General features: G+C 71.3%; 98 protein-coding genes and 3 pseudogenes (1 of these 101 running past the window's edge). 57 read left to right on the top strand and 44 right to left on the bottom strand.

The genetic code is table 11. The features are described 5' to 3' along the window. Positions 1–245, top strand: partial view of a helix-turn-helix domain-containing protein gene (locus tag ACIBVL_RS14975; protein WP_399097544.1) — the final stretch only. 733 nt of this gene lie to the left of the window's left edge; the window shows 245 of its 978 coding nt (coding positions 734–978); its start codon lies beyond the left edge, outside the window; it ends in the stop codon at positions 243–245. Positions 246–299: 54 nt separating this feature from the next. Continuing rightward, on the top strand, positions 300–782 hold the full coding sequence (locus tag ACIBVL_RS14970) for a DUF456 domain-containing protein (protein ID WP_399097542.1): 483 nt from the start codon (positions 300–302) through the stop codon (positions 780–782). Between the two features lie 90 nt (positions 783–872). On the opposite strand, the gene ACIBVL_RS14965 is transcribed toward ACIBVL_RS14970, so the two are convergent. The 3 genes from ACIBVL_RS14965 to rsgA form a co-directional block, all read right to left on the bottom strand. After that, complete coding sequence (locus tag ACIBVL_RS14965; RefSeq protein WP_399097540.1) at positions 873–1,358, bottom strand: methylated-DNA--[protein]-cysteine S-methyltransferase; 486 nt, start codon at positions 1,356–1,358, stop codon at positions 873–875. Continuing rightward, positions 1,358–2,746: a bifunctional transcriptional activator/DNA repair enzyme AdaA gene (locus tag ACIBVL_RS14960; RefSeq protein ID WP_399097538.1), complete on the bottom strand. Its 1,389-nt coding sequence runs from the start codon at positions 2,744–2,746 to the stop codon at positions 1,358–1,360. The genes ACIBVL_RS14965 and ACIBVL_RS14960 overlap by 1 nt, the downstream gene beginning before the upstream one ends. 96 nt (positions 2,747–2,842) lie before the next feature. Then, a complete protein-coding gene (gene rsgA / locus ACIBVL_RS14955) occupies positions 2,843–3,967 on the bottom strand; it encodes a ribosome small subunit-dependent GTPase A (protein ID WP_399097536.1) in 1,125 nt (374 codons plus the stop codon). Between the two features lie 296 nt (positions 3,968–4,263). Here rsgA and ACIBVL_RS14950 point away from each other — a divergent pair, with 296 nt between their 5' ends. Then, positions 4,264–4,935 (top strand): DUF2278 family protein, encoded by a 672-nt coding sequence (locus tag ACIBVL_RS14950; protein WP_399097534.1) that lies wholly within the window; start codon positions 4,264–4,266, stop codon positions 4,933–4,935. A gap of 27 nt (positions 4,936–4,962) precedes the next feature. On the opposite strand, the gene ACIBVL_RS14945 is transcribed toward ACIBVL_RS14950, so the two are convergent. Continuing rightward, positions 4,963–6,444: a cellulose binding domain-containing protein gene (locus ACIBVL_RS14945; RefSeq protein ID WP_399097532.1), complete on the bottom strand. Its 1,482-nt coding sequence runs from the start codon at positions 6,442–6,444 to the stop codon at positions 4,963–4,965. Between the two features lie 213 nt (positions 6,445–6,657). Then, complete coding sequence (locus ACIBVL_RS14940; RefSeq protein ID WP_399097530.1) at positions 6,658–7,977, bottom strand: radical SAM protein; 1,320 nt, start codon at positions 7,975–7,977, stop codon at positions 6,658–6,660. Between the two features lie 148 nt (positions 7,978–8,125). Between ACIBVL_RS14940 and ACIBVL_RS14935 the strand changes: the two genes are divergently transcribed. From ACIBVL_RS14935 to ACIBVL_RS14895, 9 genes are all read left to right on the top strand, one after another. Beyond that, the gene (locus ACIBVL_RS14935) at positions 8,126–9,430 is read left to right on the top strand and encodes an FAD-binding protein (protein ID WP_399097528.1); all 1,305 of its coding nucleotides are present in this window, start codon (positions 8,126–8,128) and stop codon (positions 9,428–9,430) included. A gap of 135 nt (positions 9,431–9,565) precedes the next feature. Continuing rightward, a complete protein-coding gene (locus ACIBVL_RS14930) occupies positions 9,566–10,813 on the top strand; it encodes an ROK family protein (RefSeq protein WP_399097526.1) in 1,248 nt (415 codons plus the stop codon). A gap of 399 nt (positions 10,814–11,212) precedes the next feature. Next, positions 11,213–12,475: an ABC transporter substrate-binding protein gene (locus tag ACIBVL_RS14925; RefSeq protein ID WP_399097524.1), complete on the top strand. Its 1,263-nt coding sequence runs from the start codon at positions 11,213–11,215 to the stop codon at positions 12,473–12,475. Between the two features lie 20 nt (positions 12,476–12,495). Further along, on the top strand, positions 12,496–13,461 hold the full coding sequence (locus ACIBVL_RS14920; RefSeq protein ID WP_399097522.1) for a carbohydrate ABC transporter permease: 966 nt from the start codon (positions 12,496–12,498) through the stop codon (positions 13,459–13,461). Further along, entirely contained in the window at positions 13,458–14,330 is an 873-nt protein-coding gene (locus ACIBVL_RS14915; protein WP_399097520.1) for a carbohydrate ABC transporter permease, read from the top strand. The genes ACIBVL_RS14920 and ACIBVL_RS14915 overlap by 4 nt, the downstream gene beginning before the upstream one ends. Positions 14,331–14,342: 12 nt before the next feature. Further along, on the top strand, positions 14,343–17,228 hold the full coding sequence (locus ACIBVL_RS14910; RefSeq protein WP_399097518.1) for a glycoside hydrolase family 2 TIM barrel-domain containing protein: 2,886 nt from the start codon (positions 14,343–14,345) through the stop codon (positions 17,226–17,228). A gap of 142 nt (positions 17,229–17,370) precedes the next feature. Beyond that, the gene (locus tag ACIBVL_RS14905; RefSeq protein WP_399097516.1) at positions 17,371–18,366 is read left to right on the top strand and encodes an ATP-binding cassette domain-containing protein; all 996 of its coding nucleotides are present in this window, start codon (positions 17,371–17,373) and stop codon (positions 18,364–18,366) included. Between the two features lie 8 nt (positions 18,367–18,374). Then, positions 18,375–19,169 (top strand): ABC-2 family transporter protein, encoded by a 795-nt coding sequence (locus ACIBVL_RS14900; protein WP_399097919.1) that lies wholly within the window; start codon positions 18,375–18,377, stop codon positions 19,167–19,169. 7 nt (positions 19,170–19,176) lie between these two features. Beyond that, positions 19,177–19,977 carry an ABC transporter permease gene (locus ACIBVL_RS14895; RefSeq protein ID WP_399097918.1) on the top strand — a complete coding sequence of 267 codons (801 nt, stop codon included), beginning with the start codon at positions 19,177–19,179 and terminating at the stop codon, positions 19,975–19,977. A 47-nt stretch (positions 19,978–20,024) separates the two neighbouring features. On the opposite strand, the gene ACIBVL_RS14890 is transcribed toward ACIBVL_RS14895, so the two are convergent. Then, the gene (locus tag ACIBVL_RS14890; protein ID WP_399097514.1) at positions 20,025–20,711 is read right to left on the bottom strand and encodes a TetR/AcrR family transcriptional regulator; all 687 of its coding nucleotides are present in this window, start codon (positions 20,709–20,711) and stop codon (positions 20,025–20,027) included. 165 nt (positions 20,712–20,876) lie between these two features. Between ACIBVL_RS14890 and ACIBVL_RS14885 the strand changes: the two genes are divergently transcribed. Both ACIBVL_RS14885 and ACIBVL_RS14880 read left to right on the top strand, forming a co-directional pair. Then, positions 20,877–21,494: an NADPH-dependent FMN reductase gene (locus ACIBVL_RS14885; protein ID WP_399097512.1), complete on the top strand. Its 618-nt coding sequence runs from the start codon at positions 20,877–20,879 to the stop codon at positions 21,492–21,494. Between the two features lie 12 nt (positions 21,495–21,506). Then, positions 21,507–22,916 carry a DHA2 family efflux MFS transporter permease subunit gene (locus ACIBVL_RS14880; protein ID WP_399097510.1) on the top strand — a complete coding sequence of 470 codons (1,410 nt, stop codon included), beginning with the start codon at positions 21,507–21,509 and terminating at the stop codon, positions 22,914–22,916. 64 nt (positions 22,917–22,980) lie between these two features. On the opposite strand, the gene ACIBVL_RS14875 is transcribed toward ACIBVL_RS14880, so the two are convergent. Next, the gene (locus ACIBVL_RS14875) at positions 22,981–23,184 is read right to left on the bottom strand and encodes a hypothetical protein (RefSeq protein ID WP_399097508.1); all 204 of its coding nucleotides are present in this window, start codon (positions 23,182–23,184) and stop codon (positions 22,981–22,983) included. A 96-nt stretch (positions 23,185–23,280) separates the two neighbouring features. On the opposite strand from ACIBVL_RS14875, the gene ACIBVL_RS14870 reads away from it, so the two are divergent. Next, positions 23,281–24,366, top strand: a complete 1,086-nt coding sequence (locus ACIBVL_RS14870) for an endo-1,4-beta-xylanase (protein ID WP_399097506.1) — start codon at positions 23,281–23,283, stop codon at positions 24,364–24,366. 106 nt (positions 24,367–24,472) lie between these two features. Further along, positions 24,473–25,009 carry a hypothetical protein gene (locus ACIBVL_RS14865; protein ID WP_399097504.1) on the top strand — a complete coding sequence of 179 codons (537 nt, stop codon included), beginning with the start codon at positions 24,473–24,475 and terminating at the stop codon, positions 25,007–25,009. A 331-nt stretch (positions 25,010–25,340) separates the two neighbouring features. Here the strand turns inward: ACIBVL_RS14865 and ACIBVL_RS14860 are convergent, their stop codons facing one another. Next, a complete protein-coding gene (locus ACIBVL_RS14860; protein ID WP_399097917.1) occupies positions 25,341–25,700 on the bottom strand; it encodes a VOC family protein in 360 nt (119 codons plus the stop codon). Between the two features lie 73 nt (positions 25,701–25,773). On the opposite strand from ACIBVL_RS14860, the gene ACIBVL_RS14855 reads away from it, so the two are divergent. Then, positions 25,774–27,159, top strand: coding sequence for a hypothetical protein (locus ACIBVL_RS14855; protein WP_399097502.1), 1,386 nt, complete (start codon positions 25,774–25,776; stop codon positions 27,157–27,159). 42 nt (positions 27,160–27,201) lie between these two features. Here ACIBVL_RS14855 and ACIBVL_RS14850 read toward each other — a convergent pair whose 3' ends face one another. The 3 genes from ACIBVL_RS14850 to ACIBVL_RS14840 form a co-directional block, all read right to left on the bottom strand. After that, the gene (locus ACIBVL_RS14850) at positions 27,202–27,699 is read right to left on the bottom strand and encodes a signal peptidase I (RefSeq protein WP_399097500.1); all 498 of its coding nucleotides are present in this window, start codon (positions 27,697–27,699) and stop codon (positions 27,202–27,204) included. 93 nt (positions 27,700–27,792) lie between these two features. After that, the gene (locus ACIBVL_RS14845; protein WP_399097498.1) at positions 27,793–28,365 is read right to left on the bottom strand and encodes a hypothetical protein; all 573 of its coding nucleotides are present in this window, start codon (positions 28,363–28,365) and stop codon (positions 27,793–27,795) included. 134 nt (positions 28,366–28,499) lie between these two features. Then, positions 28,500–29,651 (bottom strand): RCC1 domain-containing protein, encoded by a 1,152-nt coding sequence (locus ACIBVL_RS14840; protein ID WP_399097496.1) that lies wholly within the window; start codon positions 29,649–29,651, stop codon positions 28,500–28,502. 278 nt (positions 29,652–29,929) lie between these two features. Between ACIBVL_RS14840 and ACIBVL_RS14835 the strand changes: the two genes are divergently transcribed. Further along, positions 29,930–30,295 carry a hypothetical protein gene (locus ACIBVL_RS14835; RefSeq protein WP_399097494.1) on the top strand — a complete coding sequence of 122 codons (366 nt, stop codon included), beginning with the start codon at positions 29,930–29,932 and terminating at the stop codon, positions 30,293–30,295. Between the two features lie 124 nt (positions 30,296–30,419). Here ACIBVL_RS14835 and ACIBVL_RS14830 read toward each other — a convergent pair whose 3' ends face one another. Then, positions 30,420–32,114 carry a DUF2264 domain-containing protein gene (locus ACIBVL_RS14830; protein WP_399097492.1) on the bottom strand — a complete coding sequence of 565 codons (1,695 nt, stop codon included), beginning with the start codon at positions 32,112–32,114 and terminating at the stop codon, positions 30,420–30,422. A gap of 77 nt (positions 32,115–32,191) precedes the next feature. Further along, on the bottom strand, positions 32,192–33,241 hold the full coding sequence (locus ACIBVL_RS14825) for a rhamnogalacturonan acetylesterase (protein ID WP_399097490.1): 1,050 nt from the start codon (positions 33,239–33,241) through the stop codon (positions 32,192–32,194). A gap of 191 nt (positions 33,242–33,432) precedes the next feature. On the opposite strand from ACIBVL_RS14825, the gene ACIBVL_RS14820 reads away from it, so the two are divergent. Continuing rightward, positions 33,433–35,112 (top strand): rhamnogalacturonan lyase B N-terminal domain-containing protein, encoded by a 1,680-nt coding sequence (locus ACIBVL_RS14820; protein WP_399097488.1) that lies wholly within the window; start codon positions 33,433–33,435, stop codon positions 35,110–35,112. Between the two features lie 7 nt (positions 35,113–35,119). Here the strand turns inward: ACIBVL_RS14820 and ACIBVL_RS14815 are convergent, their stop codons facing one another. Together ACIBVL_RS14815 and ACIBVL_RS14810 are read right to left on the bottom strand one after the other, a co-directional pair. After that, entirely contained in the window at positions 35,120–36,532 is a 1,413-nt protein-coding gene (locus ACIBVL_RS14815) for an RICIN domain-containing protein (RefSeq protein ID WP_399097486.1), read from the bottom strand. Positions 36,533–36,545: 13 nt separating this feature from the next. Then, complete coding sequence (locus tag ACIBVL_RS14810; protein ID WP_399097484.1) at positions 36,546–37,085, bottom strand: family 43 glycosylhydrolase; 540 nt, start codon at positions 37,083–37,085, stop codon at positions 36,546–36,548. 234 nt (positions 37,086–37,319) lie between these two features. Between ACIBVL_RS14810 and ACIBVL_RS14805 the strand changes: the two genes are divergently transcribed. From ACIBVL_RS14805 to ACIBVL_RS14795, 3 genes are all read left to right on the top strand, one after another. Continuing rightward, on the top strand, positions 37,320–39,461 hold the full coding sequence (locus ACIBVL_RS14805; RefSeq protein WP_399097482.1) for an autotransporter: 2,142 nt from the start codon (positions 37,320–37,322) through the stop codon (positions 39,459–39,461). 136 nt (positions 39,462–39,597) lie between these two features. Then, on the top strand, positions 39,598–40,536 hold the full coding sequence (gene mmuM, locus ACIBVL_RS14800; protein ID WP_399097480.1) for a homocysteine S-methyltransferase: 939 nt from the start codon (positions 39,598–39,600) through the stop codon (positions 40,534–40,536). An 82-nt stretch (positions 40,537–40,618) separates the two neighbouring features. Continuing rightward, positions 40,619–41,692, top strand: coding sequence for a LacI family DNA-binding transcriptional regulator (locus ACIBVL_RS14795; protein WP_399097478.1), 1,074 nt, complete (start codon positions 40,619–40,621; stop codon positions 41,690–41,692). A 95-nt stretch (positions 41,693–41,787) separates the two neighbouring features. On the opposite strand, the gene ACIBVL_RS14790 is transcribed toward ACIBVL_RS14795, so the two are convergent. From ACIBVL_RS14790 to ACIBVL_RS14775, 4 genes are all read right to left on the bottom strand, one after another. Continuing rightward, on the bottom strand, positions 41,788–43,464 hold the full coding sequence (locus ACIBVL_RS14790; RefSeq protein WP_399097476.1) for a carboxylesterase/lipase family protein: 1,677 nt from the start codon (positions 43,462–43,464) through the stop codon (positions 41,788–41,790). Between the two features lie 90 nt (positions 43,465–43,554). Beyond that, positions 43,555–44,838 carry an alginate lyase family protein gene (locus ACIBVL_RS14785; protein WP_399097474.1) on the bottom strand — a complete coding sequence of 428 codons (1,284 nt, stop codon included), beginning with the start codon at positions 44,836–44,838 and terminating at the stop codon, positions 43,555–43,557. 25 nt (positions 44,839–44,863) lie between these two features. Then, a complete protein-coding gene (locus ACIBVL_RS14780) occupies positions 44,864–47,989 on the bottom strand; it encodes an alginate lyase family protein (protein ID WP_399097472.1) in 3,126 nt (1,041 codons plus the stop codon). Next, positions 47,986–49,509, bottom strand: coding sequence for a glycosyl hydrolase family 28 protein (locus tag ACIBVL_RS14775; protein WP_399097470.1), 1,524 nt, complete (start codon positions 49,507–49,509; stop codon positions 47,986–47,988). The genes ACIBVL_RS14780 and ACIBVL_RS14775 overlap by 4 nt, the downstream gene beginning before the upstream one ends. A gap of 848 nt (positions 49,510–50,357) precedes the next feature. On the opposite strand from ACIBVL_RS14775, the gene ACIBVL_RS14770 reads away from it, so the two are divergent. From ACIBVL_RS14770 to ACIBVL_RS14745, 6 genes are all read left to right on the top strand, one after another. Next, positions 50,358–51,371, top strand: a complete 1,014-nt coding sequence (locus ACIBVL_RS14770; RefSeq protein ID WP_399097468.1) for a hydroxyacid dehydrogenase — start codon at positions 50,358–50,360, stop codon at positions 51,369–51,371. Positions 51,372–51,740: 369 nt separating this feature from the next. Further along, positions 51,741–53,072, top strand: coding sequence for an ABC transporter substrate-binding protein (locus ACIBVL_RS14765; RefSeq protein ID WP_399097466.1), 1,332 nt, complete (start codon positions 51,741–51,743; stop codon positions 53,070–53,072). A gap of 11 nt (positions 53,073–53,083) precedes the next feature. Beyond that, the gene (locus ACIBVL_RS14760; protein ID WP_399097464.1) at positions 53,084–53,968 is read left to right on the top strand and encodes a carbohydrate ABC transporter permease; all 885 of its coding nucleotides are present in this window, start codon (positions 53,084–53,086) and stop codon (positions 53,966–53,968) included. Beyond that, the gene (locus ACIBVL_RS14755) at positions 53,968–54,882 is read left to right on the top strand and encodes a carbohydrate ABC transporter permease (RefSeq protein ID WP_399097462.1); all 915 of its coding nucleotides are present in this window, start codon (positions 53,968–53,970) and stop codon (positions 54,880–54,882) included. Before ACIBVL_RS14760 ends, ACIBVL_RS14755 begins: the two co-directional genes overlap by 1 nt. An 86-nt stretch (positions 54,883–54,968) precedes the next feature. Further along, positions 54,969–56,558: a family 43 glycosylhydrolase gene (locus tag ACIBVL_RS14750; RefSeq protein ID WP_399097916.1), complete on the top strand. Its 1,590-nt coding sequence runs from the start codon at positions 54,969–54,971 to the stop codon at positions 56,556–56,558. A 378-nt stretch (positions 56,559–56,936) separates the two neighbouring features. Next, positions 56,937–57,980 carry a LacI family DNA-binding transcriptional regulator gene (locus tag ACIBVL_RS14745; RefSeq protein ID WP_399097460.1) on the top strand — a complete coding sequence of 348 codons (1,044 nt, stop codon included), beginning with the start codon at positions 56,937–56,939 and terminating at the stop codon, positions 57,978–57,980. Positions 57,981–58,157: 177 nt separating this feature from the next. Here the strand turns inward: ACIBVL_RS14745 and ACIBVL_RS14740 are convergent, their stop codons facing one another. Beyond that, positions 58,158–58,778 carry a hypothetical protein gene (locus tag ACIBVL_RS14740; protein ID WP_399097458.1) on the bottom strand — a complete coding sequence of 207 codons (621 nt, stop codon included), beginning with the start codon at positions 58,776–58,778 and terminating at the stop codon, positions 58,158–58,160. Between the two features lie 72 nt (positions 58,779–58,850). On the opposite strand from ACIBVL_RS14740, the gene ACIBVL_RS14735 reads away from it, so the two are divergent. Together ACIBVL_RS14735 and ACIBVL_RS14730 are read left to right on the top strand one after the other, a co-directional pair. Then, positions 58,851–59,483 (top strand): VOC family protein, encoded by a 633-nt coding sequence (locus ACIBVL_RS14735; protein WP_399097456.1) that lies wholly within the window; start codon positions 58,851–58,853, stop codon positions 59,481–59,483. Positions 59,484–59,546: 63 nt separating this feature from the next. Then, positions 59,547–59,942, top strand: coding sequence for a VOC family protein (locus ACIBVL_RS14730; RefSeq protein WP_399097454.1), 396 nt, complete (start codon positions 59,547–59,549; stop codon positions 59,940–59,942). Here the strand turns inward: ACIBVL_RS14730 and ACIBVL_RS14725 are convergent. Together ACIBVL_RS14725 and ACIBVL_RS14720 are read right to left on the bottom strand one after the other, a co-directional pair. Further along, entirely contained in the window at positions 59,931–60,605 is a 675-nt protein-coding gene (locus tag ACIBVL_RS14725; RefSeq protein WP_399097452.1) for a helix-turn-helix domain-containing protein, read from the bottom strand. The genes ACIBVL_RS14730 and ACIBVL_RS14725 overlap by 12 nt on opposite strands. Before the next feature lie 123 nt (positions 60,606–60,728). After that, complete coding sequence (locus ACIBVL_RS14720; RefSeq protein ID WP_399097450.1) at positions 60,729–61,922, bottom strand: YihY/virulence factor BrkB family protein; 1,194 nt, start codon at positions 61,920–61,922, stop codon at positions 60,729–60,731. A 123-nt stretch (positions 61,923–62,045) separates the two neighbouring features. Between ACIBVL_RS14720 and ACIBVL_RS14715 the strand changes: the two genes are divergently transcribed. The 15 genes from ACIBVL_RS14715 (at position 62,046) to ACIBVL_RS14645 (ending at position 76,950) form a co-directional block, all read left to right on the top strand. Next, on the top strand, positions 62,046–63,680 hold the full coding sequence (locus tag ACIBVL_RS14715; protein WP_399097448.1) for an acyl-CoA dehydrogenase family protein: 1,635 nt from the start codon (positions 62,046–62,048) through the stop codon (positions 63,678–63,680). 298 nt (positions 63,681–63,978) lie between these two features. After that, complete coding sequence (locus ACIBVL_RS14710) at positions 63,979–65,271, top strand: GAF domain-containing protein (protein ID WP_399097446.1); 1,293 nt, start codon at positions 63,979–63,981, stop codon at positions 65,269–65,271. A 155-nt stretch (positions 65,272–65,426) separates the two neighbouring features. Beyond that, positions 65,427–66,725 carry a hypothetical protein gene (locus ACIBVL_RS14705; RefSeq protein WP_399097444.1) on the top strand — a complete coding sequence of 433 codons (1,299 nt, stop codon included), beginning with the start codon at positions 65,427–65,429 and terminating at the stop codon, positions 66,723–66,725. A 71-nt stretch (positions 66,726–66,796) separates the two neighbouring features. Next, positions 66,797–67,369: a GNAT family N-acetyltransferase gene (locus ACIBVL_RS14700; RefSeq protein WP_399097442.1), complete on the top strand. Its 573-nt coding sequence runs from the start codon at positions 66,797–66,799 to the stop codon at positions 67,367–67,369. 127 nt (positions 67,370–67,496) lie between these two features. After that, positions 67,497–67,580, top strand: coding sequence for a putative leader peptide (locus ACIBVL_RS14695; protein WP_309486338.1), 84 nt, complete (start codon positions 67,497–67,499; stop codon positions 67,578–67,580). A gap of 175 nt (positions 67,581–67,755) precedes the next feature. Then, on the top strand, positions 67,756–69,453 hold the full coding sequence (locus ACIBVL_RS14690; RefSeq protein WP_399097440.1) for a nitrite/sulfite reductase: 1,698 nt from the start codon (positions 67,756–67,758) through the stop codon (positions 69,451–69,453). Then, a complete protein-coding gene (locus ACIBVL_RS14685; protein ID WP_399097438.1) occupies positions 69,450–69,629 on the top strand; it encodes a hypothetical protein in 180 nt (59 codons plus the stop codon). The genes ACIBVL_RS14690 and ACIBVL_RS14685 overlap by 4 nt, the downstream gene beginning before the upstream one ends. Further along, positions 69,626–70,336, top strand: a complete 711-nt coding sequence (locus ACIBVL_RS14680; RefSeq protein WP_399097436.1) for a phosphoadenylyl-sulfate reductase — start codon at positions 69,626–69,628, stop codon at positions 70,334–70,336. The genes ACIBVL_RS14685 and ACIBVL_RS14680 overlap by 4 nt, the downstream gene beginning before the upstream one ends. 29 nt (positions 70,337–70,365) lie before the next feature. Further along, positions 70,366–70,902: an adenylyl-sulfate kinase gene (cysC, locus tag ACIBVL_RS14675; protein WP_399097434.1), complete on the top strand. Its 537-nt coding sequence runs from the start codon at positions 70,366–70,368 to the stop codon at positions 70,900–70,902. Next, entirely contained in the window at positions 70,899–71,834 is a 936-nt protein-coding gene (cysD, locus tag ACIBVL_RS14670; protein ID WP_399097432.1) for a sulfate adenylyltransferase subunit CysD, read from the top strand. Before cysC ends, cysD begins: the two co-directional genes overlap by 4 nt. Before the next feature lie 2 nt (positions 71,835–71,836). After that, positions 71,837–73,171 (top strand): sulfate adenylyltransferase subunit 1, encoded by a 1,335-nt coding sequence (locus ACIBVL_RS14665; protein ID WP_399097430.1) that lies wholly within the window; start codon positions 71,837–71,839, stop codon positions 73,169–73,171. Positions 73,172–73,405: 234 nt separating this feature from the next. Continuing rightward, on the top strand, positions 73,406–74,524 hold the full coding sequence (locus ACIBVL_RS14660) for an aliphatic sulfonate ABC transporter substrate-binding protein (RefSeq protein WP_399097428.1): 1,119 nt from the start codon (positions 73,406–73,408) through the stop codon (positions 74,522–74,524). 26 nt (positions 74,525–74,550) lie between these two features. Beyond that, positions 74,551–75,339: an ABC transporter ATP-binding protein gene (locus ACIBVL_RS14655; protein ID WP_399097426.1), complete on the top strand. Its 789-nt coding sequence runs from the start codon at positions 74,551–74,553 to the stop codon at positions 75,337–75,339. After that, the gene (locus ACIBVL_RS14650; protein ID WP_399097424.1) at positions 75,326–76,204 is read left to right on the top strand and encodes an ABC transporter permease; all 879 of its coding nucleotides are present in this window, start codon (positions 75,326–75,328) and stop codon (positions 76,202–76,204) included. Before ACIBVL_RS14655 ends, ACIBVL_RS14650 begins: the two co-directional genes overlap by 14 nt. 5 nt (positions 76,205–76,209) lie before the next feature. Further along, positions 76,210–76,950 (top strand): sirohydrochlorin chelatase, encoded by a 741-nt coding sequence (locus ACIBVL_RS14645; protein ID WP_399097422.1) that lies wholly within the window; start codon positions 76,210–76,212, stop codon positions 76,948–76,950. A gap of 60 nt (positions 76,951–77,010) precedes the next feature. Here the strand turns inward: ACIBVL_RS14645 and ACIBVL_RS14640 are convergent, their stop codons facing one another. After that, complete coding sequence (locus ACIBVL_RS14640) at positions 77,011–78,027, bottom strand: ketopantoate reductase family protein (protein WP_399097420.1); 1,017 nt, start codon at positions 78,025–78,027, stop codon at positions 77,011–77,013. Between the two features lie 28 nt (positions 78,028–78,055). Further along, on the bottom strand, positions 78,056–78,604 hold the full coding sequence (locus ACIBVL_RS14635) for a DUF1697 domain-containing protein (RefSeq protein ID WP_399097418.1): 549 nt from the start codon (positions 78,602–78,604) through the stop codon (positions 78,056–78,058). A gap of 247 nt (positions 78,605–78,851) precedes the next feature. Here ACIBVL_RS14635 and ACIBVL_RS14630 point away from each other — a divergent pair, with 247 nt between their 5' ends. Together ACIBVL_RS14630 and ACIBVL_RS14625 are read left to right on the top strand one after the other, a co-directional pair. Next, positions 78,852–81,098 (top strand): MMPL family transporter, encoded by a 2,247-nt coding sequence (locus ACIBVL_RS14630; protein ID WP_399097416.1) that lies wholly within the window; start codon positions 78,852–78,854, stop codon positions 81,096–81,098. A 108-nt stretch (positions 81,099–81,206) separates the two neighbouring features. After that, positions 81,207–82,181, top strand: coding sequence for a hypothetical protein (locus tag ACIBVL_RS14625; protein WP_399097413.1), 975 nt, complete (start codon positions 81,207–81,209; stop codon positions 82,179–82,181). On the opposite strand, the gene mgt is transcribed toward ACIBVL_RS14625, so the two are convergent. Then, positions 82,172–83,374, bottom strand: a complete 1,203-nt coding sequence (gene mgt, locus ACIBVL_RS14620; protein WP_399097410.1) for a macrolide-inactivating glycosyltransferase — start codon at positions 83,372–83,374, stop codon at positions 82,172–82,174. The genes ACIBVL_RS14625 and mgt overlap by 10 nt on opposite strands. Before the next feature lie 83 nt (positions 83,375–83,457). Beyond that, positions 83,458–84,201 (bottom strand): annotated as a pseudogene (locus ACIBVL_RS14615) (ABC transporter substrate-binding protein); the annotation flags it as partial. Positions 84,202–84,382: 181 nt separating this feature from the next. Between ACIBVL_RS14615 and ACIBVL_RS14610 the strand changes: the two are divergent. Both ACIBVL_RS14610 and ACIBVL_RS14605 read left to right on the top strand, forming a co-directional pair. Continuing rightward, complete coding sequence (locus ACIBVL_RS14610) at positions 84,383–85,246, top strand: phosphotransferase enzyme family protein (RefSeq protein WP_399097407.1); 864 nt, start codon at positions 84,383–84,385, stop codon at positions 85,244–85,246. Between the two features lie 71 nt (positions 85,247–85,317). Further along, positions 85,318–86,118, top strand: a pseudogene (locus ACIBVL_RS14605) (IS5 family transposase); the annotation flags it as partial. Between the two features lie 239 nt (positions 86,119–86,357). Here the strand turns inward: ACIBVL_RS14605 and ACIBVL_RS14600 are convergent. Continuing rightward, positions 86,358–87,239, bottom strand: coding sequence for an NAD(P)-dependent oxidoreductase (locus ACIBVL_RS14600; protein WP_399097404.1), 882 nt, complete (start codon positions 87,237–87,239; stop codon positions 86,358–86,360). A gap of 96 nt (positions 87,240–87,335) precedes the next feature. On the opposite strand from ACIBVL_RS14600, the gene ACIBVL_RS14595 reads away from it, so the two are divergent. Then, positions 87,336–87,698 (top strand): winged helix-turn-helix transcriptional regulator, encoded by a 363-nt coding sequence (locus tag ACIBVL_RS14595; RefSeq protein WP_399097401.1) that lies wholly within the window; start codon positions 87,336–87,338, stop codon positions 87,696–87,698. A gap of 21 nt (positions 87,699–87,719) precedes the next feature. Here the strand turns inward: ACIBVL_RS14595 and ACIBVL_RS14590 are convergent, their stop codons facing one another. Continuing rightward, positions 87,720–88,031: a hypothetical protein gene (locus ACIBVL_RS14590; protein ID WP_399097397.1), complete on the bottom strand. Its 312-nt coding sequence runs from the start codon at positions 88,029–88,031 to the stop codon at positions 87,720–87,722. Positions 88,032–88,139: 108 nt separating this feature from the next. On the opposite strand from ACIBVL_RS14590, the gene ACIBVL_RS14585 reads away from it, so the two are divergent. Together ACIBVL_RS14585 and ACIBVL_RS14580 are read left to right on the top strand one after the other, a co-directional pair. Next, positions 88,140–88,406 (top strand): hypothetical protein, encoded by a 267-nt coding sequence (locus ACIBVL_RS14585; protein ID WP_399097394.1) that lies wholly within the window; start codon positions 88,140–88,142, stop codon positions 88,404–88,406. 41 nt (positions 88,407–88,447) lie between these two features. Beyond that, positions 88,448–88,846 (top strand): annotated as a pseudogene (locus ACIBVL_RS14580) (hypothetical protein); the annotation flags it as partial. A gap of 62 nt (positions 88,847–88,908) precedes the next feature. Here ACIBVL_RS14580 and ACIBVL_RS14575 read toward each other — a convergent pair. The 4 genes from ACIBVL_RS14575 to ACIBVL_RS14560 form a co-directional block, all read right to left on the bottom strand. Continuing rightward, the gene (locus ACIBVL_RS14575; protein WP_399097391.1) at positions 88,909–89,634 is read right to left on the bottom strand and encodes a 3'-5' exonuclease; all 726 of its coding nucleotides are present in this window, start codon (positions 89,632–89,634) and stop codon (positions 88,909–88,911) included. A 118-nt stretch (positions 89,635–89,752) separates the two neighbouring features. Continuing rightward, positions 89,753–90,991 carry an SAV2148 family HEPN domain-containing protein gene (locus ACIBVL_RS14570; RefSeq protein WP_399097388.1) on the bottom strand — a complete coding sequence of 413 codons (1,239 nt, stop codon included), beginning with the start codon at positions 90,989–90,991 and terminating at the stop codon, positions 89,753–89,755. Between the two features lie 102 nt (positions 90,992–91,093). After that, positions 91,094–92,413 carry a copper amine oxidase gene (locus ACIBVL_RS14565; protein ID WP_399097385.1) on the bottom strand — a complete coding sequence of 440 codons (1,320 nt, stop codon included), beginning with the start codon at positions 92,411–92,413 and terminating at the stop codon, positions 91,094–91,096. Positions 92,414–92,471: 58 nt separating this feature from the next. Then, the gene (locus ACIBVL_RS14560) at positions 92,472–93,284 is read right to left on the bottom strand and encodes a Tat pathway signal sequence domain protein (RefSeq protein WP_399097382.1); all 813 of its coding nucleotides are present in this window, start codon (positions 93,282–93,284) and stop codon (positions 92,472–92,474) included. Between the two features lie 191 nt (positions 93,285–93,475). Between ACIBVL_RS14560 and glgX the strand changes: the two genes are divergently transcribed. Both glgX and treY read left to right on the top strand, forming a co-directional pair. Then, the gene (gene glgX / locus ACIBVL_RS14555) at positions 93,476–95,593 is read left to right on the top strand and encodes a glycogen debranching protein GlgX (RefSeq protein ID WP_399097379.1); all 2,118 of its coding nucleotides are present in this window, start codon (positions 93,476–93,478) and stop codon (positions 95,591–95,593) included. A gap of 57 nt (positions 95,594–95,650) precedes the next feature. Next, complete coding sequence (gene treY, locus ACIBVL_RS14550) at positions 95,651–97,993, top strand: malto-oligosyltrehalose synthase (protein ID WP_399097376.1); 2,343 nt, start codon at positions 95,651–95,653, stop codon at positions 97,991–97,993. 171 nt (positions 97,994–98,164) lie between these two features. Here treY and ACIBVL_RS14545 read toward each other — a convergent pair whose 3' ends face one another. From ACIBVL_RS14545 to ACIBVL_RS14535, 3 genes are all read right to left on the bottom strand, one after another. Then, the gene (locus tag ACIBVL_RS14545; protein ID WP_399097372.1) at positions 98,165–98,611 is read right to left on the bottom strand and encodes an SSI family serine proteinase inhibitor; all 447 of its coding nucleotides are present in this window, start codon (positions 98,609–98,611) and stop codon (positions 98,165–98,167) included. Beyond that, complete coding sequence (locus ACIBVL_RS14540) at positions 98,608–99,927, bottom strand: M14 family zinc carboxypeptidase (RefSeq protein WP_399097369.1); 1,320 nt, start codon at positions 99,925–99,927, stop codon at positions 98,608–98,610. The genes ACIBVL_RS14545 and ACIBVL_RS14540 overlap by 4 nt, the downstream gene beginning before the upstream one ends. Positions 99,928–100,078: 151 nt before the next feature. Next, the gene (locus tag ACIBVL_RS14535) at positions 100,079–100,630 is read right to left on the bottom strand and encodes an FHA domain-containing protein (RefSeq protein WP_399097366.1); all 552 of its coding nucleotides are present in this window, start codon (positions 100,628–100,630) and stop codon (positions 100,079–100,081) included. Between the two features lie 173 nt (positions 100,631–100,803). On the opposite strand from ACIBVL_RS14535, the gene treZ reads away from it, so the two are divergent. Then, entirely contained in the window at positions 100,804–102,549 is a 1,746-nt protein-coding gene (gene treZ, locus ACIBVL_RS14530; protein WP_399097363.1) for a malto-oligosyltrehalose trehalohydrolase, read from the top strand. A 5-nt stretch (positions 102,550–102,554) separates the two neighbouring features. Here the strand turns inward: treZ and ACIBVL_RS14525 are convergent, their stop codons facing one another. The 5 genes from ACIBVL_RS14525 to ACIBVL_RS14505 form a co-directional block, all read right to left on the bottom strand. Next, positions 102,555–103,487, bottom strand: coding sequence for an aminoglycoside phosphotransferase family protein (locus tag ACIBVL_RS14525; RefSeq protein ID WP_399097360.1), 933 nt, complete (start codon positions 103,485–103,487; stop codon positions 102,555–102,557). 97 nt (positions 103,488–103,584) lie between these two features. After that, positions 103,585–104,712, bottom strand: a complete 1,128-nt coding sequence (locus ACIBVL_RS14520; RefSeq protein WP_399097357.1) for an aminopeptidase P family protein — start codon at positions 104,710–104,712, stop codon at positions 103,585–103,587. A gap of 123 nt (positions 104,713–104,835) precedes the next feature. Further along, the gene (locus ACIBVL_RS14515; protein ID WP_399097354.1) at positions 104,836–105,471 is read right to left on the bottom strand and encodes a LysE family translocator; all 636 of its coding nucleotides are present in this window, start codon (positions 105,469–105,471) and stop codon (positions 104,836–104,838) included. 150 nt (positions 105,472–105,621) lie between these two features. Next, positions 105,622–106,191: a PDZ domain-containing protein gene (locus ACIBVL_RS14510; RefSeq protein ID WP_399097351.1), complete on the bottom strand. Its 570-nt coding sequence runs from the start codon at positions 106,189–106,191 to the stop codon at positions 105,622–105,624. Between the two features lie 113 nt (positions 106,192–106,304). Next, the gene (locus ACIBVL_RS14505) at positions 106,305–107,171 is read right to left on the bottom strand and encodes a LysR family transcriptional regulator (protein WP_399097348.1); all 867 of its coding nucleotides are present in this window, start codon (positions 107,169–107,171) and stop codon (positions 106,305–106,307) included. An 88-nt stretch (positions 107,172–107,259) separates the two neighbouring features. On the opposite strand from ACIBVL_RS14505, the gene ACIBVL_RS14500 reads away from it, so the two are divergent. Further along, entirely contained in the window at positions 107,260–107,994 is a 735-nt protein-coding gene (locus ACIBVL_RS14500) for a hypothetical protein (RefSeq protein ID WP_399097345.1), read from the top strand. Here the strand turns inward: ACIBVL_RS14500 and cyc2 are convergent. From cyc2 to ACIBVL_RS14480, 4 genes are all read right to left on the bottom strand, one after another. After that, entirely contained in the window at positions 107,982–110,159 is a 2,178-nt protein-coding gene (gene cyc2, locus ACIBVL_RS14495; protein WP_399097342.1) for a germacradienol/geosmin synthase Cyc2, read from the bottom strand. The two genes, ACIBVL_RS14500 and cyc2, sit on opposite strands and share 13 nt — an antisense overlap. 237 nt (positions 110,160–110,396) lie before the next feature. Beyond that, entirely contained in the window at positions 110,397–111,584 is a 1,188-nt protein-coding gene (locus ACIBVL_RS14490) for a damage-control phosphatase ARMT1 family protein (RefSeq protein ID WP_399097339.1), read from the bottom strand. 54 nt (positions 111,585–111,638) lie between these two features. Next, positions 111,639–112,286 carry a ScbR family autoregulator-binding transcription factor gene (locus ACIBVL_RS14485; RefSeq protein ID WP_399097336.1) on the bottom strand — a complete coding sequence of 216 codons (648 nt, stop codon included), beginning with the start codon at positions 112,284–112,286 and terminating at the stop codon, positions 111,639–111,641. 70 nt (positions 112,287–112,356) lie between these two features. Beyond that, on the bottom strand, positions 112,357–113,211 hold the full coding sequence (locus ACIBVL_RS14480) for a ScbA/BarX family gamma-butyrolactone biosynthesis protein (RefSeq protein WP_399097333.1): 855 nt from the start codon (positions 113,209–113,211) through the stop codon (positions 112,357–112,359). A gap of 227 nt (positions 113,212–113,438) precedes the next feature. Between ACIBVL_RS14480 and ACIBVL_RS14475 the strand changes: the two genes are divergently transcribed. Further along, the gene (locus tag ACIBVL_RS14475; protein WP_399097330.1) at positions 113,439–114,089 is read left to right on the top strand and encodes a ScbR family autoregulator-binding transcription factor; all 651 of its coding nucleotides are present in this window, start codon (positions 113,439–113,441) and stop codon (positions 114,087–114,089) included. Positions 114,090–114,225: the final 136 nt, after the last annotated feature.

Below are 114,225 nucleotides of genomic sequence, written 5' to 3'. Positions count from 1 at the left end.
CGCTCGGACTCGGCGTGGACGGCGTGGTCGAGCGAAGCCCGGACGGCCCCGACGCCACCGATCTCGAGATCCTCTCCCTGCTGCTGGCCGGGCTGACCGACGCGAGCGTCGCCAAACAGCTCGACCTGGGCCTGAGGACCGTGCAGCGCCGGGTGCGGGGGCTGATGGAGCTGACGGGCGTGTCGACCCGGCTGCAGCTGGGCTGGGCCGCGTACGAACGCGGCTGGGTGACCCGCGAGCGGTAACGCCCGCCCACCTCTTGACCTGCGCTTTCCTCGCGCCTCCGGCACTCTGGGCAGATGGGAGTGTGGGAGCTCCTGCTGGTCGGTCTGGTGATCCTGCTCGGCCTGTGCGGAGTGCTGGTGCCCGGCGTGCCGGGGTCGTGGCTGGTGTGGTCCGCGGTCCTGTGGTGGGCGCTGAAGGATCCGCAGCCGGTCGCCTGGTGGGTGCTCGTCGGCGCCACGCTCGCGTTGTTCCTGAGCCAGGTGGTGCGCTGGGCGCTGCCGCCGCGCCGTCTGCGGGAGAGCGGCGCCACGCCCCGGATGGCGGTGTACGCCGGCGTCGGCGCGCTCCTCGGCTTCCTCCTGCTGCCCGTGCTCGGCGCGATCCCCGGCTTCATGGGCGGCGTCTACCTCTGCGAACGCCTCCGCCTGGGCCGCCACGGCGAGGCCCGAGCCGCCCTGCGCACGGCCATGCGCTCGGGCGGCTCCAGCGTTCTCGCCGAACTGTTCACCTGCCTGCTGATCGCGGGGGCGTGGCTGGGGGCGGTGGTGTGGGGGTGACGACGCCCCTACCGCGGCGCCCAGCCTCCCTTTACGAACCTGACCTCACGTTTTCACGACCCTCGTCTCACACTTTTCACGAACCTGGTCTCACGACCACGCTCCCTCGAGGGTGAGCAGCCGGACCTTGCGCTCCAGGCCTCCCGCATAGCCGGTGAGCGAGCCGTCCGCGCCGATCACCCGGTGACAGGGACGCAGGATCAGCAACGGGTTCGCGCCGATCGCGCCGCCGACGGCCCGCACGGCCGCCCTGGAGGCGCCGACACGGGCGGCGATCTCGCCGTACGTCGTGGTCGCCCCGTAGGGGACGGCGTCGAGGGCGTCCCACACCCGCTCGCGGAACACGGTGCCCTCCGGACGCAGCTCCAGCCGGAACTCCTTCAGCTCGGCGGCGAAGTACGCGGCGAGCTGTTCCTGGGCGGCGCGGAAGGGTCCCGGATCGTGCCGCCAGCCGTCCTGGACGGCCCTGCCGCCCTTCTGCCCCGGCAGGGACAGCGAGGTCAGCGCGCCGTCGGGGCCGGCGGTCAGGAGCAGGGCACCGAGCGGGCTGTCGGCACGGGTCCAGTACACGGTCATTATGGGGTCTCCTCCGCTGCACGCAGGTGGTGAAGGGCGTACGTCCGCCACGGACGCCAGGTGTCGGGGACGTCCGCGCCGGGCGGCGCGACGTCGGGGTCGCCGAGGGCGCGGGCCCGGATCGCCGCCACGGTACGGGCGTCCAGCCCGGGTACGGCGAGCAGGGCGGCCTCGGCGTCGTCCCGGTCGGCGCCGGGGTCGAGGCGTACGGTGCCGTCCGCGAGGGCCACGGCGAGCGGGCCGACGGTTTCCGCGAGGGCGGCCGGTTCCGGGAAGAGGTGGGTGAGGGTGCCGCGGGGCGCGTCCAGCGCCTTGCCGTGGGCGCGGACCAGCCGCTCGGCCTGCGCCCTCCCCACCAGGGCCCGTACGGCGTACTCCTCCGGGTCGGCGGCCCCCGGTGCGCGCAGCCCGGGCCGGGCGGCGACCAGTGGGGCGAGCCGTGGGTCGGCGCCGAGGCGCTCGTCGACGGCGTACGGATCGGCGTCGAGGTCGAACAGGCGGCGCAGCCGCTGGACGGCGGTGGTGAGGTCGCGCGGGTCGGTGAGGTGCAGCCGCGCGTCGAGCCAGCCGCCGGGATGGAGGGTGGAGGACCGGCCGGTGCCGCCCGGCCGTTCGTCGACGGCGACGATCCCGGTGCCGTACGGGAGGCGGAGCGTACGACGGTAGGTCCGCCCGCCGACGGGACCGCTCATCTCCTCCACCCCCGGCACCGCCTCACGTTCCAGCAGGTCGAAGACGTACGCCGCGTGGTAGGGGCCGCGGTGGGCGAGCCGCAGCGGGATGCCGGCGGCCGGGGCGGCCGTACGGCGGGAGGTACGCGCGGCGGCCGCCCGCAGCTCGGTCGGGGTCGCCGCGTACACGGCGCGGATCGTGTCGTTGAACTGGCGCACACTGGCGAACCCGGAAGCGAACGCGATCTCGGTGACCGGCAGTCCGGTCGTCTGCAGCAGGACCCGCGCGGTGTGGGCGCGCTGGGCGCGGGCGAGGGCGACCGGGCCCGCGCCGAGTTCGGCGGTCAGCTGCCGCTGCACCTGGCGGGCGCTGTAGCCGAGCCGTACGGCGAGCCCGGCGACGCCCTCCCGGTCGACGACCCCGTCGCCGATCAGCCGCATGGCCCGGCCGACGACGTCGGCGCGCGCGTTCCAGTCGGCGGAGCCGGGCACGGCGTCCGGACGGCACCGCCGGCAGGCCCGGAAACCCGAGCCCTGCGCGGCGGCGGCCGTCGCGAAGAACCGCACGTTGTGCCGTTTCGGTGTGACGGCGGGGCAGCTGGGCCGGCAGTAGATGCCGGTCGTCTCGACGGCGAAGAAGAACTCCCCGTCGAACCGCGCGTCCCGGCTGCGCACCGCCTCGTACCTGGTGTCCTGCCCGATGTCCTGGTCCGTCATGGGTTCCAGTCTTCGCCCGGGACGGGCACCCCGCTAGCGGAAATCGGACGTCACGGTGGGCGCGGACCGGTCACCGGGGTGGGGGCCCGCACCAGGTCACCGGGGAGGTGCCGGCTGCCACGGCCCCCGCCCCCGCTTGGCGTCCCCCGCCGCCCGGCCCTCCGCCTTCCTGCGCTTCCAGTCCCGGCGGACTCCGGCCCGCATCCGGGCGTCGGACTTGGCGACGATCCACTGGTTCTCCCGGACCAGTTTGCGGTAGCTCTCCAGCCGTCGCACGGGCAGTTCGCCGTCCTCCACGGCGGCGAGCACCGCGCACCCCGGTTCGGACTCGTGCGCGCAGTCGTGGAACCGGCAGCCCCGGGCGAGCTCCTCGATCTCGGAGAAGACCTGCCCGACCCCGCTGCCGGCGTCCCAGAGGCCGACCCCGCGCAGCCCGGGAGTGTCGATCAGGACGCCCCCGCCGGGCAGCGGCAGCAGATTGCGGGTGGTCGTGGTGTGCCGCCCCTTGCCGTCCAGGTCACGGGTGGCCCGGACGTCCATCACGTCCGCGCCGACGAGCGCGTTGGCGAGCGTGGACTTGCCCGCTCCGGACGCCCCGAGCAGCACGGTCGTGCCCCGTCCGAGGAGCGCTGCGAGTTCCTCGACGCCCTCGCCGTCGTGTGCGCAGACGGTGAGCACAGCGACGCCGGGCGCGGTGGTCTCCACGTCCTGGACGAGATACGCCAGGGCGGCAGGGTCGGGCACCAGGTCGGCCTTGGTGAGCACCACGACGGGCTGCGCGCCGGACTCCCAGGCCAGCGCCAGGAACCGTTCGACGCGGCCGAGGTCGAGTTCGACGGCCAGGGACATCGCGACCACGGCGTGGTCGACGTTGGCGGCGAGGATCTGCCCCTCGGACCGCTTGGAGGAGGTGGAGCGGACGAAGGCGGTACGGCGCGGCAGCAGCGTCCGTACGTACCGCGGGTCGGCACCCTCGGGATCGAGTGCGACCCAGTCCCCGGTGCAGACGACCTTCATCGGGTCGTGGGGGACGACGAACTCGGTGTCGGCGCGGACCGTTCCGGCCGGGGTGACGACGTCGCACAGGCCGCGGTCGACCCGTACGACACGGCCGGGCAGGAGACCCTGCTCGGCGTAGGGGGCGAACTCGGCCGCCCAGCCCTCGTCCCAGCCGTGGGCGGCGAGAGGGTGCGACGAAGCCGAAGAGAGGAAATGAGGCAAGGGGAACCCTTCACAGGGCGGCCCCGGCGGCGCTCACGGGCGCGAAGAGACGAAAGAAGAAGGAAAAGGTCAGCCGGGGACCGCGGAGGTGGAGTGGACGATCGTCTGGCTGCGGCGAGCAGCACCCGTGTCGGTGACAGTCATCGGTCGCACCTCCCTTTCTCCTGCGTTCCCAGGACTCCGTAAGGCTAGGGAGGCGCACGGGCGGACGCCAACGGTTTTCTTCCGCGGCCGACACCCGTACGGACCGTCACGGCGGCACCGCGCGGCGTGGTCCCGGGTGGTTCACTGGCGGAATGCCTTTTGAACGCTACGGCGTGCTGTCCGGGACTCTGTACCGTCACTACCGCGACCGGCCGGACGACCAGGGCCGCTGGTTCCACGTCCATGTGGAGGTGGACGCGCCCGACGGGCGCTACCGGTGCGCCGTCGACGTCGACAGCCACAAGTCCAACGTCGGGGTGCAGTGGAAGGCGTTCACGCTGGACGCCGACGCTCTCGGGCCGGTCCCGGCGCTCGGTCCGGGCTGCCACGACCTCGGGCCCTCTCCGGACTCCGGCGCCCTGGACTTCCTGCGCCATCCGGAACTGGTGGACCGGTCCGGTGTCCTGTTCCAGCGCCGTCCCCCGTCCTGGCTGCAGGACCTCCTCGACCTGTTCGGCTCCCGGCCGTGGCACGCGGGCTCCAACATCGACGCCGCCACCGCGCTGGAGGCGATCCTGGTGGAAGGGCGGCCCACGCTCGTCTTCGGTGAGCCGTTCGACGACGACCCCGAGGGGGACCTCGGGATGCACAACATCCACCAGAACCAGGGCGATCCGGCCGGTTCCCAGTGGTCGCCGGAGAACGGGATCTGGCAGGACGGCGCGACGCTCACCCAGCGCCCGGACGGCCGGTACGACGTGTTCGTGAACAAGTTCTCCAGCCAGGCGGGACACACGGACAGCGCCGGTCGCCCCGTCGTGTGACGCCCGCCCCGGGCGGTTGCCCCGTCGTCAGGAACCCGCGCACTTCCGCCCGTTGAGCGTGAACCCGGACGGTGCCGTGTTCGTGTCCTGCCAGGAGGCGAGGAAGCCGAAGCTGAGGGTGCCGTGGGCGGCCACGGACCGGTTGTAGTCGGCGGCCGTCGCGGTGACCCGGGTGCCGTGCTGTGCGACGCTCGCGTCCCACATCTGATCGACCCTCTGCCCGTCCTCGAAGGACCAGGCGACCCGCCAGGAGTCCAGGGCGACGGCGGAGGTGACCGTCACGGTGGCCTGGAAGCCGTCGGGCCACTGATTGACGAGTTCGTAGCGGACCTCGCAGGCGGCCGCGTCGGAGCTCTCGCGGGTGCCCGCGGTGGACGAGGTGGTGCCCTGGGGTTCGGGGTCGGGCTTCTCGTGGTCGCTCGCGCTCGGCGAGTCGCTGCCGGAGGGAGCCGGGGACGCGGAGGACGGCAGGGCGGAGGTCTCGGGAGTGGCGGAAGGCCGTGGGGAGCCGGGGCCGGCCACCGGGGTGCTGTCCGTGGGGGCACCCTGCGCACCGGTGTCCATGTCGTCGCCCCCGAACGGCATCAGCGACGCGGCGAGCGCCAGCCCCGAGACCAGGACGGCGGCGACGAGCAGCCCGTTGCGTCTCAGTCGCGCCCTGCTCGCGACGGCACGCTCCGCCTCGCCCTGAGGGTCCGGCGTGTCGGGGCGTCCCCCGCCCAGGCGGACCTCGGCGGCCCGGCGGCGGCGCTCCAGGTACGCGAGGCCGCCCCAGCCGATGACCCCGCCGGCCAGCGCGGCGGGCAGTCCGCCGCCGTGCAGCCGCAGACAGGCCGCGGCCTCCGCGCACTCGACGCAGGTGGCGAGGTGCCGGGAGAGGTCTTCGGGGGTCTCGGCGCCGGGCGAGCGGGTGACGGCGTCGAGCAGCCGGACGTAGGAGCGGCACTCCGCGCTCATCGGCGTGTCGAGATGGTTGCGGTGGCAGCGGTCCCGGAACAGGCCGCGCACCGCGTTGAGTTCCTCCACGGAGGCGTCCGGGTCCAGGCCCTGCCGGCGCACGACGGAACGCAGCGGCAGCGCCTCCACCTCCGCCAGCCACAGCAGGGTGGCGTCCGCCTCCCCCATGTCGCGCAGTCCGCGCAGGGCGATGGGGCGGCGCAACGGCGGGCCGGTGTACCGCCAGGCCTTGTCGGAGTTGAGCCACAGCCGCAGATCGGGGTCGAGTTTATGACCCTGTCCCTGGGTCTCCCAGGCGGCCGCCGTGGTGCGTACGGCGGTGAGCAGCATGGGGATCCGGGGCAGCCGGGACGAGCGGCGGCCCGCGCCTCGTGCGGTACCGTCCTCGGCGGCGCGGGCCTCCTGTATGCCGAGCGCGAACGCCTCACGGGCCAGTTGGTTGGCCGCGGTCGAGCCGGAGGTGCACAGGTCCGCGTACGACAGGACGGCGTCCCAGCACTCGGAGAACAGCGCTGCCTCGGCGGCGTCCTTGGGGGTCGGCAGGTCGGGCATGGGTCTCCTGCATTCAAATGCGAGGTCAACTCACCATGACGGCAATGGGGTTGGGGGGAACCTCGCGGCAGAGACCGAGGATTTCACGTTACTCACACAACTGACAAGCGCCCTGTTCAGATGTCATGTCAGGACGTCTGGACAGGCGGCCGCGCCCTTCCCCACCCTCTGGTACGGACGCGGACCGCCCTGTGTTCAATGGCGGTGCCGGGACTATACGGCCGCCGTGTCCCGCGCCGGAAGGGAGTCCATGAAGGAACTCACGGAGAACACCGCGCGGCCGGGCCCGGGCGGGCCGTAGCCGGGGGGCGAGGAGAGCCCGAAGTCGTCCATCGTGGCCCGGTAGGCCTCCAGGAGACGGATGTGGTACTCCAGCGGCGCGCCCTGCGGGTTGGCCTTGCCGAGCGGGGTCGTCGGCTCCGGGCACCAGGTGGTGAAGCGGGGCGTGATGCCGTGGGACATGAAGAAGCGCAGGCCCTCGGTGGTCGACGCGATCGCCTCGTCGACGGTGGTGAATCCGAACGGCTCGGCCATCTCCACGCCCGCCACGAAGTTGGGGATGACGTTGCGCGCGCCGAACACCTCGGCCGAGTCCAGGATCCTCTTGTGCCACTCGTCGCGGCCGACGTACCGCTCCTTGCCCGGGCAGTACAGCTCGAACAACCGCCGGTCCCACACCTCGTAGTTGGGGTGGTAGATCTGCACGCCGTAGTCCTTGAACCGCTGCACGTCGTCGCGCGGCAGCGCCTGGGCGACCACCTTGCCGATCCAGCGGCCCGGGAAGCGCTCCTCGATGGCCTTGGCGTAGTGGCCGTAGAAGTCGGCCTCGTCGCGCCCGGCGACCGTCTTGGTGATCGCGCCGCCGGTGAGGGTGTAGGCGGTGGAGACCTTCGCGGTGTCGTACCGGTCGATGATCTCGAGGGCCTCCAGCACCTCCTCGACGTCCTTGACTCCCGTATACGGTCGACCGGCGGCCTTGTGCTGGCGCCAGTTGTGGTTGATGTCGCAGTACTGGCACTCCTCCTTGGCGCCGAAGTACTGGCAGACCCGGAAGACGGTCAGATAGATCAGATAGCCCCACTGGATGGTCGGGGCGACCTCCATCACCGACTTCCCGTTGGACAGCGTGTGCCGGTAGTACTCGGGCATGGGCGGCACACCGACGTCGGCGATGCGCTTCCCGTCGAGGTAGAGACCGAGGAGCCCCTCCTCGTCCGCCGCCACCCGGTACGGCGAGGACGGGTTCACCCGCACGGACACGACGGTCCGCCGCAGGTCGTACGGTCCTCCGGTGAGGATGATCTCCTCCGGCGGGCGGCGCAGCGCGGCCTCGCCCAGCTCCGGCAGGGTGCCGTGGTCGAAGGAGAAGATGAAGTACGACTTCGGCTTCACCTCGCCCGATTCGTTGTCGCTGAGGGCCGAGGCGTCGAATGCCACTCCCCCGCGCAGCAGGTCCTCCTTGAAGACGGCCTCCCGCGGCACATGCGGAAACCGCTCCATCAGATCCTCGACCAGCGCGGTACGGCTGCCCATCCGTCTCTCCTCCCGGCTCAGGCGTACGACTCCTCACGGTATGCCCCCGTGGGCAGGGGGGTGGGGGCGGGGGCCTCGTGTTGCGGGCAGGGTAGGTTCGACCAGGGCATTCAGGGTGGTCGATCTCCTCGGAGGGGCGGGCAGTCGTATGGGCGGGACCGTGACGGACGGGGCCGGGCAGCACGAGGCGGGGCGGCACGGGACGGCGGGCGGGCGGCCGTGGCGCAACTGGGCGGGCAACATCACCTTCACCGCCGGGGAACTGCGCCGGCCGGACTCGCCCGACGCGCTGCGCGCCCTCGTGGCGAGAAGCGGGCGGGTACGGGTGCTGGGCAGCGGGCACTCCTTCAACACGCTCGCCGAGCCGGGCGCCGACGGGGTGCTGCTGTCCCTCGGTGCGCTGCCGGCCGAGATCGACGTCGACACGGCGGCCCGGACGGTGCGGGTCGGCGGCGGGGTGCGGTACGCGGAACTGGCCCGGCGGGTGCACGAGCACGGGCTCGCGCTGCCGAACATGGCGTCCCTCCCGCACATCTCCGTGGCCGGTTCGGTGGCGACCGGCACCCATGGGTCGGGGGTGCGCAACGGGTCGCTCGCCTCCTCCGTGCGGGAGGTGGAGCTCCTCACGGCGGACGGCTCGACCCTCGTCATCGGGCGCGACGACCGGCGCTTCGACGGGGCCGTGACCTCCCTGGGCGCCCTCGGGGTGGTCACCGCGCTCACCCTGGACCTGGAACCCGGCTACGAGGTCGAACAGCACCTGTTCACCGAGCTGCCCCTGGAAGGGCTGGACTTCGAGGCGGTGGCGTCGGCCGCGTACAGCGTGAGCCTGTTCACCGACTGGGGTGCGCCCGGTTTCCGGCAGGTGTGGCTGAAGCGGCGCACCGACCAGCCCCTCGCCGTCTTCCCGTGGGCCACGCCCGCCGCGGAGGCGCTGCATCCGGTGCCGGGGATGCCGGCGGTCAACTGCACGGAGCAGTTCGGGGTGCCGGGGCCGTGGCACGAGCGGCTGCCGCACTTCCGGGCGGAGTTCACGCCGAGCAGCGGGGAGGAGCTGCAGAGCGAGTATCTGCTGCCGCGGTCGGCCGCTGCCGGAATGCTGTATGCGATCGACGGGATCCGGGAGACGGTCTCCCGTGTCCTGCAGACCTGCGAGGTGCGGACGGTCGCCGCCGACGAGCAGTGGCTGAGCCCCGCGTACGGCCGGGACACGGTGGCGGTGCACTTCACCTGGGTCGCGGACACGGCAGCCGTGCTGCCGGTGGTGCGGGAGGTGGAGGCCGTGCTGGAGCCGTTCTCCCCGCGGCCGCACTGGGGGAAGGTGTTCGGGATCCCGGCCACGGTGGTTCGTACGCGGTATCCCCGGATCGGCGACTTCGCGGAGCTGGTACGGGAGCTGGATCCGGCCGGGAAGTTCACCAACGCCTTCGTCCGGGACGTCCTGGGGGCCTGAACCCGCCACCTGGTCCCGGACTTTATAAAGCCCCTTTCCTAACCCCTTGTCGAACGTCCTGGCACGCCATAGCCTGTCGCCGCGCCGGTCCCGTCGCCGGTGCCGGAACCGGTGCCGGGTGGCGAAGGGAATTCGATGAAGCGCGGCACATCACGTGACATCCGCACCGCGAACCGCTACGAGGTGCTGCGCCAGATCATCGCCGCCTCACCCACCTCCCGGCAGGAGCTGGCGGCCGCCACCGGGCTCTCCCTCGCCACGGTCGCCACCCTGGTCGGCGAACTGCTCGACCTCCGCATGATCACGGAGGTCGGGTTCGAGGACTCGGCGGGCGGCCGCCCCCGGGGCCTCGTGGCCGTGAACGCGTCGGGGGGCGCGTTGATCGGCGTCGACATCGCCGAGACGTACGTCCATGTCGAGCTGTTCGACCTCGGGCTGAACGTGCTGGGTCGCGCCGAGGAGGACATGCGACCCGGCGAGAGCCGGCCGGAGCAGGTGGTCGGCCATGTCGCCGCGGCCGTCGGCTCGGTGGTCGCACAGGCCGGAATCGAGGCGGCCCGGGTGCTGGGCGTCGGCGTGAGCGTGCCCGGTCAGGTGGACCGGGACACCGGCATCGCCGAGTACGCGCCCAACTGGGACTGGCACGACGTGCCGTTGCTCGACCTGCTCTCCGAACACATCGCGTATCCCCTCTACTTGGACAATCCGCTGCGCGCCGGCGCGGTCGCCGAGCTGTGGTTCGGGGCGGCGCGCGGGCACGGGAACGCGGTCGTGGTCAACCTGGGGACGGGCGTCGGCGCCGGACTCGTCCTCGGCGGCGGACTGCACCGGGGGGTCAGCAACAGCGCCGGCGAATGGGGGCACACCACACTCGTGCTCGACGGCCGGCTGTGCCGCTGCGGCAACCACGGCTGCGTGGAGACATACGTCGGCGCGCCCGGCATCATGCAGAACCTGCGCGAACTCAGCCCGCAGAGCCCGCTGTTGCATCCCGACGACCAGACCGCCACCATCGACGCGCTGGCCGCCGGCGTCTCCGCGAACGAGCCCGTCGCCGTCAAGGTGGTCCGGGACACCGCCCGTTACCTCGGTGCCGGCATCGCCAACCTCGTCAACGTGCTCAACCCCGAGGTGGTCGTGCTGAGCAGCTGGGTCGCCGCCCGGCTCGGCGAACCCCTCCTCGCCGAGGTGCGCGAGGCCGTCGCCCGGCACGCGCTGAAACGGCCGCTGGCCGCCAACCGGATCGTCCTCTCCCCGATCCCCACCGACCCCGCCTGTCTGGGCGCGGCGACGTTCGCGCTCGAAGGGGCGCTGCAGTCCGTCGGGCAGAGGAGCACCAGACGCACGACCGCGGCAAGGAGCCGTACCGCACCGACGCCATAGATCAGCGAACCGCACCACCTTCACGCCGACGGAAGGGACGCAGTGGTGACGCGCACCGACAGGACCGCCCGCGCGGCCGCCCCGGCCGAGGCCTCCCCCCGCCCCACGACGAGCCGGCCGAGAGCTCGCCCACGGCTTTCCCTGAGCTGATCCCGCCGCGACACCCCCTGAACCGAGGGCCGCCGGACCCTGACCCGGCGGCCCTCATCAGCCTGCCCGCTTCCGCCCCGGCCGCTCGCGTTCGCCATCCCGAACCGATCACAACGCTTCGAACAGGCTTCGTCCAACCCCTTGCCGAAGCCTTAGCCGAAGGTTAACGTCCCGCTCCGCAAGCCGATTTGAGCCACCTGGCAGCTGAGCCATGGAGCCGTAGCCGCACTTCGAGACAAGGACGTCAGCATGTCGGCAATGAGCAACAGCAACTGGTCCCGTCGTTCTCTCTTCCGGGCCGCCGCGGGCATGGCCGCGGCCGGCACGCTGGCCGCCTGCGGCAGCAACAACGGCAGAGGCGGCGGCAGTTCCGGCACCAGCCTGACCCAGTACTTCCACGCCTACGGCGAGCAGGGCACCGAACAGGCCATCAAGCGGTACGCGAAGGCGTACAAGGACGCGAACGTGACCACGCAGTGGATCACCGCCGCCGACTTCGAGAACAAGCTGTTCGCGACGCTGCTCACCAAGAACGCGCCCGACCTGTTCGAGTTCCACCCGCAGATCCAGATGGTCAAGAGCGGTCAGGTGGCGGACCTGACCGACATCATCGACCCGGTCAAGGACGACTTCAACCCGGCCGACATCGCCTCGCACACGGTCGACGGGAAGGTCTACGGCGTCCGGATGATCGACGACCCGCAGTTCTTCTTCTACCGGCCCTCGCTGCTGGAGAAGGCCGGCGTGAAGGTGCCGGAGACCCTCGACGAGCTGATCGAGGCCGCCGCCAAGCTCACCACCGGCAAGGTCAAGGGCCTGTACCTCGGCAACGACCTGCACGCGGTCATCAACCCGATGATCTGGTCGGCCGGCGCGAACACCCTCGACGACAAGAACCAGATCGCCTACCACACGCCGGGCGTCGTCGAAGGCCTGAAGAAGATGCGCCAGTTGTTCACCAGCGGCCACCTCCTCCTCGGCGCCCCGACCGACTACTGGGACCCCTCCGCGCTCAACCAGGGCCTGTGCGCGATCCAGTTCTGCGGGATGTGGGCGATGCCGCAGTTCCAGCAGACGCTCGGCGACGACATCGGGATCTTCCCCTTCCCGAAGACCATCGACTCCGGCAAGCAGTCGGTCTACAACGGCGGTTGGTCGATGTTCGTCAACGCCAAGGGCAAGAACGTCGAAGCGGCCAAGGAGTACGTCAAGTGGCTGTGGATCGACCAGAAGAAGTACCAGGAGGACTGGGCCACCTCCTACGGCTTCCACATCCCGCCCCGTGCCTCCATCGCCCAGTCCGCCACCAAGCTGCAGTCGGGCCTGCCCGCAGAAGGCGTCAAGCTCTTCAACGAGTTCGGGCACTTCGACAACATCGGCTGGACCCAGGCCATGATCACCGCGCTCGAGGACGTCTTCGCCAACAGCGTCCGCAAGGGCGGTGACCCGGAGGCCGCCCTCGACAAGGCGGACACGGCCGTCAACCGCGAGCTCAAGAAGCTCTTCGGATAGGCCGGCGGGCGGACCACGACATGCCGACGACCACCAAGCTCGACCTCGCGAGCCCCGCCCCGGCGAAGGCCTCCCCGGCCAAGCCTCGGCGGGGTCTGCGGGGCAACAGCACCTTCAACTTCTGGCTCTTCTGCGGACCGTTCCTCGTCGGGCTGCTGATCTTCATCTACGTGCCCATCGGCTGGAGCGTCTGGCTCAGCTTCTTCGACGCGCGCTTCACCGTCACGCCGGACAAGTTCATCGGCTTCGACAACTACCGGTACATGCTGACGAACGACGACTTCGTCGGCTCACTCGGCACTTTCACCGTGTTCGCCGCCTTCATCGTCCCCACCACCTGGGCACTCTCGCTGGGCCTCGCCCTGCTGGTGAACCGGCTGCGGTTCATGCGGGCGTTCTTCCGCTCGGTCTTCTTCCTGCCGACCGCGTGCTCCTATGTCGCGGCGGCGCTGATCTGGAAGATGTCCATCTTCAACGGGGTCCGCTTCGGCCTCGCGAACACGGTCCTCGACTGGTTCGGGGTCGACAACATCGCCTGGCTGGTCACCCCCGACCCGCCCTGGTACTGGCTGGTCATCGTCACGGCACGGCTGTGGCTGCAGTCCGGCTTCTACATGATCCTCTTCCTGGCCGCGCTGCAGAACATCCCGGGCGAGCTGTACGAGGCGGCCGCCATCGACGGCGCCAAGCCGGGCTGGCAGACCTTCCGCCACATCACGCTGCCCCAGCTGCGGGCCACGTCGACCGCGGTGATCCTGCTGCTGCTCATCGCCGCCTACCAGGCGTTCGACGAGTTCTACAACCTGCTGTCCAAGACCACCTGGGGCCGTCCGCCCCTCGTCGAGCTGTACTACACCGCCCTGGGCGAGAACCAGGACTACGGCGCCGGCAGCGCGGGCGCGGTCATCCTGACCGTGCTGATCGTCGTCGTCACCCTTTTCCAGGGCAAGATCATGGGCTTCGGAAGGGGTGAGGAGTCCAAGTGACCACCACAACGCCCGAGATACGCGGGAGCAAGACCCGCCGCAGCCACGGCATGATGGGCAGCACCGGCCTCTACATCGCGACCGGCGTCGCCGCCCTGCTCTTCCTGATCCCGTTCTACCTGCTGGTCCGCAACGCGCTCTCCACCGACGCCGACATCACCGGAGAGCACTGGAAGTTCTTCCCCACGCACCTCGAGTGGGGCAACGTCGGCGACGTCTGGAACGACACATCGGTGCCGTTCGCCCGGTCGATGTGGAACTCCGCGGTCGTCGCCGTCCTGCACACCACCGGCGTCCTGCTGGTGTGCTCCCTCGCCGGGTACGCCCTGGCCCGCATCCCGTACAAGCACTCCAACAAGATCTTCTACGCCGTCCTGGGGACCCTGATGGTCCCGACCGCCGTCACGTTCGTACCCAGCTTCGTGCTGGTTTCGTCCCTCGGCTGGGTGGACACCTACCGCGGCCTCATCATTCCGGGTCTGTTCAGTGGTTTCACCTGCTTCCTGTTCCGGCAGTACTTCCTGGGGTTCCCCAAGGAGCTGGAGGAGGCGGCACGCGTGGACGGGCTCGGTTACTGGGGCGCGTACTGGCGCGTCGTCGTACCCAACTCGCTGAACTTCTTCGCGGCGATCGCCACCATCACCTTCATCAACGGCTGGAACTCCTTCCTGTGGCCGCTGGTCATCGGCCAGGACCCGAACGCCTGGACCGTCCAGGTGGCGCTCTCCAACTACACCACCGCCCAGACCGTGGTCTTCCACCAGATCTTCATGGCGACCGCCATTTCCATCCTGCCCCTGTTGTTCGTGTTCCTCTTCCTCCAGCGCTGGCTGGTGCAGGGGATCGCGCAGACCGGCATCAAGGGCTGAGCTAGGAGACAGATGTCCTTCCGCACCACCAGCACGACGACGGCCGTGGATTACGTCGAGGATGTCTCACCGGGCGGCGGCGCCCTTCCGCCCCGCGCCCGGTACGCCACCTCGGACGCGAAATCCCTTTCGCTGAACGGCAGTTGGCGGTTCCGGCTGTCACAGACGGCGGACGCCGAGGACGACTCCTTCGCCGCGGACGGCTACGACGCCGGGGACTGGGCCGAGGTCACGGTCCCCGGCCACTGGGTCCTGCAGGGCGACGGCGCGTTCGGGTCACCGATCTACACCAACCACCTCTACCCCTTCCCGGTCGACCCGCCGCGGGTGCCGACCGAGAACCCGACCGGTGACCATCTGCGGGTCTTCGACCTTCCGGCGGACTGGCCCGACCTGTCGGAAGGCGGCGCGGTCCTGCGCTTCGACGGCGTGGAGTCCTGCGCCCGGGTGTGGCTGAACGGCACGGACCTCGGCGAGTTCAAGGGCTCACGGCTGCCGCACGAGTTCGCGGTCGGACATCTGCTGAAGCCCGCGGGCAATGTACTGGCGGTCCGCGTCCACCAGTGGTCGGCCGGCTCCTACCTGGAGGACCAGGACCAGTGGTGGCTGCCGGGCATCTTCCGTGACGTGACCCTGTTGCACCGGCCGGCGGGCTGCGCGCTCGACTTCTTCGTGCACGCCTCCTACGACCACGTCACGGGCGAGGGCACCCTGCGGGTCGACTCCGACGTCGACGGGCGGGTGACCGTACCCGTCCTGGACATCGATGTCGCGACCGGGACGACGGTCACCGTGCCCGTGCGGCCGTGGACGGCGGAGACCCCGCACCTGTACGACGGTGTCCTCGCCACCGAGGGCGAACGGGTGGCGCTGCGGATCGGCTTCCGTACCGTGGAGCTGGCCGACGGCCTGATCAAGGTCAACGGAAAGCCGGTCCTCTTCAAGGGAGTCAACCGGCACGAGTGGCACCCGGAGCGCGGCCGCGCCCTGGACCTGGAGACCATGCGCGAGGACGTGCTGCTGATGAAGCGGCACAACGTCAACGCCGTCCGCACCTCCCACTACCCGCCCCACCCCGCCTTCCTCGACCTCTGCGACGAGTACGGGCTGTGGGTCGTCGACGAGTGCGACCTGGAGACCCACGGCTTCGTCGAGCAGGCCTGGCGGGACAACCCCGTCGACGACGACCGCTGGACCCCGGCCCTCCTGGACCGCGCCGCCCGCATGGTCGAGCGGGACAAGAACCATCCGTCGGTGGTGATCTGGTCCCTCGGCAACGAGGCCGGCACCGGCCGCGGCCTGACCGCGATGGCCGAGTGGATCCACGCCCGCGACACCTCGCGCCTCGTGCACTACGAGGGCGACATCGACTGCCGTGACACCGACGTGTATTCGCGCATGTACGCCTCCCACGAGGAGGTCGAGCGGATCGGCCGCGGACTGGACGGCGGCACGCACAAGCGCCGCCGACTCCCCTTCATCCTCTGCGAGTACGCGCACGCCATGGGCAACGGCCCCGGCGGACTCGCCGACTACCAGCGGATCTTCGAGGCGCACGAGCGGGTGCAGGGCGGCTTCGTCTGGGAGTGGATCGACCACGGCATCCGGCATCCGGAGCTGGGCTACGCCTACGGCGGTGACTTCGGCGAGGAACTGCACGACGGGAACTTCGTCTGCGACGGCCTGGTCCTCCCCGACCGCACCCCCTCCCCCGGCCTCGTCGAGTTCAAGAAGGTGATCGAACCGGTCGCCCTGGAGGGCTCCGGCGACGGCACGGTCCGCGTCACCAACAAACAGGACTTCGCGGACCTGTCGGCACTGGCCTTCACCTGGGCGTTCGAGGCCGACGGCGAGACGGTCGCGGAGGGCGGCCTGGCGGTTCCCGCGCTCGGTGCCGGCGAGTCGGCGGACGTGAAGCTGCCGCCGCTCCCGGCGGCCGTCCCGGCCGGCGCCGAGACGGCCTGGACGGTCCGCGCCGTCCTCGCCGAGGACACGCCGTGGGCGGCCGCCGGCCATGTGGTGGCCTGGGGCCAGGTGCCCGTCGCGGCACGGGCGGTGCCGGCCCTCGCCGCGACCGGCGGGCCGGTCGCCGACGGGCGGATCGTCACCCTCGGCCCGGCCACCTTCGACGCCCGCACGGGCGCGCTGCGCGCCATCGGCCCGGTGGAGGTGACCGGCCTGCGCCTGGACGTGTGGCGGGCGACCACCGACAACGACGACGGCGCGCCCTGGCAGTCGGACATCCGCCACGGCGAGCTCTGGCGCAAGCTGGGCCTGCACCGCATGCGGCACCGCCTCGACGCGGTGGAACTCGGGGGCGACGCGCTGACGGTACGCACCCGGGTGGCCCCCGCGGCCTGGGAAGTGGGCCTGTCGACGGTATACAGGTGGACGTCGGACGGCGACCGTATGCGGCTGACCGTATCCGTCACGCCCGAGGGCGACTGGACGGTCCCGCTGCCCCGGCTCGGCGTGCGCTTCGGACTGGCCGAGGCCGACGCGGTGACCTGGTTCGGCGGCGGTCCCGGTGAGGCGTATCCGGACAGCAGGATGGCATCGGCGGTCGGCCGTTGGCAGTCGACGGTGGATCGTATGCAGACTCCCTACGTCCGTCCCCAGGAGAACGGCGCCCGCGCCGACGTCCGCTGGGCGGAGCTCGGAGGCCTGCGCATCGAGGGCGACCCGGAGTTCTGGTTCACCGCCCGGCGCTGGACGAGCGAGCAGTTGGACGCCGCCCGGCACCGTACCGATCTGACGCCGGGCGACACGGTCTGGGTCAACCTCGACCACGGCCAGCACGGCCTCGGTTCGCAGTCCTGCGGTCCGGGTCCGCTTCCTCAGTACTTCCTGGACGTGGCGCCCGCCGAGTTCTCCTTCGTGTTCTCGGCCACCCGGTGACCGGGAGATCCGGCGGCCGGACCGCCTCTTGGTCGATTAATGGATTGACCATGTGATCGACATTCCGACACCGTGAGGAGCCTCTCCCGTGGCCGTGCCGGCCCCCCAGCCGGCCGGCCGCGCTCCACTGGAGGTTGAACGAGTGAGCGGCACCATCCAGGTGCGCGGTCTGTCCCGCACCTTCCACACCACCGTCCGCCGACCCGGCTTCGCCGGAGCGCTGCGTTCCCTGGTCAACCCGGAGCGGGTCGCCAAGCACGCCGTCAGCGACATCACCTTCGACGTGGGCGCGGGCGAACTCCTCGCCCTGCTCGGCCCGAACGGAGCCGGCAAGTCCACCACCATCAAGATGCTCACCGGTATCCTCACCCCCACCTCCGGCGAGGCCCGCGTCGCGGATGTCGTGCCGTACCGGGAGCGGGAGCGCAACGCCCGCAACATCGGGGCGGTGTTCGGGCAGCGCACCCAGCTGTGGTGGGACCTTCCGGTGCGCGAGTCGTTCTCGATCCTGAGGGACATCTACGAGGTGCCGAAGGCCGAGCACAACGCCCGCCTCGAGGAGTTCGACGATCTCCTGGCCCTCTCCGCCTTCTGGGACACCCGGGTGCGGCATCTCTCGCTGGGCCAGCGTGTGCGCTGCGACCTGGCGGCCGCGCTGCTGCACGACCCACCCGTGGTCTTTCTCGACGAACCCACCATCGGCATGGACGTGGTGGTCAAGGAGCAGGTCCGCGAGTTCCTCCGGTACCAGGTCGAACAGCGCGGCCGTACCGTCCTGTTGACCACCCACGACATGACGGAGGTGGAACGGCTCGCCGAGCGGGTGGTGCTGGTCAACCACGGGCGGCTCGTACTGGACGGCACCCTCGACGAGATCCGCCGGAAGTTCGGCTCCACCTGGCAGGTGCGGGCCACGCTCGCCGATCCGCACTCCGAGGTCGCCGCGCTGCCGGGAATCGCGGTGGTCCGTCACGAGGGCGCCCGGGTGGTGTTCGGCCCGGACGGATCTGCCGCGCCGACCGTGCACCAGGCGCTGAAGTCGGTCATCGAACGGTACGAGGTGACGGACATCGCGCTGGACGAGGCGGATCTGGAGGACGTCATGCGGGCCGCCTACATCCACGCGGAGGCGCTGTGACGGCGACGTTGCGCGCGTGGCGCGCCGCCCGCGTCACTCCGCTGGGCGAGCTGCACGCCCCGCCCCGGATGACGGCGGTCCTGCTGCGGCTGGTCGTGCAGGTGGTGCTGGTGGCGTCCCTGTGGCACGGCCTGTACTCCCGCACCGGCACCTCGGCAGGCCTCGACGAAGGCCAGGCGGTCACGTACGCGGTCCTGGCCGTGCTCGCCTCCCGGCTGCGGGAGTTGGACCAGTTCGCGGGCCGGGACACCGTGATCCAGCACATGTACTACGGCACCATCGTCTACTGGTACCTGCGCCCGCTGCCGCCGCAGCGCTACTACGCCCTGCGCGCCCTCGGCGAGCAGGTGTACGGCTTCGCGTGGGCGCTGGGCGGCTACGTGGTGTGTCTGGCGGCCGGGGTGATCGAGCCGCCCGGGTCGGCCGCCGTGGCAGCGGTGTTCGCGCTCAGTCTGCTGCTCGGCCAGTGGGTCCTGTACTACGTGATGCTCGTCCTGGACCAGCTGTGCTTCTTCACCATCCGCAACAACTCCGCGATGCTGATCCTGATCTTCGCGCAGAACCTGCTGTCCGGGGTCTACGCGCCGCTGTGGTTCTTCCCGGACTGGTTCATCAGGCTGAGCGGCTTCCTGCCGTTCCAGGCGACGCTGAACGTGCCGCTGTCCCTGTACATCGGCCGGATCCGACTGTCCGACGCGGCGGTCCAGTTGGCGGTGCAGGCTGCCTGGGTCGTCGTGCTGGCGCTGTTCACCCGGTGGGTGTGGCGGCGGGCCGCGCAGCGCGTGATCTCACAGGGAGGCTGAGGTGTCGGTGAAGGCCCTGCGCATCGCGTGGCGCATCACGCTGCTCAACATCCGTGCCTCGATGGAGTACCGCAGCGAGTTTCTGCTGAACATCGCGATCGGCGCGATCTGGCAGGTGTCGGTGATCGTTTTCGCGACCGTACTGCTGTCCCGGTTCACCGGGATGGGCGGCTGGGACAGCTCGGAGGTGCTGCTGATCCCGGCGACGCGGATGCTCGCGCACGGTCTGATGGTGCTGCTGCTGGGGCGGGTGCACTTCATCGGGCGGCAGATCCAGGAAGGGAAGATCGACATCTATCTGCTGCGCCCCATGCCGGTGCACCGCCAGGTCCAGCTCGCCTTCTTCCCGACGAACGCGATCGGCGACCTGACCGTGGCCACGGGCCTGATGGTGGGCGCGATCGGCCGCAGCCATCTGGACTGGACGGCGGGCAGGGTCTCGTATCTGGTCGCCGCGGTCGTGGGCGGCATGCTGCTGGAGGCGGCGCTCTTCACGGCGGTGGCCGCCGCCTCGCTGCGCTTCCCGGCCGCCGACTACTGGAGCCGCTGGCTGGAGGAGCTCCTCGGCACCTTCGGCAGCTACCCGCTGAACGTGCTCCCGCGGGCGGTCGGCGGCCTGCTGACCTACGGCCTTCCACTCGCGTTCGTCGCCTATCTCCCGGCCGCCGTCCTCACCGGCCACGGCCACGACACCGGTGTCCCCTACTGGCTGGCGGCGGCCTCTCCCCTGCTGGGTGTGCTGGCGTACCTGGGCTCACGCCTGCTGTGGCGGTGGAGCCTCGGGCGCTACACCGGGGTGAGCGGATGACCGAGCGATCCGGCCCACGGGAGTGATGCGCCCCGTCCGCAGGGGGCTCACCTTGTGCGGTACGCCCGGACGAAGGCCGCGACGCCGCCGGTGATCAGGCGCTCCGTCTCCTCCTTCGGCAGCGGCAGCACCCCGTAGTGGGACTGTTGCGCGATCGTGTGGGAGACGAGGGCCATGAAGTGCGTGGCGGCGAGGGAGGCGTCGCCGTGCAGGTCGAGCAGGCCGGCGTCGGCCAGGCCCGCCAGTGCCTCGGCGAGTGCCCGGCCGGCCGGGCCCGGGCCGGCGTCGCGCCAGGCCTGGAGCACCTCCGGTGGGACGTGGTCGGCCTCGGCGTGGATGTGGCGGACCAACGCGAAATGGTTCGGGTAGTCCTCCATGAGACCGACGAACGCGCGGGCGAGCGCGACGAGTTCGCGTTCCAGGTCCTCAGGGCGAGGCGGTCGCGCCGGGTCCAGCACGGCGTGCAGCCGGGCGATCTGGGCGTCCTTCACCTCGCCGGAGGTCCAGGTGACGACCGTGCGGAACAGCTGAGCCTTGCCCCCGGGGAAGTGGTTGTAGAGCGTGCGCGTCGACACACCGGCCTCGGCGGCGAGCGCGTCGACCGAGGCGCGCGCGTACCCCTCCCGCCCGAAGACCGTGCAGGCCGCGCCCGCCATCGCGATCCACTTCTCCAGTTTGCGGGGGGAGTACTCCCGTTGCGCCGCCTCCCTCCACGCGTCGTTGGTGCTGCCCACTGCGTCTCCTCACGTCCTTGCCCGAGCCCATCCTGACTCATGGCCCAGCTACTTACAACGAGCGTTGTACTTTTACAACGAGCGTTGTACTTTCGGGGCGTGAGGCCGCACGGAGCGGCCGTCCCGCCCCTTCGGGGGCACAGGGAGAACGAGGGGGACACACCTATGCCCAGCCACGCCGTCACACCCGGTGAGGAGACTCCTCTGCGGGTCGCCGTCGTCGTCGCCAGCGTCCGCGAGGGCCGTCAGGGCCGCCGCGTGGCCGAGTGGTTCCTCGGCACCGCGGCCGGCCGCGACGACCTGGACCTCGACGTCGTCGATCTCGCGGACGTCGATCTGCCGCTGGTCATGCCCGGCTGGGGCGGCACGGCGAGCCCCGAGGCCGCGGCGGCGCTCGCGGAGGTGTCACCGCGGCTGGCCGCCGCCGACGCCTTCGTCGTCGTCACGCCCGAGTACAACCACAGTTTCCCGGCCGCGCTGAAGAACTTCATCGACTGGCACCACCCCCAGTGGCAGGCCAAGCCGGTCGGTTTCGTCTCGTACGGCGGCCTCGCCGGCGGTGTCCGCGCGGTGGAGCAACTCCGGCAGGTCTTCGCCGAGTTGCACGCCACGACCGTACGCGACTCGGTCAGTCTGCACGGCCCCTGGTCCGGGCTCGGCGAGGACGGCCGGCCCCGGGACGCCACCGTCTGCGAGGGCGCGGCCAAGGGCATGCTCGGTCAACTCACCTGGTGGGGCCGGGCCTTGCGGGCGGCGCGCCGGGCCCACCCCTACCAGGGCTGAAGGGCGGACGGCATGGCAACGCCTCGGGCCGTGGACGCGCCGCCGGGAAGCGCTTCCGCGGACGCCCTGAACCGCACTCTCGTCGTCGTCGTCATCGGCTCGGTGATGTCGGTGCTGGACATGACGATCGTCAACGTCGCACTGCGCAGCCTCGCGGAGGCGTTCCACGCCCCGTTGCAGACGACCCAGTGGGCGGTCACCGCCTACACACTGGCGCTGGCCGCCGTGATCCCGACCACCGCTTGGGCGATGGCACGCGTCGGCGCCAAGCGCGCCTATCTCACCGCGCTCGTCCTCTTCACCCTCGGCTCGCTGCTCGCGGCCTGCGCCTGGTCCACGGTGACCCTGATCGCTTTCCGGGCGGTGCAGGGGCTCGGCGGCGGCCTGCTGATGCCCGTCGGCATGGCGATGGCGATGGGCGCCGCGGACCGGGACCGGTACGGCCGCACGATGGCCCTGCTCGGACTGCCGATCCTGGTCGGCCCGGTGGCCGGCCCGGTCCTGGGAGGCTGGTTGCTCGACGCCACGTCCTGGCGTTGGATCTTCCTGATCAACCTCCCGGTCGGAGCGGTGGCCTTGGCGCTCGCCGCGAAGCTCTTGCGTCCGGACGCCCCCCGCGGCACGGCACCCGCGCCCCCGCTCGACGTACTCGGGCTGCTGATGCTCTCACCGGGCCTCGCGCTACTGCTGTTCGGACTGGCGCACGGCGGCGAGCGGGGCGACTTCGCGTCGCCGGGCGCCCTGGTGCCGGCACTGACGGGTGCCGCCCTGATCGCCGTGTTCGTGAGGCGGGCGCTGTCGGTACGTCACCCGCTGCTGGACCTCGGGCTGTTGGCGGACCGCACGTTCGCCCTGGGCATCGCCACCCTGGCGCTGTTCACCTGCGGTTACTTCGGGTCGATGCTGCTGGGCCCGGTGTACTGGCAGCAGGTGCGCGGCTGGAGCCCCACGGCGACCGGGCTGCTCGGGGTGCCGTTCGGACTGGCGGTCGGTACGACCATGCAGGTCGCGGCGCGGAGTGTCGACAGGGTGTCGCCGCGGCGGCTGATCCGCGCCGGGATCGCGGTGGGGGCGCTCGGTATGGCCCTGACGGGTCTGCAGATCGGCGCCGAGGACGTGCCCGCCTGGCGACTGGTCTGCGCGACGGCGGTGATCGGGGTCGGCTCCGGGATGGTGCTGCTGCCGACGATGGCGACGGCGAGCCGCGACCTGCCGAAGGACCGGATGGCCGCGGCGAGCACGGCCCTGAGCATCAACTCCCAGGTGTGCGCGTCGGTCGGCACCGCGCTCCTCTCCGTCGTCCTGGGCGCGGCGGGGCCGGACCCGGCGGGTTTCCGCACCGCCTACCTGGTCGCGGCCGGACTGCTCGCGCTGGCGCTGCTCCCCGCGACGGGGCTGCCCGCCCACAGCCAGAAGGACTGAACGGCCCGGGACAGGGCCGGTACCCGCCGACGCTGCGTCCCGTTGGGGGTGATATGACGCCCCGTCACCCCCGCCCCGCGCCGCGTACCGGTGACAGCAGCGCGGTCCCCGCGACCAGGACACAGGCGCCGCCCGCCACCAGTGCCACCGGGGCGGTGCCGTGCCGCTCCGCCGTCCAGGTCAGGACGGCAGCGCCGACCGGGGCGGCCGCGTAGTGGAGGTCGGAGGTGATCTCCCGCGATCGGCCGCCGCGCGCCCCGTACGCCACTGGTCCCCCTCCGGATTCCCCGGCAACCCTACGTCCCTCGGCGGCGACACAGAGGGGAAGCACCCGCATCCCCACTCCCCCACCCGAGGAGCAGCCGTGCCCCCCACACCGATAACCCACCACCGTCGGCGCCGCGTTCTGCGACCCGTCCCGCTCGCCGTCGTGGGCGCGCTGGTCGCCGCGGCCGCCGTCGCGCTGCCGCGTCTCACGCCCGAGGCCTCGGCCGCCACCACCTTGCGCGGATACGCGGACGGACGCGGCGTGAAGATCGGCGCGGCGGTCGGTGACACCCCGCTGACCTCCGACTCGTCGTACACCACCGTGCTGGACCGGGAGTTCAACTCGGTGACGGCGGAGAACGCGATGAAGTGGGACGCCGTCGAGCCGAGCCGGGGCAGCTTCAACTGGGCGGCCGCCGACCGGCTGGTGGCCCATGCCGCCGCCCACAACCAGGGCGTACGGGGCCACACCCTCGTCTGGTACGCCCAGTTGCCGTCCTGGCTGAAGAACGGCGGCTTCTCCGCGAGCGAGCTGAACACCGTCCTCAAGAGCCACATCGACACCGAGGTCGGCCGCTACAAGGGCAAGGTGTACGCCTGGGACGTGGTCAACGAGGCGTTCAACGAGGACGGTTCGATGCGTAGCTCGCTGTGGCAGGACAAGCTCGGCACCGGTTACATCGCCGACGCGCTGAAGTGGGCGCACGCCGCCGACCCCAACGCCAAGCTGTACATCAACGACTACAACATCGAGGCGGACAACGCCAAGAGCGACGCCCTGTACGCGCTGGCGAAGCAACTCCTCGCCCAGGGCGTGCCGTTGCACGGCATCGGCTTCCAGTCGCACTTCGAGGTGGGCAAGCTGCCGACGTCGATGAAGGCGAACCTGCAGCGGTTCTCCGACCTCGGCCTCGAGGTGTCGGTCACCGAGCTCGACATCCGCGTCCCACTCCCCGCCTCCTCCGCCGAACTCGCCCAGCAGTCCGCCGACTACAAGACGGCGAGCGAGAACTGCCTGGGAGTGCCGCGCTGCGCCGGGGTCACCCTGTGGGGCGTCACCGACAAGTACTCGTGGGTGCCGGGCACGTTCAGCGGGTACGGGGCGGCACTGCCGTACGACGAGGGCTACGCGGCGAAGCCGGCGTACACCGGCCTGTCGAACGGGCTCAATCCGAACGCGTGACCGCCACCGGTCCAGCCGGGGCATGTCGTCCCGGCCGACGCTCACGGCAGTCGGCGCGCGGTGAACCGGTGTGCGAGCGCGGCGCGCACGGTCCACGATGATCCGTATGTACGCCCCCTTCGACGCGCCCCGCCCCCGTGAGGTCCGGCCCGGCGAGTACCCGGTGTGGGACGAGGCGCTGGCCCTCGTCAACCGCGATCTGACCGCCCAGCTCCCGGGCCGAGGGCCGTTGCGGCTGATGGCGCTGCCGCCGTGGCCCGAAGAGCTGGAGGAGCTGTCCGACGGCGAGCAGGCGTCGGAGCACGTGTACGTCACCATGCCCGACGGCCGCTGGCACGGCGACGACCTGGGCCGGGAGCCGGACGGCACCACTTCCGGCGTGCTCACCGCCGTCGCGGAGGCGGCCCAGGACACGGTGCTGGAGTGCCTGTGGCAGGTGTGGCCGGTCTGCGACGAGCACCGGCTCGGGATGCACGCGGCCGTGGCGGAGGGCCGGCCGGTGTGGTGGTGCGCGGGCGGCCGCGGGCCGGGGGATCCGGAGCACGTCGGGGCGGTCGTCGGTGAGCTGCGGACGCCGTACCGCCCGCGCGGGGTGCGCCGCAAGGAGCGCGGACGGAACAGACGCGGTGACCGTCAGGGATGAACCGACACCCGCCGCGGCACCCACCCGCCGCGGGGCGCGGCCGAGCCGCTGCGCCCGGGGGACGACACCGCGCGCCTCCTTTCGTCCGGTGAACGACCTCCGACGCTGACGCACCACCACCCCTGCGCCGCCGGCCAGAACGCCGCCAACGGCCGCGCCGACGGGCCCGACGTGGACCGCGGCGAGTGCGTCGACGCCGTGTCGAGGGCATGGGAAGCGCTCGACCCCGACGACCACCCGTTCACCGGGCCGTCGCGCAGCAGACGCGCGCCCACGACGCCCCGGAGGCCCGGGCGCGCGCCGGCGACCGCACCCGGGGGCCGCCCGCCGCTCAGCCGGAGGCCGAGGCCTCCCGCTCGGCCGCAGTGCGCTCCACGCGGAACTCGTTGCCCTCCGGGTCCGCGAGGACGACCCACCCGGCGCCGTCGGGACTGCGCCGGTCGGCGACGAGCGCGGCGCCGACGGCGAGCAGGCGTTCGACCTCCTCGTCGCGGGTGCGGTTCTGCGGCTGGAGATCGAAATGGATGCGGTTCTTGACGGTCTTCCCCTCCGGGACGGTGACGAAGAGCAGGCCGGCGCCCTCGACCAGCGCCTCCTCGTCGCCGGGCTTGACGTCCTCGTGGACGGGCAGGGCGAGGACCTCGGACCAGAAGCCGGCGAGGGCGTAGGCGTCGGAGGAGTCGATGGTCAGGCGCCGACGCGGCCCGCCCCGGAAATCCCTTCCGCCCCGGCAACCTTCTCCCGCCCGGCGGCGACCACGGGCCATGAGATCTGCACGACGCACGACGCGCCACCGCCGTATCCGCGCCGCCCGCAAGCCCGCGATCGGGGCCCTCGCGGCAGCGGGAGTGCTCGCCGGCGCGTGGTACGCCACCGCCGGGGCGGCGACCGTCGCCCCGAACCTCGCCCCCACCAGCACCGCCGTGACCCTCACGGCCAAGTTCCCGTACCTTTCGGCCGGTTACAACAACACGCGCGAGTGGACGCGGACGGCGACCGCGGTGGCCCCGAACGGCACGCTGCGCGTGGCCTGGCCGGCCGCCGACGGCGTCCACGTCACCCCGCTCACCGCCGCCGGGAAACGCTCGGGCGCGGACACGGTCGTCAAGGGCGCCAAGGAGGTCGGCGGCCTCATCGCGCACGACGACGGCTTCGCGCTGCTCACCCGCGTCTCCGACACCAACAAGTGGAAGGAGACGGCGGCCGCGATCGTCCGCTTCACCAAGGGAAGGCAGACCTTCCGCACGAAGCTCACCGGTACCGCCTCCCACGACACCGCCCCGCTGCTCGACGGCCAGCTCACCTGGAACGGCACCAAGTACGGCGCGTACTTCGTCGTGCACGGCGCGGGCGGCTTCGCCGACGGGCACTACGGCGACAAGCTCACGTACCTCAGCGCCAAGGGAGCCAAGCTGAGCGGCGGTTGGAGCTGGGGGTGCAGCCACAACGAGGGCATCGCCCTGCACGCCGAGACCTCCGGCGCCTTCACCTCACTCTGCTTCGACGACTGGCGCTCGGGGCTCTTCGTCACCACGGGGATCGGCGCCCCGGACACCGCTCCCGTCGTGCAGCGCGAGCAGTGCTGGGCCGGCTACTGCGGCGGCACCTTCCCCGGCCGTACGGGCGACCTCGTGAAGTCCTCCACCGGCCGTTACGCGACCGCCTTCGCCTCGCGCGGGGCCGCCTCCGCCAAGAAGAACCCGGACGACTCCAGCGGCCGCGGCTGGACGGTGAAACCGAAGACCGGCACCCACCAGGTCGCCGTCGCCTTCATGAAGAACCGCAACTCCGGCCCCGGCAAGGCGCTCCACCTCACCGCCGCCGCCGGTACGGAGAACGTCAACGTCCACCTCGCCCCGTACGGCAAGGACCGGCTCCTGCTGTCCTGGGAGTCCCTGAAGAACGCCAAGTGCGCCGACGGCACCTGCACCGGCACCTTCACCGGCACCCATCTGCGTCTCATCGACTGGACGGGTAAGTTCCAGAGTGCGGACAAGGTGGTGAGCACCCGCATCACCGGCGATATCGCGGTCCTCAAGGACGGCTCCCTGACCTGGGCGTACGCCCCCGTGACCCCGACGTACGCAAAGGCCCTCACCGGGGCCTCGCCGACCACCACGACCCTGAGGATCGCCCGCCTCAAGCCCTGACAGCCTGTTGGCCTACTCCCGGGCAGCCCGTCCGCCCGCAGGTCATGGGTCGGCCGCCGCGGCGGCCTCCGTCCCGTCCTGTGCAGGCAGGGGCATGGCCGCCAGACGCACGGTGACGCCGGTCACGACGGCCAGGGCGATGAGCCTGCCGATTTCGCCCTGCCTCCAGCTGGAGACGACCAGGCCGAGGGAGGGGATGCGCAGACGTCCCAGACCGAGGACGGAGGAGGGTGGCACCGGGGTGGAGTCGACCCGGCCGTTGTGGTCGCCGGCGGTGATCACGTCGCCGTTGCGCAGGACTTTGGCCACACGGTGGATGAGCAGCCGGGGCGGTCGTGCGGGATCGGTGGCGACGACGACCTGACCGCCCTGGGGTCTGCGGCCGTGCAGCGGCTGATAGAGCACGACGTCTCCCGGCAGCAGCTTGGGACGCATGGAATTGCCCAGTACGACGGTGGCCTCCCACCCGAGCACCAGGGGAGGAGCGTGGGCCCACAGGAGCAGGCCGAGCACGATGGTGAGTCCGACGCGTGCCGCCATCACCGTGAGGAGCCTGGGCCAGAAACGGGTTCTGCTGCCGGCTCGGAAGAGCGATGGCGGGCGTCGCGTGGGCGAAGTGAGGGAGTGGGTCATCTAGGCGGACTGGGCTTCCCACGTGAAGTTCACATTGGGTGTGGTGCCGCCCTGGCTGGTGTCGGGAGCGGTCGCGCTGAAGGTCCAGGTGATGCGGAAGGTCTTGGTCTCCGGCGGGTTGCCGGTGAGCGTCCAGGGACCGATGCCGTTGGCGTAGTTGGTGCGGGTGGTGGTGAGGTTCTCCAGCGTGCCGGTGTAGTCGGTGGCTCCGGCGGGCGTGAAGCCGGTGCAGCTGGAGAACGAGCCGCCGGTGCCGTCCTCGACGGTGATGTTGAGGTAGGGGCTGATGTCGTTGGCCGGCGGGTTCGCCGTGGAGGTGTACATCTTGATCGCGGTGGCGATGCTGGCGGTCGAGGTGATGGCGATGCACCGGGACCCGCTGTCGCCGGGTGCCAGGTTGGTGAGCTGGAACATGGGTGCGCCGCCGCTGTCGTTGGTCAGATTGACCGATCCGGCGGTCCATTTGTTCCCGGAGTTCGTCGTCGCTCCGGAGAAAGCGGCATAGGAGGCGTGCCAGACCAGTATGCCGCTGAGGGCCAGTCCCACCGGTACGGGTACGACGTACGCCAGCATCCTGAGCCGGGACCCCTTCACACTTTCACGTCGCCTTTTTCTCATGCTTCGAGGAATAGCCTGAATCATGTGATTGTAGGCGCGACTGTTCGAGTGGTCCCGGCGCGAACCTCTCTCACTCCGGCGGAAATTGTTTACTTCACGGAGAAAGTGCTGTACGCGTCCGGACCGGTCTTGAGGACGCGGCTGACCGATCCGGAGATCTGGGTGGGTGTGGTGCGGGTGGTCGTGTCTCCCGTGGCCAGCTGACCGTAGGTGTTGTTCCCCCAGCACCACTGGGTGTTGTCGCCGCGTACGGCGCAGGTGTGGGCCCGGCCGGCCGTGATGGTCGCCCACGTCACGGCGGTACCGACCTGGACCGGGGCGAGACGGTCCGTGGCGTCCCCGAGGCCGAGCTGGGAACTCGCGTTGCGTCCCCAGCACCACAACGTGCCGTTGAGCTGCGTCGCGCAGGTGTGGATCCTTCCGGCCGAGACCGCGGACCAGCCGTTGGCCGTGCCGACCTGCACCGGGCCCGTCCGGTAGGTGGTGTCCCCCAGGCCGAGCTGACCGTAGGTGTTGTCCCCCCAGCACCACAGGGTGTGATTGGTGCGCAAGGCGCAGGTGTGGGTGTAGCCGGTGGCCACGGCCGTCCAACCACTGCCGACCTGCACCGGACCGGTCCGGGTGGCCAGGTCGCCCAGCCCGAGTTGGCCGGAGGAGTTGCGCCCCCAGCACCAGAGGGAGTGGTTGTTGCGCAGGGAGCAGGTGTGTTCGAACCCAGCCGCCACGGCGATCCAGGCTGTCGCGGTTCCGACCTGCACCGGACCGTTCCGGTTGGTCATGTCTCCCAGCCCCAGCTGACCGGCGTTGTTCCGGCCCCAGCAGTACAGCGCCCGGGTGGTCTGGGTGGCGCACGTGTGGGTCTCCCCGGCGCTCATCTCGGCCCAGCCCGTGCCGGCGACCTGGGTGAGGACAAGCCGTTCGGTGGTGTCGCCCAGGCCGAGCTGGCCGTAGGTGTTGGCGCCCGTGCACCACATCAGGCTCGTCTGGCGCGCACAGGTGTGGGTCGGCCCCACCGTCACACGCTGCCAGGATCCGCCCGTGTTCACCGGGGTCGGGCTGCTGCGGTCCTGTTTGTCGCCGAGGCCGAGCAGCCCGCTCGCGTTGGAACCCCAGCCGTACAGCGTACCGATGGCGAAAGCGTCCGTCGCGGCCCACGATCCGGTGGCCGAGGTCGTCGCGGAGAACTTCGCCGAGGCGACGGGGAGGGCGAAGAGAGCCGTGAGGATCGCCCAGGCCGCCACGGCGAGCGCGGCACGCCGATGACGAACTTTCCCCCGGTCTTGACGATTGTGTGATTTCCGCCGGGCTTTGGTGGGCGATTCAAGACGGCGCGGCAAGCACGACGGACATCTCACATGCGTACCATCGGCGCATTCTGCCGCCACTTGAGTCCGCCCGCTCTCGGTCACTCCATTCAGGCTCCCGCCATTCGAGTGAACTCACCAGCGGAATCTTCCGGTGGAAGACCGGCGCATCGACTCTGAGGACACGTCACTCACTCCACTCCAAAGGAGTAGTCATGCATCTTCCCTCTGCCGTGCGCCGCCCCATCGGTTCACCCGCTCGCCTCGCCATGGCCACCATCGGTGCCGGCGTCCTGGCCGTCGCCCTCACGGTCTCCCCCGCCTCCGCCCAGTCCGGCGCCTTCATCTGGTACGACAGCAACGGCGACACCCAGGCCATGATCGACCCGATCGGTGTGTGCCTGGAACTCGTCCCGGCCGCCGACCCGGCCTACCCCGTCGACAACGCCACCGACGCCCGCATCCAGGTGTTCGCCGACTCCTGTGAGGACGATCCGCTCGCCGACCTCAACCCCGGCGACCGCGAGATGCTCAGCCCCGCCACCGCCGCGTACCACATCAAGGTCTGGCCCACGGACTGACGGACTTCTCGGTCCGGGTCCGGCGCCGGGTGGGACGGCGGTCGGACCGGTGTCGGAACGACGGCCCACGGCAGCGCGTGTGCCACGCACGGTCCTGGGCACCACTGACGACGTTCTGGGACCCCTACGCCGACCTGACCCGTACGGCATCCCCGGAGACGCTCACCACGACCTCCGGCCCCCCGCTCCAGCGGACACGGATGCCGTCCGGGTTCTCCACCCGCACGGACACCGTCTCCTCCAGGGGGAGGGGTTCCGGCTCCGCGGTGAGCCGGGCGAGCGCGACGAAGAGGGCGCCGCTCTCCCCCGTAGTGCCCGCGAGGGAGTCGCCGGAGCCCTCCAGGCCCAGGGCGGGGACGAGCTCCGCCCGTACCCCGTCCCCGGCCGCCCACCCCGTGACCCGCACCGGGGTCCCCGGCGCGGCCCCCGTCACCAGATGGACCCGCACCTCCGTCGCCCCGTGCGCCAGCACGACACTGGTGACCCGTACGTCACCCACGTCGTGCCGCGACGCCGCCCAGCCGTCCCCCGTACCCAGCGGCTCGATGCCCGTACGACTCGGGTCGTCCCCGACGATCACACTGTTGTCGTACGACGGCGAGGGCGCCGTCGCCGTCGAGTACGCCAGCCGGGTGTAGTACGGGTCGTAGCGGACGTCCTCGCTGCCGTGGTTGTGCAGCCGGACCAGGCCGTCCGAACGCGTCGACTGCAGCAGCCAGTTGGGCGCGGCCACCGGTGTCACCGCGTCCTCCCGCTCCGCCGGGCCCGGCTCCTCCGCCGCCGTCCACACCTCGTGGTCCGGGGACAGCAGCAGGCCGAGGAAGCCCTTGCTGGCCCAGTAGGGGGAGGCGGGGCCCGAGTAGCCCTGGAGGACGGAGGCGTCGGGGCCGTGCCAGCCGAGGGTGAGCAGGCCGCGCTCGTCCACGGCGCCCCGTTCCAGGAAGTACTTCAGGGCACCCGATGCCAGCCGGCGGGTCTCGCCGGGCGCCAGGGGGGTGCGGCCGGTCAGGGCGCCCAGCCAGAGCGGGGCGGTGGTCGCGAAGCGGTAGGTGAGGGAGCGGCCCTGGCGCAGGGGTGCGCCGTCCCCGCCGAACAGGCGGGCGTAGTCGGCGAGATGGGCCTCCAGGCGGTCGCCGTATACAGTCAGCAGTCGACTGTCGTCCGCGAGCCATGCGTGCAGCACCGGATACAGGTGCATCGCCCAGCCGTTGTAGTAGTCGTACTTGCGGCCGTCGCCGTCCGTGTACCAGCCGCCGCCGACGTACCACTCCTCGATCCGCTCCAGACCGCGGTCCACCGCCTTGCGGGACGCTTCGGCCTCGTGCCCGATCTCCTGGAGGAAGCCGCCGACCGTGACGGGGAACAGTTCCCAGTTGCAGGGCCAGGCCTCGGCGGTCAGGGCGTCGCCCAGCCAGGCCGCCGCGCGTTGCCGTACGGCGTCGTCCAGGCGGTCCCACAGGAGGGGGCGCGTCAGCCGCAGCGCGAGGGCGACGGACGCGGCCTCGACGAGCGGCTGGCCGCGGTCCTCGATGCGGGGCCAGACACCCGAGACCCCGGCCGCCAGGCCGTCCGCGTACCGCTGGAGTGCCGTCTCGTCGCGACGGAAGGCGGCGAGGAGCAAGGTGCGGGCGTAGCCCTCCAGCCCGTCGGAGAGACGGCCCGACCAGCTCTCCCGGTCGCCGGGAAGGTGGTAGAGAGCTTTGTCTTCCGTGGCGTACGGCTCCACCGCGGCCAGCAGGGCGTCGGCGGCCGCCTCCCAGTGCTCGCGGGTGTAGCCGGTGCGGGGACTGAGGGCGAGGTCGGGCGGGGGCAGGCGCATCAGGGCTTCTTTCCTCGACGGCGACGGGGGCAGGACCTGAGGGCGTCCCGGTTCCGGTCGGGGCGCCCCCAGGCGTCTCATCCCACCCGCACGGTGCCCTTCGGCACCAGGTGCCGGGCGACGAGTGCGTCGCGGACCAGGCCCGCGTAGACCGTGGCACCGTGCACGGAGGTGTGGGTGTTGTCGCGCTTCTCGTTGTAGAGGTACAGCGCCTTGGAGCCCTCCACGCCCAGGGACTCCACCAGCGCCTTGGTTTCGGCGGTCAGGTCGATCAGCGGTACGTCCTGCGCGGCGGCGACCGAGCGGATCACCGCCGGGTGGTCGACGCCGAGGCCGTTGACCAGCAGGGCCGTTCCGTTGTTCAGCGTGCCGTCGGAGTTGAACCAGCGGCGCACGACGGGGGTGACGAGAACCGGCCTGCCACCCTTTTCACGGACGCCTGCCACCAGTGTCTCGAGGTTCGTCCGGTACGTCACCTCGTCGGTCGTCTTGTCGTTGTGCGCGAGCTGGACCAGAACGAGGTCGCCGGGGCGGATCAGCGGCCGCACGGTGGCCCAGAGCTGCGGGTTCTGCAGATAGGTGACCGTACTTTCCCCGGAATCCGCGTAGTTGGCGACCGAGACACCCTTGCGCAGATACTGCGGCAGCTCCTGGCCCCAGCCGGTGTAGGGGTCGCCGGGCTGGTCGCAGACGGTGGAGTCACCGATGAGGAAGATCTGGCGGGCGTGCCGGGCGGGGGTGACCCTGATGTCGGCGAGGGCCGGTGCCGCTCCGCCAAGTGCCAGATCCAGGCCTGGAGTTCCCTCGGCCGCCGTCGGTTCTCCCTCGGGGGTACGGACGTCGACGGTGAAGCTTCGGGTGACGCGTTCGCCGGCCGGTACGGCGGTCTCGGGGAGCAGCGCACGGCGGGTCTCGCCGCTGACACTCGTGCTGGAGTCCGCGTCACCGCCGAGGAGGACCTGGACGTCGTAGGTGCCGGGCGGGACGTCGAAGTGGCAGGCGGTGGCGGTGCAGTGGTCGATGCCGAGCGGCGCGGGGCGCTCGTGCGCCTGAGCGGTGGCGGGCAGGCCCGCGAGGACGGCGGTCAGGGTCAGCGCCGCCGGAACGGCGATGGTGAAACGTCTCACTTGCGGCTCCTCCGTCACGACGGCAGTTCTGGCGGCTGGACCGTACCGCCTCCGGCAAGCGCTTTCTAGACCTTGGATCGATTTCACAAGATTGCCAACCTCCAGCGAGTGAAAGCCCTTTCGCGAAATCGATTCAACTGTCACTCTCTCCCACACCCGCACACCCCACACCTCCCGAAGGAGGCACCCCCATGTCCGGATCCGACAGCCACTCGGTCCGACGCCGCACCTTCGTCCTCGGCACCGCGGCCGCAGCAGGCACGGCCGCCCTCGCCGGCCCCCTCGCCGCCCCCGCGGCCGCCGCGGGCTTCGGCTGGAGCGACGACGGCTCCCACTACGTCGTCGACACCGGCGCCGGCCTCGTCTTCAAGGTCAGCAAGACCAACGGCGATCTGACCTCGCTGGCCTACAAGGGCACCGAGTACCAGGGCTACGACGGCAAGAACTCGCACATCGAATCCGGGCTGGGCACCTCGACGGTGACGATCGGCCAGTCCGGTTCGACGATCCTGATCTCGGTCGCCTACGGCACACTCAAGCACTACTACGCCGCCCGCAGCGGCGAGAACAACGTCTACCTGTGGACCAACAAGGCGGACACGTCGGTCTCGGCGACCCGGTACATCGTGCGCGTGAAGAAGGGCCTGTTCCTCAACGACGAGCCCGACTCCTACACCTACACGTCCTCCACCATCGAGGCCTCGGACGTGTTCGCGAAGTCCGACGGCCAGACCCGCTCCAAGCACTACGCGAAGCTGCGGGTGATGGACTACGACTACATCGGCTGGTCGACGGGATCCGTCGGACTGTGGATCGTACGCAGCAACCACGAGAAGGCCTCCGGCGGCCCCTTCTACCGCTCCCTCCTGCGCCACCAGAGCGCCGACGGCGGCGGCCTGTACGAGATCCTGTACTACGGCGAGAACCAGACCGAGGCCCAGCGCTTCGGCCTCCAGGGCCCCTACGTCATCGCCTTCACGGACGGCGGCGCACCCTCCTCGTCGCTCTTTCCCGGCACCCTGACCACGTCCTGGGCGGACTCCCTGGGCATCTCCGGGTACGTCGCGGCGAGCGGCCGGGGCCGGGTCGCGGGCGTCGGTATCAGCGGGCGGAACACGGCGTACGCGTACACGGTCGGGCTGGCCAACTCGGCCGCCCAGTACTGGGGGTCGGCACGGGCCTCGGACGGTTACTTCTCCATCGGCGGGGCACTGCCGGGGACGTACACGCTGACGGTCTACAAAGGCGAGTTGGCTGTATACAGTACGCAGGTGACCGTATCCGCCGGCGGGACGACCACCCTGAACACCATCGCCATCCCGTCCTCCAACGACCCGAGCAACGCGAGCGCCATCTGGCGGATCGGCGACTGGAACGGGACGCCCGGCGGTTTCAAGAACGCCGACCTGATGACGTACGCGCACCCCTCCGACGTCCGGGCCGCCGCCTGGACCGGGAACGTGGTCATCGGCAGCGGCAGCGAGACGTCCGCCTTCCCCTGCTACCTCTGGAAGGACGTCAACAGCGGCATCATCGTCTACTTCAAGCTCACCGCCGCCCAGGCCGCCGCCGCGCACACCCTGCGCATCGGCGTCACGACGGCCTACGCCAACGGCCGCCCCCAGATCGCCGTCAACGACACCTGGACGTCGGCCGTCCCCTCCCCGCCCGCGCAGCCGAGCACCCGTTCGCTGACCGTCGGCTCGTACCGGGGCAACAACTACACGTTCGCCTACAGCGTGCCGGCGTCCGCCTGGCTGACGGACACCAGCGCCTACAACCAGCTGAAGATCTACGTGGCGAGCGGCTCGGGGACGACGTCCTTCCTCAGCGCGGGCACGTCGATCGACGCGATCGACCTGCTCGCCTGACGTCACCTCAGGTTCCGCGTGTCCACTGCTGGTTCGTGCCGCCGTTGCACGTGTACGTGATGATCGCGGCCGAGTTGGCGGTGGACGCGCCGCTCACGTCCAGGCACTTGCCGCTCGCCCGGGAGACGACGTTCACGTAGCTGCCACTCGTGGTGAGGGACCACTGCTGGCTGGTGGCCGAGGAGACGCAGTTCTCCTGGGTGACGGTGCTCGCGTTCTCCTGCGCGCACAGCGAGCTGTTGCGGACCACCAGCTGGTAGTAACCGCTTCCCATCGACTTGAACCAGTACTTCTGGTTGTTGCCGCCGTTGCACGTGTACTGCTTGATCTGGGCGCCCTGCCACAGCGACTGGCTGGTCACGTCGGCGCACTTGGAGGAGTGCCGGGCGACGAGCGTGTTGTACGTGGCGCTGGTCCCGGTCACCGTCCCCGCGGCCGTGTCGACGGTGACCTCCGGGGACCAGGACATGGACAGGGAGGTCGAGGACGGGAAGGTCAGCGGCAGCCACACATAGCGGGAGTCGTTGACGGTGCCGCCGAAGGAGTTGCCCCAGCGGTCGCCCATGTAGAGGTACGAGGTGCCCGAGGTGCCCTGGACGGGGAGGACGTACGCGGTCTGCGAGCCGTACGCGGTGGAGTCGCCGACGTTCGTCATCGACGACCAGGGGCCGGAGAGGCTGGTGGCGGTGGCGTACTGCTGCTGGTTGGGGCTCCAGCCGGTGGCGCCCGAGGTCAGCATGAAGTAGACGCCGTTGCGCTTGAAGAGGGCCGGCGCCTCGCGGTGGCCGCCCGCCCAGGGGTTGGCGACGAGGCTGTCGATGGCCGTGTAGTCGGCGGTCAGCCGGTAGATGTGCAGGTCGTAGTTCTCGTTGGCGGCCGAGACCATGTAAGCGGTTCCGTCGGTGTCGACGAACGTGGTGATGTCGCGGGACATGTACTGGCCGAGGGGGCGGAAGCTGCCCCGGTAGGTGTAGCTGCCGTCGACGGTGTCGGAGACGGCGACGGCCGCACGGGCCTCGCTGTAGTCGGTGCCGTTCTCCTTGTGCATCCACATCACGAACTTGCCGGTGGAGGCGTTGTAGACGACCTTCGGCCGCTCGATGTAGGCGGTGCCGAGCTCGGAGGCGCTGGACTGGGTCAGGACGTGGTTGCGGAACTCCCAGTTCTTCAGGTCGGTGGAACGGTAGGCGTCCACGTACCGGAAGGTGTTGTCCGCGTTGCGGTCCTCACCGAACCAGTAGTAGTAGCTGCCGACCTTGATGACACCGCCGCCGTGCGCGTGCACGACGTTGCCGGAGGTGTCGGTGAACTGGACGCCGTTGGGCACGGTCTGGGCCGCGGCCTGGGCGGGCCAGGCGGCGGTGAGGGCGCCGAGCAGCGCCAGACAGAGGGCGAGCAGGGTGGCGTGGACGCGTCTCATCACGCACTCTCCTTCACGGTGTCGGCGACGGGGCGCCGAAGTCGGGGGTGCCGTCCGGCCGCCGGCCGAAGGGCTGGATCCGGGTGTGGGGGTTGGGGTCGTTCAGCGGATCGCCGTCGATCTGCCGGTAGGAGCGGGCGTGGTGGAGCAGCACGTCGGTCTCGCCGTCCTCGGCGACGGTGAACGCGTTGTGGCCGGGGCCGTACACGCCGGCGGAGTCACTGCTCCTGAACACCGGGACCGGGGACTCGGACCAGGCGGCCGGGTCCACGAGGCCGTCGGCGGCGACGGCGGCAGCGACGGCGAAGTAGGCGTACCGGGCGCCGTCGACGTGGTGGAGTTCTGGGGCCCGGACGTGCGCACCCATGTCCCCGGTGGCGTGGGCCCGCCGGATGAGGGACTTGTCGGCGGTGGCGAGACCGGCGGGGGTGCGGGAGCGGCGCGGGGCGATGCGGTCGTACTCCGGGTGGGTCGCAGTGAAGTAGTGGATGCCGTCGGTGTGCCGGTGGATGTGAGGGCCGGCGCGGTGCGGGAGGAGCGGGTCGGGGTGCACGCGGGTGCCTCTCGCGAGAGGGGCGTTCGTAACTGCGAACGACATGTGGAATGACGAACGCCGAAAAGGTAAGGGCGTGTTACGAGCAGGTCAACGGGTCGGACGGGATGAGATAGAAAGCCTTTTCCGGAGGATTACGTCGGGGCCCGGAGGTTTCCGGCGCGACGGGCTCTTCCCCGGGAAGACGTCGGCGATTTTCTGTTATCGGTCGTGGCCCCGGACCGTCTCCGACCCGTGCGCAGCCCTTTCCCCATCTCAGCAGCGGCCGCCGGAGCCCTCACGGCCGTCGCCGCCCTCCTGGCCACCGCTCCCCCGGCAGCGGCCGCCGGCGCCCGGGACGTCACGGCCGACGTGCTCGCCGACCGGGACATCACCCTCACCGGCGACACAGTGATCACCGTGCCCTCCGGCACGACGACGTACGACGGCGTCCTGCGCGGCGAGGGAACGCTCACCGTGCGCGGCGGCGGGACGCTGGTCCTCACCAAGGACAGCGACTTCACCCTGCCGAAGGCCAGGCAGCGGCAGGTCGTGCGCACCCAGGGCGGCAACCACCCGTACACGACGGTCACCCACCCCGACCCGCCCGCGATCACCGTCGAACGCGGGGCGACCCTGCAGTACGGCACGGGCGGCGGCGCCGGTCTCATCGGCCACTTCCCGTACGACACCCCCGGCTACCAGCTCAACCAGCTCAACGTCCGCGTCGACGGCACCCTCCGCCTCTCGCTGACCCGCACCTTCAACATCGGCACGATCAGCGGCTCCGGCCTGGTCACGCAGCCCCGCAACATGTGGGGCACCCTCGATCTCGCGGGCACGCACCCCTTCTCCGGGGTCATCGACAACGGCACCGGTATGGCCGTCGGCCGCCCCGAGTACCCCGTGTCACTGCCTAACGCCCGCGCCATCCTCAACCAGGGCTCCTGGATCATCGACACCCCGCTCCACCAGACGATCACCCTGCACCAGGACTTCTACCAGCGGGAGTACGGCAGCGACGTCAACGTCCACAGCCGGCCCGGCAGCAAGGTCGTGCTCACGGGTCAGTACAGCTACAGCGACAAGGGCGGGGACACCCATCCGTCGTTGAGCGCCCCCGGCCTCAACTGGCGCCCGATCGCACACCAGTTGAACAAGCGCGGTACCAACATCGAGGGCGCGGACGTGCAGTGGGGCGACGGCACCACGCACCGGATCTTCATGCCGGGAACGAAGGACACCGTCTACATCAACCTGCACGAGCGGAGCGGACGGCGGTCCCTGCTGACGTTCGACTACAACGGGCCGGTGACGCTCGGCGCGCCGATCGGCGGCGGCACTTACCACGACACACTCGCCGCACCCGGCGCCGGCGACGTCGTCATCGCCGGCACCAGGGGGAACGACGTCACCTTCGCGGCCGCCCAGTACTACGACGGCTCCACGACCGTGCGGAAGGGCGCGGTGCTGCGGCTGGGATCCGGTGCGGCGGGCGGCGACGGCTCGCTGCTCACCGGTACGGCCCGGCGGCGGATCGTGAACGACGGAACGCTCGTCGTGCGCAACACCAGGACACCGGTGTCCCTTTCGCTGATCGGCGGAGGCGGCTCCCTCGTCCAGTCCGGGGCCGCCACGACGACCCTCACCGGGTCGGCGGTGACGTACACCGGCACGACGACGGTCCGGAAGGGAACCCTCGCGCTGCGCGCCGGGGCGACGCTGTCCAACAGCCGCGCGGTGCGGCTCACCTCGGCCGGCGCACGGCTGGACACGGGCGGCTCGGCGCTGCGGATCACCAGCGCGCTCAGCGGCAAGGGCACGGTGAAGGGGTCGGTGACCAACGAGGGGGTGGTCACCGGCGGGGTGACGGTGAGCGGTGACTACGCGCAACGCGACCAGGGCCAACTCGTCCTGGGGGCTGCGCCGTTGAAGGTGGCCGGCACGGTGCGGCTGGCCGGCGGGCTCGACCTGTCGGCGGCGGGAGCGGGAGCGGGGAACACCGCGCGGGCGAAGGCTGAGGGGAACAAGGGCGAGAAGAAGATCACCGTCCTCGACCACACCGGGCAGGGCTCGGTCTCCGGCACCTTCGACGGACTGCGGGAAGGGGCCGAGGTGAAGCTCGCCGACACGGTGTACCGGATCAGTTACCGGGGCGGCGACGGCAACGACGTCGTACTCACGGCCGAGACCGCGAGTACCTCGCCCTCCTCCCGGCCGTCGGCCTCCACCGGGGCGGTGACGGCACGGACACGCAGTGCGAACACCGGCATGAGCAGCGGGATGGGCTGGTGGCCGTACGTGCTCGCCGCCGGGCTGCTCGCGGGGCTCGGCATGCCGATGACCTTGCGCCGCCGGGCCAGAGCCCGGCGCGGGGGCGGACGGCACGCGGCGTAGGGGCGGGCGGCCGGGGCCGAGGCCGGACGGCCGGCGGCGCCCGGGGCGGGCGGTGGCTCGTCTTACGTGATGGACGTGCTGTTCACCCAGTGGACGGATGCCGTCGTCCGCCGCCCCCTTCGGCTAGCGTCGCGACATGAGCAGCGAGACCCCTCCTTCGTACGGCGAACCGCTCGCCGGAGCCCTTTCCGCGGGAACCGTCGTCCTCGACGGCGGCATGTCCAACCAGTTGGAGTCGGCCGGCCACGACCTGAGCGACGAGCTGTGGTCGGCGCGGCTGCTCGCCGAGCGGCCCGAGGCGATCACCGAGGCGCACCTCGCCTACTTCGAGGCGGGCGCGAACGTGGCGATCACCTCCAGCTACCAGGCGACGTTCGAGGGCTTCGCCAAGCGCGGGATCGCCCACGAGGAGGCCGTCCGGCTGCTGGCGCTGAGCGTGGAACTGGCCCGAGACGCGGCCCGGCAGGCCCGGGGCAAGGGGATCACGCACCCGCTGTGGGTGGCCGCGTCGGTGGGGCCGTACGGGGCGATGCTCGCGGACGGTTCCGAGTACCGCGGCCGCTACGGGCTGAGCGTGGCGGAGCTCGAGCGTTTCCACCGGCCCCGTCTGGAGGTGCTGGCCGCCGCCGCGCCCGACGTACTGGCACTGGAAACGGTTCCGGACGCCGAGGAGGCCGAGGCTCTGCTGCGGGCGGTTCGCGGGCTCGGGGTGCCGGCCTGGCTTTCGTATACGGTCGACGGTCGACAGACGCGGGCCGGCCAGCCGTTGGAGGAGGCGTTCGCCCTCGCCGCCGACGTCGACGAGGTGATCGCCGTCGGCGTGAACTGCTGCGCCCCCGAGGACGTCGACGCGGCCGTGGCGACGGCGGCACGGGTGACGGGCAAGCCGGTCGTCGTCTACCCCAACAGCGGAGAGGCCTGGGACGCCGAGGCCCGGGCGTGGCGCGGCCGCTCCAGCTTCACCTCCGAACAGGTCCGGGGATGGCGGGACTCGGGCGCCCGGCTGATCGGCGGCTGCTGCCGGGTGGGTCCGGAAGCGGTGGCGTCGATCGCGCGGGCACTGGGAGCGGCATAGCTCTCCGCCCAGGGGTTCGTCACTGCTAGCCTCCGCTCATGGAAACCGGTTGCTGCCGGTGTTTCCGAGGGGAGGGGTCGGGATGACGAGAAAGAGCGCGGAAGCCGCGCGCAGCACGATCCGGGACGTGGCGGCCCGTGCGGGGGTGTCCGCGTCGACCGTGTCACGGGTGCTCGGCGGGGAGTATCCGGTCAGCGCCGCCACGCGTACCCGGGTACTGCGGGCCGTGAGCGAGCTGGACTACGTCGCCGACGCCCGCGCCAAGGCAGTCGCGGGGGCCGGGACGCCCACCCTGGCGTTCGTGCTGGAGGACATCACGGGACCGTCCTTCGCGCACATGGCGCACGGCGTCGAACGCGAGGCGCACCGGCTCGGCCACCTGTGCCTGGTGTGCAGCACGGAGGGCGACGTACGGCACGAGCTGGACTTCGTCGAGACGATGCGGGCCCAGCGGGCCACCGCCGTGATCCTGGTCGGCGGCGGGGCCGACACCCCGGAGTACCGCGAGCGCACCCGCCGTATCGCCGACTCGCTGGCGTCGGCGGGATCCCGGCTGGTGCTGTGCGGACGCCCACCGCTGGGGCCCGGCGCACCGGTGACGGTCGTCGAGTACGACAACGAGGGCGGCGCCTTCGCCCTGGTCGCGCACGTCCTCGCCCAGGGCCACCAACGGGTGCTGTTCCTCGGCGGCAAACCGGACCACACCACGGCGCTGGGCCGCGCGAACGGCTACACCCAGGCCCACCGGGCGCGGGGCATCACGGTCGACCCGGCACTGGTGCTGCACGGCGACTTCACCCGTGACAGCGGATACCGCCTGCTGCGCCAGGCGCTGGACCGGGGGCTGGACTTCACCGCGGTCGTCGCCGCCACGGACATGGTCGCGGCGGGTGCCCTGACCGCGCTGCACGAGGCCGGCCTGGACGTCCCGGGCGACGTGTCGCTGGCCGGATACGACGACATCCCCTTCGCCCGCGACCTGCATCCCGCCCTCACCACCGTCCACGTCCCCTACGAGGAACTGGGCCGCCTCGCCGTGCGCACGGTGCTGAACCGCGCCCCGGACGCACCCGGCGAGCACCTCCTGCTGGGGACGCACGTGGTGGTCCGGGACTCGGTGGCGGGGGTGGGCAGAGGGTCGTCGGCGGTGCGGTGAAACGGCGGTGGGAGGCAGGAGGGGTGCGGCTCATGGCGGTGGGGGCAGGGTGTGGCCCGGCCAGTGAGTGCGGGGCGGGGTGGGTGCGGAGCGGTTCATTGCCGCCGCACTCCCCCGGGCCGGCGCAGTCGGCGCACGGCTGACCTCAGCTCCCTACTGCGGATGATCCGGTCGCCGGCGAGGGGCCCGGGAGGCTCGGCGGGGATCTCGTGCTGGTCCGTGGGGGCGGCGGTCGCCCAGAGGGCGAGCTCTCGGTCGCGGGGCCCATAGGCGGTATACGGTCCGCCGTCGCCTGCATACGGTCCACTGTCGCTCGCATATCGCACACCCTCGCTCGCGTCCGCTCCGAAGACCCGTACGGGATGCCGGGCGTCCCAGGGCTCCCACCCCGGGTCGCCGGTGGCCGCGAACCGCACCCATGCCGCGTGCATCGCGTCGGCCAGTTCCTGCGGGGCGCCCTCCCCGGCGAGTTTCGCGGAGTCGGGCGTGTGACCGGTGTCGAAGACGAAGCCGAGTTCGAGGGCGTGACAGGCGCCGAGGTCGGGGCGGCGTGAGGGCCAGGCGAACTCGTACATGTACGACGTTCCCCGGCGGGCGTCGGCCAGGCGGTGCAGGGGGCGGCGCAGCAGGTGGTCGGTGACCATCTGGCCGACGATCTCGGCGGTGCCGGCCTCGGGGTGCAGGGCACGGTAGCCGCGCGGTACCTCGTGGCCGCAGTGACAGCGGGCCATGGCGCCGGCCAGGGCGACGGCGCCGAGCCGGTCGACGCGTTCCAGCAGGCCGCCCGGGACGAGCCAGAGCCGGTACTCGTCGCGGGTCCAGCCGAGGAGAAGGTCGGTTCGGGTGGCCGCCTCGCCGTCGACGAGGGAGGCGAGCGGGTCGCGCGGGACGAGGTCGCCGTCGACGACGAGACCGAAGGCGGGCCCGCCGAGCACGGGGCTGCTGAGTCTGCCGACCTCGGCCTGGGTGCGCAGCAGCAGGTCCCGGTCGACGGCGGCGAAGGCCTCGGCGGTGGCCGGGATCTTCAACCGGGTGGCCATACGGCGCACCATGCGGCGTACCTTGTCCCGTTCGAAGGCTTCCGGCGCCCCGCTCTGCAGGACGGCCCGCCGGAACAGGCCCTGGGCCTGCGGGGCGGCGATGAGCGCGCCGATGCTGATGGCGCCGGCGGACTGCCCGGCCAGGGTGACCCTGTCGGGGTCGCCGCCGAAGGCCCTGATGGACCGGTGGACCCACTCCAGCGCGGCGAGCTGGTCACGCAGGCCGGGGTTGGCGGGGGCATCGGGGAACAGGCCGTAGCCCTCCACCCCGAGCCGGTAGTTGATCGAGACGAAGACGATTCCGTCGCGGGCGAAGTGCCGTCCGTCGTACACCGGCACGGCCGAGGATCCCCTGGTCAGCGCGCCGCCGTGCAGCCACACGAGGACGGGGAGCCGGGTGCCGGGGCCGGGCGCGGGCGTCCAGACGTTGAGATTGAGACAGTCGTCGCCGGGCACGACCGGGTCGGACAGGTACTGTGCGAACGCGTCGGAGTACGGCGGTTTCGGCGCCGTCGGCCCGAAGTCGACCGCGTCACGTTCTCCGTCCCAGGGTTCCGGCGGGGCGGGTGGCCTGAACCTTCGGGGACCGAAGGGGGGTGCCGCGTAGGGGATGCCCCGGAAGACCGCGATGCCCTGCTCGTACCGTCCGCGTACGGCCCCGTAAGGGGTTCCGACGACCGGGTCTGGGCACGCCCGGTCCTCTGCCTCGGGGTTCGTCTGGTCCGCTGTCATGCTCACCAGCCCTTCGCCGCACTCGTGCACCGGTAACACCAGAGCATCACACCGGTGCGTGGTATTCCGGTGCACGAGCCTTCAGCAGGGCTATTTGGCGTACATGAGGGTGCCGAAACCGAGCTGGTCGAAGCCGCCGCTGGTGGACCCGTAGTCCCCGCCGCCGCCCTCGGGGGCGACGGACTGGCACATCTGGGAGATGTACTTGTCGTCCAGGTACAGGCGCCGGTTGTAGTGGTAGTGGAGCATCGCCCAGACGGGACGGACCTGGCCGCGGGAGGAGGCGGAGATCGCCGTCTGCGACTGCTGTGCGCAGTTCTGTCCACTGCCCCAGGTGTAGGTCGTGAAGGGTACGTCGCTGCCGAGGTTGTACTTGGCGACGTACTGGGCGGCCTTCATGAAGCGGCGGCCGTCGTAGGAGTACAGGTCGTCGCCCTGGTTCCAGGCCATCTCGCAGATCGCGCCCATCTGGCCCATGCCCATGACGGTGTGCCCCTGGTCGCGGCCGGACTCCTGCCACTGGCCGAGGTCGTAGCCGTCGTCGTCGGTGTACAGGTACGGCACGGCGTGCGCGATGGAGCCGTTGCCCGCGCCGGACGTGAAGTAGGTGACGGCCTGGTCGTACTTGGCGCCGTCCTCGTTGAGGATGCCGATGGCCAGGATGGACGCCAGGTTGCACAGGTCCCAGTTTGCCCAGTAGTTGGTGACGCAGGCGTCGTTGTGGTTGGCCAGGAAGCTGTTGTTGAGCGGGTAGAAGACGCTCGCCATCATGTGCTGGAAGGCGGCGAGGTCGAAGTCGCCGTAGTCCCGCATGAGTTCGGCGGCGTTGGCGAACTGCCAGCCGTAGATTCCGGCGGCGAGGAACCGGTCGGCGTTGCCCGTGACGGAAGTCAGGGTGTCGGCCCAGGCGTTGAGGATGTTCGCGGCGCACCGGGCGTTGGCCTCGGTGCCGCCGACGCGCCAGCGCAGGGCGTTCTGGTAGGCGGCGGCGATGTCGTTGTAGAGGAGGCTGTAGTTCTCGCCGGTGCCGCCGCGGATGATCGTGGCCGTCGCGCGGGGCGTCCAGGTGGACTGTGCGTGGGAGTTGGCGGTCAGTTCGTTCCAGCCGGACAGCCAGGGGTCGTCACCCGCGGCGACCCTGACCTTGGCCCGGTTGATGTCACCCAGGTTGTGCAGCATGCCGGGATGGGTCCAGGTCGCCGGGGCCGCGTCCGATGAGGGTCTCCCCGCTCCAGCGTGGCCGAGAGTGGGGGAGACGGCGGCGGACGCGGCGCCCAGAGTGACGGCGGCGGTGAGGCCGCCGGCAGTCCTCAGCAGACCGCGGCGGCTCATTGTGGTGTGCCGGCGGTGCCCGTGGGGGGATGTGCGGCTCATTGTGTGCGTCCAATCCATGGGGGGATCAGGTTGTGGTGACGCTCACCTCGTCGAACTCGGAGGTGCACAGGGCCTGTTGGTTGCGTGAGCAGACCACCAGACCCACGTGGTAGGGGGCGTCACCGAACAGCGGGACCGAACCCTCGGCGAGGGGGGTCCAGGTGGCGCCGTCGTCGGCGGAGAGGGCCGCGGCGAAAGCGGTCCCGGTGCGCTTCAGCCGCAGCAGCAGGGGGAGCTGGACCGCCTTCGTCCCGGTGAAGGCGGAGGCGCCGGCCACCGTGGGCCGCAGCATCAGCTGCGCGGTGGTCCCGCCCGTGACGATCACTCCGGCCGCCTGGTCGAACGGCGACAGGGACTTCGCCATCAGCAGGCCGACCCGGTCGGCGGTGGCACCGGTACGGGAGACCAGACGGGCGGTGATCTCACAGTCTCCGGTGACGGATCGTCTGACGAAGTGGCCCGTCATTCCCTGGGAGTTGACGTTGAGGTCGCTCCCGGCCCCCTGCACCGAGAAGGTCCCGTCCGACCAGACGGCGTCACCGGGGGTGAGGACGGCGACGACGCCGAGTGTGCCGTACGCGCTCCGGTCGAGGACCACGTCGCCGAGGTCGCCGTGGGTCCACGGGTCGGGCAGGGGTGTGCTCCTGGCGGCCGTCGGCGCGGTGGGGGCGGTGACGGCCGGCATCACAGCGTGCGCGGAGGCGGAACGGGGGCCGGTTCCGGCGCAGTTGGTCTTCGCCACGACGTAGTGGTACGTCGTCCCGGACGTACCGCCGGCGTCCGCGTACCGGATGCGGGTGCCGAAGCCGACCGGGCCGACGTCGGTGGCGAGGGTCCGGTGGCCGCCGTGGGCGCGGGTGGACCTCAGGACGGTGTAGCGGGCCGAGAGATCCGGGTCGGTCCAGGTCAGCTCGATACCGTCGGCGCCGGCGGTGGCACGAAGGTCGGTGGCTGCGCGGGCGGGGGGCGGCACACGCCAGACGTCGCCGTCGGCGGAGTCGACGCTGACGTTGTCGAAGGCGCCGGTGCCGGTCTCCGCGTAGTCCTCGTCGACGCCGAGGCAGGAGGTGAGGGCAAGACCGGCGTATACGGTATGCGGCATGTCGTCGACGTCGGTCGTACCGACGACCGTCCACTGCATACCGTCGGCAGAGATCGAGCCGGTGCAGCGCCGCCCCTCCCGCGTCACCCGCACCCAGTACGGCGCCCGCAGCCGGTAGCCGTCCCCCGCCCCCTCGACGTACGGCGCCTCGAGAGGCGTCGCCGACTCGGGCAGCGCGCCCAGGTTCGAGATCGGGAAGGACGCGCTGGTGGTGAGCGCCTGCTGTTGACTGGGCGGCACGGGCGTGCTGCCGGTCGCGGACACGGCCGCCCCGGTCCGCGGGCGTACGGTCCACACGCCGCTCCAGGTGTGCAGCGGCAGCCCCTGGATCAGCATCGAGGCATGGGCGGCGTCCGGGGCGAGGGAGGCGCGCACGGTGACGCCGATCTTGGCGTACTGCGAGCTGAGCGGCCACACGATCCGGGCGGTGACCGTGCCGTCGCCACGCAGCGGCAGGTGGGCGAGGCGGTAGGCGTCGTCGGTGCCGGACGCCTCCAGCACGAACCGCTCCCCGTCGAAGACGGCCGCGCCCGGGATCCTCACATCGCCGACGTCGCGGGTCGACCACGGGGCGGGGAGGCCGCAGGTGGCGGAGACGAGGGCCGAACAGCCGCTCGTACCCGTCGAGTTGGTCGCGGTGACGGTGTAGTAGTAGGTGCCTCCCGCGCGTACCCCCCGGTCGACGCAGGTCGGCTCGTCGATGTCGAAGGCGATCGTCTCGTACGGGCCCTCGGGGGTGTCGGCCCGCTGGACGGCGTAACCGGTGGCCCAGGCCGAGGGGAGCCAGGAGACGGTGACGGCCCGGCCTGCCCCCACGGCGGTGACGCCGGCCGGCGGTGCGGGTGTGCCGGTTTCGGGGGCCGTGGCGCCGGCGTAGGCGAAGGTGCCCCAGCTGGGCAGGTCGTCGTTGCTGCCCTCGACGACGCGGGTGCCGCCGGGGCCGCGGAAGACGGCGGCCCCGGTGGCGGGGGCGTCGAGGCCGCGGACGCCGGCGTAATGGGCGTAGTACATCTCGTAGATCGGGGGCAGGGTGCCGCGACCGGTCGCCGAAACCGCTTTCTTGATGTACTTGCCGGTGCGGTCGAGGTCGGGGGTGAAGGGGACGTCGCCGCCGAGGTTGTAGCGGGCGGCGTACTCGGCGTTGGCCAGGATGCGGTTGTCGTCGTACGCCCACAGGTCGACGCCCTGGTTCCAGGCGACCTGTGCGGCGTCGCCCAGCAGGCCGACGGCCAGTTGTTCGTGGCCCTGGTCACGGCCGGACTCCTGGCCCTGGCCGTCGGCGGTGACGATGCGGTGGGCGACACTGCCGTTTCCGGCGCCGGCCGCGGCGAAGCGCAGGGCGTCCTCGAAGAGGGTGCGTTCCTCGCAGAACACGCCTATGGCGAGGATGGACTGGATGGCCGTCAGGTCCCAGTTGCCGTTGGCGTAGAGCATGTAGCCGGAGACGGCGGGATACCAGACGTCGAGGAAGGACCGCTCGCAGCGAGCGATGTCGGCGTCGGTCCAGCCGTCGTAGCCGGTGTGGCGCAGCAGTTCGGCCGCGTTGGCGAACTTGAAGGCCTGCAGGCCGGCGCCGAGCGGGCCGTCGGCGCCGGTGATGATCGTCAGGGAGGACGACCAGGCGTTGAGGATGTCGCGGGCCTTGTCGGCGTGGGCACGGTCGCCGGTGACGGCCCAGATGAGGGCGTTCTGGTAAGCCGCGGCGGAGTCGGCGACGGCCTGGTTCTGGAAGTTGGTGGGGCCTCGGCCCCAGGAGGTGATCTGGCCCGTGTTCTGAATGGTGTATGCGGTCTGCGATCGACTGTGTGCGGTCAGCGCCAGAAAGCCGTCGTAGACGGGCGACTGCCGACCGTCGACCGCCGTCTTCATCCGGGCGAGGTCGGCCGCGCTGTGCAGCAGTCCGGGGTGGGAGAACGTGAACGCGGGCCCGGTGTCGCCCGTCCCCTCCGCCGCCCCCCGGGCCGCGGGCACGAATAGGGTGTTCGTGCCCGCGGCGAGCAGCAGCGCCGTGGAGGACTTCAGGAGGCCGCGGCGGCTGATCGGGCTCACTGTGCGGTCGCCTCCGCCTCGGCCGTGGTGACGAACTTCAGGTTGATCACGTGCTCGTTGTAGAACCACTGGATGGCGTCGGTGGTGTAGTACCAGCTCGGCTTCTTCATCGAGTCGGCGATGACCTGCCCGTTGATCACCAGGTTCTCGAAGGTGACGTTCTTGATGGCGTGGTCGGCGTCGTAGCCGAGGAAGAGCGACGGGTTGGCATGCGTGCCCGTGTAGGTGAGGTTCTTGACGTAGACGTCCTCGATGCCGCGGCCGACGGAGGTGTTGTACTTCGGGTTGAACATCACCTTCATGTAGATGACCTGGCCCCAGCGGAAGTCCTCGATTCGTACGTCCTCGATGCGGACGTTCTTGATCAGGTTGGAGTCGCCGGGGTTGAGGGCGATGCAGCCCTGGTAGTTCATCTGGGGTTCGCGGTGGTCGAGGACGTCGATGTTCTTGATGAGCAGGTTCTCGATCACCTCGGGGGCGTCGGTGTTGCCGTGCGTGCCGACGTTGACCGGGTGGGCGACGTCGGCCCACAGGGTGCAGTTCTGGATGGTGATGTCGCGGGTGTCGCCGTAGTAGTCCCAGCGGTGGGCGTAGATGGCGAAGCAGTCGTCGGAGTTGCGCATGAAACAGCCGTCGAACACGATCCCCGTGGAGGAGAAGACGTCGAAACCGTCTCCGTTGCCCTTCGAGCTGAACGAACGTGCCTTCTTGACGTGGACGTTCTCGCTCTCGCCGAACGTGCCCGCGTAGCCGTTCGGGTTCATGATGATGACGTCCTCGACCCGGATGTTCCTGCTGCCCTCGCAGAGGATCCCGCCCGGGCCGGCGTAGAGCATGCCGTGGCCGGTGAGAGCGGCCTTCTCCACATCCTTGAAGAAGACCTGCGCCCGGAGCACCGCGCCACCGGCCAGGTACACGGTCTTGCCGCTCGGGACAGTGAGGACGTTGCCGGTGACGGTGTGGACTCCGGGCCCGAAGTAGATGACGTCCGGGTCGTCTGCGGCGGGCGGGTCGGGGTCGATGCGGTTGGTGATGACGTGCAGGCAGTCGAAGATCTCGTCGTTGATCTGGACGACGAGGTCCCTGGGTTCGTCGAGCGTGAAACGGAGGGTGTCGCCGAGGAGTTCGGGTGTGATGCCGAGCGCGTCCGGCCGCACTCTGGCCTTGGTAGTGCCGCCCTTGAGGTACGTGACCTCCAGTTCGACGCAGCCGCGGAAGTCGAAGTACACCATCGAGGTGTCGTAGACCTTGCCGGAGCCGGTGGTGGCGTTGATCTCCTCCAGCTGGGGCCGGTAGATGTCGAGGGTCTGCCACTCGCCGTCGGGAGCGGTACGGACACGGACCTTGAAGCTGGTGTTGGTCGGCAGCGTGGCCGGGCGGGGGTAGGTGTCCAGCTTGGGGGCGGAGTCGTCGTCGTCCGCGTGCGCCGCCGTGGCCGTCAGGCCGCCGGCCAGTCCGGCGGCGATCACCGTGGCACCGGCGGCCTGGAGGGCGGAACGGCGGGACAGGGGCGTGTTCATGCGTGGCTCCTTGCGGCAGGGCGGGGCAGGACTGCTTACGGTCGGCGGAAAACGGTCATTCGGATCCGGCACGGGCAGCTCGCTCCCGTGCGGGCGGTCTACTTCGGGCCAGACGTCGACGTCCCGGCGACGAAGCCGCGCCGGTGGTCCTCGCGGGTCAGCCTGATCAGTTCCGGGGAGTGTCGTCGGGCTCGACCGTCGACGCGAGGGCGGTGGGAGCACCGACGTCGGAGCGCATGAGGTCCTCGCCTTCTTGATCAAGCCGAGCCGGCCTGGGCACCATCTGTCGGAGTCATTCGTAGCAACCGGTTGCCATGACCAGATGGGGCAGAGCTTCTTCCGCTCGGAGGGACGCGTCAAGGGCCCTCGCAGACTTTCGAAAACTCTGTGCAAGGGTCGACAGGGACGACGCCCCGCCAGACTGTCGCGCGCTGCACTGCCAACGCAAGGCTCTGACCTGCGGATACCGTACGGCAGGCGCTGAGCGGAGCTCCAGCACACATCCCCGCGCCAGCCTCCGTCGCCGCCGGTCCGGCAGCGACGCTTTCGACGCAGGTATCAGTAAACGGTTACGAACCGAGCCACCCGCATAGCCTTCGCGGCACCGACCTCCCCCGGGCCTCCCGCTCCCTCATGCCGACACCGGAATCACCGCCCGTCCACCACTCCACGACCGGCGCCCGCCCCTCTCCCATCTCAACGCCCTTTCTGAGGTGGACCTTTGTCACAGATGCCGCCCGAAAGGTTTCCGACCGGGCGATCCCTCCGACCGATTGACCACGTCTCCACGGCAGACCTACGGTAGAAGGCACTTACAGAAAGCGTTTCCCATGCACCTCAGGAGAGTCATGCCCAGCGCCCAGCTGCCCAGGGCCGTGTTCGCCATGGATCCGGTGCACCTCCCCCTGCTGTTCCCCACGCCACTCCTGGCCCGGCTGCGACGGACGGCCGAGATCGATCCGGCCGTCGTCGTCAGGGATTTCGCCGACCCCGCCGCCGCGTCGGCGCTGTCCGTTGCGGACGTTCTGATCACCGGTTGGGGCTGTCCCCACCTCGACGCGGGGGCGCTCTCCGCGACCCCGCGGCTGCGTACGGTCCTGCACGCCGCGGGCTCCGTGCGCTCGCTGGTCGGAGAGGCCCTGTGGGAACGCGGGGTAACCGTTTCCAGCGCGGTCACCGGCAACGCCCTGCCGGTCGCGGAGTACACGCTCGCGATGATCCTGCTGGCGGGCAAGGACGCGTTCGCCCACCGCGAGCGCTACGGCCGTACGCATACTCCGCCCACCCAGGCCGAAACCGCCGCCATCGGCAATCTCGGCCGCCGGATCGGCGTCATCGGCGCCTCCCGGGTGGGACGCCGTCTGCTCGAACTGCTGCGTCCGCACGACTTCGAGGTCCTCCTCCACGACCCGTACGTCGACGCGGCGGAGGCAGCCGAACTCGGCGCCCACCTCCTCTCCCTGGAGGACCTGCTCAGGCACAGCGACATCGTCAGCCTGCACGCGCCCGACATCCCCGAGACCCACCACATGCTCGACCGCCCCCGTCTCGGGCTGATCCGAGACGGCGGCGTCCTGATCAACACCTCTCGGGGCGCCCTCGTCGACCATGCCGCCCTCACCGACGAACTGGTCTCCGGCCGGCTGCACGCGATCCTGGACGTCACCGAGCCCGAGCCTCTGCCCGTCGACTCCCCCCTGTACCGCCTCCCCAACGTGTTCCTCACCCCGCACATCGCGGGCTCCCTCGGCAACGAACTGGAGCGGCTCGGCCGCATCGTCGTAGAGGAACTGGAGCGCCTGGCGGGCGGCCAGCCGATGGCGCACGAGGTGCGGCACGCGGATCTGGCCCGGGTGGCCTGACGCGCGGGCGGGCCCCCGCGCTGACAGCCCTCACCCACCGGCGACGACGCCGGCTGCACTCGGGCCGTCCCGCCCCGCGGAACGCCGGACGGGAAGCGGTGGCGTCGTAAACGCTTTCCGCTGTCTGACCTGCGTCGGCTCCCCGACAACCTTCCCCTTTCGACAAGTTTTTCCCGTACACCCCCTTGATAAGGGGGAACCGCTCGGCCTACGGTCCTCAGCAACCGGTTTCTACGCAGTTTCCGCTTCGGCCGATCCCCACGAGCGCGAGCCGATGTCGCAGCCGATGTGCCGGCCACCGTTCCCGGCCAGTACCGAGCCGCCGTTCTCGCTTCCTCCGAGACGCCTACTTCCGAAGGATCACGGTCAATGAACTCCACCAGCCCCCGGAGAAGGTTCGCCCGCGCCGCCGTCGCGGGTCTCGCGCTGACAGGTCTGCTCTCCGCCTGCGGCGGCTCGGGCGACGGGGACTCCTCGGCGTCCGGCCCGGTCACCCTCCCCTTCTGGGGCTGGGCGAACGGCCAGGACGCCGTCGTCAAGACGTTCAACGCCTCCCACAAGGACGTCCAGCTCAAGTACACCAAGGTCACCGACCAGCTGACCATGCAGAAGCAGCTCACCAACGCGGTCAAGGCGGGCAACGCGCCCTGTCTGGTGCAGAACACCGCCGAGTACGTGACGAGTTGGGTATCGCAGGGTGCGCTGGCCGACATCACGAAGTACGTGGAGCCGAGCAGGAACAAGTTCAACGCCGGTTCCTGGGCGGGCGCGCAGGTGCAGGGCAAGCTCTACGGCGTCCCCACCAGCTCCTCGCCCAACTTCACGATCTACCGCACGGACATCTTCGCCAAGTACGGCCTGAAGCCCCCTGCCACCTGGGACGACTTCATCGCCGTGGGCAAGCAACTGAAGAAGCACGGCATCAAGATCACCAACTACGCCGGGGAGGACCCCAGCACCCTCGAGGTGCTGGCCATGCAGGCCGGCGCGCACTGGTACGCCATCGACGGCAACTCCTGGAAGGTGGACTTCCAGGACGCGGGCACCCTCAAGGCCGCGAAGGTGATCCAGGACATCATCGACAACGACCTCAACTCCAAGCTCTCCTTCGCCGACTACGCGGCCGTGCAGCGCAACTACGACAACGGCGGCACCGTGACCCGCCAGATCTCCACCTGGCAGATGGCCGGCATGGTGCAGAACTTCACCAAGTCGGACGGCAAGTGGGCGCTGTCGCCGTGGCCGACGTTCACCGGCGAGGCCGCCAAGACCCCGGCCGGTACCAACCTGACCGGCAGCGTGACCCTGGTGACCAAGCAGTGTGCGCACCAGCAGCAGGCCGCCGAGGCGGCCCTGTGGATGTCGACCGACGCGAGCGCGGTCAAGACGATGGCGAGCCCGGAGACCGGTAACGGGGTGATGCCGGCCCTGGCCGACAGCGGCGCGTACGTCGACGAGGCGATCTCCGCGAAACTGCTCGGCGACAACTACGAGCCCGCGAAGAAGGTCGTGACGGACAGTCTGCAGACGATCACCGCCGACTGGACGTTCGGTCCGAACTGGACCGCGATGTTCACCGAGATGCAGGCGGGCTGGGCCAAGGTGGTCAACAAGCAGGAAACGGTTGCTGACCTGCTGGCACACATGCAGCAGTGGACGGTCGACGACCTGAAGTCCCGCGGCATCAGCGTCACGGGCTGAGGCGGACCTCGATGATCCGGTCCCAGCGCTGGAAGGGCGCCGCCTTCACGGTGCCCTTCCAGCTCGGCTTCGTCTTCCTCTATCTGCTCCCGATCGGCTACGCCGTCTACCAGTCGCTCTTCCGCGAGCAGCGGTCCGGGCTCGGACTCGGCGGGGCGACACGGGAGTTCTCCGGACTCGCCAACTACCGCCAGGGCCTGGCCGACGCGGCGTTCCTGGGCTCCGTCCTGCGGGTCGTCCTGTTCGCGTGCGTGCAGATCCCGGTGATGCTGCTCGTCAGTCTGGTACTGGCCCTGCTGCTGGACGCGCTCACCACACGGGCGGCGAGCAGGTTCCGGGTCCTGCTGCTGGTGCCGTACATGATCCCGGGTGTCGTCGCGGCGATCGTATGGATCAACCTGTACAGCCCGGAGGTGGGCCCGCTCACCCCGCTGGGCCGGGCCCTCGGCTTCGGGTGGGACTTCTTCGCGCCGTCGATGGTGTGGCCGTCGATCGGCAACCTGCTCACCTGGCACGGCATCGGCTACAACATGGTGATCATCTACTCCGCGCTCCAGGCCGTGCCCCGCGAGCTGTTCGAGGCCGCACGGCTGGACGGCGCCTCCGAAATACGGATCGCCCGCAGCATCAAGGTGCCCTACGTCCGGGGGGCGTTGGTGCTGACCGGGCTGCTCGCCATCATCCAGATGCTGCAGATCTTCAATGAGCCCGCGCTGTTCCGGAACGTCACCCCGCAGACGGTGAACGACGGCTTCACCCCGATCATGATCATCTACAACCAGGCGTTCAACGCCGGCAACTACCACTACGCCGCGGCCCTGTCGGTGCTGCTCGCCCTCGTTCTGGGCGTCGCCTCCTTCCTCTTCTACCGGCTGACTTCGAGGGAGGCCGACTGATGACCCTCACGGAAGACCCCGCCACGACGCTTCCGGCCCGTACGGTCCGCCGCCGCGCCCGCCCTGACCCGGCCGCCCGCTCCCGCGGGGGCCAGCGGTTCCTGCTCCTCGGGCTGGTCCTGGCGAGCGCGTACAGCCTGTTTCCGGTGTGGTGGCTGATGGTGGCCGCCACCAAGGACCGCGCCGGCCTCTACGGCAGCAACGGCCTGTGGTTCTCCGGCATGCACCTGTGGGACAACCTGCACCAGCTGTTCACCTACGAGCACGGCATCTTCCTGCGCTGGACGGCCAACTCCCTGCTGTACGCCGGGGTCGGCTCACTCGGCGGCACCCTGATCGCCCTCGCCACCGGTTACGGCCTGGCCCGCTTCGACTTCCCCGGCCGCTCGGCCGTCTTCGCCTGCGTGGTGGGCTCGTTCCTGATCCCGATCGCGCTGCTCACGCTTCCGCTGTACCTGCTGTTCTCGGAGATCGGCCTGGTGGACACGCCCTGGGCGATGCTGATCCCCTGCCTGATCAACCCGTTCAGCGTGTACCTCGCCAAGGTGTACACCGAGGCCACGGTTCCCTTCGAGCTCCTGGAGGCGGCCCGGCTGGACGGGGCGGGAGAGCTGCGGATCTTCGTCAGCATCGTGCTGCGGATGATGACGACGGGCGGCGCGACGGTGTTCCTGCTGGCGTTCGTCAACACCTGGAACGCCTTCTTCCTGCCGCTGACCGTACTGCGCGGCGAGGAGAACTGGACGCTCAACATCGGCCTCTACAACTGGAGCGGCAAGCGCCTGGAGTCGGGTGTGGACCTCACCAGCCTGGTGCTGACCGGCGCGCTGCTGTCCATCGTCCCGATGGCCGTGATGATGGTCGCGATGCGCCGGTACTGGCGGACGGGCGTCACCCTGGGGGCGCTCAAGTGAATGCAGTACACGCCGAGCAGTCCACCGACGACCGCATACGGTCGAACGCCGAACGCATACAGCCGAAGGCCGACGGCATACAGTCGCTGGTCGCCCGCAACCCCGTCATCCGCGGTTTCGCCCCGGACCCCTCCCTGATCCGGGTGGGCGACTGGTACTACGTGGCGACCAGTTCCTTCGAGTGGTTCCCGACCATCCCGGTCCACCGTTCCCGCGACCTCGCGCACTGGGAGTACGCGGGGCACGTCGAAGGAGCGGCTCCCGGGGGGACGCTGGCAGGTGTCCCCGACTCGGGCGGCATCTGGGCGCCGTCGCTGAGCTGGGACGGTGAGCGCTTCTGGGTGGTCTACACGGTCGTGCGCTCGGTCGGCACGCCCTACTTCGACCAGGACACGTACGTCACCACCGCACCCGAGGTCAGCGGACCCTGGGCGCCGCCGCGCCGCGTCGCGACCCACGGTTTCGACCCCGCCCTCTTCCACGAGGACGGCCGGCTCTGGCTGCTCAACCTCCAGAACGACTCCCGCCCCGGCGGACAGCGCTTCGCCGGCATCGTCCTCACCGAACTCGACCGCGGCACGCTCGCCCCGGCCGGCGGCACCCACCTCCTGCTCCAGCACGAACGGCTCGTCGAGGGGCCCAAGTTGCTCAGCCGCGGCGGGTGGTATCACCTGATCCTCGCCGAGGGAGGAACCGGTTTCGAGCACGGCGTCCGCAGTGCCCGCAGCCACCGCCTCACCGGCCCGTACGAGCTCGACGAACGCCCCCTGCTCACCTCCCGCGACGATCTGCGGCTGCCGTTGCAGAAGGCGGGGCACGCCGAACTGGTCGAGACGCCCGGCGGCGAGTGGTTCCTGAGCCATCTCGCGGCCCGCCCCGTGCGGACACCGCACGGCCCTCGCTGCACCCTCGGCCGGGAGACCGCGATCCAGGCGGTGACGTGGGACGCCGAGGGCAAGCCACGTCTGCGGCAGGGTGGTTGGCACCCGGCGGTGGAGGTCGCCGTGCCGAGAGCCGTCCGGCAGGACCCCCAACCCGCCCCTCACACGGACCCCGTGGGCTGGCCCTGGAGCACCCTGCGTGAACCGCCGGACGCCTCCTGGGCGGACCCGGTCTCCCGCCCGGGCTGGATCCGGCTGCGCGGCCGCCAAGGGCCGGAGTCCCGCTGGGCGCAGAGCCTGCTCGCCCAGCGGCTGACCGAGCACCGGGCCACCGCCGAAGTCACGGTCGAGGCTGGGCCGTCCACCTTCACGCAGGCCGCGGGTCTGATCCTGCGCTACGACGCCGAGGCCTATCTCTCGCTCGACCTGACCTGGGCGGAGCCGGCGGGTGAACGGCAGTGCGGGCAGCAGTGGCGGGGCGGGGGCCGGACCGTGCTGAGCCTCGTCGAGCGGGACGAGACGGGTGCGCGGCAGGCCGCGGTCGTGGACGTCGACGCGAGCGCGCCGCTCACTGTGGGGGTCACGGTCGAGGGGGCCGAGGCCCGTTTCTGGTACGTCCATGAGGGTGTGCGCGTGCCGGTCGGGCCGCCGCTGGACTGCGGCCGGCTGTCCGACGACCACGGCGGGCGGCTGCGCTTCACGGGCACGCTGGCGGGCATCCACGTACGGGACCTGGTGGACGCCTCGTTCACGGCGGACTTCCGGGACTTCCGGCTGACCTGCACGCCGTCCTGACTCGGGTCAGGATGCGGAATGTGAAAGTCGGTACACCGGATCCCGCATACCGGCTCTCCACTACCGGATCCCGCATACCGGCTCTCCACTACCGGATCCCGCATACCGAATCCCGCACACCGGATCCCACCCACCGGCGTTCATCTACCGAATCCCCCATACCAGCCCTCGCCCACCGCGCACCGCCGCACACCACCCCTCCGCTGTCGAAATCTCAGCCCCCGCCCCAAGATCCCGAGTTCCCCGGCGTCTTCACGTCCCGCTGACCCACCCCTAGGATAGCAAGCGCTTTCTGCGAGCCGTCTGTTCGGATCGGCTCCGAAAGGGCGCTGGTCGAGCTTTCGCTGGCCCTCGGGCGGGCCGGAGAGGTGGTTCCGCATGGTGCGCACGGCGAGTGCGAGCGCGACGGCCGGTCCGACGCTGGCGGTCGTGGCCCGCGAGGCGGGGGTGTCCGTACCCACCGCCTCCAAGGTGGTCAACGGCCGGGAGGATGTCGCACCCGAGACCAGACGCCGGGTCACCGAGGCACTGGACCGGCTCGGTTATGTGCGCCGACCGCGTTTCGACGCGACGAAGCCGCCCCGGCTGGTCGACCTCGTCGTGCACTCCCTGGAGAGTTCCTGGTCGGGGGCGGTCCTGCACGGGGTGGAGGAGGCGGCGCACGACGCGGGCCTGGACGTGGTGGTCTCGGCCGCCCTGTCCCGCACCCGGGTCGGCCGTCCGCAGCGCGGTTGGCTGGACAAGCTGACCGCGCGCGGATCGGCCGGAGTGCTGTTCAACCTGGCGGAGTTGACGGACTCCCAGTACGCGTGGCTGGAGCAGCACCGCACCCCGTTCGTGATGATCGACCCGGTGGTGGAGCCACCGCCGGGGGTGGTGTCGGTGGGCGCGGCGAACTGGCAGGGCGGGGTGACCGCCACCGAGCATCTGCTGGCTCTCGGCCACGAACGCATCGCCGTGATCGCGGGGCCGCGCCGCAAGCTGTGCAGCAGCGCCCGGGTGGCCGGGTACCGTTCGGCGCTGGCCTCGGCGGGTCTGCCGCATCGGCCCGAATACCTGCGCGACGGCGGTTTCGAGGAGTCCGGGGCCCACCACCGGATGCGTGAGCTCCTCGACCTTCCCGAGCCGCCGACGGCGGTCTTCGTCTGTTCCGACCGGATGGCTCTCGGGGTCTACCAGGCGGTGCTGGAACGGGGGTTGAGGATTCCGTACGACATCAGCGTGGTCGGTTTCGACGATCTGCCGGAGTCCCGCTGGACGACCCCCGCCCTGACCACCGTCCGGCAGCCGCTGGCGGAGATGGCGGCGACGGCGCTGCGGCTGCTGGTGCGGATGATGGACGGCGAGCGCCCGGAGGGGACGCGGACGGAGTTGTCGACGCGGCTGGTGGAGCGGGCGAGCACGGCTCCACCCAGGGGTTGAGCCCGCCGAGGGGCGCCGGGCCTCAGGGATGCACCCGGGCCGCCCAGGCGGTTCCGCCGCGCAGTTGGTCCAGGAAGTCCGGATCCCGGTACGCCTCGCAGGCGTGGCCGAGAGCGGTGTAGAAGACACAATTTTCGGGGCCGTTTCCCTTCGGCCGCCCGCCTCGGTTCCCCCGGTTCACCCGCCGGCGCCGACGTCGTTGTTCGGCGCGCCGTCTCCCACCGAGGGCAGGTCGCCGCGTTCCACCGGCTCGCCGCCGCCGGCGGGGGCGGCGGGCAGGAGGTCGTCGAGTTCGTCGGCGGTGGGGCGGTGGGCGTGTTCGGCGGCCGCGCGCAGGTCGTCGCGGGGTACGCCGTCGCCGCTGAGCCGGATGACGAGGTTCTTCTTCGGCACGGCGTACTCGCTCCGGCCGTCGGTGGTGCGGTACCAGTTGTCGCCGTCGCGCACGCAGGTGGTGGACGCGCCGTCGGTGCCGGGTACCGGCTGGTCGGGGCAGTTCGTGGCGGTGAACGTGTCGCGGTCGACGGCGAGTTGGAAGAACTTTCCGCTTTTGCTGGAGAAGTAGGAGGCGGAGAAACCGTCGTCGCCGTACACGCCGACGGACTGCTGGGCGAGGGTGTAGCCCGGGACGTCGGTGGTGTACACGAGTTCGGGAGCGATCCCCAACGCCTGTGCTCTGGCGGACAGTTCGGCCGGGTCGGCCGCCGCGCCGGCGTGCTCGTCGCCGCAGGCGGTCAGGAGCAGAGGCAGCAGAGGCAGCAGGGAGAGGGCCGGCAGGGCACGCAGGGCACGGATCACGGACTCATCCTGCCGCACAGGTGTTCCACAGGCGCGGCCTTTTCGGCGGCGGGGCGCGTAGGCTCGGGTGGGATGAACACGGTTCCCGCACGTCTCGATCACATCGTTCTCGCGACGCCCGATCTGGCGGCGACGGTCGGCGAGTTCGCCCGGCGCACGGGAGTGGTCCCCGCGCCGGGTGGGGTGCACCTCGGGCACGGCACGCGCAACCACCTGGTGGGGCTGGGCGGTCGTAGCTATCTGGAGATTCTCGGCCCGGATCCGGAACAGCCGGAGCCGGGGGGCCCGCGTCCCTTCGGCGTGGACGGTCTCGACGCTCCGCGGACTCTCACCTGGGCGATCAGTCCGCCCGATCTGGACGCGGCGGTCGCGGCGGCCCGCGCCCGGGGTTACGACACCGGTGACGTGCGGGACATGAGCCGGCGCCGCCCCGACGGGGGCCTGCTGCGGTGGCGGCTGACCGACGGCGGCTCTCCGCACCCTTCCGGTCTGGTGCCCTTCCTCATCGACTGGGGTTCCACGCCGCACCCCTCCGCCTCGGGCCTGCCCGTCACCCCGCTGCTGGAGCTGACGGCCACCGCCCCCGACCCCGACGAGATCCGCTCCCTGCTCGCCCTCCTCGGCACCGGTCTCGCCCTCAGCGAGGGGCCGGCGGCGTTCTCCTTCACGGTGGACACGCCGAACGGACCGGTGACGTTCGACTGAGGCCCTCAGGGTGTGTCCGTTTCCTTCAAGACCGGCGGCTCCGGGCCTGCCTACCGTGGCCGTATGAGTACACGATTCGATGCCATCGGGCTGGTCGTCTCCGACATGGCCGCCTCCGTCGCCTTCTACCGCCGTCTGGGGTTCGCGTTCCCGGACGGGGCCGAGCGGGAGCCGCACGCCGAGGCCCGGCTGCCGGGTGGGCTGCGGCTGCTGCTGGACACCGAGGACACCGTCCGTTCCTTCCACCCGGGCTGGCGCGCTCCGTCGGGGGGCGGCCGGGCCTCGCTCGCACTGCGCTGCGAGGGACCGGCGGAGGTCGACGCGGTGTACGAGGAGCTGGTGGGCGCCGGTCTGCACGGCGAGCTCAAGCCCTGGGACGCCTTCTGGGGCCAGCGGTACGCCGTCGTCCACGACCCGGACGGCAACGGCGTCGACCTGTTCGCGCCGCTACCGGAGTAGGTCGCTCAGTGTCGTTCCGGTGAACTCCCTTACGTCACGGGAGAGGTGGGCCTGGTCGGCGTAGCCGGTGCGGGCCGCCGTGTCGGCGTACGGCATTCCCGTGCGGGCCAGGTGGAGGGCGCGCTGCAGGCGCAGGATCCGGGCCAGTGTCTTGGGGCCGTAGCCGAAGGCGGTGAGGGAGCGGCGGTGCAGGCGGCGTGCGCCGAGGCCGAGTTCGTCGGCCGTGGCGGAGACGGGGCGGCCGTCGGCGAGTGCGGTGACCAGGCGGCGCAGTTCCGGGTCGGGCGGGGTCGCCCGCTCCAGCGCCACCTTCTCCAGCGCCTCTGCCGGGTGGTCCGCCCTGGCGATCCGGCCGGTCAGGCGCCGCACCTCGGCCGCCGGCCACAGGTCGGCGAGCTCCACGCGGCGGTCGCGCAGTTCGTGTGCCGGGACGCCGAGGAGGGTGGGCGCGGTGCCGGGGAAGAAGCGGATGCCGGCCCAGGTCGCGGGCGGGCCGTCGGGGACGTGGGCGTGGGTGTCCGGTCCCGCGACGAGGAGTCCGCCGTCGCTCCACAGCAGGTCCATGCAGCCGTCGGGCAGCACGGGCAGGGCGCCGGGTCCCGGCACCGGGGTGTTCGTCCACACCACCGCTCCGGCCAGGCGGGAGGGCCGCTCCTGGTACACGCCGGCCAGGCTACGCCACGCCCCGGGAGGCGGTCACGGACCGTTGCCGACCACCACGCAGCATCACACCGTCGGCGAACGGGTGCGCTTCCGGCCCCGGACGCCCACGCGCGTGCGTCTCGCTCATTTCTCCGTGGGGGGTGGTTCCTCGCCGTTCGGCCCGGTCGTGCCGTTCGTCTTGGGAGGGGTCGGGGCGCTCTTCGCGTGGGTGCGCAGGCGGCCGGTGACGTCGTCCGGGGGGAGGAAGCGGGACCAGCGTTCGGGGAACTCGGACGGCATGTCCGGGTCGTCGGGGTCGTCGTCCTCGTGGGAGCGGGCGGCGGTCAGGCGGGCGACGTACTCGGCGGCCTCCTCCTCGCGGAGCCGTTCGTTGGCGGCGCGGGCTGCGGCGGTGGCGGCGGCGGGCCAGACGCGGTCGATGGCGGCGTTGACGGCGGCGCCGACCAGGACGGCGAAGGCGGACACGCCGATCCACAGCAGGACGGCGACGGCGGCGGCGAGGGAGCCGTAGATCGTGGCGCCCTCGATGGTGTGGGTGAGGTAGATGCGCAGCAGGAAGCTGCCGAGGACCCACATGGCGAGGGCGACCAGGGCGCCGGGGACGTCCTCGATCCACGGGGAGCGCACGGGTACGGACACGTGGTAGAGGGTGGTCAGGAAGGCGATGGACAGGACGATCACGACCGGCCAGTACAGGACTTGGACGACGGTGGTCGACCAGGGCACGATCCGCACCACCGCGTCCGGTCCGGCGACCATGAGGGGCAGCGCGATCGAGCCGATCAGCAGGGCCGCGATGAAGAGCAGGAAGGCCACCAGTCGCGTTTTGACGATGCCGCGCACGCCGTCGAGGCCGTACATGACGGTGATGGTGTCGATGAAAACGTTTACCGCACGGGATCCGGACCACAGGGCGAACAGGAACCCTATGGAGATGACGTCGGGGCGGCCGCCCTTCATCACGTCGTCGAGGATGGGCTGGGCGATCTGTGCGACGCCCTTGTCGGACAGGACCGTGCGGGAGGCCTCCAGGAGGTTGTTCTCCAGGCTGCTGATGGAGTCGGTGCCGGTCCAGTCGTCGACGTAGCCGAGCAGGCCGATGAGGCTGAGCAGCAGCGGCGGCACGGACAGCAGGGTGAAGAACGCGGCCTCGGCGGCGAGGCCGAGGATGCGGTACTCGATGCAGGAGTTGACGGTGTCCTTCAACAGCAGCCAGGCGGTCCGGCGCTTGGAGACGTTCCGGTAGAGGGCACGCGCCCGGTGGAGGCGTCCCGCGGGGCCTCCGGGTAGCTCGGGTGACTGGCTGGCTGGCTGCACGCCCTAAAGGTATCCGCCGTTCGGGTCTGCCCTCACCTCCGGCGGGGCGGCGTCACCAGGTCGGGGAGCGGCGCGTGGTCTCGGGGTGGCCATGAGGGGCGTACTCGGGGGTACGTTCGCGGTATGGCAGGCAGCACGCACACCGTGAGCAACCAGCCCCCTCCGCTGAGCGGGTACGACGTCTACGGCACCGACCGCGCCCTGGTGTCCGCGGTGGAGCGGCATCTGGATCCCGCGCTGCTCGAGGAGGCGCGCGGGGAGCTGTCCGGGCTGGGGCGCTCCGCCGGGTCGGCGCAGCTGCAGGAGTGGGCGGTGCAGGCGAACGAGAATCCTCCGACGCTGCGTACGCACGATCGTTTCGGGAACCGGGTCGACGAGGTCGACTTCCATCCGGCGTGGCACCGGCTGCTGGGCAAGGGGGTCAGCGCCGGTCTGACGGCGGCCTGGGCGCGTCCGGGCGGGCATGTGCGGCGGGCGGCGGGGTTCGTGGTGTGGACGCAGGTCGAGGCGGGGAACGGCTGTCCGCTGTCGATGACGCATGCGGCGGTGCCCGCGCTGCGGGCCGACCCGGAGCTGGCCGCCGAGTGGGAGCCGAGGCTGACCTCGCAGATCTACGACCGTGAGCTGCGGCCCGTCCGGCTGAAGGCGGGGGCGTTGGTCGGGATGGGGATGACGGAGAAGCAGGGCGGCAGCGACGTTCGGGCGAACACGACGTCCGCGACGCCGCTCGCCGAGGACGGGACGTACACGCTGACCGGGCACAAGTGGTTCTGTTCGGCGCCGATGTCGGACGCGTTCCTGGTGCTGGCGCAGGCTCCCGGGGGTCTGACGTGTTTCCTGGTGCCGCGGGTGCTCGAGGACGGTACGCGCAACCGTTTCCTGCTGCAGCGGCTGAAGGAGAAGCTGGGCAACCGGTCGAACGCGTCGGGCGAGGTGGAGTTCGACGGGACGTGGGCGCGCCGGGTGGGGGCGGAGGGGCGCGGGGTGCGCACGATCATCGACATGGTCGCGGCGACCCGGCTGGACTGTGTGCTGGGGTCGGCGGGTCTGATGCGGCAGGCGGTCGCGCAGGCGGTGCACCACTGTACGTACCGTGAGGCGTTCGGCGGGAAGCTCGTCGACAAGCCGTTGATGCGCAATGTGCTGGCGGATATGGCGGTGGAGTCGGAGGCGGCGACGACGTTGGCGCTGCGGCTCGCGGCGGCGTGTGACGACGGGGGTGAGCAGGAGCGGGCGTTTCTGCGGATCGCGGTGCCGGCCGCCAAGTACTGGGTGACCAAGCGGTGTGCGCCGCTGGTGGTGGAGGCGGCGGAGTGTCTGGGGGGAAACGGTTACGTCGAGGAGTCGGGGATGCCGCGGCTGGTGCGCGAGTCGCCGCTGAACTCGGTCTGGGAGGGTGCTGGGAACGTCCAGGCCCTCGATGTGCTGCGGGCGTTGCAGCGGGAGCCGCAGGCGCTGAACGCGTATCTGCGGGAGGTGGGGCAGGCGCGGGGGGCGGATCACCGGCTGGACGGGGCGATCAAGGGGCTGCTGACGGAGCTGGCCGATCTGGGCGGGGTGGAGGCGCGGGCGCGGCGGCTGGCGGAGCGGTTCGCTCTGGTGCTCCAGGGGGCGCTGCTCGTACGGTTCGCGCCGCCGGAGGTGGCTGATGCCTTCTGTGCGTCGAGGCTCGGCGGGGACGGGGGAGCGGCCTTCGGGACGCTGCCGCCGAGTCTTGATCTGGCGGCTGTGGTGGGGCGGGCCGCGCCTCGGGTCTGAAGGGGGCCGGGCTGCGGGGACAGGGAGCGGGGGTGGTGCTGCGCCGACACGGCACCACCCCCGCGGCTTTGGCCCTGCGAGGCCAGAATCGCCGCTCGGGACGGCGTGGCTCAAGTTTCGGACACCGTGTGGATGTTCACCAGGGTTGCAGGGGGTTGCAACTTGTTGGTGGTTGTGACCGGAGTGGGTCCCTCCGGCCGGGGTGGGCGGCAAGATGGGGGCCTCAGCGAGACCGGAAACAGTCGGTGCGAAAACTTGACATCCGGTCCTTTGTCCCGTGCTCTTCCCGGAGGCTCTGGTGCCCCACTCGCCGATGAACGTGCCGCAGCTTGCGGCCGTCGACGCCGCGCGGGCGGCGCGGGTGCTCAACGAGGTGCGTGACGCGCGGCTGGCGGGCCAGCGGGCGCGTGTCGCGCCGCGCCCGGTGATCGAGCAGTCCTGGGAGCGGATGCTGCGCAGCGGGGTGGATCCCGAGCATGATGTCAGAGCCGGGCTGCTGACCGCGGACGAAGTGCGGCGCCGTCGTGAGGAGTCGCCGCTGCGGGAGGTGCTGCCCGTGCTGCGCGAGGGCCTGTTGTCGGTCGCGGACATCGCCCAGCACATCATGGTCGTCGCCGACGCGGAGGGCCGGGTGCTGTGGCGGGAGGGCTGCTCGCCGGTGCTGCGCAAGGCGGACGGGCTGGGGCTCGAGCTGGGCGCGGACTGGGGGGAGTCCGTCGTCGGCACGAACGGGGTGGGTACGGCGGCGGTGGTGCGTCGGCCGGTGCAGGTGTTCGCGGCCGAGCACTTCGTGCGCTCGCACGCCGCCTGGACCTGTGCGGGTGCGCCGGTCACGGATCCGCGTGACGGCCGGCTGCTGGGTGTAGTCGACGTCAGCGGGCCCTTGGAGACGATGCATCCGGCCACGCTGTCCTGGGTGGACTCGGTGGCGAAGCTCGCCGAGGCCAGGCTGCGCGAGCTGCATGTGTGTGCGCTGGAGCGGCTGCGGGCGGTGGCGGCGCCGGCGCTGGCCCGGCTGGGCGGGCGGGCCGCGGTGGTGGACGGGGACGGGTGGACGGCGGCGGTGACGGGGATGCCGTACGTCAGTCGGATCGGGTTGTCCAAGTCGCCGTCGGCGGGCCGCCGGTGGCTGCCGGCGCTGGGGCTGTGCGCGGTGGAGCCGCTGGCCGGGGGCTGGCTGGTGCGGTCGGTGGACGAGGTGGGCGAGCGGTCGCCGCGCGGCGGCACCCGGATCGTGCTGGATCTGACGCGGGCGCGCCGTTGGTCGGTGACGGTGTCGGGCGGCGCGGGCAGTTGGTCGCAGGAACTCAGTCCGCGGCATGCGGAGTTGCTCTACTTGCTCACCGTGCACCGTGGTGGGCGCAGCGCGTCGGGTCTGGCTGAGGACATGTTCGGGGACCCGGGCCGCACGGTGACGGTGCGGGCCGAGATGTCGCGGGTACGGCGGTATTTGGGGGGTTTCCTGGAACATCGGCCGTATCGTTTCTGCGAGGAGGCGGAGGTCGAGGTGCTCCTCCCGGCCGACCCGGCGGGCCTGTTGCCGCACTCCACGGCGCCCGCGGTGGTGCGGGGCCGGTCCTGCACACGGTAGCCGCCGTGCTGCGCTCGGTGGCATCTTCCGCGTATTTGTGAGGTCTACGTCCGTGACGGTGCTCTCTGCCGTAACATCCCTCTACGGGCCACCCCACCTGCTCCTCGGTCAACGTACGGATCATCAGGCGCAGTTGGCCCGCCTCGGGAGGACGAATGAGACATCGCGGCCGACACCGCCGGCGCAGGCGGGGCAGGGCGGTCCGGGCGTTCCTGGCCGGAACGGCCTTGGCGCTCACCGCCGCCGCCACCATGATCAGCGCCTCCCAGGCCACGGTCACCGACGATGGTCCCGGTGCTCTCAAGCCTCTCGCCCTGTCCTCCGGGACGGAGCGGATGGGCCTGACGGAGGAACTGGTCCCGCAGGCCGACCTGGACCGGCTCGCCGCCGGAATGGGCAGGCCGGTCGGGGTGGGCGCGGTGCTGGCCGGCGCCGACGGCGCCCTGCGGGACGCGGCCGGCTGCTCGGCCGCCGAGCGCGAGGCCCTGCCGGTCTCCCCCGCCGCCACGCGCGCGTACTGCTGGGACGCGGGCGACACCGAGGGCTGGCAGCCGGGAGCGGTCACCTCCTCGGGCGACGCGGACGACGACGGCATCTGGGGCACCAACCGGGTCATCCTCTCGGGCTGGTCGCGCACCGGCGGCACGGCCGCCGACCGCGGGCTCGCCCGGGTCGCCTTCGTCAACGCCAACGACCTGGAGCACCTGTCGTACACCTGGGTGCTGCTGGCCGTGCCCGTGGACGGCGGCCGCGACTACCGGGGGCTGGTCTCCCATGTCTCCGGGATGGTCTGGTACCAGGACAAGCTGCTGGTCACCACCGACGGCGGGGACGCGTCCGCGCTGTACGTGTACGACATGAACCGCGTCCAGCGCGCCGACGTCACCGGCGAGGCGGTCGGCCGGGTGCCGGGCGGCTGGTCGGCGAACGGCTCCCGGTTCGTCCTGCCGGCCGTCGGTTCCTACCGGCTCGACGGCGCCGTCGGCACTCCGCACCCCTCCACCGTCTCCCTCGACCGCAGCACGGCGCCGGACAGCCTGGTCGCCGGTGAGTGGACCCTCGACGGCGGTGACCGGGCCGCCCGGCTGTGGCGGTACCCGTTCAGCACGGCCGGGGGCCACGAGGGACTGCTCGCCACGGACGCCGGGGGGCGGGCGCGCGTGTCGGAGGCGTACCGGACGAAGGTCACCGGCGTGCGGGGCGTGCTGTCGTACCACGACGAGTGGTACGTCAGCCGCGCGGCCGGGGACGGGAAGCGGCACGGCGTGCTGTGGCGGCAGACCACCGAGGGGGCGGCGGCCGCGGAGTGCGGTGACACCACCGAGTCGCACGACTGCTGGAGCGGCCGCACCGAGTCCCTCTCCTACTGGGCGGAGACCGGCGAGGTCTGGACCCAGTCGGGACGGATGCTGTTCGCGACACCGCTGGGCCCGCTGGACGGACCGGACCAGTAGCCCCGCGGGCGGGTGGCCCGGCTCGTGGACGGCGATCGACAGATCCTCGGGTGCGATGATTCCCTGACCGCATGACCCACATCGCCGTGACCACCTGGTCCCTGGAGCAGACCGCCCCGACCGACCTCCTGCCGGCCGCCGCGCCGGACGGCGACGTCCGGATCGTCCGCTCCGAGGTGCCCTCGCCCGAGTTCAGCCGCTTCCTTTACGCCTCCGTCGGCGGGGACATCCGCTGGATCGACCGGCTGAGCTGGCCGTACGCGCGCTGGGAGGAGCACCTGGAGCGTCCGGGGGTGGAGACCTGGGTCGCCCACTACCGGGGCACGCCCGCCGGGTACGTGGAGCTGGACCCGCAGGACGACGGCGTCGTGGAGATCACCTACTTCGGACTGATCCCCGCCTTCCGCGGCCGGCGGATCGGCGGGCACCTGCTGTCGTACGGGACCGCCCGCGCCTGGGACCTCGGGGAGCGCTGGCCCGGACTGCCGGGGACCAAGCGGGTGTGGCTGCACACCTGCAGCCTCGACGGCGAGCACGCCATGGCGAATTACCGGCGCAGGGGGTTCAGGCTGTTCGACACCAAGGTCGAGGAGCAGGCCGAGGTGTCCGCGCCGGGCCCCTGGCCCGGCGCATACCGCGTCTGACCTGCACCGACAAGAGGTGCCGCGCAGCATGTGATCGACGCCACCCTGGTCTCGCAGTTCGAGACAAGGGTGTCCGCATCGCGGACGAAGCTGGACTGTGTCCAGATCGCCGTGACACGCTTCCGTCATGTCTGGAACTGGAATTGCCTTGGTGAGTCGGCGGCACGTCGACCTCGGCCGCATGTCCAGCGCCATCTGTCCGGCGAGCTGAGCACAGCCCCGGCAGCGCCCGACTTCCTCCAGCCTTCCTCTGCGCAACGACGCGCAAGCATGCCTCCATGCGCCCGTACGCGCTGGTAAGAGCCTCCCCGCCCGTCACCGACCACCTCCCTGGACGGCGCTGCGCGCCGACACCTCCCGTCGCTGTCCCGAAGGACGTATTCACCATGGCCGCCACCCCGCAGAACCCTGCCGCCTCCGCGCCCCGCCGCAAGGTGAGTCGTCACCGCGGTGAGGGTCAGTGGGCCGTGGGTCACTTCACCCCGCTCAACGGCAACGAACAGTTCAAGAAGGACGACGACGGTCTCAATGTGCGGACACGCATTGAGACGATCTACTCCAAGCGCGGCTTCGACTCGATCGACCCGAACGACCTGCGCGGACGTATGCGCTGGTGGGGCCTGTACACCCAGCGCAAGCCCGGGATCGACGGCGGCAAGACCGCGGTCCTGGAGCCCGAGGAGCTGGACGACAAGTACTTCATGCTGCGCGTCCGCATCGACGGCGGCCGGCTCACCACCGAGCAGCTGCGGGTGATCGGCGAGATCTCCCAGGAGTTCGCGCGCGGCACCGCGGACATCACCGACCGGCAGAACGTCCAGTACCACTGGATCCGCATCGAGGACGTGCCCGAGATCTGGGACCGGCTCGAGGCGGTCGGGCTGTCCACCACCGAGGCCTGCGGCGACACGCCCCGTGTGATCATCGGCTCGCCGGTGGCCGGCATCGCCGAGGACGAGATCATCGACGGCACCCCGGCCATCGAGGAGATCCAGCGCCGGATCATCGGCAACAAGGCGTTCTCGAACCTGCCCCGCAAGTTCAAGTCCGCGATCTCCGGCTCGCCGCTCCTGGACGTGGCGCACGAGATCAACGACGTCGCGTTCGTCGGCGTCGACCACCCCGAGCACGGCCCCGGCTTCGACCTCTGGGTCGGCGGCGGCCTGTCCACCAACCCCAAGATCGGCGTCCGGCTCGGCGCCTGGGTCCCGCTGGACGAGGTCGCCGACGTCTACGAGGGCGTCATCTCGATCTTCCGTGACTACGGGTACCGGCGCCTGCGCACCCGCGCCCGCCTGAAGTTCCTGGTCGCCGACTGGGGCGCGGAGAAGTTCCGCCAGGTCCTGGAGGACGAGTACCTCAAGCGCAAGCTGGTCGACGGCCCGGCGCCCGCCCAGCCGGTGGAGCGCTGGCGCGACCACGTCGGCGTGCACCGGCAGCAGGACGGCCGTTTCTACGTCGGTTTCGCCCCGCGTGTCGGCCGTGTCGACGGTGCCACGCTGTCGAAGATCGCCGACCTCGCCGAGGCGCACGGTTCCGGCCGGGTCCGTACCACGGTCGAGCAGAAGATGATCGTCCTCGATGTCGAGGAGGAGCAGGTCGCCTCGCTGGTCGAGGCGCTGGAGGCGCTGGACCTGACGGCCAGGCCGTCGGCGTTCCGGCGCGGCACGATGGCCTGCACCGGCATCGAGTACTGCAAGCTCGCCATCGTCGAGACCAAGCAGCGCGGCTCCTCGCTGATCGACGAACTGGAGCGCCGCCTCCCGGACTTCGACGAGCCGGTCACCATCAACATCAACGGCTGCCCGAACGCCTGCGCGCGTATCCAGGTGGCGGACATCGGTCTCAAGGGCCAGCTGGTCCTGGACAAGGACGGCGAGCAGGTCGAGGGCTTCCAGGTGCACCTGGGCGGCGCGCTCGGCCTCGAGGCCGGCTTCGGCCGCAAGGTCCGTGGCCTGAAGGTGACCTCGGAGGAGCTGCCGGACTACGTGGAGCGTGTCCTGAAGCGGTTCCAGGAGGAGCGCGAGGACGGCGAGCGGTTCGCGGCCTGGGCCGCGCGCGCCAGCGAGGAGGCCCTCTCATGAGCGAGCGGGCCGCCCCTTTCTACTGCCCCTACTGCGGTGACGAGGACCTGCGACCGAACGAGCAGAGCCACGGCGCCTGGGAATGCGCGGCATGCAACCGCGCATTCCAGCTGAAGTTCCTCGGGCTGCTGGCCCGGGGCGTTCAGCGCACGGAAACAGGAGGGGATCGGATATGACCACGGTTCAGGAAGGCCGTACGACCGAGGAGTTGAAGGCGCTCGCCGAGCAGGCGGGCCGCGACCTGGAGGACGCCTCCGCCCTGGAGATCCTCCAGTGGGCGGTGGACACCTTCGGCAAGGGCTTCTGCGTGACCTCCTCCATGGAGGACGCGGTCGTCGCCCATCTGGCGTCCCGGGTCCTCAAGGGCGTGGACGTGGTGTTCCTCGACACCGGCTACCACTTCCCCGAGACCATCGGCACCCGGGACGCCGTCGAGGCCGTGATGGACGTCAACGTCATCACGCTCACCCCGCGGCAGACGGTCGCCGAGCAGGACGCCGAGTACGGGCCGAAGTTGCACGACCGCAATCCCGACCTGTGCTGCAAGCTGCGCAAGGTGCAGCCGTTGGAGGAAGGGCTCAAGGGATACCGGGCCTGGGCCACCGGCCTGCGGCGCGACGAGTCTCCCACCCGGGCGAACACTCCGGTCGTCGGCTGGGACGAGAAGCGGCAGAAGGTCAAGATCTCGCCAATCGCCCGCTGGACCCAGGACGACGTCGATGCGTACATCACCGAGCACGGCGTACTGTCCAACCCCCTGCTGATGGACGGTTACACCTCCGTCGGCTGCGCCCCCTGCACCCGCCGGGTCCTCGAAGGTGAGGACACACGCGCCGGCCGCTGGGCCGGGCGGGCCAAGACCGAGTGCGGACTGCACGGCTGACCCCCATGACACCGACATTGGAGAACCACGTGACGACCGGAGCCACCGTCTGGCTCACGGGTCTGCCGAGTGCCGGCAAGACCACCATCGCGTACGAGCTGGCCGGCCGGCTGCGCGAGGAGGGCCACCGCGTCGAGGTGCTCGACGGCGACGAGATCCGCGAGTTCATCTCGGCGGGCCTCGGCTTCAGCCGCGAGGACCGGCACACCAACGTGCAGCGCATCGGTTTCCTCGCCGAACTTCTGGCTCGTCATGGCGTGAAAGCCCTGGTGCCGGTGATCGCGCCGTACGCGGACAGCCGCGAGGCGGTGCGCAAGCGCCACCAGGAGAACGGTTCCGCCTATCTGGAGGTGCATGTGGCGACCCCGGTCGAGGTGTGCTCCGTCCGCGATGTGAAGGGCCTGTACGCCAAGCAGGCGGCGGGCGAGCTGACCGGGCTGACCGGCGTCGACGACCCGTACGAGGCGCCCGAGTCGCCCGATCTGCGGATCGAGTCCCAGGACCAGACCGTGCAGGAGTCCGCGGCGTCGGTGTACGCCCTGCTCAGCGAAAGGGGACTGGTGTGACGACCGTCGCGACGGCACAGGAGGGCACGGCCCGCCCGTACGCCCTCTCCCACCTGGACGCGCTGGAGTCCGAGGGGGTGCACATCTTCCGCGAGGTGGCGGGCGAGTTCGAGAACCCGGTGATCCTGTTCTCCGGCGGCAAGGACTCCATCGTCATGCTGCACCTCGCGCTGAAGGCGTTCGCCCCGGCGCCGGTGCCCTTCTCGCTGCTGCACGTCGACACCGGACACAACTTCCCCGAGGTCATCGAGTACCGCGACCGGGTCGTCGCCGAGCACGGGCTGCGGCTGCACGTGGCCTCCGTGCAGGACTACATCGACCGCGGCGTGCTGAAGGAACGGCCCGACGGCACCCGCAATCCCCTCCAGACGCTCCCGCTCACCGAGAAGATCCAGTCGGAGAAGTTCGACGCGGTCTTCGGCGGTGGCCGGCGCGACGAGGAGAAGGCCCGGGCGAAGGAACGCGTCTTCTCCCTGCGGGACGAGTTCTCGCAGTGGGACCCGCGCCGGCAGCGGCCCGAACTGTGGAACCTGTACAACGGCCGCCACGCTCCCGGCGAGCACGTGCGCGTGTTCCCGTTGAGCAACTGGACCGAGCTGGACGTCTGGCAGTACATCGCCCGTGAGGGCATCGAACTGCCGGAGATCTACTTCGCGCACGAGCGGGAGGTGTTCCAGCGGTCCGGGATGTGGCTGACCGCCGGTGAGTGGGGCGGCCCGAAGGACGGCGAGACGGTCGAGAAGCGGCTGGTCCGCTACCGGACCGTGGGTGACATGTCCTGCACCGGTGCCGTCGACTCCGACGCGGTGACGCTCGACGACGTCATCGCCGAGATCGCCGCCTCCCGGCTCACCGAGCGCGGCGCCACCCGCGCCGACGACAAGCTCTCCGAGGCCGCGATGGAAGACCGCAAGCGCGAGGGGTACTTCTAAGCATGAGCACGACCACGACCGAGGCACTCTCGGAGACCACCCTGCTGCGGTTCGCCACCGCGGGCTCCGTCGACGACGGCAAGTCCACCCTCGTCGGCCGGCTGCTGCACGACTCCAAGTCGGTCCTCACCGACCAGTTGGAGGCCGTGGAGCGCGCCTCGGCCTCGCGGGGGCAGGACGGTCCCGACCTGGCGCTGCTGACGGACGGTCTGCGGGCCGAGCGCGAGCAGGGCATCACCATCGACGTGGCCTACCGCTACTTCGCCACGGCCCGGCGCCGGTTCATCCTCGCCGACACCCCCGGCCATGTGCAGTACACCCGCAACATGGTGACGGGTGCCTCCACGGCCGAGCTGACGGTGATCCTGATCGACGCCCGCAACGGTGTCGTCGAGCAGACCCGTCGGCACGCCGCCCTCGCGGCGCTGCTCCGTGTCCCGCATGTGGTGCTCGCCGTGAACAAGATGGACCTGGTCGACTACCAGGAGTCCGTGTTCGCCGCGATCGCCGAGGAGTTCACGGCGTACGCGACCGAACTGGGCGTCCCTGAGGTCACCGCCATTCCGATTTCGGCGCTCGCCGGCGACAACGTGGTGGAGCCGTCCGCGCACATGGACTGGTACGGCGGCCCGACCGTCCTGGAACACCTGGAGACGGTTCCGGTCACCCACGACCTGAGCCACTGCCACGCCCGCCTTCCCGTGCAGTACGTGATCCGGCCGCAGACCGCCGAGCACCCGGACTACCGGGGCTACGCCGGTCAGATCGCCGCCGGTTCCTTCCGGGTCGGCGAGTCCGTGACGGTCCTGCCGTCCGGCCGCACCTCGAAGATCTCCGGCATCGACCTGCTCGGCGAGCCGGTCGACATCGCCTGGACCACGCAGTCGGTGACCCTCCTGCTGGAGGACGACATCGACATCTCGCGCGGCGACCTGATCGTGCCGACCAAGGACGCCCCGGCGACCACGCAGGACATCGAGGCGACCGTCTGCCACGTCGCCGACGCCCCGCTCACCGTCGGCCACCGCGTGCTGCTCAAGCACGGCACCCGCACGGTCAAGGCGATCGTCAAGGACATCCCGTCCCGTCTCACGCTCGACGACCTGTCCCTGCACCCGCACCCGGGACAGCTCGTCGCCAACGACATCGGCCGGGTGAAGATCCGTACCGCGGAGCCGCTGCCGGTGGACTCCTACGCGGACTCGCGGCGCACGGGATCGTTCATCCTCATCGATCCGGCCGACGGCACGACGCTCACCGCCGGCATGGTCGGCGAGTCGTTCGCCTCCCCCGAACCGGTCAAGGACGAGCCCGACGACGACGGCTGGGACTTCTGACCATGAATCCGACCGACTACTACGCGACGTTCGCGAAGGAGGGCGGCCGCGTCGGCAGCGGCGCCCTCGGCAGCGGGCAGGGCGGGGTGGCCCGATGTGCGGTGTGACGTACGCGCACCGCTTGCGCGCCCCGTCCCCCCACCCGACGTCCCGGAAGCGACGAAGACCCTTTGCCGAACTCCCGGCCACGATCTGACGGACGTGACCGCCGGGCCAACGAGAGGAACCCCTCCCGTGCCTGCCAACCGCTCAGCCCACTCCGGCCTCCTTCGCCGCGGCCTCGCCGTGGTCGCCGCACTCCCCCTCCTCACCCTCGCCGCCTGCGGCTACGGGTCCGAGTCCACGGACACCAACTCCAACGAGAAGGTCGCCGCCGGGTCGGAGAAGATCGACGGACTCGACACCGTCAAGATCGGCTACTTCGGCAACCTGACCCACGCCACCGCCCTGGTCGGCCGTGAGCAGGGCCTCTTCCAGAAGGCGCTGGGTGCCACCAAGGCCTCGTACGCCACCTTCAACGCGGGTCCCTCCGAGATCGAGGCACTCAACTCGGGCTCCATCGACATCGGCTGGATCGGGCCCTCCCCGGCGATCAACGGCTACACCAAGTCCGACGGCAAGAGCCTGAAGATCATCGGCGGTTCGGCGTCCGGCGGCGTGAAGCTGGTCGTCAACCCGAAGAAGATCAAGTCCCTGGCGGACGTCAAGGGCAAGAAGATCGCCACGCCCCAGCTCGGCAACACCCAGGACGTGGCGTTCCTGAACTGGGTGGCCGACCAGGGCTGGAAGGTCGACGCGCAGAGCGGCAAGGGCGATGTGACCGTCGTCCGTACGGACAACAAGATCACCCCGGACGCCTACAAGGCCGGCTCCGTCGACGGCGCCTGGGTGCCGGAGCCGACCGCGTCGAAGCTGGTCGCCGAGGGCGGCAAGGTGCTGCTCGACGAGGCGTCGCTGTGGCCGGACAAGAAGTTCGTGATCACGAACATCATCGTGTCGCAGAAGTTCCTCACCGAGCACCCGAAGGCCGTCGAGGCGGTCCTGAAGGCGTCGGTCGAGGCCAACAAGTGGATCAACGCCAACCCGGACGAGGCGAAGGCCGCGGCGAACAAGCAGCTGGAGGCGGACTCCGGCAAGGCGCTGCCGGCCGAGGTCCTGGACCCGGCGTGGAAGTCCATCCAGTTCATCAACGACCCGCTGGCCTCGACCCTCAACAGCGAGGCGGAGCACGCGGTGAAGGCCGGTCTGCTGGAGAAGCCCGACCTGAAGGGCATCTACGACCTCACGATCCTCAACAAGGTCCTCAAGGCCGAGGGCGAGAGCACGGTCGGCGACGCCGGTCTCGGCAGCTGACGTAGATCCCGACGAGTTCCCAGGAGATGACGACCATGGCCACGACTCTCGCCAAGGCCGCGGAGTCGGTCGACTACGCGGCACGCATCGAGCATGTCTCGAAGTCCTTCGCGACACCGGGCGGGCAGCAGCTCGTTCTGGACGACATCAGCATCGATGTCGCGCCGGGCGAGTTCGTCACCCTCCTGGGGGCCTCGGGCTGCGGCAAGTCCACGCTGCTGAATCTGGTGGCGGGGCTCGACAGGCCCACCACGGGCTCCATCACGACGGACGGCCGCCCGGCCCTGATGTTCCAGGAGCACGCCCTCTTCCCGTGGCTGACCGCGGGCAAGAACATCGAACTGGCCCTGAAGCTCAGGGGAGTTCCCAAGCCCGAGCGACGCGACAAGGCGGAGCGGCTGCTCGAACTGGTCCGGCTGAAGGGCGCGTACGGCAAGCGCGTCCACGAACTGTCGGGCGGTATGCGGCAGCGGGTGGCGTTGGCCCGCGCGCTCGCGCAGGAGAGCAACCTGCTGCTGATGGACGAGCCGTTCGCGGCGCTGGACGCCATCACGCGGGACGTGCTGCACGACGAGCTGACCCGCATCTGGGAGGAGACCGGCCTCTCCGTCCTGTTCGTCACGCACAACGTGCGGGAGGCGGTGCGGCTCGCCCAGCGGGTCGTCCTGCTGTCGTCCCGGCCGGGCCGGATCGCGCGCGAGTGGACGGTCGGCATTCCGCAGCCGCGCCGCATCGAGGACGCGCCCGTGGCCGAACTGTCCCTCGAGATCACCGATGTACTGCGTGGGGAGATCCGCCGTCATGGCCAGCACTGAGACGACACCGGTCCAGGACGCCGGGAGCGTCGAGGCGGGCCTGGACGCACTGGAGACGACGGCCACCGGCCGTCCGACGCTCCGGCAGACCTTCGTCAACAAGATCCTGCCGCCGATCATCGCGGTCGCGGTGGTCCTCGTGGTCTGGTTCGTCCTGTACCCGGTCGTCGACGACCCGACGAAGCTGCCCTCGCCGGGTGCCGTGGGCAGCGCCTTCCAGGACGCCTGGCTGAAGGGCGATCTGCTCGGCTACATCTGGACCAGCGTCTCGCGCGGTCTGCTGGGCTTCTTCTTCGCGCTGCTCATCGGCACCCCGCTGGGTCTGCTGGTGGCGCGGGTGAGGTTCGTGCGCGCGGCCATCGGCCCGATACTGTCCGGCCTGCAGTCGCTGCCGTCGGTGGCGTGGGTGCCGCCGGCCGTGATCTGGCTGGGTCTGAACAACTCCATGATGTACGCGGTGATCCTGCTCGGCGCGGTTCCCTCCATCGCCAACGGTCTGGTGTCCGGCGTGGACCAGGTGCCGCCGCTGTTCCTGCGCGCGGGCCGCACGATGGGGGCGACCGGCGTCAAGGGCATCTGGCACGTCACCCTGCCGGCGGCGCTGCCCGGCTATGTGGCGGGCCTGAAGCAGGGATGGGCGTTCTCGTGGCGCTCGCTGATGGCGGCGGAGATCATCGCGAGCTTCCCCGACCTGGGTGTGGGCCTCGGCCAGCTGCTGGAGAACGCCCGTACGGCCAGCGACATGGCCATGGTGTTCGAGGCCATCCTGCTCATCCTGTTCGTGGGCATCGCCATCGACCTGCTGATCTTCAGCCCGCTGGAGCGGTGGGTGCTGCGCAGCCGCGGTCTGCTGGTGAAGGGCTGAGTCCCGTGTCCAGGAAGCCGGTCCTTCTCGTCATCGCCCACGGCAGCCGCGATCCGCGGCACGCCGCGACCGTGCACGCCCTGGTGCGGCGCGTACGGTCGATGCGGCCGGGCCTGCGGGTGGAGACCGGCTTCCTGGACTTCACCGTCCCCTCCGTACAAGGGGTGCTGGAGTCTTTGGCAGCGGAGGGCGTGCGGGATGTCGTGGCCCTGCCGCTGCTGTTGACACGCGCGTTCCATGCGAAGGCGGACATCCCGGCGGTTCTCGGGGACGCGCCGCCGCGGCTGCGCATCCGTCGGACGGAGGTGCTGGGCCCGTCCCCGCTCCTGCTGTCGGCGCTGGAACGACGGTTGTACGAGGCCGGGTTGAGCCCGGCCGACAAGTCCTCGACCGGGGTCGTGCTGGCCTCGGCGGGGTCCACGGACCCGGAGGCGATCGCAGTGATCGCAGCAATCGCGCGGGAGTGGCGGCACACCGGTTGGTGCGCCGTGCGGCCTGCGTTCGCCTCCGCATCCCTGCCGCGCACCGAGGACGCGGTGCGCGAGCTGCGCGAGCTGGGCTGCGCGCGGGTCGCGGTGGCGCCGTACGTCCTGGCCCCCGGTTTCCTGCCGGACCGCATCGCGCGCGGCGCCGCCGGGGCGGACGTCCTGGCCGATGTCCTGGGCCCGGCGCCGGAGGTGGCTCGAGTGCTGCTGGAGCGGTACGACGCGGCACGGGTGCCGTCGCCGGCGGCCGTGGGCGCCTGAAGCCCGGTACGGGCCCGGGGTACCGGCGGCCCGGTGACCGCCGGCCCGGCTCCTCGGGAGCTACCGGACCTCGGCGACCGCCTCGTCGGCCAGCCGTACCAGCTCGCCCACCGGCAGGGATCCGGGGGCCCGGCGCTCCCGCGCGAACTCGTTCGCCAGCCGCTGCAGCAGTTCGTTCAGCGGTGTGGGGACGCCGTGCAGGCGGCCGAGGAGGGCGATCTCTCCGTTGAGGTAGTCGGCCTCGATGGTGCCGGCGCCCCGGCTCAGGGACTGCCAGGAGGAGCCGCCGCCGCGCGGGGCGTCGTCGAGGGGGACGAGGGTGATCTTGTCGCCGCGTACCGCCCGCTGCTCCTCGTCGCCGACGTGGGCGATCCCGGCCGCGTCGAGCACGGCGGCGCCCTCCGCCCGCACCCGTGCGAACAGCGCCGCGGCCTCCGGGGTGTCGACCGGGCCGCTCACCGCCTCCAGCGCGTTGCCCAGGTTGGACAGCAGCTTGGCGTACTGCCAGCGGGCCACGTCCTCGACGACCGGTGCCTCGAAGCGCGCCTTCTCCAGGTCGGCGGCGATCCGGCGGACGGTGTCGTCCGTGCCGTGCGGACAGCGGCCGAGGTGGAGGATGCCGGTGAGCGGAGCGCCGGCGGCGGAGACGACGCCGGGTTCGACGTGGGTGGAGGGCAGCCAGACGCAGACTCCGTACACCTGCCGGAAACGGCGCAGGGCCAGGCGCCCGCTCTCCACGCCGTTCTGCGCGCAGACCAACGGCAGGCGTTCGGCCGCCGTGCCGCCGCCCTCGACGGGGGCCGGGCCCCATGTGCCCAGCGCCGCCTCGCTGTCCTGGGTCTTCACGGCGAGGACGAGGACGTCGTCGGCGCGCAGCACGCCGAGCTCCGCCGGTCGGGCCACCACGGGCAGTCGGTGGGTCAGCTCGCCCTCCGGCACCCTGAGCCGCAGCCCGGCGTCCCTCAACGCCGCCCCGTGCGCGCCGCGCGCGACCAGCACGACCTCCTGGCCGGCCTCCGCCAGCCGTCCGCCGACGGTGCCGCCGACCGCCCCTGCCCCGATGATGATGTAGCGCATCCCCCGAGCCTCGCACACGCCCGGTGGTTCAGGACTCGGTCATCTCCACCAGCTTGACCACCGTGTTCCAGTTCCGGCTCGTGGCCACGAGCCCCTTGTTGAGGCGGGGCCGGGACAGCATCTCGGCGAGCTTGGAGCGGCCGAGGCCCTCGGGGGCGTACAGGTAGAGGGCGCGGTCGCCGAGGCGGAACTCCTCTGGCAGGTAGGCGCTCCGGTCGAGCTCGGCGTAGCGCTCCGCCGTGACGGGCGCGGAGAAGTAGGTGACGTGGAGCTGCTTGGGCTCCAGGTCGGCGGCCGGGAACGGACAGGCCTCGGCGACCGCCTTCAGATAGGCGTGGTCGCGCACGATCACGTCCACCCCGAAGCCGAACCTCTTCTCGATCGCCCCGGCCAGCTCGGCGGCGAGGCTCTCCTCGTCCCCGTGGGCGGAGGAGAACACGGCCTGGCCGCTCTGGAGATAGGTGCGCACGCCGCCGTGGCCGAGCCCCTCCATCAGGGTGCGGAGGTCGGCCATCGGAACCTTCTTGGCGCCGCCCACGTTGATGCCGCGCAGCAGGGCCGCGTACGTCGTCGTCATGGGCCCACCCTAGGCGGCCGCGGGCCAGGTGGGTGGGGCCGGACCCTGTCGTCCGTCCCCTAGATCACAAGATAGATGTAAGGGCCCGTCTCCTCCCCAGCGGTGAGGCCGGCCCGGTCCAAGGGGAGGACTCTGTCGGCCGGTACGTCACCGGGCAGCACGATGAGATGTTTTTATCCGGCGCATACCTTCGAATCGAAAGGTGGCGGCAGGGGGCCGCCACCGCTCACGAGGGGGCAGGCCCGTCATGGCAAACGGAGATACGCGGGTACGGGGCCTGGCGGCCCGGGCCGGCGGCTGGAGCGCACGCCACCGATGGGCCGCCGTCGGCATCTGGATGCTGTTCGTCGTCCTGGCCATGGGGATCGGTTCGGCGGTGGGCACGGTCGAGGTCAAGGAGAGCGACCAGCTGGGGGGCGAGACCCACACCGCCGCGAAGATCATCGAGGATGCGGGCATCGAGGAGCCGGCCGGGGAGACCGTGCTCATCCAGGCGAAGGACGGGTCGGTCAAGGCCACGGACGCGGAGTTCCGGTCCGCCGTGGCCGCGGTCGTGAAGGCGGTGGAGGGGACCGGCAAGGTCACCGACGTGACCTCGCCGTACGACACCGACACGATCTCGAAGGACGGGCGCAGCGCGCTCGTGCAGTTCGACATGCGCGGCGACTCCGACACCGCGGGCGAGCGGGTCGAGCCGGTGCTCGAGGCCGTCGACGGGGTGCGCAAGGACCACTCATCGCTGCGGATCGAGGAGATCGGCGGCGCCAGCATGATGAAGACGTTCGACGACGCGTTCGGCGACGACTTCCAGCAGGCCGAGTACTCCGCGGTGCCGGTGGCGCTGGGCATCCTGCTGATCGCGTTCGGCGCGCTGGTGGCGGCGCTGCTGCCGGTGGCGCTCGCGCTGACCGCGATCATGGCGACGACGGGGCTGATGGCGATCGTCAGTCACTTCCAGCCGATGGACGACACCGCCAGCTCCGTGATGCTGCTGGTCGGTCTGGCCGTGGGCGTCGACTACTGCCTGTTCTATCTGCGCCGCGAGCGCGAGGAGCGGGCGGCGGGCCGGGACGCGGAGACCGCGCTCAGGATCGCCGCGGCGACCAGTGGCCGGGCCGTGATCGTCTCCGGTGTCACCGTGTGCGTGGCGATGGCGGGCATGCTGTTCACCGGGCTCGCCACGTTCGAGGCGATGGGCCTGGCCTCCCTGATGGTGGTGGCGGTCGCCATGGTCGGTTCGGTGACCGTGCTGCCCGCGCTGCTGTCGCTGCTCGGTCAGCGTGTGGAGAAGGGCCGTCTGCCGTTCCTGCGGCGCCGCACGAACGGCAACAACGGCAGCCGGTTCTGGTCGGCCGTCCTGAAGGGTGTGCTGGCCAAGCCCGTCGTGTCGGTGGTCGTCGCGACCGGCGCGCTGCTCGCGGTCGCCGCCCCTGCGCTCGGTATGAAGACCCAGAACCTCACCCTGGACCAGGAGTTCGGCGACTCGTTGCCCATCGTGCAGACGTACCAACGGCTCAACGAGGCGTTCCCGGGCGGCTCCGACCCCGCCACGGTCGTCGTCAACGCGGACGACATCAACGCCCCCGAGGTCAAGGACGCGCTCGCGCGGTTCAAGGAGCAGGCGGTCAGCTCGGGTGCCTCGCGCGGCCCGGTGGAGATCAAGCTGCACGACGCGCAGAACGTCGCCTTCGTCTACGTCCCGCTGGTCGGCGGCTCCGACCAGGACAAGGCGGGTGCGAGCCTGGACAGGCTGCGTGACGAGGTGCGGCCGGCCACACTCGGCACGGTGGACGGGGTACGGGCGCCGATCACCGGACAGGTCGCGGGCAACCAGGACTTCAACGACCAGCTGATCGGCTCGGTCGTCCCGGTGTTCGCGTTCGTCGTGGTCTTCGCCTTCCTGCTGATGCTGCTGTCGTTCCGCTCGCTGACTGTCGCGATCACCTCGATCGTGCTCAACCTGCTGTCGGTGGGCGCCGCCTACGGCATCCTCGTCGCCGTGTTCCAGCACGGCTGGGGCGCCTCGCTGGTGGGCGCGGAGGGGGTCGGCGCCATCGTCACCTGGCTGCCGCTGTTCCTCTTCGTGATCCTGTTCGGCCTGTCGATGGACTACCACGTGTTCGTGGTCTCGCGGATCCGCGAGGCGCGGCTGCGGGGCCGCAGCACGAACGAGGCCATCAAGCACGGCGTGGTCACCACCGCCGGTGTCGTCACCAGCGCCGCCGTCATCATGGTCGCGGTGTTCGCGATCTTCGGGACGCTGTCCATGCAGTCCATGAAGCAGATGGGTGTGGGCCTGGCGGCGGCGGTGCTGATCGACGCGACGATCATCCGGGGTGTGCTGCTCCCGGCGGTGATGGCGCTGCTCGGCGAGCGCAACTGGTACCTGCCGACGTGGCTGCGCCGGCTGCCCGACATGACGCACGACGAGTCGCCGGAGGCCGTGACGGCCGGGACCGCGCGCGACGACGAGGGCGAGCGGCTGACTGTCTGATTCCGGCCGCCATGGCGGAGGGCCCGTCGGTTCCGGGGGAACCGACGGGCCCTCTGTGCCGTCTGGCCTACCGGACCATGCGCGTTGCCGACGGGGGAAGGACGGCACATGGACAGACGGAGCCTGTTGAGGGGTGCGCTCGGGGGCGCGGTGGCTGGACCGGTCGCCGCGCTGACGGTGGCGGAGCCGGCCAGTGCGGCGCCGGCCGGGTTCGACGTCCTGCTGGGGGACGTCACCTCGGGAAAGATCTACCGCTTCGACCGGAACAGGCCGTTCACCGCCGCCCACGTGAAGTGGTCGTATCTGCCGGGGGGCGGCCATCCGATGGAGCACAGGCCGCGCGACACCGACGGCGACGGGCAGGTGCTGCTCATCGCGACCGGTTCGCGGGACAGCGGGGTGGCGAGCATCCGCAGGCGGCGCGACAACAAGCTGCTGTGGTCGGCGAGGCTCGGCACGTATCTGCACGGCATCGAGCGGGCGCGCGGGACGGGTGTGGTGGTCGTGGCGGGCCGCAGCCGGGGACCCGCGCCGGGCGGCGACGGAGGCGCCACCACCGGTGGCAGGATCTACGTCTACCGGCCCACCAACAGCCACAGCGGCTCCCTCGTACACGCCCAGACGTTCGGTTTCCACCAGGCGCACGGGGTGCTGTGGGACCCGCGGCTGGAGCGGATGTGGATCATCGGCGGCAGTGTGCTGCAGGCCTACCGCATCGTGACCACGGCGAGCTCCGCGAAGCTCGTCGCGGACCCCGACCGCAGGGTCAAGGTCACCCGTGGCCATGACATCCAGCCGGACTACACCGACCCGGGCAAGCTGCTGTTCACCGACACCAACGGCGTCTACCGCTACGACAAGGCCACCAAGAGGGTGACCACGCTGCACACCCGGCGCAAGGTCAAGTCGTACGTCCGGCACTCCTCGGGCGAGCAGATGTGGACCGGTGCGGCGGAGTCGGGCGGCAGCGCCTTCGGCACGAAATACGTGCACTTCAATGTCAGCGGTGTCACCCGCCCGCTCCAGGTGGGCAGCGGCCCGATCGTCTACAAGGCGCGCATCGACACTCCGAACTACCTCTGAGCGACCGGTAGTTCGGCCTCGATGAGGTCGGCTGCCCGCCGGGTGCCGCCCTCCACGGCCATCTCCTGCTGGACGTCCTTCAGCCGCCGGGCGACCTCGGGATCGTCGACGAGCGCGAGGGCGGCCTTCCGCAGGGCCTCGGCCGTCGCCTCGGCCATGGGGATGTGCCGGGCGACTCCGAGCCCCTGCAGCATGTCCGCGTTGCCGAACTGGTCCACGGCCTGCGGTACGGCGATCATCGGCGTCGCCGTGGCCAGCCCCTCCTGGCTGCCGCCCGCGCCGGCGTGCGTGACGAACAGGTCGGCCTGCTTCAGGACCGCCAACTGCGGTACCCACGACCGCACTTCGACGTCGTCCGGTACGACGCCCAGCGCGGCGGGGGTGACGTGCTTGCCCACCTGGAGCACCAGGTGCCAGCCGGGCAGCTCGCCGAAGGCCTTCACGCACTCCCGGTAGAAGGCCGGCTGCCTGGTGAAGGACGAGCCCAGGGAGACAAGGACGACCTTCTCGGCGCCTGCGGGCCGGGTCCACTCCCCCTCGCCGGCGCGGTCGCCCTGGCAGGCGCCGACGAAGCGGTGGACGGTGTCGTCCACCCGGTCGGCGTGCGGTTGCAGGGCGCGGGGGATCAGCACGATCGACCGGTCGGGCCGACCGACGAAGGTATCGGGGTGCTCGGTGATCCCGTTCTCCTCGAGCCAGGCGTGGAAACGGGCGTAGTAGGCCTTTCCGCGCTCGGTCTTCTTCGGTTCCGCCCACATGGGCCCGGCGACCTCCTCCTCGTAGCCCTCCCAGGCGACGAGGTTGGGTGAGAGGGAGATCGCGGGAACGCCCCAGCGGTGAGCGAGGACGCGGGCGGGGTAGGCGGTGATGTCGTGCAGGACGAGGTCGGGTTCGTCGCCGTCGTAGGCCGCGATCAGCTGCGGCAGCGCCTGGATCGCGTCGGCGAGGAAGGGCTCGACGTTGTCGAGGAGGGTGCTGCCCCAGGCCTCGGGGTCGTCGTCGGGCGAGGGCAGGGTGGAGTGCCACGGCCTGACCTCGGCGCCGGTGGCCGCGACCTTCTGGGCGAAGACGGGCGGGATGGCGTAGGTGACCCGGTGCCCGCGGGCGACGAGTTCGCGGATCACCTCCAGGCTGGGGTTCACATGGCCGTGGGCGGCGATGGAGAACATGGCGATGTGTGCGCGACTGGTCATGCGACGACGCTAAGCGAGACGATACGTCTCGTGCAATCGTATTTCATCGGTGCAGGTCAGCGCTGGTAACGCGCCAGTACCACGGCGGTGTGCAGGGCGGGGTCCCGCAGGGCCTCGGTGCCGGTGGGCAGCATCCAGTCGCCGAGCGCGAGCCGCACCATGTTCTTCGGCCGGAGCAGGAAGTCGAGGAACTCGACGGCCTCCTTCTTGTGAGGGCTGTCCTCGGCCACGGACAGGGTCTGCGGACTGACCCCCTGGGCGAGTCCGTCGGCTCCGGCCGGGGCCGGCAGCACCTGCCAGTCGAAGCCCTTCGGCGCCTGCTGGGCGATCTGCTGGCGGTAGGAGAAGCCGAGCGGGACCATCGCGTACTTGCCGCCGAAGAAACCCGGCAGGGTGTCCGAGCCGCCGCTGCCCAGGGTGGTGGGCGAGGCGCTGCGGTCGGTGTTCGCCTGGTCGTGGACGGTGCGGGGCACGACCTCGTCGGCCGCCTCGAAGCGGACGGTGACCTTGCCGTCGGCGCCCCGGTGGAAGAGCCGTCCACCGGCCGACAGGGAGAGGTTGAGGGTGGCGGAGACGGGTTCCTTCAGCGGCCAGGCCACGCCGTACCTGCCGTCGCCGCTGAGCTGCTCGGTGATCTGCCGGAACTCCGCCCAGGTCCACGGGCGTTCGGGAGTCGGGATCCGCACGCCGGACTTCTTCAGCCAGGTGGCGTTGGCGACGAGGACCCGCGGTTCCTGGAGGAAGGGCACGCCGTAGAGCAGCGGGCCGACGCTCAGCACCAGGAACCAGGCACCGTGCCCGGTGGCGCGCCCCACCGGCCTCCTCACATCGGTCACCGATGCCACGGAATCTCCCCCTTTGCGCGGCACTGCCGGGCCCGGTCATGGTCGTGAAGGCGACGGGTCACGTCAAGGGACCGTGCACCTCGTCCGACCTGTGCGGATGCGAGACTGGCCGTCGGATGGCGAGAACCCGACGCCATCGCGACGTCGGACAGGGAGGCGGACGGTGGACGAGGCGCGGGCACGGGACGTACTGGCCCGGGCAAAGGTGCTGCCGGGTCCGGCAGGGCAGGCGCGGCTCCTCGCCCTGGGCGAGAACGCCGTGTTCGCCGCCGGTGACCTGGTCGTCAAGGTGGGCCGGGACGCCGAGCTGCTGGACCGGGCCCGGCGCGAGGTGGCGATCGCCGGCTGGCTGGCCGGGGCGGGCGTGCCGGCGGTACGGGCGGCCGGCTCCGAGGCACTGCTGGTGGAGGGCCACCCCGTGACCGTGTGGCACCGGCTGGCCGACCCCGTACGGCCGGCCGAGCCACGGGATTTGGCCGAACTGCTACGGCTCGTGCACGCACTGCCCTCCCCCTCCTTCGGTCTGCCGCCCCGCGATCTGCTGTCCGGGGTGGAGCGCTGGCTGCGGCTCGCCGGCGAGGCGATCGACCCGGCGGACGCGGCGTATCTGCGAGAGCGCAGGGACGGCTTCGCGGCGGCCGCCGCCGCGCTCACCCCGCAGCTGCCGCCCGGCCCGATCCACGGCGACGCGCTGCCGCGCAATGTGCACGTCGGCCCCAACGGGCCGGTCCTGGTCGACCTGGAGACCGTCTCGGCCGATCTGCGCGAGCACGACCTGGTGGTGATGGCCCTCTCCCGCGACCGCTACGGCCTGCCCGCCGACGCCTACGACGCCTTCACACAGGCCTACGGCTGGGACGTACGCGAGTGGGAGGGCTGCACGGTGCTGCGCGGTGCCCGGGAGACGGCGAGCTGCGCCTGGGTCGCCCAGCACGCCCCCACCAACCCCAAGGCGCTGGCGGAGTTCGAGCGGAGGGTGGCGTCCCTGCGGGACGGCGACGCGGCGGTGCGCTGGTACCCCTTCTGACGCGGCACTAGGGACTGTCTCCGGTTAGTGATCAAGCTGCGGGTGGGATGCCCGTCCGGTAGGACTGTGGTGTGACGCGTGCGCAACTCACTGATAACGAGTGGGAGTTCATCGGGCCGTTCCTGCCTGTCGGCAGGTTCGGTCCGTATCCCGAGCGGCTGCGGGAGCAGTTCGAGGGTGTGATCTGGCGGTTCCGTACCGGCGGCCAGTGGCGGGAGATGCCCGAGCGGTTCGGCGCCTGGCAGACGGTCTACAACCGCTTCATGCGATGGCGGGACGCGGGTGTCTTCCAGGCCCTGTTGGAAGAGGCGATCGCCGAGGCCGCCCGCCGGGACGAGATCGACATGTCGCTGGTCAGCGTGGACTCCACTACCGCGCGAGCTCATCACGACGCGGCCGGCATGCGGGTCAGCGAACAGGCTCTTGCCGCTCTTGATGAGGCGGCCACGCAAAAAGGGGGCGCGTGCGGGGAACAAACCGGGCAGGCCAGCGAAAATGACCCGGCCCGGGCCGAACGCCGCCGTATCCGCTTACGACGGCGGGCCCGACTGACGGCCGCCCTGCTCGGCCGCTCCCGCGGCGGGCTGACCTCCAAGATTCACCTGGCCGCCGACAGACGCTGCCGGCCGATGGCGCTGCTTGTGACCGCCGGGCAGGCCGCCGACAGCCCCCAGTTCATCCCGGTCCTGAGCAAGGTGCGGGTCCGCCTGCCTGTCGGCCGTCCCCGCACCCGGCCCGCTGCCGTGGCCGGCGATAAGGCCTACTCCTCCCGCGCCAACTACGCCCACCTGCGCAAACGCCACATCAAGGCGGCCATCCCCGAGAAGAAGGACCAGGCCGCCGACCGCAGGAAAAAGGGCAGCCGGGGCGGCAGCGGGAGGCGGCGGTCATCGTGAGCTCCTGGCCGTCGCGGACGCGTAGGCACCGTAGACCCAGGTTTTCTCCGGTCCGCGGGAGTAGTCGATCTCGTTCTTGATGCGGTGTCCGTCCGGTGACCAGCCCGGTGCCGGCGGGAAGGTGCGGGGGATCACCGGGCCGAGCTCGTCGGCGCAGACGACCGTCGCGCCGTCGGGCGGGCTGGTGTAGAGCTCGACGATCCGTGTTCGGCCGGTCAGTGCACCAGCAGGTCGATCACGCCCGTCAGGTCCTCCTCGCCGCTACCCTCGGCCAGGCGGCGGCGCATCAGCTCGAAGTAGGGGCTGAGCAGTTCCGGGCTGACACCCTGCTGCTCGGCGGTGCTCAGGAAGGTCGGCGTGCCGGCCACCTGCATGGCGAGGTTGGAGACGACGCCCTTGGTGTAGTCGCCGCTGCGCAGCTGGTCGGCGGTCTGGTGAACTGCCGGGACCATCGCGACGAGCCAGTCGGCGAGCAGCGGGGCGAGCGCCGCGGGGTCGATGTCCTCCTTGCGGATCAGGGCGAAGGCGTGCGCGGCCCCGGCGAACATCCCATACATGGCGCTGAGCAGGGCCACGTCGTACAGGGCCGCGAAGCCCGCGTCCTCGCCGACGTAGGTGGTGTCGGCCGGGACGCTCAGGGTCTCCTGGTGCCGCTCGAACAGCTCCCGCGAGCCGCTGTAGAAGACGTAGCCGCCGGCTTCCGGGACGCCGATCATCGGAGGGACGGCCATGATCCCGCCGTCCAGGTAGCGGCCGCCGCGCTCGCGGGCCCACTCGGCGCGGGCGCGGGCCTGGGCAGGGGTGCTGGTGGTCAGGTTGACCAGGTCCCGGCCGGCCAGGTCGGCGCCGGCCAGCACCTCGTCAACCGAGGCGTCGTCCAGCAGACAGACGACGACCAGGGTGTTGGCTGCGACCGCCTCAGCGGCGCTGTCCGCGGCGCTCGCCCCCGCGGCGGCGAGCGCCGCGGCGTGGGCCGGGGTGCGGTTCCAGACGGTGAGCGGGTGGCCGGCGGCAAGCCAGGTACGGGCCAGCGCGGTGCCCATCGCGCCGAGGCCCAGCAGCGTGACGGGAGTCTTCTCAACAGTGTTCTGTGCCATGCCGATTAGGCTGGTCACTGGCCCGGAGGTGATCAAGTACGCACTTGGTAGTGGGTGGTTACCCCGGGGTGAGCGAGCACGTCGGAAGGGTGGGGCATGACAACGCTGAACCGGCCGGGCGCACCAGACGGACACGTCTGCGGGATCGACACCACGATGGAGGTGATCGGCGGCAAGTGGAAGGTGCTGATCCTCTGGGCGCTCCACGAGCACCCCTGCCGTCGCTTCGGCGAGCTGCGTCGACTGCTTCCGGGGATCACTGAGAAGGTGCTCGCCTCCCACTTGCGTGAGCTGGAAGCGGACGGTGTCGTGCACCGCGTCTCCTACGACGAGGTGCCGCCCCGCGTCGAGTACTCACTGACCGAGGACGGCAAGCGCCTCAACGACGCACTCCAGCCGCTGGCCGCTTGGGGTCGCGAGCGGCCGACCAGTCGAGGGCTGGAGGAGAAGGCAGGCTAGGGTCTGCTGTGAACGTGCTGGTCACAGCCACTCGTTGATGACCGCGACCAGCACGGTGGCTTCGTATCGGACGGCGAGTTTGTCGTATCGCGTGGCCACCGCCCGGTGGCGTTTCAGCCGGTTGATGCCGCACTCCACCGCATGGCGCTCTTCGTAGTCGTTCTTGTCGAACTTCGGTGGTTGCCCGCCGTCAGAGCCGCGCTTGGTGTGCCCAGGAGCGTGCAGGCTGGGCTTCCACAGGCGTTGCGATCCGGCGGCCGGTACCGGCTCTGGAGGGGCTGAACGCGTCCGAGCTGCCAGTGGAAGCAGCCGTGTTCGGACCAGCGGGTGCATGCGCCGTCGGCGTGGATGGCTGCGAGGTCGGCGACGGCGACGACGTGTCCCTGTACAGGCTTCTAGTGCCGCATCAGGCAACGTTTGCCCTGCCTGTACGGTCGGGGCATGGATGCCAGCGGCCAGCCGACTCTTGATGAGATCGAAGATCGCTTCGTTGAGCTTGTCGCGGGCTGGCTGTCCCGGGACGAGGCTGACCGCTGGGCGGCGAGGTGGGTGATGGAGGACAGGTTCGTCTGGGACGACTTGTCCTGGTGGGCCCTGAACCGCCTCTATGGAATCGATCTTCCCGCGAGCGATGGCGGCGGCTACCTGCACGATGCCGAACAGGTCCGGGAATGGCTCGCTGAGCTGAGGAAACGCCGAGCGATGTGAAGCCGTCGCAGCACCGTCCTGCAGTCCCGGTCGCTGTCAGGATGTGCGCATGGCCGAACGGGTGCGGGTACGTGAGATCGAAGGCCGACTTCCTGGTCGCCGAGGGGGTGGTCGACGACATCAGCCGCGAGGGCCTGCGGGCCCTGCTCCGCGAGGAGGGCGTCTCCTTTCAACGCATAAAGACCTGGAAGACCTCCCGCGACCCCGACTACGCCGCCAAGAAGGCCCGCGTCGAGCACCTCTACGCGATCGCCGACGGCGAGGTCATACCCGAGGGCGGCGAACCCGAAGTCGTCTTATGCCTGGACGAGTTCGGCCCGCTCACCCTCCAGCCCCAGCCCGGACGGCAATGGGCCGAGCGCGGCGGACGGCACAAGGACCCCGACCGGGAGCGCCGGCCCCGGCGGCGTGCGACCTATACCCGCCCGTACGGGGTCAGGCTGGCGCCGAGGGCACGCACTGGACGCCGCTCCTTGACGGGCAAACGTCGCCTGCCGCGGCACTAGGGGGCGGGGCTGTCCGCGGGCTCCCGCACCGGCCAGGCTCCGTCGATCACCGCGTCCGTCTCGCCCTTGCGGCGCAGGAAGCTCTGGAAGTCCGCCGCCCACTGCGCGTACCACTCGATCTGACGGCGGTGCAGCTCCGCCGGACCCAGCGCGCCGACCTTGGGGTGGCGCGCGGCTATCGCGCAGGCCAGGCGGGCCGCGGCGAGGGCGTCGGCGGAGGCGTCGTGGGCGGCGTCGAGGGTGACGCCGTACTCGGCGCAGACCGCTTCGAGGTTGCGCTTGCCACGGCGGTAGCGGTCGGCCCAGCGGTCGATGGTGTACGGGTCGACCACGGGTGCCGGGTCGAGGCCGCCGAGCCGGTCGCGCAGGGAGGGCAGGCCGTGGCGGCGCAGTTCGGCGGAGAGCAGGGTGAGGTCGAAGGCCGCGTTGTAGGCGACGACGGGGACGCCCGTGCGCCAGTAGCCCGTCAGGACGTCGGCGATGGCGTCCGCGACCCGGTCGGCGGGTCGTCCCTCGGCGGCGGCCCGTTCGTTGCTGATGCCGTGGACCGCCACCGCGTCCGCCGGGATCTCCACTCCCGGGTCCGCCAGCCACTCCTTGCGTCCCAGGACCCGCCCGTCCCTGACCTCGATCACGGCGCCTGTGACGATGCGCGCCTCGCGCGGATCCGTCCCGGTCGTCTCCAGGTCGAAGCCGATCAGCAGCTCCCGGTACCAGGCCATGACGGCCCCCCTTCTTGGTGGTGCTTCCCCCAGTGGTCTCCACCTTCCCATGCACCACTGACAATCAGAGGACCGCGTTCCGCTTACCGCTCCGGCGGGCACACGCGACCCAGGCACATCAGGACACGGGGCGCGAATCAGCCCAGGCCAGTTCGAATTCCTCGCGGTAGGCGGCGAAAAGGCCGCCTTCGTCCACCTCGCCCGACTTGACCACCCGGTGGCCGCCCCGCAGCACCAGCACCGGCGCCTCCATGCCGCGCATACGCCGCAGGTAGGACTGGATGACCGCGATGCCGTCGGTGCCGTCGCCGTCGACGAGGTAGGCGGTGAAGCGGGGCGTCTCGTCGTACACCTGGATCTGGAAGGCGCCCGGATCACGCAGCCGGGAGCGGACGCGGCGCATGTGGAGGATGTTCATCTCCACCGCGCGACTCAGTTCGCCCCGTTTCATCCCGAGTTCGCGTTCGCGGCGCTTGACCGCGCTGGAGGCCGGGTTGAGGAAGAGCAGCCGGACACGGGTCCCGGCCTCGGCGAGGCGGATCAGGCGGCGGCCGGAGAAGTTCTGCACGAGCAGGTTGAGGCCGATGCCGATGGCGTCGATTCGGCGGGAGCCGTCGAAGATGTCCTCGGCGGGGAACTGGCGCAGCAGCCGCACCCGGTCGGAATGGACGGCGACCACGTCCGCGTACCGGTCGCCGACGAGGTCCTCGACCGCGTCGACGGGCAGCCGGCGCGCGGACGGCACGTCACCGCCGGTGCCGAGCATCTCCAGCAGCCGTGCGGAGGCCCGTTCGGCCTGGCCGAGGACGGCCTCGGACAGGGCCCGGTTGCGGGAGACGACGTTACGGGTCACCTCCAGCTCGTCCAGGGCGAGTTCGACGTCGCGGCGGTCGTCGAGGTACGGCTCGAAGCACGGCCAGTGCTGCACCATCAGCTCGCGCAGCTGCGGCAACGTGAGGAACGAAATGACGTTGTCGTCGGCCGGGTCGAGCAAGTAGCCCTTGCGGCGGCTGACTTCGCGTACGGCGACCGCGCGCTGGACCCATTCCTGTCCGGCCGGGCCGGCCGCGGCGACCACCCACTCGTCGCCGTGGACGGGCTCGTAGATGGGCCGCAGCACGGCGGCCACCACGGCGCGCAGCCGCTGTTCCACGAGGTTCAGCCAGATGTAGGCCCGGCCGGCCCGCTGGGCGCGGGTGCGCACCTCGCGCCAGGCGTCGGCGTCCCAGTCCAGCTCCGGTCCGATGGAGTTCGTCTCCATCGGCCGGGCCAGGGACACCGTTCCGGGCGGGACGTCTGTCGAGCTCCCCTCGTGACCCTCGTCACCAGGGGGCAGCTCCAGCCCTCCCGAGCCCACCCAAGCACCGCCTTCCGCTCCCCCGAGCTCTCCCCGTCCCAACGATCAAGGAAGGGTACTCCGGGACCGGTCGGCGGTGCAGCCGGATGGGCAGGTCGTTTCTCAACTGCCGGGGTACGGATCCCCGTTCTCACCCTTGAGCGCGGACGGCGTGAGCGGATTCATCGCGGTGACGTCCCTCGGGGCTATGGAGAAGCCCTGCCAGTGGACCGGCATGGGCTGCTGGTCCTCGTCGCGCGCGATGTGGTGGAAGCCCACGTTCACCCAGACCACCGGGTGCTTGAGGGTCTGTCCGTCGACCCACTTGTCCACGGTCCTGGGGTGTCCCGTACCGCAGTTGAGAGGGTTGTTGCTGGCGTACATCTCGCACTTGTTGTACTCGGTGAAGTAGACGTCGTGCTTGGTGAAGCCGCGTCCGGAGTACTTGGTGGTGGCGCCGGGGACGAGTTCGTAGCTGCGGGCGTGCCCGTCCTTGTTCTTGCCGATGTTGCTGACCACGCGCCACCAGCGCATGTTCTTGGCGTCGCCGACGAGTTCCTTGGTGACCGGGGTACGGGTGGTCTTGTTGGTCGGGCCCTGCTGGCCGCTCGCGGGCGGGCTGACCACCGAGTCGTACTGCTCGATCTTGTTGGCGGAGGAGCCGTCTAGGCCGAAGTCGAGCCGCCAGAAGACGTTGTGGCTGTGGCTGGTGGCGTAGGCCTTGGCGCCCTTGCCGATGGGCCAGCCGCGGCCGTCGCCGGCGTCGTAGTCGAAGGGCGAGAGGCTGCCGGTGGCGCCGACGTTCATGTTGACCGTGCCGTCGTCGGAGAAGCGCCACTCGGTCATGTACTCGTACCAGCCGACCTGGTTGACCGTGTAGATCAGCAGGTCCTTGCCCTGCGCCTGGTAGACCTTGTTGGGCGTGTCGGCCTGCATGCGGTAGGCGTGGCCGCGCGAGCGGGTCGTGGTGCACAGGCCCTTGACGTTGGGGTTCTGGTTGGGGGACTGGGGGACCTTCACCGTCTTTATGGTGCCGCCGGGGCACTCGGCGGGGGCCAGGTTCACCAGACCGGAGCCGAAGTTGTAGTCGGTGACGTCGTTGTACTCGTTCTTGCCGTCGTCGTACGGGACGTGGATCTGGGCGATCTTGGCGCTGGTGAAGACCCGGATCGGCTTGGGCTCGCCGGGCGGCTGGTAGGTGACCTTCTCCAGGACGAGCCCGGACTTGGCCTCGTAGCGCCAGCACATGCGCCAGGTGGTGCCGGTGGAGAGCTTCTGCTCGATGCGGTAGGCCGCGCTGCAGTCGGCGGCCGCCGCCGCGGGGGCGGCCTTCGGCTGGGCGACGGCGGGGCCCGCCCCGGCGGTCGCGCCGGCGGCCAGCGCGGCCACGGACAGGCCTACGGCCGCTCCCTTGCGGGTACGGCTCACTCTGTTCAGGTGCATGAGGACATGACTCCTAGAGCAGGACGTGCGTGTGGGAAAAGTGGACGTGAGGGCCGGCTCAGCCGTTGAGTCGGGCGACCTTGCCGGTGCTGAGGTCGATCACCAGGGACCGGGCGTCGATCCAGGGACCGTTCTTGACCTTCGGCAGCAGGCGCACGCAGCGGTGTTCCCCGCACGTGTCGAGGCCGGCGGGCTGTCCGCCCGGCACCGCCCGGTAGACCATGCTGGCGAGCAGCAGCTGGTCCGGGGAGGTGAGTTCCTTGCCGGTGGCGTCCTTGTAGTCGGCCTTCAGGCCGGCGCCGAGCGGGTCGGCGATCAGCAGCCGGGCCGCCTCGGTCTGCTCCTCGGGGCTCAGCGGCGGCTGTACGCCGCGCTGGGTGCCGGTGTTCTCGACCTTGCCGGTGTCGAGGTTGACGGTCCTGGTGACGACCGTGTCGTTCTTGTAGTCGTAGAAGGTCACGTCGGCGCGCCGGGGCGCGTCCGGGTCGTCCAGTTCGTCCGCCTCGGGCGCGGCGAGCTCGACGCCGAGGCGCTGCGGGCCGCGGTCGCCCTCGACGTCCTCCGCGGCGTTGAACTGCTGCCGGCTGAGGGCGACGCGCTCCGCCCGTTTCATCTCGTCGTCGGTGAGCGGGTCGCTGCCACGGCCCTTCTCGCCCTCGTCCGGGGCCTGCTCGACGACGCCCGGCCGGACCGCGCCGCCCTGGTCCCCGGCCGCCGCCTGTCCCGTCGTCTGTCCGGTCCTGCCGCCTCCGGTGTCGTCCGCCCCCGCCGTGCCCGGCAGGGTGATCCCCACCATCACGGCTGTCGCGGCCACCGCGATGGCCGTACCCGCCACCACCTTGCCCAGGTGGCGGCGCACTGTCGTGCGCACAATTGCCCCCTACTCCCCCTGTTGCCCGGGAGTACGTTTCTCTGCCCCACTGGTTCGGCATGCGCCGTATGCCGGCGCATGCACTGGTCGTCAGGTAAGAGGCATGTAAGTCGGAGGTGGTTCCCTCACTTTCCGGGAGACTCGACGGCAAGGCGCCCCCGGCGCCGCGGCACACCTGAAAGAGTCGGTTCATGCAGGTCTGGCCTGGAGAGGCGTATCCCCTCGGTGCCACGTACGACGGCGCCGGCACGAACTTCGCGGTCTTCACGGAGGCCGCGGACCGAGTAGAGCTGTGTCTGCTGCACGACGACGGCTTGGAGACGGCGGTGGAACTGCGGGAGAGCGACGCGTTCGTCCGGCACGCGTACGTGCCGGGCGTGATGCCCGGGCAGCGCTACGGCTTCCGGATGCACGGTCCCTACGATCCCGCGCGCGGACTGCGCTGCAATTCGGCGAAGCTGCTGCTCGACCCGTACGCGAAGGCGGTCAGCGGCTCCATCCGCTGGGGCGAGGAGGTGTACGGCTATCCCTTCGGCTCCCCCGACAAGCGCAACGACCTCGACTCGGCGCCGCACACCATGACGTCGGTCGTGGTCAACCCGTACTTCGACTGGGGCGACGACCGGCTGCCGCGCACCGAGTACCACCACACGGTGATCTACGAGGCCCACGTGAAGGGCCTGACGATGCGCCATCCGGGGCTGCCGGAGGAGCTGCGCGGCACCTACGCGGCCCTCGCGCACCCGGCGGTGATCGAGCACCTGACCAAGCTCGGGGTGACGGCGCTGGAGCTGATGCCGGTGCACCAGTTCGTCAACGACCACCGGCTGGTCGACATGGGCCTGAACAACTACTGGGGCTACAACACGATCGGCTTCTTCGCCCCGCACAACGCCTACGCCTCCTGGGGCGACCGCGGCCAGCAGGTCCTGGAGTTCAAGTCGGCGGTGCGGGCGCTGCACGAGGCGGGGATCGAGGTCATCCTCGACGTGGTCTACAACCACACGGCCGAGGGCAACCACCTGGGGCCGACGCTGTCCTTCCGGGGCATCGACAACCAGCGCTACTACCGGCTGGCGGAGGATCCCCGCTACTACATGGACACGACGGGGACGGGGAACTCGCTGCTCATGCGGTCCCCGCACGTGCTGCAGATGATCATGGACTCGCTGCGGTACTGGGTGACCGAGATGCACGTGGACGGGTTCCGCTTCGACCTCGCGGCGACCCTGGCCCGGCAGTTCCACGAGGTGGACCGGTTGTCGTCGTTCTTCGACCTGGTGCAGCAGGACCCCGTCGTCTCCCAGGTGAAGCTGATCGCCGAACCGTGGGACCTGGGCGAGGGCGGCTACCAGGTGGGGAACTTCCCGCCGCTGTGGACGGAGTGGAACGGCAAGTACCGGGACACCGTGCGCGACCTGTGGCGGGGCGAGCAGCGCACGCTCGCGGAGTTCGCCTCCCGGCTGACCGGCTCGTCGGACCTCTACCAGGACGACGGGCGCCGCCCGCTGGCCTCGATCAACTTCGTGACCTGCCACGACGGCTTCACCCTGCACGACCTGGTGTCGTACAACGAGAAGCACAACCATGCCAACGGTGAGGACAACCGGGACGGCGAGAGTCACAACCGGTCCTGGAACTGCGGGGCGGAGGGCGACACCGAGGACCCGGAGGTGCTGCGGCTGCGGGCCCGGCAGATGCGCAACTTCATCGCCACGCTGCTGCTGTCCCAGGGCGTGCCCATGATCAGTCACGGCGACGAGTTCGGGCGTACCCAGCAGGGCAACAACAACGCCTACTGCCAGGACAGCGAGCTGGCCTGGGTGGCGTGGCCGGACGGCGAGGGGCCCGGCAGCGAGCTGCTGGAATTCACGCGCGCGTTGACACGGCTGCGGGGGGAGCACCCCGTCTTCCGGCGGCGCCGCTTCTTCCACGGACGGCCCGTGGAGGGCACCCACGACGAGCTGTCGGACATCGCCTGGTTCACTCCGGAGGGCAAGGAGATGACCGCGCGGGACTGGGAGCGGGCGCAGGCGTCGGCGCTGTCGGTGTTCCTCAACGGCAACGCGATCTCGGAGCCGGGCCCGCGCGGGGAGCGGATCACCGACGACTCCTTCCTGCTGCTGTTCAACGCCTCCCCCAGATCCCTGGAGTTCGTGGTGCCGGTCGACCACGGGCGGCAGTGGCAGGTGGTCGTGGACACCGCGGACCCGGAGGAGGTCGCGCAGGGGGCGGGCCGCAAGGTGCAGGCCGGGGACCGGCTGACCCTGGTGGACCGGAGCATGACGGTGCTGCAGCGGCCGGCCTGAGGCGGCCGGCGGGGCGGTGGTGACACGAAAGGGGGCCGGGCGGGTACGTAGGTGTGCATGACCTCTGCGCCCCCCGCTCCCGTCCTGCCCACGGCCACCTACCGGCTGCAGCTGCAACCCGCCTTCCCGTTCGCGGCCGCGGCGGCGGCCGTGCCGTATCTGGCCTCCCTCGGGGTCTCGCATCTGCACCTGTCGCCGGTCCTGGAGGCGGTACCCGGCTCCTTGCACGGCTACGACGTCGTCGACCACGCGCGCGTGCGCGAGGAGCTGGGCGGCGAGGAAGGACTGCGGGCGCTGGCGCGCACCGCGCGGGAACACGGGCTCGGGCTGGTCGTGGACCTCGTGCCGAACCACATGGCCATGGTCCCGCGCCACAACCGCGCCCTGTGGGAGGTACTGCGGGAGGGCCCGAAGTCGCCGTACGCGCGCTGGTTCGACATCGACTGGGAGGCTCAGGGCGGCCAGGTGCTCGTCCCGGTGCTCGGCGGACCCGTCGGCAGGGAGCTGGAGCACCTGCGGGTGGACGGCGACGTCCTGCGCTACCACGACCATGTCCTCCCCCTGCGCGAGGGCACCGGGGAGCTGCCGCTGCCGCAGCTGCTGGACGCCCAGTGGTACCGGCCGGTGTGGTGGCGGCTGGCCCGCACCGAGCTGAACTACCGGCGGTTCTTCAGCATCTCGGAGCTCATCGGGGTGCGGGTGGAGGACCCGGAGGTCTTCGAGGCCACGCACGGCAAGATCCTCCAGCTGCTGCACGAGGGCGTGGTCGACGGTCTGCGGATCGACCACCCGGACGGCCTCGCCGACCCGGACGACTACCTGGAGCGGCTGCACGAGGCCACCGGCGGCCGCTGGACGGTCGTCGAGAAGATCCTCGCGGACGACGAGCGGCTGCCGGACTCCTGGCCGGTCGCCGGCACCACCGGCTACGACGCCCTGCGCCACGTGGACGGCCTCTTCACGGACCCCGCGGGGGCCCGGGAGCTGCTGGACCTCTACCGGCGCTTCGCGGCCCCGCAGACGGACCGCGGCGGCGACTGGGCGGCGACCGCGCGGCGGGCGGCGTACGGGGTGCTCTCGCACGAACTGGCGGCCGAACTGGACCGGCTGACCCGGCTCGCGTCCCGGGTGTGTGCCTGCGCCCCCGACCCGGCCCTGCGCGACCGGGCGCCCTGGGCGCTGCGCACGGCGCTGGAGGAGCTGCTGGTCCGGCTGGGGGTCTACCGGCCGTACGCCTCGGGTGACCCGGCCGCCGTGGTCACCGAGGAGGCGGCCGAGGAGGCACGGCAGGCGTTCGTGGTGCCCGAGGAGGCGGGCGCGGTCGACGCGGTGCGCGCCCTGGTGCTCGGCGGGGAGGGTCCGCTGCGGGCGGAGTTCCGGGCCCGGTTCGCGCAGACGGCGTCCGCGCTGCGGGCCAAGTCGATGGAGGACACGGCGTTCTACCGCTACGTTCCGCTGCTCGCGGCGAACGAGGTGGGCGGCGAGCCGGGCCGCCCGGGGGTGTCCCCGGCCGGCTTCCACGCGTACTGCGCGCGCCTGCAGCGCGACTGGCCGGCCACCGGGACGGTCGTGTCGACCCACGACACCAAGCGCAGCGCCGACGTACGGGCCGCGCTGGCCGTGCTCACCGAGTGCCCGGGCCGCTGGGCGGAGGTCCTGGAGCAGGTCACGCGCACGGAGGAGGAGGTGGTCGACGGGCAGCTGGCGTGGGCGGCCTGGCAGACGGTCTTCGGGCTCGGGCCCGCCGCCGCCGAGCGCGTCCAGGGGGCGCTGCTCAAGCACGCGCGCGAGGCGGGCCTGTACACGAGCTGGACGGAGCAGGAGCCGCCGTACGAGGAGGCGGTGGCCGCGTTCGTCACCACGGGGCCGTGCGGGGCGCCGGGCGGGCGGGTGGCGGAGCTGCGCAACGCGCTGGAGCCGCACATCCGGGCCAACGAGCTGGGTGTGGCACTGGCTCAGCTGACGATGCCGGGGGTGCCGGACGTCTATCAGGGGACGGAAAACGTGTACCGCGCCCTGGTGGACCCGGACAACCGGCGTCCCGTACGGTTCCCGCCCGAGGACTCGGACCCCAAGAGCGGGGTGACCGCGGCGGCGCTGCGGTTGCGCCGGCGGCGGCCGGACGTCTTCGGGACCGCGGCGACGTACGAGCCGTTGTCGGCGGAGGGTCCGGCCGCGGAGCACTGCCTGGCGTTCGCGCGCTCGGGCGAGGTGGTCACGGCCGTGACGAGGCTGTCGCTGCGGCTGACGGAGGCGGGCGGCTGGCGGGACACCCGGCTGCCGTTGCCGCCGGGGCGGTGGGCCGACGTGCTGGCCCCGGAGCGGACGTTCGAGGGGCACGCGCGCGTGGGCGAGCTGTTCGCGCCGCTGCCGGTGGCGTTGCTGGAACGGGTCGGCTGAGCAGGCCCCCCGGCGGATCAGGGGGTCCGACGATTCCCGCCGCAGGGCGCACGGACCGGGGTGTCGCGCTCTGGGCGCCCGCGACGGCCAGCACGGCACGCCGCGTGTGCCGGCACCGCCTGCCGCGGACCGGCACACGTGCGTGCCGCACGCGGAGCCGCCCTGCCGGACTCAGACCCCGGGCACCTGGGCGTCCCCGTCGTCCAGGGCGAACACCGCTCCGGTGCGGGCGCCCATCTCGCAGGCGTTGCCGAAGGTCTCGGCGTACTCGACGGGACGCCCGTTCCACTGTCCGCTCGCGCGGGCCGTCACCGGGGCGTACACGAGGGCGCAGATGGTGTCCTTCGCCGCCGGGAGGGCACGGACGTCCCCGTTCACCGCGGCGAGCTGCTCGCAGGCCTGGGCGGCGCGGCGGTGGCCCTGGGGCGGGGCGCACAGCAGCAGCGTGCCCCGGGTGTCGGCGGACTGCGGGGTGCCCCGGGTGACCGTGAGGTGGAGCCAGTTGCCGGAGAGGGAGTCCTGGGAGGCCGCCTTGGCCGGCGCGGCGCCGGTGGCGAGGAGGAGGGCGGCCGCGATCGGCAGGGCGCGCCGCAGCGGTGTCGTGGAGAAGTGCTTCATTCCCGGTGCATCGGCACGGCGGCCTGCGTTCCCCAGTCCGGCTCACCCGAACGCGCGGGATCCCGGTGCCGACCGGCCAGTTCGAACGCGGCGAGCACCACCCGCGCCTGGTACTCGGCCTGCCGGGCCACGGGGATCCAACGGGCCTGGCAGTCGTCCAGGTAGGCGGCGCACCACCGGTCGATGAGCGCGTCCAGCTCCGGCAGCACACCGGCCGGGTCGCGCCCGGAGCCCCTGACGAGCTGGAACAGCAGGCCCGCCGTGCGGACGGCGATGCGTCGGCCGGCGATGCGCAGGGCGGTCAGGTGGGCGGTGCTGAGCGGTGGCAGGGGCCGGCGGGGGTCGGCGGTGTCGGGGTCCCAGGCGTCGGCGAGTCCCGGGCAGACCAGGAGGTAGTCGTCGACGGGTGCCAGCAGGCGGGCCGCCTCGGGCGCACCGGCGTGCTGGGGCCGCACACGGGTGAGGATTCGTTCCAGCACCTGTACGTCCTGGCGCAGGGCGCCGCTCACGGCGTGCAGCACGGCGTCCCGGTCGGCGGGCGGGGAGCCGTCCTCGACGGCGGCGACCCCCCACATGGGCGCCTCGACGACCGCGGTGACGGTGCCGTGCCGGTGCGGGTGGTACCAGGTCGACTCGACGGCGGCCTCGGTGATGGCGGCGGCCAGGTCGCCCGGATGCGGCGGCGGGATCCGGTAGACGGCGGGTCCCAGGTTGGGCCAGTACAGCGTGTCGTAGGGCCCGAGTTCGCGGGGGATGCCGAGCCGGGCGGCGGCGTGGGCCACCCGCCGGTCGAGACCGGGCAGGTCGCGGGTGAGTTCCACGAAGCCGCCGCCGACGTCGACGCCGTGCAGCGAGCACTGGAAGAAGGGTTTCAGTTCGTCCTGGAGGCGGAGCAGGGCGCGGGTCTCCGGCAGTGCGGCGGCGGCCGCCCCGTCGGGCAGCCATTCGGGCTGTTCCAGGAAGCCGGGCCGGAAGAAGTGCCGGAAGTAGCGGCCGAGGCTGTAGGGGCCGGTCAGCCAGCCCTCGTTGCGGCGCAGTCCGTCCGGGTCGAGGCAGAGCAGCAGGTTCCAGGTGGCGTCGGCGCCCTCGGTGAGCCGGGGGTCGGCGAGGGCGCGTTCGGCCAGCCTGAGGACGGTGGCGCCGCCGACGGGTTCGTTGGCGTGCGGTCCGGCGACCACCAGGGCCTGGCGGGTGCCCCGGCCGATGGAGAGCAGCCACAGGGGCGTACCCGCGCGGGAGACCCCGACGCGGCGCAGCCGGGCGTCCCGGGGGCGGCGCGCGGCGAGCGCGGCGGCACGGGCCGCGAGTTCGTCCACGGTCGGGTAGCGGAGGAGTGGCGGCAGGGCACACCTCCAGGGCGGCGCCGTCGGTTCACCGGGCGTGTCTGGTGTACGCACAGTGAGTCATGGTGCGGGGGTACGTCAACACCGCCGTGCTCCCCGGTATGAGGCATTTCGGTCGGTCGGTTCAGTTCGCGGAGAGGCGGAACGCCATCCTCCCGAAGGCGACCTGATCGCCCTCCCGGACGACGGCCGCGCCGATGACCCGACGGCCGTTGACGGTGGTGCCGTTGGTGGAGCCGAGGTCCCGCAGCACCCACATGCCCCCCTGGCGGCTGAGTTCGGCGTGCACACGGGAGACGCTCTCGTGGGTCAGCCGCAGGCCGTTCAGGGGGTCTCTGCCGATGCGCAGCGCCTGTTCGGTGCCGGGGTGCGGCAGCAGCAGCTTGGGCAGCCGCTCGGCCTGCCAGGCCCGGCGCAGCCGGACGGTGAACCCGGAGACGGCCTCGACGGTGCCGAAGACCACGCGCGAGAAGCGGTTCTCCTTGGGCAGGTCGGCGGTGAGGACGGCCAGTTCGTCGGAGCGGCGGGCGGCGAGCGCGAGTTCCATGCGCCGGATGAACGTGTCGTGCGACAGGCGGCCCATGGCGACGCCGTCACGGAGCACTTTCAGCGCCCTGTCGCGCTCCGCGTCGGAGAGCCGCGCGGGGTACGTGTTGTACTCGAAAGACGACGTCACGGTGGTGATTGTCGGTCAGGGGAAGGCGGGTGTCCAGAAAACGGGGAAACGCCGGCACGCGCGCGTGGCCGACGACACCCGCCGCAAAGGGCATGTTCCCCGGTGGATCGATCTCGTTTGGAGCACGATGGTCCCGGCTACATCACGGTGAGCAGACGTAAGGGGAACCGTCCGTGCAGTTCGAGGTGTGGGCGCCGCAGGCCGAACGGGTGACGCTGTGGTGCGACGACGACCGGCGCGCGTTGCGGCGCGATCCGCGGCGGGCGGGTTGGTGGACCGGCGAGGCGGAGGCCGCGGACGGCTCGCGGTACGGCTTCGCGCTGGACGACGGCCCGGTCCGCCCCGACCCGCGCTCGCGCCGCCAGCCGGACGGCCCGGACGGGCTGAGCGCGGTCGTCGACCAGGACCGGTACGCGTGGCGTGTGCCGTGGTCCGGGCGCCCGCTGCCCGGGGCGGTCCTGTACGAGCTGCACGTGGGCACGTACACCCCCGAGGGCACCCTGGACGCGGCTGCGGAGCGCCTCGGCCATCTCATGGAACTCGGCATCACCCACGTGGAGTTGATGCCGCTGTGTCCGTTCCCCGGCCGGCACGGCTGGGGGTACGACGGGGTCTCGCCCTGGGCCGTGCACGAGCCGTACGGCGGCCCCGAGGCGCTGAAGCGGTTCGTCGACCGGGCGCACGAACTGGGCCTGGGGGTGGTCCTGGACGTCGTACACAACCATCTGGGCCCGTCCGGGAACTACCTGCCCGAGTTCGGCCCGTACTTCACCGAGCGCCATCACACGCCGTGGGGCTCGGCCGTCAACCTGGACGCGCCGGGCTCGGACGAGGTGCGCGCGTATCTGGTGGGCAGTGCGCTGGCGTGGCTGCGGGACTACCGGTTCGACGGGCTGCGGCTGGACGCGGTGCACGCGCTCGCCGACACGCGCGCGTGCCACTTCCTCGAGGAGTTGTCCACGGCGGTGGACGCTCTCGCCGCCGAGACGGGCCGGCCGCTGTTCCTGATCGCCGAGTCGGACCTGAACGACCCGCGGCTGATCACGTCGCGCCGCGAGGGCGGCCTCGGGCTGCACGCCCAGTGGAACGACGACTTCCACCACGCCCTGCACACGGCGCTCACCGGAGAGTCCCAGGGCTACTACGGCGACTTCGCGCGCGCTCCGTTCACCTCGCTCGCCAAGACCCTCACCGGCGGTTTCTTCCACGACGGAACGTACTCCGGCTTCCGCGGCCGGCACCACGGGCGGCCGCTGGACCGCTCCCGGGTCCCCGCGCACCGGCTGCTGGGCTACTCCCAGACCCATGACCAGATCGGCAACCGCGCCCAGGGCGACCGCCTGTCGGTCTCCCTCTCCCCCGGCCTCCTGGCCTGCGCGGCGGCCCTGACCCTGACCGCCCCGTTCACGCCGATGCTGTTCATGGGCGAGGAGTGGGCGGCGAGCACACCCTGGCAGTACTTCACCGACCACATCGACCCCGAGCTCGCCGAGGCCGTACGGCGGGGCAGGCGGCGGGAGTTCGCGGCGCACGGCTGGGCCGAGGAGGACGTACCGGACCCGCAGGACCCGGCGACCCGGGACCGCTCCTGCCTTGACTGGTCCGAGCCGCGGCGCGAGCCCCACGCGCGCGTGCTGGCCTGGTACCGCGAGCTGATCGCCCTGCGCCACGCCCAGCCCGATCTCACCGACCCCGACCTCGCCGACATCAAGGTCGCCCATGACGCGCAGGCCCGCTGGCTCGCCTTCCGGCGCGGCGACGTCCGCGTGGCCGTGAACCTCGCCCCGGAGCCGGCGGCGATCCCCCTGGGCCCCCGACCCGCCCGGGTGCTCGCCGCGTGGGAACCGGTGGACCTCCCGGGCCCGGACGGTCTGCTGCACGTTCCCGGGGAGTCGTGCGTGGTGCTGGAACAGGACTGAGCCGGCTACTCCTCGTCCTCCCGGAACTCCGTCACCCGCTCCAGCAGGATCGCCTCCCAGGCGTGCCGCAGATCGGTCCGCAGGTGCGGCAGCGGAGGCGTGCCGCGGCCGTCCAGGTTGTCGGCGAGGCGGACGACGGTGTCGCAGCGGGCGAGCCAGAGGCCGCGCAGACAGGGGCGGGCGCCGTAGCCGGCGAGGGTGGCCGCGCGGACGGCTGCGCCGGAGCCGACGGCGCGGGCGAGGCCGGCGATGTCCTCGGCGGGGTCGCCGATGACCGCGTCCGTCCAGTGGAGAACGCCCCGCACGCGGCCGTCGGCGCTGACCACCAGGTGCTCGCCGCGCAGCCGGTGGTGGACGAGTACGGCGGTGGCGGGCTGTGCCGCGAGCTGGGCCGCACCGGGCGAGGTGAGCTGGTGGAGCCGGACGGGGTCGAACTCGTCGGCGGCTGCGAGGCGTCGGGAGGCGGCCACGGCCATGCGGCGCAGCGCCTCCAGCGAGCGCGGGGCGGTGCGCGGCACGCCGAGTGCCTCGGCCTGCCGGGGCGGCACCTCGCGCAGCCCGCCGAGGAGTCCGGCCAGGTCGGCCTCGCCGACGGCGGACACGTCGTGCTCCGCGGCGGTGCCCCCGGGCACCCGGGTGTCGAGGGTGTAGGTCAGCCCGGGCGACCACTCGCCGTGCGCCACGCTGGTAGGGACGGCGACGGGCAGGTGCGGGCGGACGAGGTCGCGCAGCCGCAGTTCGCGGCGCCGGCGGACGGTCGCCTCGCGGTCCGGGGCGAGCCGCAGCACATGGCGGGTTCCGACCCACCAGGTGGAGAGCGCGCCCTCCTCGGCGACGGGCCGTACCTGCGGCCCTGAACCGCCCGGGTCGCCCTCCTGGAGGAGGGCGCGGACCAGTCGGCGGACGGTGTCCGCGGTGGGTGTCGGTGCCTGGGTCATGATCGCGCCGTTGCCGTTCGGGTGGGTGCCGGACTCCTGGGGAGGGGGTTCCTCGGGGTGGGTTCAGTCGGGTGCGGCTCGGGTTCGTGCCGGGGTTTCAGTCCACTACGACCAGCTCACGGGTGGTGTCGTTGAGACGGCGGCCGCCGTCCTCGGTGACGGTGACGATGTCCTCGATGCGTACCCCGAACCGTCCGGGCAGGTACACGCCGGGCTCCACGGAGAAGCACATGCCGGGCACGAGGGGCTGCTCCTCACCCTCGATCATGTACGGCGGCTCGTGGGTGCTGACGCCGATGCCGTGGCCGGTGCGGTGGATGAAGTACGCGCCGTACCCGGCGCCGGCGATGACCGCGCGGGCGGCCCGGTCGACCTCCTGGCAGGCGACCCCGGGGCGTACGGCCCGGAAGCCCGCCTCCTGGGCCTCCCGGACGAGGTCGTGGACCCGGCGTTCCTCGTCGGTGGGTTCGCCGACGTGGACGGTGCGGGAGGTGTCGGAGCCGTAGCCGTCCTTGAGGCCGCCGAAGTCGAGGACGACCATGTCGCCGCGTTCGATGACGCGGTCGCCGACCTCGTGGTGCGGGTCGGCGCCGTTGGGTCCGGAGGCGACGATGGTGAAGTCGACCTGGGAGTGTCCGAACCGCCGCAGGAGCTCGGCGAGGTCGGCGCCGACCTCGGACTCGCGGCGGCCGCCGAACGGCACCTTGCGGATCTCGTCGAACGCCCGGTCCGCGGCCGCTCCCGCGGCCGCCATCAGCTCCAGCTCGGCAGCGTCCTTGACGGCCCGCAGCATCGGCAGGACCTCGGTCAGGGAGGCGTAGGAGGTGCCGGGCAGGGCCCGCTGCAGGCCCAGCAGGTGCATCGCCCAGGCGTTGTCGCTGATGCCGAACCGTCCCCGTGCGTCGAGGAGGCCGGCGGTCGCGGCATAGGGGTCCTTGCCGTCGGTCCAGTCGCGCAGGGTGAGCGCCGGGGCGCCCGCCGCCTTCGCCGCGTCGGGCGCCTCCAGGGTCGGGACGACGAGGACGGGGTCCCGGCCGGGGGCGAGGACCAGCAGGGTGAGCCGTTCGGTGGCCGCGGGGGGCGCGTAGCCGGTGAGCCAGACGAGATCGGGTCCCGGTGCGACGAGGAGTCCGGCCAGTCCGGCGTCGGCGGCCTCGCGCGCGGCCCGTTCCATACGGGCCCGGTAGTCGTCGGCGGTGAAGGGCGCGGGGGCGGTGCCGGTCATCCGGGTCTCCCTGCAAGTCGTGGTGACGATGATGACTACGGGCAGCATCCTGCCCGGACGGCGGGGGCCGCGCGAGCCGGTTCGCGCGGCTTCCGGCGCCCCCCGGGCCCCGGGGGGCCGAGGTCAGCTCTCCAGGGCCATGCGGACACCCAGGATCACCAGCACGCCGCCGGAGACCTGCTCCAGGCGCCGGCGCACCCCGGCACGGGACAGCACGGCCTTCATCCGCCCGACGAACCACACGTACAGGCCGTAGTACCCCACCTCGTACACGGCCCACAGCACGGCCAGGCCCACCATGGCCGGCAGCTGCGGGGCGCCCCGGGGGACGAACTGCGGCAGGAAGGAGAGGGCGAAGACGGCCGCCTTGGGGTTGGCCAGGTTGAGCAGCAGCCCGGCGCGGTAGGAGGCCCAGCCGCTCTTCTCCCGCGTCTCCCGGCCGTCGGTGCCGTCCGCCCCGTCGCCGCCCTTCTTCATGCGGTGTGCCTGGCGCAGTGCCTGGACGCCGAACCAGACGAGGACGACCGCGCCGACGACGCGCATCACGTCGTACGCCACTTCGGAGGCCGCCAGCAGGGCGGTCAGCCCGAACGCGGCCACCACGCCCCAGACGAAGACGCCGGTCTCGTTGCCGAGCACGGTCAGGAAGCCCGAGCGTCGGCTGCGCAGCGACTGCTTGATGATCAGCACGGTGCTGGGTCCGGGCGACGCGGCGATGAGGGTGCAGGCGCCGAGGAAGGCGAGGAGGGTGCTGGGCATGGGCCCATGGTGACCCTCCGGGGCTGCCGTGACCAGTGGTTTGCCGGGTGGGACGATAACGGAACGCCGATAAACCATTAAATCCGATGTTCACTTGAATGTCCTGCACGTCGAGCGGCGGCTCACGGGTCACTCATGAGTCGTCCGACTTCAGACGACCACGCCGGGCACCACGAGCAACTGCTGGAATCCACCGCTTCGGTGACGGACGGTCAGAGTGATCTCCCGCCCCGGACGGGCCTCGTCGACCGCCCGCGCCAGGTCCGCCGCCGAGTCGATCCTCGTCGTGCCGAACGCCAGCAGGACGTCACCGCGCACCAGGCCGGCGGTGTGGCCGGGGCCGGGGACGTGCACGGCGACGATCCGGGCACCCGCCATCCGGGTGTCCACGACCTCAAGGCCCAGCGTGGCACGCGCGGGGGCCGGGGCGGCCGGCACGGAGGGGCTCGGGCGGCCGGACGGCGAGGCGGCGCCGCCCGGTCCGGTGTGCCACGGGAACTCGGCCGGTCCGCTCGTCCCGATCACGCTCGCCCCGACCGTGCCGAGGCCGACGCCGGCCAGCACCAGCACGGTGCCGGCGAAAACGGCACACAGCGGGGTCGTCAGCCGTCGGCCGCGACGGCGCGCGGCGTGCGGGCGCGGGGCCGGCCCGCCCCGCTCGGCTCCGCCGCCGGGTTCCCGGCCGGGCATGGGCTTGGGACGCAACGCGGTCTGTTCCATGGATCGCCTCCGACTGGTGCTCTACCCGGCGCCCCGGCGCACGACCTGCCACGAACGAGTGAGACCGACTCGGGGTCGGCAGCGGTACGGCGGGGTGGCCGCCGTCGGCCGCCTCACGCGCGCGTGGACAGCGCCTCCACCAGCGCCCCCGCCGCCCCCGCCGGCGTCCCGGCGTGGACGAGTTCGGTCCGGTGGACGACCCGGGGCTCGGTGACCGGGACGGCGACCGTGCCCGGGACGCCCGCGGCCGCCGAGCGGGGCAGCAGCGCCAGCCCGTGACCGGCGGCGGCCAGGGCGGTCAGGACGCGAACATCGGTGCCCTCGTAGCGCAGGGCCGGCCGGAACCCGTGGCCGCCGTTCGCGGCGCGCAGGTGGCTCAGCGGCAGGGCGGTGTCGGGGGCGTCGAGCCAGCGCGCGTCGGCGATGTCGCCGAGGCGCAGCCCGGGGCGGCGGGCCAGCGGGTGGGCGCCGGGCAGCAGGACGCACACCGGCTCCTCCGCCACGCCGTACGTGGTCAGCGGCGCCACGTCGGGCAGCCGCAGCGGGTCGCTGGGCGCGGCCAGGCCGTCCACGAGGCCCAGGTCGGCGGTGCCGGCGGCGACGGCGGCGGGGACCGCGTCGCGGGCGAGGACGCGCAGGGTCACGTCGGCGGGCGGGAGCGCGGCGAGGGCCGCCGGGCCGAGGGCGGTCGGTGAGGTGGCGAGGGTCAGCCCGTGCGCGGGGGCGGCGGCGATCCGTAGGACGTCCGCGCGAGCCGCGTCCAGGCGCAGCAGCAACGGGCCCGCGTGTTCAAGGAGCCGCTCGCCGGCCACGGTGGGCGTGACGGGGCGGCGGGTGAGCAGCGGTGCGCCCAGGTCCTGTTCGAGGGCCGCGATGTGCTGGGATACGGCCGACTGGGTGTAGCCGAGTTCCCGCGCGGCCTCGGAGAAGGAGGCGAGACGGGCGACGGCGACGTAGGTGCGCAGGAGGTGCGGGTCCATGCGCCCCAGCCTCTCATCAGCAGTGCTGATGGAGAGTGCAGGAATCATCGTTGGACGTGAACCTCGCGGTCCGCCCAGGATGAGTGCCATGACTGACACCGCAGCTCAGATCGCCAAGGTCGCCCTGGTCGGCGACCGCTCCCCCAACGTCGTCTCGCACTCCCGCGTCCCGCTCCTGCTGGACTCCCTCGCGGCCCGGGACCGGCTGGTCCTGGACGCCTACTGGATCGCGTCCGAGGACGCCGAGGCCGGCGATGCGGTGCGCGGCTTCGACGCGGTGTGGGCGGTGCCGGGCAGCCCGTACCGCAGTGAGGCAGGGGTGCTGAACGCGATCCGTACGGCGCGTGAGGAGGGCATCCCGTTCCTCGGCACCTGCGGAGGCTTCCAGCACGCACTCCTGGAGTTCGCCCGGAACGTCTGCGGGCTGACCCGGGTGGCGCACGCCGAGAACGACCCGGGCGCCGAGGACTTCCTCATCGCACCCCTGGCGTGTTCGCTCGTGGGGCACGAGGGCGTCGTCACCGTCGAGCCGGACACGCTCGCCCAGTCCGTGATCGGTTCGGAGCGCACGGTCGAGCGCTACTTCTGCTCCTACGGCCCCTCCCGGCACCTCGAGACCCTGCGCGCGCACGGGCTGCGGTTCTCCGGTCACGACGAGGACGGCCACCCCCGGATCGCCGAGCTCCCCGGCCATCCCTTCTTCCTTGCCTCACTCTTCCAGCCGGAGCTGTCCGGCGACGGCTCGCGCCCGCATCCGGTCGTCCGGGCACTGGCGCGAGCCGCGGTCGGGCACGCCGCGCGGAAGGAACGTCAGCCTGTGTGACCCGAGAAGTGGGGAACGGGTGCCGCCGGAGCGCGGTCCGGGAGGAAACCGTGGGCGCGGCGGGCCAGGTGGGCGGGCTTGTAGCGGTCGACCTCCCGGTGCCAGTGCAGGATGCCCGCCAGCCAGTTCTGGAGATCGGTCACGTAGTTCCCCATAGCCTCGCGGGCCTCGGCCGACAGGTCGAAGTCGTCGTAGAGGACCGGCAGTTCGTGGGCCACGACGTGCTCGAACTGCTGCATGCGCCGGGTCATCAGGTCATGGACGATGCCGAGCGCCGTCGGGTAGTCGCAGCCGAAGAAGTTCTGCACGACGAGGATCGCGTTGTGCATCTCGCCCTCGTACTCGATCTCCTTTTGGTACGAGAAGACGTCGTTGGTGAGGCAGGCGTAGTCCACGGCCGCGTTCTCGAGGGCGCGGACCACGCCGCTGCGGTAGATCTCCGGCGGGACGGCGGGGCCCCGGCCCATGCGGCACATGCTGAGGGTGAGGTCGGAGCCGAAGGTGGCGCGCCGCATCTCCAGGTAGTCGACCGGGTCGGGGACGCGGTTCTGGAGCTGGTTGGACAGCTCCCACACCCAGCTCTCGGTCATCTTGTCGACCGCGTCGCGCAGGGTGCGCCGCCCGCCGGGGGTCATGCCGGCGGTGGTGCGGGCCCACAGGTCGATCAGGCCGCGCTCCATGCCGTTGACGGGGACGACGGGCACCGCCTCGCCGTCGAGGGGCATGCAGGCCGACAGCCGGGCCGTGGTGAGGCGGGCGGCGGCCAGGTCACGGCGGCCGCCGAAGACCAGGGGGTAGTAATCGTCGCCGTAGGTGCCCCAGGCGAGCCAGTGGGCGCTGAGGTCGAGGGCCTCCGGCGTCGCGTCGGGGTCGAGACCGGCCGAGCACAGCGGGAGGTCGCAGGCGGCGAGTTTGTCCTCGTCCCAGACGCCCTCCTCCAGCATGCCCATCCGGTGCATCCAGGCGGTCAGGCGCGGCCGGCAGGCCTCCAGGTGCGGGCTGAGCTCGACCTGGTAGGGCATGTGGAAGTCGGGCAGCAGCGAGGGGCCGACCTTCTGGAACGGCACGTGCGCGTACGCCCGCAGACGCTCCGCGGCGGCCGAGGCGAGCAGCGCGACGACGTCGGCGGCGGAGGTGCCCGGGCCGGACAGCCTCTGCCAGGGGGCGGTGGAGGTGGCGCCCTCGTTCATGTAGCGGCTGGAGCGCAGGTGCCACTCGTGGCCGCCGGACTGCCAGTCCTGCAGGCCCTTGGTGTACGCGGCCACGGCGGCCACCTCGTCCGGCCTCAGGCCCTTCTCCAGGGCCAGCGCGGGGACTTCGGTGAACGCGGTGTGCTCGAACTGGTGGAGGCGGGAGGTGAGGATGTCGTTGACGGTGTCGGCTGCCTCCTGCGTGGTGCAGCCGAAGAAGGTCTCCAGGACGAGCACTCCATTGCTGTTCTCGCCCTCGTCCTCCACCTCGCGCTGATAGGAGAACAGGTCGTTGCGCAGGTGGACGGCGTCGGAGAAGGTCTCCGTCAGTACCCTGAGCGGCCTGGATCCGGCGACCGAGGCGGGGACTTCCGCGGTCGCGTACTCCACGAGCCCCGCCGACCAGGGGGCGCCGCCCACCTTGCGGCGCATCTCGATGTACTCGACGGGGTTGGCGATCCGCCCCTCGTCGATGTTGGACAGCTCCCACATCGACTCGTTGAGCAGATGTTCCGTGGCCACCGCGAAACGGCGGCGCCAGTCCTGCGACATGTCCGGCACCGTCCGCGCCCACAGGTCCTTCAGGCCCGCCTCGACCGGGTTCTGCGGCTCGGGCACCGGCGTCGCCAGGTCCAGCGGCATGAACAGCGGGAGCCGGTCCAGATGGGTCTTGCCGGCGGCGCGGTCCGGGGTGCGTTTGAACATGTCGAGGAAGTGGTCGTCAAAGAAGAACACCCACACGTACCAGTCGGTGATCAGCGACAGCGCGGGACCGTCGCAGTCGGGGTGGGTGTAGGCGCAGAGCAGGCCGTAGTCGTGCGCCTCCAGGTCGGCCTGCTCCCAGATCCCGGACCCCTCCAGCATGCCCATGTCGCGCGCCCACCGCGTCGAGTGGGAGCGCGCCTGGTCGACATGCGGGTTCAGCCGCGCGGGGTGCGGCATGTAGAAGTGCGGGAGTTCGAACGGCTGCGTCATGGCCGGGGCCCTACCCGGGGGCTTCAACGGCCATCCGCGCGGCGGCACATGATCACACCATCGCGTGAAACGGGCTCGAAAGCCCGCCTTCGGCACGACGCACGGCCCCGCCGTCAGGCTCTCAGCCGGGTGAGGGCCTCCGCCGCGCGCCTCCACGTCGGCAGTCCGGCCTCGCGCGAGGAGTGCCGCCAAAAAACGAGTCGCCCGCCGATGCGGCCGGCTTGGCCCGCCCGTGTCTCACCGTCGCACCTGGATCAGCGCATGCGTGCCGCCGGTCCGCCAGCGTCGGCCCTCTGCCGCGACCAACGCGGCCTCGGTCTGCTCGGTCAGTCCGGTGATCACGTCGGACTTGAGGGTGCGCAGGGCGGCGACCGGGCCGGGGAAGTAGGAGGTGACCTGGGTGAAGGAGGTCGTCGGGGGCCAGAGCCGGTCGCCCACCAGGCGGCGGTAGTTGAGGTCGCCCTTGACGATGGTCAGGGCGGCCGCCGCGAACTCCGTGCGCAGGTCGTCCGGCATCTCGTCGTACGGCAGCGGGGCGGCGGCGAAGGGGTGGGCGCGGACCGTGAGGGTGCCGTCCGCCGTCGCCGCCCACAGCCGGCGGCCGTACACGGCGGCCTCTCCCCGCGCGGACGTCAGTTTCCGCAGGGCGTCGACGACGTCGGCGGGCGTGGCGTCGGAGACGTAGTACGGGTACGGCTTGACGTGCAGGACGATCCGGTCGGCCCGGCCGTGGGTGAGGAGGTGGGCGGCGAGGAGGAGGTCGGGGATCAGTTCGCGGCCGGCGTTGTCGGCGATCAGGCACACGGTTGCGGAACCGTCGCCGGAGACCGGCAGCAGCGACCACAGTGCCTCGCTGTCGTCGGCGACCGGTCCCGGGACGGCGGCGCGCGCCTCGGCGTCGGCGTCGGACAGGCGGAAGCCGAGGTCGGCACGGTTTCCCCACAGCGAGCCGTGCAGCAGGGCGCGCTCGCGTTCGTGGGCCGGGCGGGTGCGGAGGGTGTCGAGCGCGGCCAGTTCCTCGCCGGTCTCGGGCGCGTCGAGCTCGGCGAGCTTGAAGGGGCGGAAGGGGTCGATGCCCTGCCAGGTGCCGGGGCCGAAGTAGCCGACCGCTTGCAGGAGTCGGCGGTAGAAGTAGCTCTCCGACCACAGCCAGGGCACCTCGAACCAGGACCTGCCGGCGTAGGCGTCGAGGCCCCACTCCCGCCACCGCTCGCCGTCGTGCGCGTCGGCGGGCAGCGGTTCGATCACGCCTTCGAGACAGCTCGCCAGCAGGGCGTCCAGGGCCCGGTGCACGGCGGGGTCGTAGGGGAAGGCGTCCCGTACCTGCCGGATGATCGCCGGATGCCGTTCGGCCAGCACGCCGTGGGGGAAGGAGCCGGGCTCGTCGCCGAGGATCACGGGCGGCGGGGCGGGGGTGTCGGGCATACGGTTCACCGTATCGCGCGGGCCGCCCCACCTGCCCGTTCCCCGCCGCTCCGGTCAGCCCGCCATGATCTCCCGCTCCAGCCGCGCCGCCAGGCTGAGATAGCGCGGGCGCCGCGGCACCGGGACCAGGCCCCGGATGATGACGTACCACATCTCGGCCATCCGGCGCGGCAGCCGCGTCGCGGGCTCGTGGGAACGGCCCACCACGCGGGTGCCGACGAAGAAGCAGACCAGGGAGTGGGCGACGGCGTCGACGTCGACGTCCGGATGGATGTCGGACTCCTTCACCGCGCCCATCAGCCGACGGGTCATCAACTCCAGCCACTCCGCGAAGGGATGCCGCAGGGGCGGCTTCACCGGGACTCCCCCGGTGGCGAGCCGGAGCCCCGCGCGGGCGATCGGGCCCTCGACCGAAAGCCGCGCGAGGCCGAACGTGAGGCGCATCAGCGCTTCGAGTGCCGGACAGTCCCGGTCGTCGATCTCGACGGCCACCCGGCGCGAGGCCTGGGACTGCAACTCCATGATGGCGTGCGCGAGATCCTCCTTGGCCGCGAAGTGGAAGTAGAGGGCTCCCTTGGTGACATGGGCGTGCTCGACGATCTCACTCAGGCTGGTCGACTCGTAGCCATGCCGGTCGAACAGATCGGCAGCGGCCGTGATGATCGTCGCGCGGGTCTGTTCGGCGCGTAACTGCCTCGCCATCGACTGGACCCTCCTGGGCCGGTAAAGAACGGGTCATGCCGTTTGTTTCTTACCCCCAGTACACACTAACTCACCGTGCGGCGGTACCCACCAAGCATTCGAATACCGTCGACCCCCCTTGTGTTCCGACGACTTGCACCTCCGTGTCGTGACCGCCCTTGGCCGCGATCCAGACGGGTTCGTCCAGCTCGGTGTACCGGTGGAAGAGCGCGTCGTACGCCACCGGTGACTGCCCGTCGGCCCTGAGCAGCCGGGCGGCCTGGCGGGCCGCCTCGAGGAGCAGCATGCCGGGGACGTGGTCCAGCGGATGGTCGAAGAAAACGGGGTGTGCGGTATCCACTCTCAGCTGCCAGCGATCGGCCTCGCCGGTCGGCGCGAGGACGACGTCGCCGGGCAGCGCGCGGTCCACGGAGGCCGGCGGGACACCGGGCGGCAGGGGGACCGCCGTCACCGAGTCGGGGGTGCGGCCGCCGCGCAGCCGCTGGTAGACCGGTGTGGCGACACAGGTGAAGGTGACGTCCGCCGTGGCCACCCGGGCACCCTCGTGCAGTACGTCGGCGGTGTAGCGGGCGCCGGCCAGGCGCCGGCCGCGGTACTGGACGTCGGCGAAGACGAGCTCCACCTCGGGCTCGGCGGGGAACGGTCCGACAGCCAACTTCCCTGCGACGGTGTCCACTTGGAATCGCTGCATCACGAACTGGTGGTCCAGCGGCACCTCGTACTCGGCGTGTGTGATCAGGGTGCCGGCCTGCCGGATCGTTTCGACGACGAGAAGCGGGTCATAAGCGGTCCAGTCGGGCGACACGTGTAACCCGTGCGCCCGGGGCCACTGCGCGGAGACCGAGAACCGGTCGTCGCCGGTGCGTCGCCAGGCCGTGAGGAGAGTCTCCGACAGGGCCGCCCGGTGCACCAGTTGGCGGGGCACGGTTGCGGTCAGGCACGGAGAATCGGCAAGCTGCCGCGGTCGAGTCATGTCTCTCCCTACGGTCCCCCGAAGGCCACGGCAGCGGCGAACCGGCCGCTCCGGTAAGCGTTAGAGTACGAGGCGACCGGTTTGTTTTCAATGAGATCAGTCGACGGCATCCTATGATCGGGCCGAAGCCGCGTGCGATCGCGGGGTATCGGCCAACTCGGTGCCGTTAAGGGGCTCTTATGGCGAAACAGGAGCGCGCCATCCGGACGCGCAGGGCGATCCTGGAGGCGGCCGGCGCGGTCTTCGACGAACACGGCTACATGTCCACCACCATCGCCATGGTCCTGGAGCGCGCCGAAGTCACCAAGGGCGCCCTGTATTTCCACTTCCCGTCGAAGGAGTCGCTCGCCCAGGCGGTGCTCGACGAGCAGGTGCCCTTCGGCGCGGTGCCGCCGCAGCCGTGCAAACTGCAGGAGATCGTCGACATGACGTTCGTGGTGGGCCAACACCTCCTGACCAACGCCCTGCTGCGCGGCAGTGTGCGGCTCGCGGTCGACCAGGAGACGCCGTCCGGGGTCGATCACGGCGAGCCGTTCCGGCAGTGGGCGCAGCGACTGACCGAACTGATGGAACTGGCCCGTGACCGGGGCGAGTTGCTGCCGACGGTGAAGCCTCCGGAGACGGTGGAGCTGCTCGTGGGCTCCTTCACCGGTGTCCAGTTGATGTCACGGGCGCTCACGGACCGCGCGGACCTCGCCGACCGCCTGTCGGTGATGTGGGCCCACATGCTGCCGAGCATCGCCGTGCCCGGCCTGCTGCCCCGCCTCGACACCCGGGCCGACCGGGGCGCCCGGGTGCTGGCCTCGCTGGAGGAGCGGGCGGCTTCCTGAGGGAGCGCAGACGGCGGGGCCGGCCGGGGGGGGGCGCCCCCCCGCCCCCCCCCCCCGGCGCCGGGCCTTGTAAGAAACTGCGCAGACCCCCGTTGTTGCGTCCCCGGGACCGGGCGGCCCCCTGCAGGACCGAAAA

The organism is Streptomyces sp. NPDC049687 (genome assembly GCF_044465285.1).
GTDB lineage: Bacteria > Actinomycetota > Actinomycetes > Streptomycetales > Streptomycetaceae > Streptomyces.
This window is presented reverse-complemented; position numbering and strand designations above follow the sequence as displayed.

Excerpts from the sequence above, each read along its gene's own strand:
- ACIBVL_RS14590 (WP_399097397.1), bottom strand. The coding sequence starts at position 88,031 with ATGCACCCGCTGGTCCGAACACGGCTGCTTCCACTGGCAGCTCGGACG.
- ACIBVL_RS14835 (WP_399097494.1), top strand. The coding sequence starts at position 29,930 with ATGCATCTTCCCTCTGCCGTGCGCCGCCCCATCGGTTCACCCGCTCGC.
- ACIBVL_RS14855 (WP_399097502.1), top strand. The coding sequence starts at position 25,774 with ATGAGATCTGCACGACGCACGACGCGCCACCGCCGTATCCGCGCCGCC.
- ACIBVL_RS14650 (WP_399097424.1), top strand. The coding sequence starts at position 75,326 with ATGGCCAGCACTGAGACGACACCGGTCCAGGACGCCGGGAGCGTCGAG.
- ACIBVL_RS14830 (WP_399097492.1), bottom strand. The coding sequence starts at position 32,114 with ATGCGCCTGCCCCCGCCCGACCTCGCCCTCAGTCCCCGCACCGGCTAC.
- ACIBVL_RS14685 (WP_399097438.1), top strand. The coding sequence starts at position 69,450 with ATGAGCGAGCGGGCCGCCCCTTTCTACTGCCCCTACTGCGGTGACGAG.
- ACIBVL_RS14935 (WP_399097528.1), top strand. The coding sequence starts at position 8,126 with ATGGGCGGGACCGTGACGGACGGGGCCGGGCAGCACGAGGCGGGGCGG.
- ACIBVL_RS14715 (WP_399097448.1), top strand. The coding sequence starts at position 62,046 with ATGGCAGGCAGCACGCACACCGTGAGCAACCAGCCCCCTCCGCTGAGC.
- ACIBVL_RS14885 (WP_399097512.1), top strand. The coding sequence starts at position 20,877 with ATGCCCAGCCACGCCGTCACACCCGGTGAGGAGACTCCTCTGCGGGTC.
- ACIBVL_RS14730 (WP_399097454.1), top strand. The coding sequence starts at position 59,547 with ATGAGTACACGATTCGATGCCATCGGGCTGGTCGTCTCCGACATGGCC.
- ACIBVL_RS14880 (WP_399097510.1), top strand. The coding sequence starts at position 21,507 with ATGGCAACGCCTCGGGCCGTGGACGCGCCGCCGGGAAGCGCTTCCGCG.
- ACIBVL_RS14970 (WP_399097542.1), top strand. The coding sequence starts at position 300 with ATGGGAGTGTGGGAGCTCCTGCTGGTCGGTCTGGTGATCCTGCTCGGC.
- ACIBVL_RS14770 (WP_399097468.1), top strand. The coding sequence starts at position 50,358 with ATGCCCAGCGCCCAGCTGCCCAGGGCCGTGTTCGCCATGGATCCGGTG.
- ACIBVL_RS14585 (WP_399097394.1), top strand. The coding sequence starts at position 88,140 with ATGGATGCCAGCGGCCAGCCGACTCTTGATGAGATCGAAGATCGCTTC.
- glgX (WP_399097379.1), top strand. The coding sequence starts at position 93,476 with ATGCAGGTCTGGCCTGGAGAGGCGTATCCCCTCGGTGCCACGTACGAC.
- ACIBVL_RS14705 (WP_399097444.1), top strand. The coding sequence starts at position 65,427 with ATGAGACATCGCGGCCGACACCGCCGGCGCAGGCGGGGCAGGGCGGTC.
- ACIBVL_RS14950 (WP_399097534.1), top strand. The coding sequence starts at position 4,264 with ATGCCTTTTGAACGCTACGGCGTGCTGTCCGGGACTCTGTACCGTCAC.
- ACIBVL_RS14575 (WP_399097391.1), bottom strand. The coding sequence starts at position 89,634 with ATGGCCTGGTACCGGGAGCTGCTGATCGGCTTCGACCTGGAGACGACC.
- ACIBVL_RS14845 (WP_399097498.1), bottom strand. The coding sequence starts at position 28,365 with ATGCTGGCGTACGTCGTACCCGTACCGGTGGGACTGGCCCTCAGCGGC.
- ACIBVL_RS14510 (WP_399097351.1), bottom strand. The coding sequence starts at position 106,191 with ATGGAACAGACCGCGTTGCGTCCCAAGCCCATGCCCGGCCGGGAACCC.
- ACIBVL_RS14700 (WP_399097442.1), top strand. The coding sequence starts at position 66,797 with ATGACCCACATCGCCGTGACCACCTGGTCCCTGGAGCAGACCGCCCCG.
- ACIBVL_RS14960 (WP_399097538.1), bottom strand. The coding sequence starts at position 2,746 with ATGACGGACCAGGACATCGGGCAGGACACCAGGTACGAGGCGGTGCGC.
- mmuM (WP_399097480.1), top strand. The coding sequence starts at position 39,598 with ATGAGCAGCGAGACCCCTCCTTCGTACGGCGAACCGCTCGCCGGAGCC.
- ACIBVL_RS14820 (WP_399097488.1), top strand. The coding sequence starts at position 33,433 with ATGTCCGGATCCGACAGCCACTCGGTCCGACGCCGCACCTTCGTCCTC.
- ACIBVL_RS14640 (WP_399097420.1), bottom strand. The coding sequence starts at position 78,027 with ATGCGCTACATCATCATCGGGGCAGGGGCGGTCGGCGGCACCGTCGGC.
- ACIBVL_RS14965 (WP_399097540.1), bottom strand. The coding sequence starts at position 1,358 with ATGACCGTGTACTGGACCCGTGCCGACAGCCCGCTCGGTGCCCTGCTC.
- ACIBVL_RS14865 (WP_399097504.1), top strand. The coding sequence starts at position 24,473 with ATGTACGCCCCCTTCGACGCGCCCCGCCCCCGTGAGGTCCGGCCCGGC.
- ACIBVL_RS14765 (WP_399097466.1), top strand. The coding sequence starts at position 51,741 with ATGAACTCCACCAGCCCCCGGAGAAGGTTCGCCCGCGCCGCCGTCGCG.
- ACIBVL_RS14735 (WP_399097456.1), top strand. The coding sequence starts at position 58,851 with ATGAACACGGTTCCCGCACGTCTCGATCACATCGTTCTCGCGACGCCC.
- ACIBVL_RS14850 (WP_399097500.1), bottom strand. The coding sequence starts at position 27,699 with ATGGCGGCACGCGTCGGACTCACCATCGTGCTCGGCCTGCTCCTGTGG.
- ACIBVL_RS14920 (WP_399097522.1), top strand. The coding sequence starts at position 12,496 with ATGCCGACGACCACCAAGCTCGACCTCGCGAGCCCCGCCCCGGCGAAG.
- ACIBVL_RS14500 (WP_399097345.1), top strand. The coding sequence starts at position 107,260 with ATGACTGACACCGCAGCTCAGATCGCCAAGGTCGCCCTGGTCGGCGAC.
- ACIBVL_RS14680 (WP_399097436.1), top strand. The coding sequence starts at position 69,626 with ATGACCACGGTTCAGGAAGGCCGTACGACCGAGGAGTTGAAGGCGCTC.
- ACIBVL_RS14545 (WP_399097372.1), bottom strand. The coding sequence starts at position 98,611 with ATGAAGCACTTCTCCACGACACCGCTGCGGCGCGCCCTGCCGATCGCG.
- ACIBVL_RS14595 (WP_399097401.1), top strand. The coding sequence starts at position 87,336 with ATGACAACGCTGAACCGGCCGGGCGCACCAGACGGACACGTCTGCGGG.
- ACIBVL_RS14945 (WP_399097532.1), bottom strand. The coding sequence starts at position 6,444 with ATGCCCGACCTGCCGACCCCCAAGGACGCCGCCGAGGCAGCGCTGTTC.
- mgt (WP_399097410.1), bottom strand. The coding sequence starts at position 83,374 with ATGACCAGTCGCGCACACATCGCCATGTTCTCCATCGCCGCCCACGGC.
- ACIBVL_RS14635 (WP_399097418.1), bottom strand. The coding sequence starts at position 78,604 with ATGACGACGACGTACGCGGCCCTGCTGCGCGGCATCAACGTGGGCGGC.
- ACIBVL_RS14910 (WP_399097518.1), top strand. The coding sequence starts at position 14,343 with ATGTCCTTCCGCACCACCAGCACGACGACGGCCGTGGATTACGTCGAG.
- ACIBVL_RS14790 (WP_399097476.1), bottom strand. The coding sequence starts at position 43,464 with ATGACAGCGGACCAGACGAACCCCGAGGCAGAGGACCGGGCGTGCCCA.
- ACIBVL_RS14930 (WP_399097526.1), top strand. The coding sequence starts at position 9,566 with ATGAAGCGCGGCACATCACGTGACATCCGCACCGCGAACCGCTACGAG.
- ACIBVL_RS14745 (WP_399097460.1), top strand. The coding sequence starts at position 56,937 with ATGGTGCGCACGGCGAGTGCGAGCGCGACGGCCGGTCCGACGCTGGCG.
- ACIBVL_RS14775 (WP_399097470.1), bottom strand. The coding sequence starts at position 49,509 with ATGAACACGCCCCTGTCCCGCCGTTCCGCCCTCCAGGCCGCCGGTGCC.
- ACIBVL_RS14520 (WP_399097357.1), bottom strand. The coding sequence starts at position 104,712 with ATGACCGGCACCGCCCCCGCGCCCTTCACCGCCGACGACTACCGGGCC.
- ACIBVL_RS14485 (WP_399097336.1), bottom strand. The coding sequence starts at position 112,286 with ATGGCGAGGCAGTTACGCGCCGAACAGACCCGCGCGACGATCATCACG.
- ACIBVL_RS14525 (WP_399097360.1), bottom strand. The coding sequence starts at position 103,487 with ATGACCCAGGCACCGACACCCACCGCGGACACCGTCCGCCGACTGGTC.
- ACIBVL_RS14655 (WP_399097426.1), top strand. The coding sequence starts at position 74,551 with ATGACGACCATGGCCACGACTCTCGCCAAGGCCGCGGAGTCGGTCGAC.
- treY (WP_399097376.1), top strand. The coding sequence starts at position 95,651 with ATGACCTCTGCGCCCCCCGCTCCCGTCCTGCCCACGGCCACCTACCGG.
- ACIBVL_RS14925 (WP_399097524.1), top strand. The coding sequence starts at position 11,213 with ATGTCGGCAATGAGCAACAGCAACTGGTCCCGTCGTTCTCTCTTCCGG.
- ACIBVL_RS14690 (WP_399097440.1), top strand. The coding sequence starts at position 67,756 with ATGGCCGCCACCCCGCAGAACCCTGCCGCCTCCGCGCCCCGCCGCAAG.
- ACIBVL_RS14815 (WP_399097486.1), bottom strand. The coding sequence starts at position 36,532 with ATGAGACGCGTCCACGCCACCCTGCTCGCCCTCTGTCTGGCGCTGCTC.
- ACIBVL_RS14565 (WP_399097385.1), bottom strand. The coding sequence starts at position 92,413 with ATGCACCTGAACAGAGTGAGCCGTACCCGCAAGGGAGCGGCCGTAGGC.
- ACIBVL_RS14940 (WP_399097530.1), bottom strand. The coding sequence starts at position 7,977 with ATGGGCAGCCGTACCGCGCTGGTCGAGGATCTGATGGAGCGGTTTCCG.
- ACIBVL_RS14760 (WP_399097464.1), top strand. The coding sequence starts at position 53,084 with ATGATCCGGTCCCAGCGCTGGAAGGGCGCCGCCTTCACGGTGCCCTTC.
- ACIBVL_RS14785 (WP_399097474.1), bottom strand. The coding sequence starts at position 44,838 with ATGAGCCGCACATCCCCCCACGGGCACCGCCGGCACACCACAATGAGC.
- ACIBVL_RS14600 (WP_399097404.1), bottom strand. The coding sequence starts at position 87,239 with ATGGCACAGAACACTGTTGAGAAGACTCCCGTCACGCTGCTGGGCCTC.
- ACIBVL_RS14625 (WP_399097413.1), top strand. The coding sequence starts at position 81,207 with ATGGACAGACGGAGCCTGTTGAGGGGTGCGCTCGGGGGCGCGGTGGCT.
- ACIBVL_RS14505 (WP_399097348.1), bottom strand. The coding sequence starts at position 107,171 with ATGGACCCGCACCTCCTGCGCACCTACGTCGCCGTCGCCCGTCTCGCC.
- ACIBVL_RS14795 (WP_399097478.1), top strand. The coding sequence starts at position 40,619 with ATGACGAGAAAGAGCGCGGAAGCCGCGCGCAGCACGATCCGGGACGTG.
- ACIBVL_RS14630 (WP_399097416.1), top strand. The coding sequence starts at position 78,852 with ATGGCAAACGGAGATACGCGGGTACGGGGCCTGGCGGCCCGGGCCGGC.
- cyc2 (WP_399097342.1), bottom strand. The coding sequence starts at position 110,159 with ATGACGCAGCCGTTCGAACTCCCGCACTTCTACATGCCGCACCCCGCG.
- ACIBVL_RS14665 (WP_399097430.1), top strand. The coding sequence starts at position 71,837 with ATGAGCACGACCACGACCGAGGCACTCTCGGAGACCACCCTGCTGCGG.
- ACIBVL_RS14515 (WP_399097354.1), bottom strand. The coding sequence starts at position 105,471 with ATGCCCAGCACCCTCCTCGCCTTCCTCGGCGCCTGCACCCTCATCGCC.
- ACIBVL_RS14490 (WP_399097339.1), bottom strand. The coding sequence starts at position 111,584 with ATGCCCGACACCCCCGCCCCGCCGCCCGTGATCCTCGGCGACGAGCCC.
- ACIBVL_RS14695 (WP_309486338.1), top strand. The coding sequence starts at position 67,497 with ATGTCTGGAACTGGAATTGCCTTGGTGAGTCGGCGGCACGTCGACCTC.
- ACIBVL_RS14755 (WP_399097462.1), top strand. The coding sequence starts at position 53,968 with ATGACCCTCACGGAAGACCCCGCCACGACGCTTCCGGCCCGTACGGTC.
- ACIBVL_RS14475 (WP_399097330.1), top strand. The coding sequence starts at position 113,439 with ATGGCGAAACAGGAGCGCGCCATCCGGACGCGCAGGGCGATCCTGGAG.